The 109459-nt window shown below is 65.5% G+C and carries 115 protein-coding genes and 1 pseudogene (2 of these 116 cut by a window edge); 65 read left to right on the top strand and 51 right to left on the bottom strand.

Features of this window, described 5'->3' with window-relative positions; genetic code table 11:
* Together addA and trxA are read left to right on the top strand one after the other, a co-directional pair.
* A protein-coding gene (gene addA, locus H1S04_RS09420) for a double-strand break repair helicase AddA (RefSeq protein WP_181745226.1) crosses the window boundary here: on the top strand, positions 1-3175 show its 3' portion. The gene continues 203 nt to the left of window position 1, outside the view; 3175 of the gene's 3378 nt are visible here — the last part of the coding sequence; its start codon lies beyond the left edge, outside the window; its stop codon occupies positions 3173-3175.
* 55 nt (positions 3176-3230) lie between these two features.
* Positions 3231-3551 (top strand): thioredoxin, encoded by a 321-nt coding sequence (trxA, locus tag H1S04_RS09415; RefSeq protein WP_166327660.1) that lies wholly within the window; start codon positions 3231-3233, stop codon positions 3549-3551.
* Positions 3552-3579: 28 nt separating this feature from the next.
* Here the strand turns inward: trxA and H1S04_RS09410 are convergent, their stop codons facing one another.
* Entirely contained in the window at positions 3580-4467 is an 888-nt protein-coding gene (locus H1S04_RS09410; protein WP_181745225.1) for a hypothetical protein, read from the bottom strand.
* A gap of 90 nt (positions 4468-4557) precedes the next feature.
* On the opposite strand from H1S04_RS09410, the gene hslV reads away from it, so the two are divergent.
* From hslV to H1S04_RS09390, 4 genes are all read left to right on the top strand, one after another.
* Complete coding sequence (gene hslV / locus H1S04_RS09405) at positions 4558-5115, top strand: ATP-dependent protease subunit HslV (RefSeq protein ID WP_181745224.1); 558 nt, start codon at positions 4558-4560, stop codon at positions 5113-5115.
* Positions 5108-5635, top strand: coding sequence for a GNAT family N-acetyltransferase (locus H1S04_RS09400; protein ID WP_181745223.1), 528 nt, complete (start codon positions 5108-5110; stop codon positions 5633-5635). Before hslV ends, H1S04_RS09400 begins: the two co-directional genes overlap by 8 nt.
* Positions 5632-6936: an ATP-dependent protease ATPase subunit HslU gene (gene hslU, locus H1S04_RS09395; protein WP_181745222.1), complete on the top strand. Its 1305-nt coding sequence runs from the start codon at positions 5632-5634 to the stop codon at positions 6934-6936. The genes H1S04_RS09400 and hslU overlap by 4 nt, the downstream gene beginning before the upstream one ends.
* A 117-nt stretch (positions 6937-7053) precedes the next feature.
* On the top strand, positions 7054-7257 hold the full coding sequence (locus H1S04_RS09390) for a PLD nuclease N-terminal domain-containing protein (RefSeq protein ID WP_181745221.1): 204 nt from the start codon (positions 7054-7056) through the stop codon (positions 7255-7257).
* 3 nt (positions 7258-7260) lie between these two features.
* Here H1S04_RS09390 and H1S04_RS09385 read toward each other — a convergent pair whose 3' ends face one another.
* Complete coding sequence (locus H1S04_RS09385) at positions 7261-8826, bottom strand: PAS-domain containing protein (RefSeq protein WP_181745220.1); 1566 nt, start codon at positions 8824-8826, stop codon at positions 7261-7263.
* Between the two features lie 67 nt (positions 8827-8893).
* Positions 8894-10228: an ActS/PrrB/RegB family redox-sensitive histidine kinase gene (locus H1S04_RS09380; RefSeq protein WP_181745219.1), complete on the bottom strand. Its 1335-nt coding sequence runs from the start codon at positions 10226-10228 to the stop codon at positions 8894-8896.
* Between the two features lie 96 nt (positions 10229-10324).
* Here H1S04_RS09380 and H1S04_RS09375 point away from each other — a divergent pair, with 96 nt between their 5' ends.
* The 3 genes from H1S04_RS09375 to H1S04_RS09365 all read left to right on the top strand — a co-directional run bounded on the left by H1S04_RS09375 (position 10325) and on the right by H1S04_RS09365 (position 11977).
* A complete protein-coding gene (locus tag H1S04_RS09375) occupies positions 10325-10951 on the top strand; it encodes an SCO family protein (RefSeq protein ID WP_181745218.1) in 627 nt (208 codons plus the stop codon).
* 77 nt (positions 10952-11028) lie between these two features.
* On the top strand, positions 11029-11583 hold the full coding sequence (locus tag H1S04_RS09370; protein WP_181745464.1) for an ActR/PrrA/RegA family redox response regulator transcription factor: 555 nt from the start codon (positions 11029-11031) through the stop codon (positions 11581-11583).
* Positions 11584-11662: 79 nt separating this feature from the next.
* On the top strand, positions 11663-11977 hold the full coding sequence (locus H1S04_RS09365) for an H-NS family nucleoid-associated regulatory protein (protein ID WP_181745217.1): 315 nt from the start codon (positions 11663-11665) through the stop codon (positions 11975-11977).
* A 57-nt stretch (positions 11978-12034) separates the two neighbouring features.
* On the opposite strand, the gene H1S04_RS09360 is transcribed toward H1S04_RS09365, so the two are convergent.
* The 3 genes from H1S04_RS09360 to H1S04_RS09350 all read right to left on the bottom strand — a co-directional run bounded on the left by H1S04_RS09360 (position 12035) and on the right by H1S04_RS09350 (position 13774).
* Positions 12035-12598: an HD domain-containing protein gene (locus tag H1S04_RS09360; protein WP_181745463.1), complete on the bottom strand. Its 564-nt coding sequence runs from the start codon at positions 12596-12598 to the stop codon at positions 12035-12037.
* A gap of 36 nt (positions 12599-12634) precedes the next feature.
* On the bottom strand, positions 12635-13144 hold the full coding sequence (gene secB / locus H1S04_RS09355; RefSeq protein WP_181745216.1) for a protein-export chaperone SecB: 510 nt from the start codon (positions 13142-13144) through the stop codon (positions 12635-12637).
* Positions 13145-13225: 81 nt separating this feature from the next.
* Positions 13226-13774, bottom strand: a complete 549-nt coding sequence (locus H1S04_RS09350; protein ID WP_181745215.1) for an FxsA family protein — start codon at positions 13772-13774, stop codon at positions 13226-13228.
* Between the two features lie 108 nt (positions 13775-13882).
* Between H1S04_RS09350 and H1S04_RS09345 the strand changes: the two genes are divergently transcribed.
* Together H1S04_RS09345 and H1S04_RS09340 are read left to right on the top strand one after the other, a co-directional pair.
* Positions 13883-14545, top strand: a complete 663-nt coding sequence (locus H1S04_RS09345; RefSeq protein WP_181745214.1) for a Tim44/TimA family putative adaptor protein — start codon at positions 13883-13885, stop codon at positions 14543-14545.
* The gene (locus tag H1S04_RS09340; RefSeq protein WP_181745213.1) at positions 14545-15144 is read left to right on the top strand and encodes a Smr/MutS family protein; all 600 of its coding nucleotides are present in this window, start codon (positions 14545-14547) and stop codon (positions 15142-15144) included. Before H1S04_RS09345 ends, H1S04_RS09340 begins: the two co-directional genes overlap by 1 nt.
* On the opposite strand, the gene H1S04_RS09335 is transcribed toward H1S04_RS09340, so the two are convergent.
* From H1S04_RS09335 to H1S04_RS09315, 5 genes are all read right to left on the bottom strand, one after another.
* Positions 15129-15476, bottom strand: coding sequence for a TfoX/Sxy family protein (locus tag H1S04_RS09335; protein WP_181745212.1), 348 nt, complete (start codon positions 15474-15476; stop codon positions 15129-15131). The two genes, H1S04_RS09340 and H1S04_RS09335, sit on opposite strands and share 16 nt — an antisense overlap.
* A 12-nt stretch (positions 15477-15488) precedes the next feature.
* The gene (locus tag H1S04_RS09330; RefSeq protein WP_181745211.1) at positions 15489-16625 is read right to left on the bottom strand and encodes a saccharopine dehydrogenase C-terminal domain-containing protein; all 1137 of its coding nucleotides are present in this window, start codon (positions 16623-16625) and stop codon (positions 15489-15491) included.
* A 1-nt stretch (position 16626) separates the two neighbouring features.
* Entirely contained in the window at positions 16627-16947 is a 321-nt protein-coding gene (locus tag H1S04_RS09325) for a GFA family protein (RefSeq protein WP_298947197.1), read from the bottom strand.
* 49 nt (positions 16948-16996) lie between these two features.
* A complete protein-coding gene (locus H1S04_RS09320) occupies positions 16997-17455 on the bottom strand; it encodes a GAF domain-containing protein (protein WP_181745209.1) in 459 nt (152 codons plus the stop codon).
* An 89-nt stretch (positions 17456-17544) separates the two neighbouring features.
* On the bottom strand, positions 17545-18024 hold the full coding sequence (locus H1S04_RS09315; RefSeq protein ID WP_181745208.1) for an Lrp/AsnC family transcriptional regulator: 480 nt from the start codon (positions 18022-18024) through the stop codon (positions 17545-17547).
* 119 nt (positions 18025-18143) lie between these two features.
* On the opposite strand from H1S04_RS09315, the gene H1S04_RS09310 reads away from it, so the two are divergent.
* The 5 genes and pseudogenes from H1S04_RS09310 to H1S04_RS09295 all read left to right on the top strand — a co-directional run bounded on the left by H1S04_RS09310 (position 18144) and on the right by H1S04_RS09295 (position 22291).
* Positions 18144-18446: a DUF2849 domain-containing protein gene (locus H1S04_RS09310; RefSeq protein WP_181745207.1), complete on the top strand. Its 303-nt coding sequence runs from the start codon at positions 18144-18146 to the stop codon at positions 18444-18446.
* On the top strand, positions 18446-20107 hold the full coding sequence (locus H1S04_RS09305) for a nitrite/sulfite reductase (RefSeq protein ID WP_181745206.1): 1662 nt from the start codon (positions 18446-18448) through the stop codon (positions 20105-20107). Before H1S04_RS09310 ends, H1S04_RS09305 begins: the two co-directional genes overlap by 1 nt.
* Positions 20107-20835 (top strand): annotated as a pseudogene (locus tag H1S04_RS18510) (phosphoadenylyl-sulfate reductase); the annotation flags it as partial. The gene H1S04_RS09305 and the pseudogene H1S04_RS18510, both read left to right, overlap by 1 nt.
* On the top strand, positions 20827-21249 hold the full coding sequence (locus tag H1S04_RS18505) for a DUF934 domain-containing protein (RefSeq protein WP_255435552.1): 423 nt from the start codon (positions 20827-20829) through the stop codon (positions 21247-21249). The pseudogene H1S04_RS18510 and the gene H1S04_RS18505, both read left to right, overlap by 9 nt.
* Before the next feature lie 73 nt (positions 21250-21322).
* Positions 21323-22291 (top strand): nitronate monooxygenase family protein, encoded by a 969-nt coding sequence (locus H1S04_RS09295; RefSeq protein ID WP_181745204.1) that lies wholly within the window; start codon positions 21323-21325, stop codon positions 22289-22291.
* On the opposite strand, the gene cobA is transcribed toward H1S04_RS09295, so the two are convergent.
* Positions 22280-23029: a uroporphyrinogen-III C-methyltransferase gene (gene cobA, locus H1S04_RS09290; RefSeq protein ID WP_181745203.1), complete on the bottom strand. Its 750-nt coding sequence runs from the start codon at positions 23027-23029 to the stop codon at positions 22280-22282. The genes H1S04_RS09295 and cobA overlap by 12 nt on opposite strands.
* Positions 23030-23121: 92 nt before the next feature.
* On the opposite strand from cobA, the gene H1S04_RS09285 reads away from it, so the two are divergent.
* From H1S04_RS09285 to H1S04_RS09265, 5 genes are read left to right on the top strand one after another with little or no spacing between them, the layout of a single operon-like run.
* Complete coding sequence (locus H1S04_RS09285) at positions 23122-23559, top strand: MarR family winged helix-turn-helix transcriptional regulator (RefSeq protein ID WP_181745202.1); 438 nt, start codon at positions 23122-23124, stop codon at positions 23557-23559.
* 60 nt (positions 23560-23619) lie between these two features.
* Entirely contained in the window at positions 23620-24822 is a 1203-nt protein-coding gene (gene fahA, locus H1S04_RS09280) for a fumarylacetoacetase (protein WP_220185115.1), read from the top strand.
* A gap of 3 nt (positions 24823-24825) precedes the next feature.
* A complete protein-coding gene (locus H1S04_RS09275; protein WP_181745201.1) occupies positions 24826-25776 on the top strand; it encodes an MBL fold metallo-hydrolase in 951 nt (316 codons plus the stop codon).
* Between the two features lie 21 nt (positions 25777-25797).
* A complete protein-coding gene (locus H1S04_RS09270; protein WP_181745200.1) occupies positions 25798-27387 on the top strand; it encodes an FAD-dependent oxidoreductase in 1590 nt (529 codons plus the stop codon).
* Positions 27384-27569, top strand: coding sequence for a DUF2783 domain-containing protein (locus tag H1S04_RS09265; protein WP_181745199.1), 186 nt, complete (start codon positions 27384-27386; stop codon positions 27567-27569). Before H1S04_RS09270 ends, H1S04_RS09265 begins: the two co-directional genes overlap by 4 nt.
* Positions 27570-27582: 13 nt before the next feature.
* Here the strand turns inward: H1S04_RS09265 and H1S04_RS09260 are convergent, their stop codons facing one another.
* The 6 genes from H1S04_RS09260 to pip all read right to left on the bottom strand — a co-directional run bounded on the left by H1S04_RS09260 (position 27583) and on the right by pip (position 35389).
* The gene (locus H1S04_RS09260; RefSeq protein WP_181745198.1) at positions 27583-28545 is read right to left on the bottom strand and encodes a DUF2806 domain-containing protein; all 963 of its coding nucleotides are present in this window, start codon (positions 28543-28545) and stop codon (positions 27583-27585) included.
* Positions 28546-28717: 172 nt separating this feature from the next.
* Positions 28718-31261, bottom strand: coding sequence for a translation initiation factor IF-2 (infB, locus tag H1S04_RS09255; protein ID WP_181745197.1), 2544 nt, complete (start codon positions 31259-31261; stop codon positions 28718-28720).
* Between the two features lie 7 nt (positions 31262-31268).
* Positions 31269-31883 (bottom strand): RNA-binding protein, encoded by a 615-nt coding sequence (locus tag H1S04_RS09250; protein ID WP_181745196.1) that lies wholly within the window; start codon positions 31881-31883, stop codon positions 31269-31271.
* Between the two features lie 20 nt (positions 31884-31903).
* Complete coding sequence (nusA, locus tag H1S04_RS09245) at positions 31904-33577, bottom strand: transcription termination factor NusA (RefSeq protein ID WP_181745195.1); 1674 nt, start codon at positions 33575-33577, stop codon at positions 31904-31906.
* A gap of 3 nt (positions 33578-33580) precedes the next feature.
* Positions 33581-34195 (bottom strand): ribosome maturation factor RimP, encoded by a 615-nt coding sequence (rimP, locus tag H1S04_RS09240; RefSeq protein WP_181745194.1) that lies wholly within the window; start codon positions 34193-34195, stop codon positions 33581-33583.
* Positions 34196-34420: 225 nt separating this feature from the next.
* Entirely contained in the window at positions 34421-35389 is a 969-nt protein-coding gene (pip, locus tag H1S04_RS09235) for a prolyl aminopeptidase (RefSeq protein WP_181745193.1), read from the bottom strand.
* 44 nt (positions 35390-35433) lie between these two features.
* On the opposite strand from pip, the gene ubiG reads away from it, so the two are divergent.
* Complete coding sequence (gene ubiG / locus H1S04_RS09230) at positions 35434-36174, top strand: bifunctional 2-polyprenyl-6-hydroxyphenol methylase/3-demethylubiquinol 3-O-methyltransferase UbiG (protein WP_181745192.1); 741 nt, start codon at positions 35434-35436, stop codon at positions 36172-36174.
* 54 nt (positions 36175-36228) lie between these two features.
* Here ubiG and H1S04_RS09225 read toward each other — a convergent pair whose 3' ends face one another.
* Positions 36229-36954, bottom strand: a complete 726-nt coding sequence (locus H1S04_RS09225) for a rhomboid family intramembrane serine protease (protein WP_181745191.1) — start codon at positions 36952-36954, stop codon at positions 36229-36231.
* A gap of 123 nt (positions 36955-37077) precedes the next feature.
* On the opposite strand from H1S04_RS09225, the gene H1S04_RS09220 reads away from it, so the two are divergent.
* Entirely contained in the window at positions 37078-38346 is a 1269-nt protein-coding gene (locus H1S04_RS09220; RefSeq protein ID WP_181745190.1) for a 4-aminobutyrate--2-oxoglutarate transaminase, read from the top strand.
* On the opposite strand, the gene soxR is transcribed toward H1S04_RS09220, so the two are convergent.
* Complete coding sequence (gene soxR, locus H1S04_RS09215; RefSeq protein WP_255435492.1) at positions 38280-38798, bottom strand: redox-sensitive transcriptional activator SoxR; 519 nt, start codon at positions 38796-38798, stop codon at positions 38280-38282. The genes H1S04_RS09220 and soxR overlap by 67 nt on opposite strands.
* A 242-nt stretch (positions 38799-39040) precedes the next feature.
* Between soxR and H1S04_RS09210 the strand changes: the two genes are divergently transcribed.
* The 3 genes from H1S04_RS09210 to H1S04_RS09200 are packed head-to-tail and all read left to right on the top strand — an operon-like array spanning position 39041 to position 41968.
* Positions 39041-40240, top strand: a complete 1200-nt coding sequence (locus tag H1S04_RS09210) for an MFS transporter (RefSeq protein ID WP_181745188.1) — start codon at positions 39041-39043, stop codon at positions 40238-40240.
* Between the two features lie 28 nt (positions 40241-40268).
* Positions 40269-41207, top strand: coding sequence for an ABC transporter ATP-binding protein (locus tag H1S04_RS09205; protein WP_181745187.1), 939 nt, complete (start codon positions 40269-40271; stop codon positions 41205-41207).
* Positions 41207-41968, top strand: a complete 762-nt coding sequence (locus H1S04_RS09200; protein ID WP_181745461.1) for an ABC transporter permease — start codon at positions 41207-41209, stop codon at positions 41966-41968. The genes H1S04_RS09205 and H1S04_RS09200 overlap by 1 nt, the downstream gene beginning before the upstream one ends.
* A gap of 7 nt (positions 41969-41975) precedes the next feature.
* On the opposite strand, the gene H1S04_RS09195 is transcribed toward H1S04_RS09200, so the two are convergent.
* Positions 41976-42431, bottom strand: coding sequence for a hypothetical protein (locus tag H1S04_RS09195; RefSeq protein WP_181745186.1), 456 nt, complete (start codon positions 42429-42431; stop codon positions 41976-41978).
* A 193-nt stretch (positions 42432-42624) separates the two neighbouring features.
* Between H1S04_RS09195 and H1S04_RS09190 the strand changes: the two genes are divergently transcribed.
* The 5 genes from H1S04_RS09190 to H1S04_RS09170 all read left to right on the top strand — a co-directional run bounded on the left by H1S04_RS09190 (position 42625) and on the right by H1S04_RS09170 (position 48410).
* Positions 42625-43137, top strand: a complete 513-nt coding sequence (locus H1S04_RS09190; RefSeq protein ID WP_181745185.1) for an HdeD family acid-resistance protein — start codon at positions 42625-42627, stop codon at positions 43135-43137.
* A gap of 90 nt (positions 43138-43227) precedes the next feature.
* Positions 43228-44592, top strand: coding sequence for a 30S ribosomal protein S12 methylthiotransferase RimO (gene rimO / locus H1S04_RS09185; RefSeq protein ID WP_181745184.1), 1365 nt, complete (start codon positions 43228-43230; stop codon positions 44590-44592).
* Complete coding sequence (locus H1S04_RS09180; RefSeq protein ID WP_181745183.1) at positions 44592-45452, top strand: sulfotransferase; 861 nt, start codon at positions 44592-44594, stop codon at positions 45450-45452. Before rimO ends, H1S04_RS09180 begins: the two co-directional genes overlap by 1 nt.
* A 59-nt stretch (positions 45453-45511) precedes the next feature.
* Positions 45512-47167 (top strand): energy-dependent translational throttle protein EttA, encoded by a 1656-nt coding sequence (ettA, locus tag H1S04_RS09175; protein ID WP_181745182.1) that lies wholly within the window; start codon positions 45512-45514, stop codon positions 47165-47167.
* A 7-nt stretch (positions 47168-47174) separates the two neighbouring features.
* Positions 47175-48410 (top strand): DUF2254 domain-containing protein, encoded by a 1236-nt coding sequence (locus H1S04_RS09170; protein WP_181745181.1) that lies wholly within the window; start codon positions 47175-47177, stop codon positions 48408-48410.
* Between the two features lie 119 nt (positions 48411-48529).
* On the opposite strand, the gene H1S04_RS09165 is transcribed toward H1S04_RS09170, so the two are convergent.
* From H1S04_RS09165 to hppD, 7 genes are all read right to left on the bottom strand, one after another.
* Positions 48530-49126 (bottom strand): outer membrane protein, encoded by a 597-nt coding sequence (locus H1S04_RS09165; protein WP_181745180.1) that lies wholly within the window; start codon positions 49124-49126, stop codon positions 48530-48532.
* A 376-nt stretch (positions 49127-49502) separates the two neighbouring features.
* A complete protein-coding gene (gene nrdF, locus H1S04_RS09160) occupies positions 49503-50480 on the bottom strand; it encodes a class 1b ribonucleoside-diphosphate reductase subunit beta (protein WP_181745179.1) in 978 nt (325 codons plus the stop codon).
* An 8-nt stretch (positions 50481-50488) separates the two neighbouring features.
* Positions 50489-52633, bottom strand: coding sequence for a class 1b ribonucleoside-diphosphate reductase subunit alpha (gene nrdE, locus H1S04_RS09155; protein ID WP_181745178.1), 2145 nt, complete (start codon positions 52631-52633; stop codon positions 50489-50491).
* On the bottom strand, positions 52615-53031 hold the full coding sequence (nrdI, locus tag H1S04_RS09150) for a class Ib ribonucleoside-diphosphate reductase assembly flavoprotein NrdI (protein ID WP_181745177.1): 417 nt from the start codon (positions 53029-53031) through the stop codon (positions 52615-52617). The genes nrdE and nrdI overlap by 19 nt, the downstream gene beginning before the upstream one ends.
* A gap of 33 nt (positions 53032-53064) precedes the next feature.
* A complete protein-coding gene (nrdH, locus tag H1S04_RS09145; RefSeq protein WP_166327757.1) occupies positions 53065-53286 on the bottom strand; it encodes a glutaredoxin-like protein NrdH in 222 nt (73 codons plus the stop codon).
* A gap of 298 nt (positions 53287-53584) precedes the next feature.
* Complete coding sequence (locus H1S04_RS09140; RefSeq protein WP_181745176.1) at positions 53585-53929, bottom strand: Rieske 2Fe-2S domain-containing protein; 345 nt, start codon at positions 53927-53929, stop codon at positions 53585-53587.
* Positions 53926-55029 (bottom strand): 4-hydroxyphenylpyruvate dioxygenase, encoded by a 1104-nt coding sequence (gene hppD, locus H1S04_RS09135; RefSeq protein ID WP_181745175.1) that lies wholly within the window; start codon positions 55027-55029, stop codon positions 53926-53928. The genes H1S04_RS09140 and hppD overlap by 4 nt, the downstream gene beginning before the upstream one ends.
* A 112-nt stretch (positions 55030-55141) precedes the next feature.
* Here hppD and H1S04_RS09130 point away from each other — a divergent pair, with 112 nt between their 5' ends.
* Positions 55142-55609, top strand: coding sequence for an Lrp/AsnC family transcriptional regulator (locus tag H1S04_RS09130; RefSeq protein ID WP_181745174.1), 468 nt, complete (start codon positions 55142-55144; stop codon positions 55607-55609).
* Here the strand turns inward: H1S04_RS09130 and H1S04_RS09125 are convergent.
* Positions 55606-56232 carry a sulfotransferase gene (locus H1S04_RS09125; RefSeq protein WP_181745173.1) on the bottom strand — a complete coding sequence of 209 codons (627 nt, stop codon included), beginning with the start codon at positions 56230-56232 and terminating at the stop codon, positions 55606-55608. The two genes, H1S04_RS09130 and H1S04_RS09125, sit on opposite strands and share 4 nt — an antisense overlap.
* A 75-nt stretch (positions 56233-56307) precedes the next feature.
* Positions 56308-57066, bottom strand: coding sequence for a TSUP family transporter (locus H1S04_RS09120; protein WP_181745172.1), 759 nt, complete (start codon positions 57064-57066; stop codon positions 56308-56310).
* 44 nt (positions 57067-57110) lie between these two features.
* Between H1S04_RS09120 and H1S04_RS09115 the strand changes: the two genes are divergently transcribed.
* Complete coding sequence (locus H1S04_RS09115; protein WP_181745171.1) at positions 57111-58133, top strand: nitronate monooxygenase family protein; 1023 nt, start codon at positions 57111-57113, stop codon at positions 58131-58133.
* Positions 58134-58245: 112 nt separating this feature from the next.
* Here the strand turns inward: H1S04_RS09115 and epmA are convergent, their stop codons facing one another.
* Positions 58246-59292: an EF-P lysine aminoacylase EpmA gene (gene epmA / locus H1S04_RS09110; protein ID WP_181745170.1), complete on the bottom strand. Its 1047-nt coding sequence runs from the start codon at positions 59290-59292 to the stop codon at positions 58246-58248.
* Between the two features lie 88 nt (positions 59293-59380).
* Between epmA and efp the strand changes: the two genes are divergently transcribed.
* Complete coding sequence (efp, locus tag H1S04_RS09105) at positions 59381-59947, top strand: elongation factor P (protein WP_181745169.1); 567 nt, start codon at positions 59381-59383, stop codon at positions 59945-59947.
* Positions 59948-60028: 81 nt separating this feature from the next.
* On the opposite strand, the gene H1S04_RS09100 is transcribed toward efp, so the two are convergent.
* Both H1S04_RS09100 and serB read right to left on the bottom strand, forming a co-directional pair.
* The gene (locus H1S04_RS09100) at positions 60029-60628 is read right to left on the bottom strand and encodes a DUF1269 domain-containing protein (RefSeq protein ID WP_181745168.1); all 600 of its coding nucleotides are present in this window, start codon (positions 60626-60628) and stop codon (positions 60029-60031) included.
* A gap of 327 nt (positions 60629-60955) precedes the next feature.
* Positions 60956-61834, bottom strand: coding sequence for a phosphoserine phosphatase SerB (gene serB, locus H1S04_RS09095; RefSeq protein WP_181745167.1), 879 nt, complete (start codon positions 61832-61834; stop codon positions 60956-60958).
* A 120-nt stretch (positions 61835-61954) separates the two neighbouring features.
* Between serB and H1S04_RS09090 the strand changes: the two genes are divergently transcribed.
* Together H1S04_RS09090 and H1S04_RS09085 are read left to right on the top strand one after the other, a co-directional pair.
* On the top strand, positions 61955-62533 hold the full coding sequence (locus tag H1S04_RS09090; RefSeq protein WP_181745166.1) for a LysM peptidoglycan-binding domain-containing protein: 579 nt from the start codon (positions 61955-61957) through the stop codon (positions 62531-62533).
* A 138-nt stretch (positions 62534-62671) separates the two neighbouring features.
* Positions 62672-64564 carry an acyl-CoA synthetase gene (locus H1S04_RS09085; protein ID WP_181745165.1) on the top strand — a complete coding sequence of 631 codons (1893 nt, stop codon included), beginning with the start codon at positions 62672-62674 and terminating at the stop codon, positions 64562-64564.
* Positions 64565-65127: 563 nt separating this feature from the next.
* Here H1S04_RS09085 and H1S04_RS09080 read toward each other — a convergent pair.
* The 3 genes from H1S04_RS09080 to H1S04_RS09070 are packed head-to-tail and all read right to left on the bottom strand — an operon-like array spanning position 65128 to position 69610.
* Entirely contained in the window at positions 65128-67449 is a 2322-nt protein-coding gene (locus H1S04_RS09080) for a sulfatase-like hydrolase/transferase (protein ID WP_181745164.1), read from the bottom strand.
* The gene (locus H1S04_RS09075; protein WP_181745163.1) at positions 67449-68201 is read right to left on the bottom strand and encodes a hypothetical protein; all 753 of its coding nucleotides are present in this window, start codon (positions 68199-68201) and stop codon (positions 67449-67451) included. The genes H1S04_RS09080 and H1S04_RS09075 overlap by 1 nt, the downstream gene beginning before the upstream one ends.
* A complete protein-coding gene (locus tag H1S04_RS09070; RefSeq protein ID WP_181745162.1) occupies positions 68198-69610 on the bottom strand; it encodes a hypothetical protein in 1413 nt (470 codons plus the stop codon). Before H1S04_RS09070 ends, H1S04_RS09075 begins: the two co-directional genes overlap by 4 nt.
* 154 nt (positions 69611-69764) lie before the next feature.
* Between H1S04_RS09070 and H1S04_RS09065 the strand changes: the two genes are divergently transcribed.
* From H1S04_RS09065 to H1S04_RS09045, 5 genes are read left to right on the top strand one after another with little or no spacing between them, the layout of a single operon-like run.
* Entirely contained in the window at positions 69765-70583 is an 819-nt protein-coding gene (locus tag H1S04_RS09065; RefSeq protein WP_181745161.1) for a hypothetical protein, read from the top strand.
* Positions 70584-70588: 5 nt separating this feature from the next.
* A complete protein-coding gene (locus H1S04_RS09060) occupies positions 70589-71287 on the top strand; it encodes an FkbM family methyltransferase (RefSeq protein ID WP_181745160.1) in 699 nt (232 codons plus the stop codon).
* An 11-nt stretch (positions 71288-71298) separates the two neighbouring features.
* Positions 71299-73140, top strand: coding sequence for a glycosyltransferase family 2 protein (locus tag H1S04_RS09055; protein WP_255435490.1), 1842 nt, complete (start codon positions 71299-71301; stop codon positions 73138-73140).
* 36 nt (positions 73141-73176) lie between these two features.
* Positions 73177-74346, top strand: coding sequence for a nucleotide sugar dehydrogenase (locus tag H1S04_RS09050; RefSeq protein ID WP_181745159.1), 1170 nt, complete (start codon positions 73177-73179; stop codon positions 74344-74346).
* A 12-nt stretch (positions 74347-74358) separates the two neighbouring features.
* The gene (locus H1S04_RS09045) at positions 74359-75408 is read left to right on the top strand and encodes a glycosyltransferase family 2 protein (protein WP_181745158.1); all 1050 of its coding nucleotides are present in this window, start codon (positions 74359-74361) and stop codon (positions 75406-75408) included.
* A 48-nt stretch (positions 75409-75456) separates the two neighbouring features.
* Here H1S04_RS09045 and H1S04_RS09040 read toward each other — a convergent pair whose 3' ends face one another.
* The 3 genes from H1S04_RS09040 to H1S04_RS09030 all read right to left on the bottom strand — a co-directional run bounded on the left by H1S04_RS09040 (position 75457) and on the right by H1S04_RS09030 (position 78461).
* Positions 75457-76941, bottom strand: coding sequence for a tripartite tricarboxylate transporter permease (locus H1S04_RS09040; protein ID WP_181745157.1), 1485 nt, complete (start codon positions 76939-76941; stop codon positions 75457-75459).
* 3 nt (positions 76942-76944) lie between these two features.
* Positions 76945-77430: a tripartite tricarboxylate transporter TctB family protein gene (locus tag H1S04_RS09035; RefSeq protein ID WP_181745156.1), complete on the bottom strand. Its 486-nt coding sequence runs from the start codon at positions 77428-77430 to the stop codon at positions 76945-76947.
* A gap of 80 nt (positions 77431-77510) precedes the next feature.
* Positions 77511-78461, bottom strand: coding sequence for a tripartite tricarboxylate transporter substrate binding protein (locus H1S04_RS09030; protein WP_181745155.1), 951 nt, complete (start codon positions 78459-78461; stop codon positions 77511-77513).
* A gap of 305 nt (positions 78462-78766) precedes the next feature.
* Between H1S04_RS09030 and H1S04_RS09025 the strand changes: the two genes are divergently transcribed.
* Together H1S04_RS09025 and H1S04_RS09020 are read left to right on the top strand one after the other, a co-directional pair.
* Positions 78767-80821, top strand: coding sequence for a type VI secretion system Vgr family protein (locus H1S04_RS09025; RefSeq protein WP_181745154.1), 2055 nt, complete (start codon positions 78767-78769; stop codon positions 80819-80821).
* On the top strand, positions 80821-81075 hold the full coding sequence (locus H1S04_RS09020; RefSeq protein ID WP_181745153.1) for a PAAR domain-containing protein: 255 nt from the start codon (positions 80821-80823) through the stop codon (positions 81073-81075). Before H1S04_RS09025 ends, H1S04_RS09020 begins: the two co-directional genes overlap by 1 nt.
* A gap of 120 nt (positions 81076-81195) precedes the next feature.
* Here the strand turns inward: H1S04_RS09020 and H1S04_RS09015 are convergent, their stop codons facing one another.
* A complete protein-coding gene (locus H1S04_RS09015) occupies positions 81196-81366 on the bottom strand; it encodes a hypothetical protein (protein ID WP_181745152.1) in 171 nt (56 codons plus the stop codon).
* A gap of 250 nt (positions 81367-81616) precedes the next feature.
* On the opposite strand from H1S04_RS09015, the gene H1S04_RS09010 reads away from it, so the two are divergent.
* The 16 genes from H1S04_RS09010 (at position 81617) to H1S04_RS08935 (ending at position 94823) form a co-directional block, all read left to right on the top strand.
* Entirely contained in the window at positions 81617-82033 is a 417-nt protein-coding gene (locus H1S04_RS09010) for a GtrA family protein (protein WP_181745151.1), read from the top strand.
* Positions 82030-83655, top strand: coding sequence for a hypothetical protein (locus H1S04_RS09005; protein WP_181745150.1), 1626 nt, complete (start codon positions 82030-82032; stop codon positions 83653-83655). The genes H1S04_RS09010 and H1S04_RS09005 overlap by 4 nt, the downstream gene beginning before the upstream one ends.
* Positions 83652-84467, top strand: a complete 816-nt coding sequence (gene rfbF / locus H1S04_RS09000; protein WP_181745149.1) for a glucose-1-phosphate cytidylyltransferase — start codon at positions 83652-83654, stop codon at positions 84465-84467. The genes H1S04_RS09005 and rfbF overlap by 4 nt, the downstream gene beginning before the upstream one ends.
* A complete protein-coding gene (rfbG, locus tag H1S04_RS08995; protein ID WP_181745148.1) occupies positions 84467-85570 on the top strand; it encodes a CDP-glucose 4,6-dehydratase in 1104 nt (367 codons plus the stop codon). The genes rfbF and rfbG overlap by 1 nt, the downstream gene beginning before the upstream one ends.
* Before the next feature lie 44 nt (positions 85571-85614).
* The gene (locus tag H1S04_RS08990; protein ID WP_181745147.1) at positions 85615-86808 is read left to right on the top strand and encodes a DegT/DnrJ/EryC1/StrS aminotransferase family protein; all 1194 of its coding nucleotides are present in this window, start codon (positions 85615-85617) and stop codon (positions 86806-86808) included.
* Positions 86809-86825: 17 nt separating this feature from the next.
* Entirely contained in the window at positions 86826-87911 is a 1086-nt protein-coding gene (locus H1S04_RS08985) for a class I SAM-dependent methyltransferase (RefSeq protein ID WP_181745146.1), read from the top strand.
* Positions 87912-87942: 31 nt separating this feature from the next.
* Positions 87943-88908: an NAD(P)-dependent oxidoreductase gene (locus H1S04_RS08980; protein ID WP_181745145.1), complete on the top strand. Its 966-nt coding sequence runs from the start codon at positions 87943-87945 to the stop codon at positions 88906-88908.
* Positions 88905-89882 (top strand): glycosyltransferase family 2 protein, encoded by a 978-nt coding sequence (locus H1S04_RS08975; protein ID WP_181745144.1) that lies wholly within the window; start codon positions 88905-88907, stop codon positions 89880-89882. The genes H1S04_RS08980 and H1S04_RS08975 overlap by 4 nt, the downstream gene beginning before the upstream one ends.
* A gap of 72 nt (positions 89883-89954) precedes the next feature.
* Positions 89955-90569, top strand: coding sequence for a ribonuclease D (locus H1S04_RS08970; protein WP_181745143.1), 615 nt, complete (start codon positions 89955-89957; stop codon positions 90567-90569).
* A gap of 10 nt (positions 90570-90579) precedes the next feature.
* Entirely contained in the window at positions 90580-91524 is a 945-nt protein-coding gene (locus H1S04_RS08965) for an SIS domain-containing protein (RefSeq protein ID WP_181745142.1), read from the top strand.
* Positions 91524-92090: a hypothetical protein gene (locus H1S04_RS08960; protein WP_181745141.1), complete on the top strand. Its 567-nt coding sequence runs from the start codon at positions 91524-91526 to the stop codon at positions 92088-92090. The genes H1S04_RS08965 and H1S04_RS08960 overlap by 1 nt, the downstream gene beginning before the upstream one ends.
* Positions 92091-92113: 23 nt before the next feature.
* A complete protein-coding gene (gene lptA / locus H1S04_RS08955) occupies positions 92114-92602 on the top strand; it encodes a lipopolysaccharide transport periplasmic protein LptA (RefSeq protein ID WP_181745140.1) in 489 nt (162 codons plus the stop codon).
* Positions 92602-93345 carry an LPS export ABC transporter ATP-binding protein gene (lptB, locus tag H1S04_RS08950; RefSeq protein WP_181745139.1) on the top strand — a complete coding sequence of 248 codons (744 nt, stop codon included), beginning with the start codon at positions 92602-92604 and terminating at the stop codon, positions 93343-93345. Before lptA ends, lptB begins: the two co-directional genes overlap by 1 nt.
* Positions 93346-93470: 125 nt before the next feature.
* On the top strand, positions 93471-94049 hold the full coding sequence (gene hpf, locus H1S04_RS08945; RefSeq protein ID WP_181745138.1) for a ribosome hibernation-promoting factor, HPF/YfiA family: 579 nt from the start codon (positions 93471-93473) through the stop codon (positions 94047-94049).
* A 63-nt stretch (positions 94050-94112) separates the two neighbouring features.
* Positions 94113-94577, top strand: a complete 465-nt coding sequence (locus H1S04_RS08940) for a PTS sugar transporter subunit IIA (protein ID WP_181745137.1) — start codon at positions 94113-94115, stop codon at positions 94575-94577.
* 54 nt (positions 94578-94631) lie between these two features.
* Complete coding sequence (locus H1S04_RS08935) at positions 94632-94823, top strand: hypothetical protein (RefSeq protein ID WP_181745136.1); 192 nt, start codon at positions 94632-94634, stop codon at positions 94821-94823.
* A gap of 1 nt (position 94824) precedes the next feature.
* Here H1S04_RS08935 and H1S04_RS08930 read toward each other — a convergent pair whose 3' ends face one another.
* Positions 94825-95826 carry an A/G-specific adenine glycosylase gene (locus H1S04_RS08930; protein ID WP_181745135.1) on the bottom strand — a complete coding sequence of 334 codons (1002 nt, stop codon included), beginning with the start codon at positions 95824-95826 and terminating at the stop codon, positions 94825-94827.
* Positions 95827-95910: 84 nt separating this feature from the next.
* Here H1S04_RS08930 and H1S04_RS08925 point away from each other — a divergent pair, with 84 nt between their 5' ends.
* Genes H1S04_RS08925 through H1S04_RS08915 form a run of 3 tightly spaced genes read left to right on the top strand, consistent with a single transcriptional unit; the run spans position 95911 to position 98350 of the window.
* A complete protein-coding gene (locus H1S04_RS08925) occupies positions 95911-96435 on the top strand; it encodes a DUF721 domain-containing protein (RefSeq protein ID WP_181745134.1) in 525 nt (174 codons plus the stop codon).
* Positions 96432-97229 (top strand): DsbA family protein, encoded by a 798-nt coding sequence (locus H1S04_RS08920; protein WP_181745133.1) that lies wholly within the window; start codon positions 96432-96434, stop codon positions 97227-97229. The genes H1S04_RS08925 and H1S04_RS08920 overlap by 4 nt, the downstream gene beginning before the upstream one ends.
* The gene (locus H1S04_RS08915; protein ID WP_181745132.1) at positions 97226-98350 is read left to right on the top strand and encodes a CaiB/BaiF CoA-transferase family protein; all 1125 of its coding nucleotides are present in this window, start codon (positions 97226-97228) and stop codon (positions 98348-98350) included. Before H1S04_RS08920 ends, H1S04_RS08915 begins: the two co-directional genes overlap by 4 nt.
* Before the next feature lie 265 nt (positions 98351-98615).
* Here H1S04_RS08915 and lpxK read toward each other — a convergent pair whose 3' ends face one another.
* Genes lpxK through H1S04_RS08895 form a run of 4 tightly spaced genes read right to left on the bottom strand, consistent with a single transcriptional unit; the run spans position 98616 to position 101861 of the window.
* The gene (gene lpxK / locus H1S04_RS08910) at positions 98616-99635 is read right to left on the bottom strand and encodes a tetraacyldisaccharide 4'-kinase (protein ID WP_181745131.1); all 1020 of its coding nucleotides are present in this window, start codon (positions 99633-99635) and stop codon (positions 98616-98618) included.
* The gene (locus tag H1S04_RS08905; protein ID WP_181745130.1) at positions 99632-100843 is read right to left on the bottom strand and encodes a 3-deoxy-D-manno-octulosonic acid transferase; all 1212 of its coding nucleotides are present in this window, start codon (positions 100841-100843) and stop codon (positions 99632-99634) included. The genes lpxK and H1S04_RS08905 overlap by 4 nt, the downstream gene beginning before the upstream one ends.
* Positions 100844-100875: 32 nt before the next feature.
* A complete protein-coding gene (locus tag H1S04_RS08900) occupies positions 100876-101109 on the bottom strand; it encodes a DUF4170 domain-containing protein (protein WP_181745129.1) in 234 nt (77 codons plus the stop codon).
* A gap of 35 nt (positions 101110-101144) precedes the next feature.
* Positions 101145-101861: a sirohydrochlorin chelatase gene (locus tag H1S04_RS08895; RefSeq protein WP_181745128.1), complete on the bottom strand. Its 717-nt coding sequence runs from the start codon at positions 101859-101861 to the stop codon at positions 101145-101147.
* Between the two features lie 79 nt (positions 101862-101940).
* Between H1S04_RS08895 and H1S04_RS08890 the strand changes: the two genes are divergently transcribed.
* Positions 101941-102621 (top strand): NnrU family protein, encoded by a 681-nt coding sequence (locus H1S04_RS08890; protein WP_181745127.1) that lies wholly within the window; start codon positions 101941-101943, stop codon positions 102619-102621.
* On the opposite strand, the gene H1S04_RS08885 is transcribed toward H1S04_RS08890, so the two are convergent.
* The gene (locus tag H1S04_RS08885; protein ID WP_181745126.1) at positions 102585-103649 is read right to left on the bottom strand and encodes an FAD-binding oxidoreductase; all 1065 of its coding nucleotides are present in this window, start codon (positions 103647-103649) and stop codon (positions 102585-102587) included. The genes H1S04_RS08890 and H1S04_RS08885 overlap by 37 nt on opposite strands.
* A 45-nt stretch (positions 103650-103694) precedes the next feature.
* Here H1S04_RS08885 and mnmD point away from each other — a divergent pair, with 45 nt between their 5' ends.
* Positions 103695-104351, top strand: a complete 657-nt coding sequence (gene mnmD, locus H1S04_RS08880; RefSeq protein WP_181745125.1) for a tRNA (5-methylaminomethyl-2-thiouridine)(34)-methyltransferase MnmD — start codon at positions 103695-103697, stop codon at positions 104349-104351.
* Positions 104352-104606: 255 nt separating this feature from the next.
* Here mnmD and H1S04_RS08875 read toward each other — a convergent pair whose 3' ends face one another.
* Positions 104607-106754, bottom strand: coding sequence for a lytic transglycosylase domain-containing protein (locus tag H1S04_RS08875; protein WP_255435489.1), 2148 nt, complete (start codon positions 106752-106754; stop codon positions 104607-104609).
* 112 nt (positions 106755-106866) lie between these two features.
* On the opposite strand from H1S04_RS08875, the gene dapA reads away from it, so the two are divergent.
* Entirely contained in the window at positions 106867-107742 is an 876-nt protein-coding gene (gene dapA / locus H1S04_RS08870; RefSeq protein ID WP_181745124.1) for a 4-hydroxy-tetrahydrodipicolinate synthase, read from the top strand.
* Between the two features lie 209 nt (positions 107743-107951).
* Here the strand turns inward: dapA and H1S04_RS08865 are convergent, their stop codons facing one another.
* The 4 genes in view from H1S04_RS08865 to H1S04_RS08850 are tightly spaced (at most 8 nt apart) and all read right to left on the bottom strand, a layout consistent with a single transcriptional unit that may run on beyond the window.
* The gene (locus H1S04_RS08865) at positions 107952-108356 is read right to left on the bottom strand and encodes a Na+/H+ antiporter subunit G (protein ID WP_181745123.1); all 405 of its coding nucleotides are present in this window, start codon (positions 108354-108356) and stop codon (positions 107952-107954) included.
* Between the two features lie 8 nt (positions 108357-108364).
* Positions 108365-108634, bottom strand: a complete 270-nt coding sequence (locus H1S04_RS08860; protein ID WP_181745122.1) for a K+/H+ antiporter subunit F — start codon at positions 108632-108634, stop codon at positions 108365-108367.
* Positions 108631-109119, bottom strand: a complete 489-nt coding sequence (locus H1S04_RS08855; RefSeq protein WP_181745121.1) for a Na+/H+ antiporter subunit E — start codon at positions 109117-109119, stop codon at positions 108631-108633. Before H1S04_RS08855 ends, H1S04_RS08860 begins: the two co-directional genes overlap by 4 nt.
* Positions 109116-109459 carry the 3' portion of a monovalent cation/H+ antiporter subunit D gene (locus H1S04_RS08850; RefSeq protein ID WP_181745120.1) on the bottom strand. It continues 1258 nt past the right edge of the window, so only the last 344 of its 1602 coding nucleotides appear in the window; its start codon lies beyond the right edge, outside the window — the gene reads right to left on this strand; the stop codon is at positions 109116-109118. The genes H1S04_RS08855 and H1S04_RS08850 overlap by 4 nt, the downstream gene beginning before the upstream one ends.

Genomic DNA, 109459 nt, shown 5'->3' with positions numbered 1-109459 from the left:
CCGCCTGCTGGGGCGGCTGGGCGAATGGGCGATGTTGCCCGATGCGCCGCTCCGGGCGGCGCTTGCCCGGCTTGGCGCGGGCGGTGATGCTGATCTGGGCGCCGCGCGGCGGCTGTTCGCCCAGGCGATCGAGACGCCGGGCGGCCTGAAGGTGCAGACCATCCACAGCTTCTGTGCCGCGCTGCTGCGGCGCTTTCCGCTGGAGGCGGGCGTGCCCCACGGCTTCACCGAGCTGGACGACCGCAGCGCCGCGCTGCTGCGCGCCGAGGTGCTGGAGGAGATGGCCGAGGAAAATCTGCCCGAAATGGCCGACCTGACCGGCATCCATTCGGGAGAGCGGTTGGACAGCCTGCTGACGCAGGCCACGCGCGATTTCAGCGGCGATCCCGACGGGGCCGAGATCTGGGCGGCAGCGGGTCTGCCTGCCGGATTTACCGAAGCGGACCTGCTGGCGCAGGTCTTTGACGGCACCGAAGCGCGGATGTTCCGTGCGCTGGTGCCGCTTCTGATGGCAAGCGGGCCGAACGACCAAAAGCTGGCCAAAGCGCTTGATCGTGACGATTGGGACCAGCCAAGTGGCGCTGCGCTTGAAGCGTTGGAGGGGGCGCTGCTGTTCGGCAAGGATACCAAGGACCCGTTCGGCCCCAAGATCGGCAAGATCCCGACCAAAGCCCTGCAGCAGGGCGTCTCCGCCGAATATATGGAGGACCTGAACGAGCTGATGACGCGCGTGGCTGCGGCCCGGCCGCGCCGAATGGCGCTGGATTTCGTCAATCGCACACTGGCGCTGCGCCGTTTTGCCCGCGCCTTTGCCGCGCGCTATCAGGCGCGCAAATCTGCGGCAGGCTGGCTGGATTTCGACGACCTCATCACCCGTGCGGCGGCGCTTCTGTCAGACGCGGCCATGGCGCAATGGGTGCTGTTCCGGCTGGATGGCGGCATCGACCATATCCTTGTGGACGAGGCGCAGGACACCTCGCCCGAACAGTGGCGGGTGGTCGAACGGCTGACGGCGGAATTCACGGCCGGGGCCTCGGACCGGGTGCGGACGCTGTTCGTGGTGGGCGATCCCAAGCAGTCGATCTATTCCTTTCAGGGGGCGGATATCGCCGTCTTCGAATCCCGCCGGGCGCTGTTCGACGCCGCCTTCGCTGCGGTCGAACGGCCCATGCAATTGCTGGATCTGGAACATTCCTTCCGTTCCTCGCCGGCGATCCTTCGCGCCGTCGATGCGACGTTCGCGGGCGAGGCCGGGCGCGGGCTGGGTCAGGACAGCCTGCATCGCGCTTTCCATGACAGCCGCCCCGGTAGGGTCGATCTGTGGCCGGTGGTCGACACCCCCGGTGCGCCCGAGGAAACCGCTTGGGAAGACCCGGTGGATCAACTGGCCCCCGATGCCGCGCCGACGCGGCTGGCCGAGGAAATCGCCCGCCAGATCAAGGTGATGATCGATCCGATCAGCGGCGCCTCGATCATCACCCGCGAGGGGCAGGCGCGGCGGGTCCATGCGGGCGATGTGCTGATTCTGGTGCAGGGGCGACGTTCGCCGCTGTTTGGGGAGATCATCCGGGCGCTGAAGGCGGCGGGGCTGCCGGTGGCGGGGGCCGACCGCCTGAAGCTGGCGGCGGAACTGGCCGTCAAGGATATCCGGGCGTTGCTGAATTTCCTCGCCACGCCCGAGGACGACCTGTCGCTGGCGGCGCTGCTGCGCTCGCCCCTGATCGGGCTGGACGAGGACGCGCTGTTTCGCTTGGCCCAAGGTCGCAAGCGCGGGGAGTTTCTGTGGACGCGGCTGCGCAATTCGGATCACACGGGCGCGCGGGCGCTGCTGGGCGACATGATCGACAATGCGATGCTGCGGCCTTTCGACCTGATCTCGCGCGTGCTGAATCGCCATGGCGGACGGGAAAAGCTGCTGGCCCGGCTGGGGCCGGAAGCCGAGGACGGCATCGACGAATTGCTGACACAGGCATTGGCTTACGAACGAACCGAGGTGCCATCGCTGACCGGCTTCCTGGTCTGGCTGTCGGCCGATGATGTCGAGGTGCGCCGGCAGCCCGGCTCGGGCGCGGGGCTGATCCGGGTGATGACGGTGCATGGCGCGAAAGGGTTGGAAAGTCCGGTGGTGATCCTGCCCGACACCCAGAAACGACGGGCTTTCACCCCGCCCGAGGTGCTGCGCCCGAAGGATGGCGCGCCGATGCCGGGCGGCAATGCGGCCAGCCGCCCCGATTTCGCCCAGGCCGCCGTGGATGAGGCCGCCCGTCTGAACGCCGAGGAGCGTAAGCGCCTGCTTTATGTCGCCATGACGCGGGCGGAAAGCTGGCTGATCGTCGCTGCGGCTGGCGATCCCGGCGATGCGGGCGAAAGCTGGTATGCGATGATCCGCGACGGCTTGCAGACCAGTGATCTGGACCGGGAAAGCCTTTCGGGTGGGCTGGGCGATGTGACGCGATACAGCTTCGGCGACTGGCCCGCCGTGCCGGCCGAGCGCCCCCCCGCGCCCGTCCCGGTGGTGGCGGCGCCGTGGCTGTGGACCGATCCGCCGCCGGCGCCCCCGCGCAAACTGCCGCTGACCGCTTCGGCACTGGGCGGCGCCAAGGCGCTGCCCGGAGCGGATGGCGACGATCCTGAAACCGCCATGCTGTTCGGCACCCGTCTGCACAAGTTGCTGGAGGAGCTGCCCGGCCTGCCGCGCGCCGACTGGCCCCGCCATGCGCGCGACCTTCTGGCGGGGGGAGAGGGCGGCCTGCCCGACGCCGTGATGGTGGCGGCGCTGATCGAAAGCACGGTCTCGGTTCTGGACGCGCCGGATCTGGCGGAAGTCTTCACCCCACCCGCAGACGCGCTGGTGTTGACCGAGGTGGAGCTGTCGGCCGATCTGCCCGGCATCGGGCTGATGCGCGGCGTCGTCGACCGTCTGATCGTGACGCCCGACCGGGTGAGCGTCATCGACTACAAGACGAATGCCACCCTGCCCGCCACGCCCGAGGAGGTGCCCGCCGGCATCCTTCGCCAGATGGCGGCTTATCGCGCGGCGCTGGCGGGCATCTATCCGGGCCGGGCGGTGGAAACAGCGGTGCTGTGGACGGCCGCGCGGCGGCTGATGTGGCTTCCCGATGCGGTTCTGGACGCGGCCATGGGCACCCTTGACCCAGGGCCGACGCGCCCCTAGCTGTTATCTGACGCCCTTTCCGCCGGCTGGTCCGGCCGTAATCAGGAGAAACCGCATGGCCACTCAACCCGTTTCGGACGCGCAGTTCGATGCCGAGGTCGTGAAGTCCGATACCCCCGTGATCGTCGATTTCTGGGCCGAATGGTGCGGCCCTTGCAAGCAGATCGGGCCTTCGCTGGAAGAACTTTCGGATGAATATGCCGGCAAGGTGAAGATCGTGAAGGTGAATGTGGACGAAAACCCCGAAAGCCCCGCCGCCCTCGGCGTGCGCGGCATCCCGGCCCTGTTCATGTTCAAGGACGGCAAGGTCGTCTCGAACAAGATCGGCGCCGCGCCGAAAGCCGCGCTGAAGGCCTGGATCGACGAGAACGTCTGATCCCGGCGGACCGGATCAGGGCGGTTGGTCAGAGCGGCCAGCCGCCCTTTTTCATGGCCATGATGATCCGCGCATCCGCCGACGGGGCCATGGCGTCGATGGCCTGATGGTGCAGTCGCCAATACAGATATTTCGCGTAATCCGCCTTGTGGGTAGGGGCGCGATCCAGCGCCTTGGCAGCGCCGATCTCGGCCACGTTCAGGGCGATGTGGTGGAAATCCGACTGCGCAAACAGGACCACCGGACGGGCCAGAAGATAGGCGTCCATGGCCACCGCGCTGTTCTGCGTGGCGATATATTCCGCGCCGGCCAGCAACGCCCGGCTGTTGCCCCCGATGGTCAGATTGGGAAATTGCAGCGCCACCGTGTCCAGAGCGGCGATTTCCTCGGGCAGATAGGTCTCCTTCGGGTGCAGCGTGGCGATGCAGCGCTTTCCCGTGGCCGCGACGGCGGCGACCATTTCCACCGGGGTCATGGTCTGGAACGAGCGCAGCTCGGTCAACTGACCTTGCAGGGGGATCAGGATGTGGCGGGGTTCGGTCGGCCGCAGGTCGGGCATGATGCGCTGGCGCAGCTTGTGGAGAAAGTGGCGCGCTTCGGGGCCGTCGATCTGATCGGGGTGGAACGTCGTCAACGCCACCGGCCAACGCCACCGCTGCGGCACGGATTCGATGTGCCAGTAAGGATAGTAATAACACCGCCGGAAGATCATGGCGCGGCGATGCAGGGGGGCAGTCATGTGATGCAGCGCGAAATGGCCGCTTGCGGGTGGGGCGTCTGTTTCGGGCAGGATCTGCACCTGCCAGCCCCTGCCCTCGACGGCTGCGCGAATGCGGTCGATGAAGTTGAAATGGCCCGATTCCGCGCGGGCTCGCATGGCATCGTCCAGATGGATCTGAAGGGTCTTACCGCTCATCTCCACAGGCTAGGGTGGCGCGGCAGGCGCCGCAATGGCTTGCGACGCCGCAGGCCCGCGCCTATCTGACCAGCAACGAAGGAGAGATTCATGGCGGACGACAAGTTTCCCGGCTGGCACGGCACCACGATCCTTGCGGTCAAGCGCGACGGAAAGGTCGTCGTCGCAGGCGACGGGCAGGTCAGCGTCGGGCAGACGGTGATGAAGGGCACGGCGCGCAAGGTGCGCCGCCTGTCGCCTGGCGGACGCGACGTGGTGGTGGGCTTTGCGGGATCGACCGCCGACGCCTTCACCCTGCTGGAGCGGCTGGAGAAGAAGCTGGAGGCCGCGCCGGGTCAGCTTCAACGCGCCTGTGTCGAATTGGCGAAGGACTGGCGCACCGACAAGTATCTGCGCAATCTGGAAGCGATGCTGATCGTCACAGACGGCGCGCAGATCTATGTGGTCACCGGCGCCGGCGATGTGCTGGAGCCGGAGCATGATGTGGCCGCCATCGGCTCGGGCGGGAATTTCGCGCTGGCAGCGGCGCGCGGCCTGCTGGCATCCGATCTCGGCGCCGAGGAGGTGGCCCGCAAGGCGATGGCCATCGCCGCCGATATCTGCGTCTACACCAATGGCAACCTGACGGTCGAGACGATCGGTGAATGAGATTGCCTTCACGCCTGTGACGGAGGCCGACCTGCCGTTATTGCGGCGCTGGCTGGGAGCGCCGCATTGGCAGGCGTGGTGGAACGACGATGCCGAGGTTGAGATGGGCTATTGGTGTGACATGCTCGCGGGACGCGATACGACCCGGCCCTTCCTGTTCCATCTCGGCGGCGAACCGATGGGCTATATTCAATACTGGCTCGTGCGCGACGCGCGGGTCGAGCCATGGCTGACCGAGACGCCCTGGGTCAACTGGCTGCCGGATGACACGATCGGGGTCGACATATCGGTCGGCCCCATGGATGCGCTATCGAAGGGGATCGGCTCGCAGGCCTTGGCTGCCTTCGTCTCCTGGCTGCGCGCCGAGGGGCACAACCAAATCATCATCGACCCGGATCCAGCGAATGGACGCGCGATCCGCGCCTATCAGAAGGCGGGTTTCCGGCCGATCACCGAATTTGAAGGTCGCACGGGTAATTGCCTGCTCATGCGCCACCATAAGGAAAGCGAAACCGCATGACCGAACTCACCCCCCGCGAAATCGTGTCGGAACTCGACCGTTTCATCATCGGCCAGAAGGATGCCAAGCGCGCCGTCGCGGTGGCGATGCGCAACCGCTGGCGGCGCCAGCAGCTGGCCGATGATCTGCGCGACGAGGTTTATCCCAAGAACATCCTGATGATCGGCCCCACCGGCGTCGGCAAGACCGAAATCAGCCGCCGTCTGGCCAAGCTGGCGCAGGCGCCCTTCGTCAAGGTCGAGGCGACCAAGTTCACCGAGGTCGGCTATGTCGGGCGCGATGTCGAACAGATCGTCCGCGATCTGACCGATGCCGCGATGATCGACACCCGCGAACGCATGCGCGAGCAGGTGAAGGCCCGTGCCCACAAGGCGGCCGAGGATCGCGTGATCGCGGCATTGGCCGGCGAGGGCGCGCGCGATCAGACCCGCGCCCTGTTCCGTGACAAACTGAAGCGGGGCGAGCTGGATGACACCGTGATCGAGATCGAGGTTCAGGACAGCTCGAACCCGCTGGGGATGCTGGAAATGCCGGGCGGCCCGCAGGGCGGCATGGGGATGATGGACCTCTCCGGCCTGATGAAGGCCTTTGGTGGCCGGCGCGTGAAGCGCAAGGTCAGCGTCGCCGAAAGCTATGAACTGCTGATCGCCGAGGAGGCCGACAAGCTGCTGGACGACGAGGTGGTGAAGGCCGCGGCGCTGGATGCGGTGCAGCAGAACGGCATCGTCTTCATCGACGAGATCGACAAGGTCTGCGCGCGTGCCGATGCGCGCGGGGCCGATGTCAGCCGCGAGGGTGTGCAGCGCGACCTGCTGCCGCTGATCGAGGGCACGACCGTCAGCACAAAATACGGACCGGTAAAGACGGATCACATCCTGTTCATCGCCTCGGGCGCGTTCCATGTCGCCAAGCCCTCGGACCTGCTGCCCGAGCTGCAGGGGCGGTTGCCGATCCGGGTCGAGCTGCGCGCCCTGACCGAGGAGGATTTCATCCGCATCCTGACCGAGACCGACAACGCCCTGACGCGCCAGTATAGCGCGCTGATGCAGACCGAGGGCGTGGTGGTCGAGTTTGCCGAAGACGGCATCGCCGCCCTGGCGCGGATTGCGGCCGAGGTGAATGGCAGCGTCGAGAATATCGGCGCACGCCGCCTGTATACCGTGATCGAACGGGTGTTCGAGGAGCTGTCCTTCTCGGCCCCCGACCGAGAGGGGGAACGCGTCACGGTCGACGCGGCCTTTGTCGAGACGCATCTGGGCGATCTGTCGCGCTCGACCGACCTGTCGCGCTACGTCTTGTGACCTGATCGCGGCTGTCGGCCGCTCGCGGCCGATCTGCGCGGCCCGTCGCCGGGGTTGGAACCGGTCGCGGGCCGCTGTCGTTGGGGCAATGCAACAGGGAAAAAGACGGGGCGTTTCATGGCTTTCAATATGTTCTCCGGCCTGATCGGGCTGATTATTTTCGCACTGGATGTCTGGGCGATCGCGCAGATCATCAACTCGCGCGCGGAAACCACGCCGAAAATAATCTGGATTGCGGTTGTGGCTTTGCTGCCGGTGGTGGGACTGGTCGCCTGGTATCTGGCCGGCCCGAAATCGGACCTGCGTCTGCCGCCAAATTGATGCTCAGGCGGTGGCGGGCCGCGCGCCACTGTCGGTCGCGCTGTCCTGCGGCGGCACTGCGATCATGGGGGCCGGTGGCGCGGGGGTGAAGCGGACCATGCGCTTGCCCCCCGGCAACGCCGAGACGGTCCAGCCGAGAACGCCGGCCTCGGGCGGCCCGAAGATCACCCCACGATCCTGGCCCGAGACATCCTCGCGGGCCAGTTCACGCTCGAGTTCGGCGAGGCCGGGCGCTTCAGTCCATTCGCCGCGCCAGCTCTGCAGGGCCTCAGTCATCCGGTCTGGGGCGGGCCCCCAGAGATCGGTGTAGCCTTTGTTCGTCATCACCACCTGCCCGACAGCATTGAAGACGATCAGCGCCTGACCCAGCCCGTCCAGCACCTGCGAGCCAAGCGTCAATTCGGCGCGGAACTTGCGCGTCAGAGTAATTTCCGAGGTGATATCGTCGAACAGGAAGGCGACCGCGCCGCCGGGATGGGGCCGCCCGGTGACGCGATAGGTGCGCCCGCCCGGCAGGGACCAGGTCTCTACGTGATAGCCAGCGGACGCCGCCGCTTCGAGCGTGGTGATCTGCTTTCGCCAGGACCGGTAGTCGCGCGGCTCGGGGATCATGCGCAATTCGCGCAGCTGGTCCAACACGCTGTAAAGCGAAGGGCGGCTGGTCAGGAAGGCCGCCGACAGGCCGGTCAGGTCGATCAGCGCCGGGTTGAACAATTGCAATTGCCGGTCACGGTCGAATATGGCCAGCCCGATCGGCAGATCGGCAAAAGTCTTGGTCAGGGTTTGCAGGAACTCGCGCAGGCTCTGCTCCGCCCGGACCTCAGCGTCTGCGGGCAGGGCATAGGTGGTCAGCCCGGCCTCGTCCCGATATTCATAGCAGTCGAACCAGCTGGTCGAATCCGCGACCTCGACCCGGGCGCGCCGCGACTGGCCATCGGGACCCGAGGTCGTGTCCGATTGCAGGATTTCGGGCAGTGGCCAGGCCGTGGCGGCAGGATCGCCGCGTTCCGCCGCCTCCAGGTAGGCGGCGTTGGCCCAGACGATCCGGCCGGCATCGTCGCGGCGGGTGATCATCATCGGCGCGCCTTCGACAATCGCCCGCAGCATCGCCAACTCCTCCTCCATCGCCTGCTGCGAGAGGGAATCGACGACGATTCCGGCCGCCTCGGCATCGGGGCGCACCAGCGTCAGGCGCAGCGCGCCGTCGGCGGTCTCCTCGGCCATAAGGCGCAGCCGGGCCGAGCCTGCGCCGCCATGGCCGGTCAATTCCGCCCGGCCATGATGCTCGGACAGCGTATCGAGCGCCGAGAGGTCGCCAAATCGCTGACCCAGCCAGATCTTCAGCGCCCCCAGATCATTGCCTGCGCAACCGTCCATGATGCTGCGGGCCGGCGCGGTGGCGTCGGCCAGTCGGCCATTGCGGAACAGGAAGATGCAGGGCGAGACAAGATCCGACGCCAGAAGCGCGGGACGGTCGCGTCGGTCCGCCCATCTGACGGCCAGTGTCGCCAGCAGCACCGAAATGACTGCCCCAATCAGGGCAATGGCAATCGTCAGAATCGGTTGCATGAATAACCCGTAAAAATCGTGCGTGATCCAAGCCTCACACGTATTACGTTAAAAAGTAGTTAATGCTTCAACTGATTTGTGGGTTCTGGCGCAGCGGGGTGCGGTCGTCGGCGCGGATTCGCGCGATTGGCCATCGAATTGTGACTTTTGCGCCAGCCTTTCCATTGTCGAAATGCAGTCGCGCGCTGGTCCCTTCCAGCAGGGCGCGGGCGATGAACAGCCCCAGGCCCATCCCCTCGTAGCCCGGCCGGCGGTCGTTGCGGCGGCTGACCGGGAAGGGATCGGCGAGCTGGCCCAGCGTCGGCGCCGCAAAGCCGGGGCCGTCATCCTCGATCACCACGGTCAGTTGATCGGTCGTCCAGTCCGCATCGATGATGACCTGCGAACTGGCGAAATCGACGGCATTCTGGATGATGTTGCGCAGCCCGTGGATCAGCCCCGGATCGCGACGGATTACAGGCGGCGCGGGCTGGTCGGCCAACCGGATCGTGACCGAGACGCCGCGCGCTGTATGTGGCTCAGCCGCTTCTTCCAGCACAGTTTGCAGCGGCGCCGCGTGCAATTGCAGATCGTCCTTCCCGGCGCGACCCATCGACCGCATGATGTCGCGGCAACGATCGGCGGATTGGGTCAGGGTCCGGGCATCCTCGGCCAGATCCGTGCGCTCGGGCAGCGCCTCAGCCAGTTCATCCTGCATTTCGGCGGCGATCAGTTTGATCGTGGCCAGCGGGGTGCCCATCTCATGCGCGGCGGCGGCAATGACGCCGCCCAGATGCTGCAGCTTCTGTTCGCGCGCCAGAGCCATCTGGGTGGCGAAAAGGGCGTCCGTCGTCGTCGCCAGTTCGCCCGAGACGCGGCGCGCATAGGTGGCGAAAAACACCACCCCGATCAGGATCGCGACCCAGTGCGCCAGCTGCAGGATGGGCGGCATCGTCAGGTTCAGCGACGGGTGCTCCAGCGGCGCCGCCAGCCACCCCGCGAGCGAGATCATCACCACCGTCACCGCCCCGACCATCACGGTCTGGCGGTCTTCCAGCGCCGTCGCGGCAATCGTGACCGGCACCAGCACCAGCAGCGCGAAGGGATTCGACATGCCACCGGTCAGCCCGATCAGCGCAGAGATCTGCACCAGATCGAAGACCAGCTGCCAGGTCGCGCCGGACGGCGTCACCCGCGCGGGCGAGGCGGTCATCCACAGGTTCAGCGCCGCCCCCGCCCCCACCAGCGCCAGCGCCGGCAGCACCGCGAAACGAACCCCGATCAGCCACGCGGCCATGATCGCCAGCAGTTGCCCGACAAGCGCAACCCAGCGCAACAGCACCAGGGTGCGGCGGCGGATCGGCTCGGCCCGCGGACGGTCACCGGGCAGCCCGGTCGCGCTTAGTTGGGGACCCACAGGCATCGCTATTCCTTCTGCGGCATACCGCCCCGTTGATATCTGCGCCGCCATGCGCGATCAATGCGCAGGAAAATTGCGGACAGGACAGGCGGACGGGATATGAACGACAAGCGAATTCTCATCATCGGGACGGCGGCCGCGGCCGCGCTGCTGATCGGGGGGGCATTGTGGCTGAACCGGGGCAATGGCGACGCGGATCAGTTCGCGCAGTGCCGCGCCGGGGTGATTGCGGGCGGCGCCGGCGCGCTGGGCGGTGCGTTCGAACTGACCGACGAAACCGGCAAACGGGTCACCGATGCGCAGGTCTTCACCAAGCCGTCGCTGCTGTATTTCGGCTATACCTTCTGCCCAGATGTCTGTCCGCTCGACAGCGCCCGCAATGCCGAAGCGCTGGACCTGCTGGACGAACAGGGTATCGACGCGCAGGCGGTCTTCATCAGCGTCGATCCGAAGCGCGATACGCCCGAAGTGGTCGCCGAGTTCACCGACAACCTGCATGAGAAGATGATTGGCCTGACCGGCACGCCCGAGGAGATCGCCGCCGTCAACAAGCTGTGGAAGAACTATTACAAGGTGAACGACGATGGCACCGATTACTATCTGGTCGATCATGCGACCAACACCTATCTGGTGATGCCGGGCGCGGGCACGGTTGAATTCTTCCGTCGCGACCTGACGCCCGAGCAGTTGGCGGAACGGGTGGCCTGTTTCGCCAACGCGGCCTGAGGCCGCTGGTGGCGTCATAATTGATTCTTTCCGCTTTATTGCCTAGAAACGAAAGGCAATTCTGTGCGGAGGTGCTCATGACGGTCGAAAATCAGGTGAATCCGGGCTCCGATCCGTCTCTGCTGCTGGTCGATGACGACGAGATCTTCGTGAACCGCCTGGCCCGCGCGATGGAACGGCGCGGCTTCGTGCCGACCGTCGCGCTGTCCGTGGCCGCGGCGCTGACGGCGGTCAAGGCCAACCCGGCCGCCTATGCGGTGGTCGATCTGCGGCTGGAGGATGGCAGCGGGCTTGATGTGGTCGAGGCGTTGCGTGATGCGCGCGCCGACGCGCGGATCATCGTGCTGACCGGCTATGGCGCCATCGCCACCGCCGTCGCTGCCGTCAAGATGGGCGCCACTGATTATCTCTCCAAGCCCGCCGATGCGAATGACATTGTCTCGGCGCTTTTGCAGACCGGCGAAACGTTGCCGCCGCCCCCCGAAAATCCAATGTCTGCCGATCGGGTGAAATGGGAGCATATCCAGCGCGTTTATGAGCAATGCGACCGGAACGTAAGCGAAACTGCGCGGCGTTTACATATGCATCGGCGGACACTTCAGCGGATTTTGGCCAAAAGAAGCCCGCGGTGAGATAAAATTTATCAAATCGATTTGACATTGCGATTTGAATAACTTTATTCACCCAAGACTAACGCTTTTGGAGTGATCGATGAACGATCTCGAAACACTAACGCTCAAGGAACTGCAGGAATTGCGCGGTAAGGTCGAACGCGCCATTACCAGCTACGAAGAGCGTAAACGCCGTGAGGCAATGGCCGCAGCCGAAGCTGCTGCGCGCGAGCATGGCTTTTCCCTGAACGAGCTGACCGGCGCCAAGGTTGCCGGCCGTCGTGGCGGGAAAGTGGCGCCTAAATACGCCAATCCCGAGAACGCCGAACAGACCTGGACCGGCCGCGGCCGCCGCCCGCAATGGGTGCAGGAGGCGCTGGCTTCGGGAAAATCGCTGGACGATCTGGCGATCTGAAACAGATGCCTGCCTGCGGCGGGCATTTTTTCTTCTGGCGCAATTTGCAAGGCGATTTCAGATCGCTGAAATGAGCATCGTGAAGCGGTCCAGATAAGCTTGCCGGACCTCGGCGGGCGGACGCAGGCGAATTTCCAGATCCGTACAATATTCGGGTTTCGGCACCTTGAAGATGCCGCGCGCTTCAGCCTCGGAAAATCCGGCGATCTGAATGGCCTCAAGCCAGGCGGAAATCTGGTCGGCGAGCTTGATCTGCTTTTTGATAATCGCTGGGATTTTCGCCGGCAGCCCGAAACGGCGATGGACCGCCAGGGCGATGCGTTCGTCCATCTCTCCATATTCACGGCCAAGTGCGCCCTTCACGGGCGAGATCATGTCGCCAAGCACATATTCCGGGGCATCATGCAGCAGCGCCGCCAGCCGCCATTGCGGGCTGGCATCAGCGCTGATGCGGCCGAAGGCCTGTTCGACCAGCAGCGAGTGTTCGGCCACGGAATAGGGCCAGTCGCCGCGCGTCTGGCCGTTCCAGCGCGCGACGAAGGCCAGCCCGTGGGCGATGTCCTCGATCTCGATGTCAAAAGGGGTCGGGTCGAGCAGGTCAAGCCTGCGGCCCGACAGCATGCGCTGCCAGGCCCGGTGTGTGGATCTCGCCACGGATCAGGAAACGGGCGCGTCCGCGGGGCGTTCGGCCTGGGCGCGGCGGGCGATTTCCTGACGGTACAGCGCGACGAAATCCACCGGGTCCAGGTTGACCGGGGGGAACCCGCCGTCGCGGGTGGTGTCGCTGATGATGCGCCGGATGAACGGGAACAGCATCCGCGGGCATTCGATCATCAGGAAGGGATGCAGCTGGTCTTCCGGCACGCCCTCGACATGGAAGACCCCGCCGTAATCCAGTTCGCACATGAACAGGTTGGCGTCATCGGCGGTGTTCTTCGACGCCACACGGAACTTGCAGATCACCTCGTACTGATGCTCGACGCTGCGCTTGCGCGCATCCAGGCTGACCTGGACCGAGACTTCGGGGGTGACTTCCGCGCCGCTCAGGCCGCGCTGTGCGACGATGTTTTCAAAGGACAGATCGCGCACATATTGCGCCAGGATCTGCATGCGCGGCGGCTGCGGGGCGGCTGCGTTGGGGGCGGCTTGCGGGGTCTCGTCGGTCATGTCTTATCCTCTTGCGTTCACATCTTGACGATGTTCTAGCACCCGTTGCGCAGCGCCTCAACGTGACAACGGGCTTCGGGATCAATCCGGCCGCGTCCAGCCCGAGGGCCGGTTGCGACGCCCGCGCCTGTCGTCGCCTTCGGGCGCCGGCAGTTCGATATCGCCGCGCGTCGCATAGGGATCGTCCTGCACGACGTAATCGCCATCGATCACCTCATCGTCGCGGCCCGGCCAGCCGTGGCGCGGATCGCGGGCAGCATCAAAGCCGAAGCCGCTGCGGGTGACGGTCATATGCCGCGAGGCGCGCCGCATCACCCAATCGCGCACCGCCGGGATCAGCAGCAGCAGCCCCAGCGTGTCGGTGAAAAAGCCCGGCGTCAGCAGCAGCATCCCGGCCACCACGATCATCAGGCCGTGGGCCAGCGGCCGGGTCGGGTCGTTCAGCGTGCGGAAGGATTGCTGAACCTCCAGCAGGGTGCGGCTGCCCTGGCTGCGGATCAGCACCGAGCCGAGGACCGCCGACAGCAGTACCAGCGCGATCGTCGGCCACAGGCCGATCAGGCCGCCCACCTTGATGAACAGGGCGATCTCGATCACCGGGATCAGGATGAACAGGAAAAACAGCGGCATGACATTCCTCGGACACGGGGGGAAACTGGACTTGGCCCCCATCGGTCCCTACATAGGTGCGGATAACGAAAAAACAAACCGCCGGACCGCCGGACTGAAGGATAACCGATGTCGAACCCGATGCTGCAACTGATCGTCCTGGCCGCAATCGCAGTCTTCCTGATCCTGCGTCTGCGCGGTGTTCTGGGCACGCGGGATGGCTTTGAACGGCCGCCGGTTGAGGATCGGTCGGCCAGCGGCGATTTTGATCTGGTCGTCGACGACACCCGCAGCAATGCTCCCGATGACGATCTGGCCGATCATGTCGATCCGTCCAGCCCGGCCTATGCCGCGCTGGCGGCCATGAAGCGGGCCGAGCCGTCCTTCTCGCTGGGCGAATTTCTGGCAGGGGCGAAATACGCCTATGAAATGATCCTTGTGGCCTTCGAGAAGGGCGATCTGGAACCGGTCCGTCCCTTCCTGTCGCCCGAGGTCACGGCGGCGTTCGACAGTGTCATCGAAGCGCGCCGTGCCGCCGGCCAGACGGTCGAAGCGCAGTTCCTCGGCACGCGCGAAACCGCGCTGCAGGGGGCAGAGTTTGACCCCGCCACCCGTCAGGCTGAACTGACCGTCCGCTTTGTGGGCGAAATGATCTCGGCCGTGAAGGGTGCCGACGGGATGGTGGTCGAGGGCGATCCCAAATCGCCGCGCAAACAGCGCGACACCTGGACCTTCGAGCGCGTGATGGGGTCGGAAGACCCGAACTGGCGGCTTGTCGCGACGGGTGTCTGATGTCGCGCCGTCGCGGTCTGACGCCGGAGGACCGCGAGCTTTGGTCCCGCGTGGCGAAAACCGCCACGCCGCTGCATCCAAAGTCCCTTAAACCGGCCGAAGATCCGCTTGGCGCGACCCCCAAATCCCCTGCCCCGCAACCCCGGCCTTTGCCGGGGTTCGAGCTTCCGGCGACGCTGCGCATCGGCGCCAAGGCGCGCAGCGGCCGCAGTCATGATCTGGCGCCCGCACCGGCCGACGCGATCCGCGCCGCGCCGCTGCGCATGGATCACAAGACCCACAAGCAGATGACACGCGGCAAGATGCGCCCCGAGGCCCGGCTGGACCTGCACGGCATGACGCTGGCCGAAGCCGGACCCGAGCTGATCGGGTTCATCCTTTCCTGCCATGCGCAGGGGATGCGGCTGGTGCTCGTCATCACCGGCAAGGGCAGCCGCGCGGGCGACGAAGGCCCGCTGCCAACCCGTCCCGGCGCGCTGCGCCATCAGGTGCCGCACTGGCTGCATACCGCGCCGCTGGCAGCGGTCGTCCAGCAGGTCGCGCCCGCGCATGCGCGCCATGGCGGATCGGGCGCCTATTATGTCTATTTGCGGCGCTGAGGTTTTTCCGGCAGCGCATCGGCGAAGCGCACACCGCGCGTGATCCAGGCCGTCAGGCTGGCATCATCCTGAACCGCTTCGGGCGCAATGGTCACGAAGGCGCTCGCTTTGCGGCCGCCGCCCACATCCAGTAACGCTACCTGCGGATCGCCGAGCGCCGCGGCCGCCCCCTCGGTCCCGAGGCGCACCATCAGCCTGTCCCCAGAGACGCCGCAGCACATATGTCCCCGCCGCAGAAAGCACAGCGCGCCCATCATGGGTTGTTCGGCGGCGCCCCCCATCTTTTCCAGCGCCACGCGCACCCGCGTGGCCAGCAGCCAGTCATAGGCCATCGCTACCTCTGTTCAGCCGGACCGCGCGCGCTTTTCGCGCAATTGGTTGATGCGGCGGGAATAACCGGCCTCGTGCGTGATCTCGACCAGCCAGGCGGCGATCAGATCGGGATCGGTCGGCCCGATATGCAGGCCCGGCGTGATTTGCCCGTCGGCAATGGCGCGCGCCGCCAATGCCAGCATAAGCGAATTCAGCCGGTATCGCGCCCAGCCCTGACGGTCGCCCACCGCATCCAGCACCCATTCCTTGTGCCAGCGGGTGCGGCCGTCATTTTCGGCCCGCAGCATGACCGAGAGCACCACCCGGTCGGCCTCGGTCGGGGCAAAGGGGTGTTCGGCCCACAGAGTTTCGGCCATGGCCTGCAGGGCCTCGGCGTCCTTGCCGGTCTGGCGGATGGTGTCGAAGACCTCGGCCCAGCCGTCGCGCCAGCCCTTCAGGCGGATCGCGCCGCGCTCTGCCGTCTGAACCTGCCAGGCGGGATCAAAGCCATAAGCCGCCAGATAGGGCGCCACATCGTAATGCGGATAGACCTGATGCCGCTCGGGCGTGGGCAGGTGCAGGTCATAGTCGCGGATTACGTCAAAGGGAAAATCGGCGCGCTTCACCCGGCCGTCACCGATCCAGCTGGTCGGGGTCGCCAGCGCGTTCAGCAGCGATAGCGGACTGGTGTTGAACTTGTGGCGGAAGTTGTCGGGATATTTCGGCACACCGCCGCCATAGGCGGTGAAATGCAGCACGTCCCCCGGCTGGGCATCGTAGCTGTAATCATTGACCAGGTCGCGCGCCATCAGATGCTCGATTCCGGGCACCATACCGGCCTCGGCCAGAACGCAAAGCCCGCGATCCGCCGCATCCGCGACCGTATCACGCAGCCCTGCCGAGGCGTGCCAGCCAACCGCCAGATGCGCCCCGCGTTCCATCGCCAGCCGCGCCACCGCGAATTCCGTGGGACGAGGCGCCACCACGATATCGCCGGGCTGCACCGCCTCCCACAGCTGTTCCATATCCATCGGATGCTGCATTTCTGCGGGAATGCCGGGCAGCCGCCCCTCGCGCGTCCAGACCTGCGCGGCGACATCGATATTCTGTAGATGCGCCAGTCCGAACAGGGCGTCGGCCCCGGCATGGACCCAATGGATCGTGGTCATGTCACTCCCTCGCATCCTGCGGCAAACCATCGGCGATTCGATAATAATCGCCCTTGAATGCGGTGAAAATATGACGCTCCAGCGTGATCCCGGTAGGTGTATCGAGGCACCCAAGCGCCACATCCAACCTGTTCGACCCGATCGTCCGCCAGAACAGCGACGATCCGCAGACCGCGCAGAAGCCGCGCTCGGCCTGTTCCGAGGACCGATACCAGCGCGGCGCGTCGCCGCTGATCTCGACATTCGCCACGGATACGGCGGCCCAGGTATCGCCCGACCAGCGGCGGCACTGTTCGCAGTGGCACCGCGCCGCATCGCCCACCTGCCGGCCGCGAAACCGAATGGCGCCGCACAGGCACCCGCCGCTCAGCTCAGAGCTTCCCGAAGACATCGTTCAAAATCCCCGCCAGGGCCGCGGCATCCACCTGCGTGAACGCATCCGGCTGGTCGCTGTCGATATCCAGCACGCCGATCAGCCGCCCCTGGGCCCCGAAGACCGGAATGACCAGTTCCGACCGGGTCGAGGAGGCGCAGGCGATATGTCCGGGAAATGCATCCACATCCGGCACCAGCTGCGCCTCGCCCGTGCGTGCGGCTGCTCCGCAAACCCCGCGCGAGAATGGGATGACCAGACAGCCATGGCCGCCCTGATAGGGCCCGATCTTCAGCAGCTCCGGCCCTACCACCCGGTAGAACCCGGTCCAGTCGAAGCGTGCATCCGAATGGTGAAGCTCGCAAGCCAGCGTGGCCATCAGTGCCACCTCGTCGGTTTCGCCTTCCGTCAGTGCCGCGATCCGCGCCGCCAGCCCATCATAATCCGTATCCGTCATATCTTTCATTCTGGTCCAAATATCCTGCAGGTTGTCGGTCGATGCGCCATCGTTGCCAGAACCGCGCGGCAATGGCGGCAGGCCCAAGCCTAGACCGGCAATATCGTGGTCGATTTCAGTTCTTCCATCGACAACAGCGCGGTGACGTTGAAAATCTTCACCTCGGCAATCAGCGCCTGATAGAACGCGTCATAGGCGCGCGCGTCCGACACCCGCAGCTTGACGATATAGTCGATCTCGCCCGCCAACCTGTGCGCCTCCAGCACCTCCGGCCGGGCCTGAAGCGCATCCAGAAAGCGCTTCTGCCACTCTGCCTCGTGTTCACTGGTGCGGATCAGCACGAAGAAGCAGGTGCCGCGATCGACCGAATCGGGGTCGAGGAGCACCGTCTGCCGGGTGATGACCCCCGCATCCTTCAGCTTGCGGATCCGGTTCCAGACCGGCGTTTTGGACGAGCCCACCTTGCGGGCAATATCGTCCAGGGACTGGCTGGCATCGTCCTGCAGCTCGGTCAGGATTTTCCGGTCCAGCAGGTCCAGGCGGAGTTTCTTTTCGCGCAGATCATCCATAGCGGGGGTTTGTCCTGTTTGGCGGTCACAGCGGAACAGTATTCCTTGTTTGCGGCAGATACTAGCGAAGAAATGGAAAATTATCCTATATAGGGGCAAGCCCCTAACGGAGATTCGCCATGGCCCGCGCATTTGAGCCCGTCGTCATTTCAGCCAACGACCTTTTCGATGGCCGCGTCATCTATCTGAGTGGCAAGGACGAATGGGTCAGCCAGTTGCAGCAAGCGCAGCTCATCACCGACGAAGGGCAGGCCAAGGACCGCATGGCGCAGGCTCTGGCACTGTCGGATCGCGCCGTCGGCGTCTTTCTGGCGCCGGCAAAGGCGGGCCCCAACGGTCCCGAGCCGGGCCACCCGCGCGAGGCGTTCCGGGCGCAGGGCCCCTCGAACTATTTTCACGGCAAGCAGGCAGAGGACGCGTAATGTATCACCACTCCGAATTTGACCGCGCCTTCGTCGTTGACCGCGCCCAACGGTTCCGTGACCAGGTCAACCGCCGCATCTCGGGCGCGCTGACCGAAGAGGAGTTCCGGCCGCTGCGCCTGATGAACGGCGTCTATCTGCAACTTCATGCCTATATGCTGCGGGTGGCCATTCCCTACGGCAGCATCAACCCCGATCAGCTGCGCCAGCTGGCGCTGATCGCTGATCGATGGGACAAGGGTTATGGTCATTTCACCACCCGCCAGAATATTCAGTTCAACTGGCCCAAACTGGTCGACATTCCCGATATGCTCGACGCCTTGGCGGCGGTCGGGATGCACGCCATCCAGACCTCGGGCAACACCATCCGCAACGTGACCGCCGACCATTTCGCCGGTGCCTCCGCCGATGAGATCGCCGATCCCCGCCCCTATGCCGAGCTGATCCGGCAATGGTCCACCGACCACCCGGAATTTCAGTTCCTGCCCCGCAAGTTCAAGATCGCCATCTCGGGCAGCCCGAATGACCGCGCGGTGGTGAAATCCCACGATATCGGCCTGCGCATGATCGAGCAGGACGGCCAGCCTGGGTTCGAGGTCTCGGTCGGGGGCGGTCTGGGCCGCACGCCGCTGGTCGGTCAGGTCATCCGCGACTTCCTGCCCGCCACCGATCTGCTGCCCTATCTGGAATCGATCCTCTCGGCCTATAACACGGTCGGGCGGCGCGACAACAAATACAAGGCGCGGCTGAAAATCGCCGTGCTGGAGCTGGGCATCGACCATATCCGCGACCTGACCGAGGCGCGGTTTGCGGAAATCCGGCCGCAATTCGACGGCACCGACCAGCAGATTCTGGCGCAGATCGCGGCGCAGTTTTCGGCGCCGACGCTGGTGGATGGACGCGGCACGGCCGAATATGACGCCGCCCGCGCCGCCGATCCGGTCTTCCGCTCGTGGAGCGATACCAACCTGCACGCGCATCGCCACCCCGATTACGCCATCGCCACCATCTCGCTGAAAAAGCACGGGTCGACGCCGGGGGATGCGAGTTCCGCCCAGATGCGCCTGATCGCCGATCTGGCCGAGCGTTTCGGCCAGGGCGACATCCGCATCAGCCACGAGCAGAACGTGGTCCTGCCCCATGTCCACAAGGCCGATCTGGCCGCGCTGCATGCCGCTCTGCGCGAGGCCGATCTGGCGACCGCGAATCTGGGCCTGATTTCGGACATCATCGCCTGCCCCGGTCTGGATTATTGCGCGCTGGCGACGGCGCGGTCGATCCCGATCGCCCAGCAGATCGCCACCCGCTTCGACGAGCTGAAGCTGGAGCATGAAATCGGCGAGATGAAGATCAAGATCTCGGGCTGCATCAATGCCTGCGGGCATCACCATGTCGGCCATATCGGCATCCTCGGTCTGGATCGCGCGGGCGTCGAGAACTATCAGGTGACCCTTGGCGGGGACGCCACCGAGACCATGGCCGTGGGCGAACGCGCCGGTCCCGGCTTCTCGAAGGACGAGATCATCCCGGCCATCGAACGCCTTGTCGGCGCCTATCTGGACATCCGCGAGGATGCCTCGGAAACCTTCATCGAGGCCTATCGCCGCCTCGGGCCGGACCCGTTCAAGGCCGCGCTCTATCCCCAGAAGGAAGCCGCGTAATGGCGCAGGTCGTCACCATCCCGACCCGACCGGCGCGCGTTGCGGCGCTGAACAACCGTTATCGCCACCACGCGGCCATCCGCGTGCTGGGCGATGCGCTGCGCGATCCCGACCTGGGTCGGGTGGCGATGGTGTCCTCCTTCGGGGCGGATTCGGTGGCGCTTCTGCACATGATCTCGGTGGTGGATCGCAACACGCCGGTGCTGTTCATCGACACCCAGATGCTGTTTCCCGAAACCCTGGCCTACCAGCAGGAAGTCGCGGCCAGGCTGGGGTTGACCGATCTGCGTATCATCCGCGCCAATCCGACCTCGCTGGCGGCCACCGATCCCGATGGCGACCTGCACAAGCGCGACACCGATGCCTGCTGCGACCTGCGCAAGACGGCGCCGCTGAACCGGGCGCTGGGGGATTTCGACAGCTGGATCACCGGCCGCAAGCGCTTTCAGGGCGAGACCCGCGCCACGCTGGAATTCTTCGAGCCCGACCCCGCCGGCCCCCGCATCAAGATCAACCCGCTCGCCCACTGGACGGCGCGCGACGTTGCCGACTATATCGCCAATAACGATCTGCCGCGTCACCCGCTGGTCGCCAAGGGTTATCCGTCCATCGGCTGCGCGCCCTGCACCAGCCCGGTCGCGGAAGGCGAGGACCCGCGCGCCGGCCGTTGGCGCGGGCAGGAAAAGACAGAATGCGGAATCCATTTCGTGAACGGAAAAATGCAGCGTATCGTGCCTTCCCAACCTGCCGCTTTCGTGCCGGAAGACGGCCTGCCGGTGATCGTGCGCGACACGGGTTTCGGCCCCGAGGACTGGACCGGCCCGATCCTTGATCTGGCGCCTGACGCCGATCTCGACGACCCGAACCTGCATCTGATGGATGCGCCGATGATCCGCGTGTCCTTCCCCAGCTTCTCGGACGGTCGCGGATTCACGCTGGCCCGGCGGCTGCGGGTGGCGGGTTACAAGGGCCGTCTGCGTGCGCAGGGCCATGTCATCGCCGACCAGTTCCCGATGGCGCGCCGGTCGGGCTTTGACGAAATCGAGATCGATGCCGATCTGGCCCGCCGCCAGCCCTGGGATCTGTGGCAGCGTTCCGCCGGGTCGCTGTCCTATCTGAACCGGCTGGGCCGGAAGGCCTGAGAAAACTCCGCGACGTCATGCTTGCCTGACAGCGGGCGGTGGGAATGATGGGCCAAACCCCTGGAGGAAGCCCATGTCCCTGCCGCCCGTTCTGTCGCATCTGCGCATTCCCGTCATCGCCTCGCCCATGTTCATTGTCTCGGGGCCGGAACTGGTCATCGCGCAGTGCAAGGCCGGCATCGTCGGCAGCTTCCCGGCGCTGAACGCCCGCGAGAAGGAAGGCGAGCCGATCCAGCTTGACCTCTGGCTCACCCGCATCGCCGAGGAACTGGACCGTCACAATCAGGCCAATCCCGACAATCCGGCGGCGCCTTTCGCAGTCAATCAGATCGTCCACCGCTCGAACGCCCGGCTGGAACGCGACATCGAGATCTGCGTGAAGCACAAGGTGCCGCTGTGGATCACCTCGCTGGGGGCCCGGCCCGAGGTGAACGAGGCCGCGCATTCCGTGGGTGGCGTGGTCTTTCACGACATCATCAACAACACCTTCGCCCGTAAGGCGATCGAGAAGGGGGCGGACGGCCTGATTGCGGTTGCCGCCGGTGCGGGCGGCCATGCCGGGGTGCAGTCGCCCTTTGCGCTGATCCAGGAAATCCGTGCGTGGTTCGATGGGCCGGTCGCGCTGTCCGGGTCGATTGCGACGGGCCGCGCGGTGCTGGCCGCGCAGGCGATGGGGGCTGACTTCGGTTATATCGGCAGCCCCTTTATTGCTACCGAGGAGGCCCACGCCATCCCCGAATACAAGCAGATGATCGTCGAGTCCGGGGCCGAGGATATCGTCTATTCCTCGCTGTTCACCGGGGTGCACGGCAATTACCTCAAGCCCTCGATCCGCAATGCGGGGCTCGACCCGGACGATCTGGAACATGCCGATGCCAGCAGCATGAACTTCGCGCAGGGCGCTTCGAAGCCGAAAGCGTGGAGCGCGATCTGGGGGGCGGGCCAGGGCATCGGCGCGATCCGTCAGGTGCAGCCGGCAGCGGCCTATATCGACCAGCTCGCCCGCGAATATGCCGAGGCCAAGGCTGCGTTAGCCGGCTAACACCTCGACCGCTGCGTCGCTGATCGCGGCCAGCGGGCCGTAGAAGATCAGCGCCGGGGCGGTGCTGGGGCCGTCGCGGCGCAGGGCCTCGGCCAGTTGGGCCACGGTGCCGCGCCGCAGCCGCTGACCGGGCTGGGTGATGGCTTCGGCGATCAGCGCGGGGGTGTCGGCGGGCAGGCCGTGGGCGATCAGCCCCGCCGCCAGATCGGGAAAGCTGCGCTGCCCCATGAAGATCACAGTGACTGCGTGCGGATCGGCAAGCGCCGCCCAGTTCAGATCCTGCGGCAGTTTGCCGGTCACATCGGCGCCGGTCAGATACTGCACCCGCCGCGCGGTCAGGCGGCGGGTCAGCGGCAGCCCGGCCTCGGCCGCGGCGGCATTGACCGAGGACACGCCCGGCACGATCTCGAACGCGATCCCGGCCCCGCGCACGGCGGTCAGTTCCTCTTCCAGCCGGCCGAACATGCCGGCATCGCCGGATTTCAGCCGCACCACGCGCCGCCCTGCCCGCGCATGTTCCAGGATCAGCGCATTCACCGCCTCCTGCTTGGCGCTTGGGCGGCCGGCGCGCTTGCCGACTGGGATCAGCGCCGCCTGCGCCGCCAGCGCCAGGATCGGCCCCGAGGAAAGGTCGTCGTAAAGCACCACATCCGCGCGGGCCAGCCGGTCGGCCGCGCGGCGGGTCAGCAGATCGGGGTCGCCGGGACCCGAGGAGACGAAGGAAACAAAGCCGCTCATCCGTTCTGCCTTGCGCGTTTCCACCGCCTTGGCAAGAGATGGTTGCATATGCGACAGTTGCTGCGCCAAACCTGCCCAAAGACAGATCACTGATGAACGATTTCCGGCTGGACGATTTTCTGCCCTATCTGCTGAACAACGCGGCCGAGTCCACCAGCCGCGCCTTTTCCGAACATTACCGTCGCGGCTATGGGCTGACCCGCGCGCAATGGCGGATCATGGCGCATCTGGGCACGTTCGGGGCGCTGACCGCGTCGGAAATCTGCACGCGCGGCTTTCTGGAAAAGTCGAAGGTCTCGCGCGCCGTCGCCGGGCTGGAAGATGCGGGCCTGTTGCGGCGCCAGCCCTCGACGCATGATCGCCGGGCCGAATTGCTGTCGCTGACCGACAAGGGCCAGCAGGTCCATGCCGATCTGGCCGCCCATGCCCGCAGTTTCTCCGTCACCCTGACCGACCGGCTGGGCCGCGACCGCGCCGAGGCGCTTGCCGATATTCTGCGCGACCTGATCGACCCGGCGCCGCAGGACTGAAGCCTTGCGCGAATCCGGCCCGCATGTTAGTTGCGTTTGCAACTTATGGAGGGGGATGACATGCCGTTGAAAAGCTGGATTGAGACCGCGAACGCGCCGGACTGCGACTTTCCGATCCAGAACCTGCCTTACGGCGTGTTCTCGATCGGCGGGGATGCGCCGCGCTGCGGGGTGGCGATCGGCGACCGCATCGTCGATCTGGCGGCGGCCGAGGCGCAGGGCTATCTGGATGCCGGCGGCAGTTTCTCGGCCCCGCAACTCAACGATTTCATCGCGCTCGGCATCGTCAAATGGACCGAAATCCGCGGCGTGCTGACAGCGCTGCTGGCGCAGGACGGCGACCAGAATATCCCGACCGTGGCCATGGCCGACGCCACCATGCACATGCCGATCCGGGTGACGGAATATACCGATTTCTACGCCTCGAAGAACCACGCCTTCAATGTCGGGGTGCTGTTCCGTGGCCCCGAAAACGCCCTGCCCGCGCAATGGACGCATATGCCCATCGGCTATAACGGCCGCGCCTCCTCGGTCGTGGTGTCGGGGACCGATATCATCCGCCCGATGGGTCAGTTGAAGGGCGAGGACGGCCCGCTCTGGTCCGCCTGCAAGCGGCTGGATCTGGAACTGGAACTGGGCGCCGTCGTCGGCGCGAATACCGCCATGGGCGAGCGGATCAGCGTCGAACAGGCGGAACAGATGATCTTCGGCTATGTGCTGCTGAACGACTGGTCGGCCCGCGATATTCAGGCATGGGAATACCAGCCGCTCGGGCCATTTCAGGCCAAGGCTTTCGCCACCACGATCAGCCCGTGGATCGTCACCCAGGCGGCGCTGGAACCTTTCCGCAGCGAAGGCGCACCGCGCGTCAATCCGCTGCTGCCCTATCTGCAGGAAAGCCGGCCCGGTTTCTATGACTTGAACCTGTCATGGAGCCTGAACGGCGACGTGCTGAGCCGGACCAATTACAACGTGATGTATTACTCCTCGGCCCAGCAACTGGCGCATCATACCTCGTCGGGCTGCCCGATGCGTGTGGGCGACCTGCTGGGGTCAGGGACGATTTCGGGGCCGACGCCCGATTCGACCGGCGCACTTCTGGAAATGACCGAGGGCGGCAAGAAGCCGGTGAAGGTCGGCGACGGCGAGCGGACCTTCCTTCAGGACGGCGATATCGTCACGCTGGACGGCTATGCGCAGGGCGACGGCTATCGCGTCGGCTTCGGCCCCTGCACCGGCACCATCGTCTCGGCGAAGGAGTAAGCCATGGCCAAGCAATTCGCCTCCGCCGGGGATATGGCGGAAAAGCAGATCAGCTTTACCGAGATCGGCGACGGTCTCTGGGCCTTCACCGCCGAGGGCGATCCGAATACCGGCGTCATCATCGGCGACGAGTCGGTGATGATCGTCGAGGCGCAGGCCACCCCGCGCCTTGCCCGCAAGGTGATCGAAAAGCTCCGCGAGGTCACCGACAAGCCGATCAGCCATCTGGTGATGACTCATTACCACGCCGTGCGTGTGCTGGGCGCCTCGGCTTACGGCGCGCCGACCGTCATCATGGGCGAAAAGGCCCGCGCCATGGTCGTCGAGCGCGGGCAGGAGGACTGGGACAGCGAATTCGCCCGCTTTCCGCGCCTGTTCCAGGGGCACGAGGAAATTCCCGGCCTGACCTGGCCGACCGAGACGTTTTCGGACCGCATGACCGTCTATCTGGGCAAGCGTCGGGTCGATCTGATGCATCTCGGCCGCGCCCATACGGCGGGCGACATCGTCGCCTATGTCCCCGATCAGAACGTCATGTTCACCGGCGACATCGTCGAATATCACAGCGCCTGCTATTGCGGCGACGGCCATTTCGCCGACTGGCCGGCGACGCTGGAGGCGATCCGCGCCTTCAACCTCGACGCCATCGCGCCGGGGCGCGGCGATGCGCTGATCGGCCGCGAGATGGTCACGGCGGCCCTGGACAACACCGCCGATTTCGTCCGCTCGACCTATCAGCCGGCGGCCCGCGTGGCGCGTGGCGGCGGCACGCTGAAACAGGCCTGGGACGCGGTGCGCGCCGAATGCGATCCGAAATTCGGCAGCTACGCGATCTATGAACATTGCCTGCCCTTCAACGTCTCTCGCGCCTATGACGAGGCGCTTGGCATCGACACCCCGCGCGTCTGGACCGCCGAGCGTGACCGCCAGATGTGGGAATTGCTGCAGGGCTGACGGCAACGGGAGGGGAGGCCCATGGCGAAGATCTTTGAAACCGCGCTCTACCCCTATCGGCGCCACCCCGATCAGGACGCGCCCGCGCCGGTGCGCCATCCGGTGATCGTGGTCGGCGCCGGGCCGGTGGGGCTGACGGCGGCCATCGACCTCGGGCTGCACGGTGTGCCGGTGGTGGTGCTGGACGACAATGACCGGGTGTCCACCGGCAGCCGCGCCATCTGCTTCGCCAAGCGCCCGCTGGAGATCTTCGACCGGCTCGGCTGCGGGCAGCAGATGGTCGAGAAGGGCGTGGTCTGGAATGTCGGACGGGCCTTCGCCGGCGAAAAGCAGGTTTACGAGTTCAACCTGCTGCCCGAGGGCGGTCACCGTCGCCCCGCCTTCATCAACCTACAGCAATACCATGTCGAACAGATGCTGCTCGACCGCTTACGCGAATTGCAGGCCGAAGGCGCGCCGATCGAGCTGCGCGGCAAGTCCCGCGTCTCGGCCATCGGCACCCATCCCGACCACGTGACCATCGAGATCGACACGCCCGAGGGCAGCTATGATCTGGAAGCCGAATGGCTGATCGCCTGCGACGGCGCTGGTTCGCCCACGCGCAGGATGCTGGGCCTCGATTTCGTCGGTCGGGTGTTCGAGGATAATTTCCTGATCGCCGATGTGACCATGCAGGCCGATTTCCCGACCGAACGCTGGTTCTGGTTCGATCCCCCCTTCAACCCCGACCAGTCGGCGCTGCTGCACAAACAGCCCGACGGGGTCTGGCGGATCGACCTGCAACTCGGCTGGGACATCGACAAGGAGGTCGAGAAGCGCCCCGAAAACGTGATACCACGCATCAGGGCGATGCTGGGCGAGGAGGTGGACTTCGCCCTCGAATGGGTCAGCGTCTACACTTTTCAATGCCGGAGGATGGAGCGTTTCCGCCATGGAAGGGTGATCTTCGCGGGCGATTCCGCCCATCAGGTCAGCCCCTTCGGCGCGAGGGGCGCCAACAGCGGCATTCAGGACGCCGACAACCTGATCTGGAAGCTGAAACTGGTGCTGGACGGCGCGGCACCCGACGCACTGCTGGACAGCTACGACGCCGAACGCGTTTACGGGGCCGAGGAAAACATCCTCAACTCCACCCGCTCGACCGATTTCATCACCCCGAAATCGGAGATCAGCCGCATTTTTCGTGACGCCGCCCTGCATCTGTCCGAGCGCCATGCCTTCGCCCGCCCCTTCGTGAACTCAGGGCGCCTGTCGGTGCCCTGCACCTATGACGGCTCGGCGCTGAACACCCCCGACGCGCTGCCTGACGGCCCGGCCCGCACCCGCCCCGGCAGCCCCTGCCCCGATGCGGAAATCGCGGGCGGCTTCCTTCTCGACCGCCTCGGCGGCCGCTTCACCCTGCTGGCCATCGGCGTCGACGCCACCCCGGTCGAGGCCGGTGACATCCCCCTCGACCTCATCACCCTGGCGTCCGAGGGCGCGCTTCTGGACCGCTACGGCCGCGGCCTCTACCTGATCCGCCCCGACCAGCACATCGCCGCCCGCTGGCCCGGCTTCGACGAGACCGCCATCCGCGAGGCCCTGTCTCGCGCCACGGGGAACACGCCATGAGCCTGAACCTGCAACCGAACCTGAAATCCCCGGATGATGCCTATGCGGCTCTGCTAGAGGCACATGAGGGGCTGTCGAAGGAGGAATCCGACGCGCTGAATGCGCGGCTGATTTTGGTTCTGATGAACCATGTGGGGGAAATGGAGGTGATTAGGAAGGCGCTGGAGGCAGCGAGGGAATAACCTAAATGCGCATCTAATCAGCAGGCTTTTGATATAGTACCTCAGGCAATTTACCATTCGCCGTATGGAGTTCGACCTTGACTATTCCGGGGCCATTAAGTCGCAGCCCCGCTTCTCGTATGTTTGCTTCGTAGTCAGGAGGAGCGAGAATGCCGCCGATCTGCCGACCGATTCTGGTAAATTCAATATGATCCCAACGGACTTGGCAGTCTTTAGAAAAAAATACGAACAATCGCACCTGCCCGGCGCTCATTGGCGACCAAAGAGCATTTCCCTCCGTGATCGGTGTATATGCTGGTAAGTACTGTGCAATGCCGGTGGCCGCCATGAGGCCAACCTCCGCTAGGCGCTTCCATCTCGAAAACCACTCGCCCCGCCAGAAGTCGGGTCCGTGATCGACTGAATCGCCAACACTTCTTGCCCAGACAAGACTAAAGTCCTGCGCAATCGAAGAATCCAACTCGGCGACAGTGCGCAGAGTTGATAGCGAAAATGATCCAGGGCGCACAATCTCACCCGCAAGTACGCGACCGAAAAAATCTTGAAGTCGGTCTGACGAAGCATCTTCTGCAAATCGTACGAAGGCGTTCATCCAATCTTCGTCCGGTGTGCCTGGCTTAGCTTCGTCTGTTGGCGCATCGGTGATATGTTGTACAGCGCGCTGTGCTACCTGCACTCTGTTTGAGGCCTTTCGTATGGCCGTAGGCAGATAGACCTCCTCTGCGGCCCGCATTAAAGCTGGATCATTAATCGCGCGTTCAGCCACTTTTTTCGACAGCTCTGTGGCTACGAGTGAGCGTCCCGCTGCATCGTCGTTGATGGCTTGAGCACGTCGGCGCAACCATGCAGCTGGAATGACCCCTAAATTACCGAGCAGAAAGCCCAATGCACCAAAGAGGCCTTTTTTGACAGGATCAGGTAGGTTCGTGGCCGCCTCGGTGATAACCGATAAGCTCGAGGTCTCTGTCTCACTCATCATGTACCTCCACCCTAGAAAATCGTCATTTATGCGCAGTTATTACAAATAGTAAAGTATGTAGGATGAGGCCCACTAGTGCCAATGAATGTTTGTACTGTTCTGTAAAGCACGTCAAAATAAAACGGCCCGCCGATAGGCGGGCCGTTTCAATTCCATCGCAAGCCGCCTCTTACAGCGACCGCTCGACCTCTTCGCGCTCGAAGATCTCGATCACGTCGCCGACGCGGATGTCGTCGTAGTTCTCGAAGGCCATGCCGCATTCCTGACCGGACTGCACTTCTTTCACTTCGTCCTTGAAGCGCTTCAGCGTCTTCAGGGTGCCCTCGTGGATTACCACGTTGTCGCGCAGCAGGCGGACGCCGGCCGAGCGGCGGGCCACGCCTTCGGTGACCAGACAGCCGGCGACCTTGCCGACGCCGGTGACCTTGAAGACTTCGCGGATCTCGGCATAGCCGATGAAGTTTTCGCGCACTTCGGCCGAGAGCAGGCCCGAGGCCGCCGCTTTGATGTCATCCACCAGATCGTAGATGATCGAGTAATAGCGGATCTCGACACCCTTCTGATTGGCCGAATTGCGGGCCGGGGCGTTGGCGCGGACGTTGAAGCCGATGACCGGCGCGCCCGAGGCTTCGGCCAGACCCACATCGGATTCGGTGATCGCGCCGACGCCGTAATGCAGCACCCGGACGCGGACCTCGTCATTGCCGACCTTTTCAAGGGCCTGCACGATGGCTTCCGCTGAACCCTGCACGTCGGCCTTCACGACCACCGGCAGTTCGGCCACGCTTTCGTCGGCCTTGGCCTTGGCCATCAGCTGTTCCAGCGTCGTGGCAGCCCCGGCGGCGGCGCGTTTGTCCTTGGCCGCCTGGATGCGGTAATCGGCGATCTCGCGGGCCTGGGCCTCGGTCTCGACCACGTTCAACACGTCGCCGGCTTCGGGCGTGCCGTTCAGGCCCAGAACCTCGACAGGGACGGACGGACCGGCCTCGTCGACGCGGTTGCCCTTGTCGTCGATCAGAGCGCGGACCTTGCCCCACTGCTCGCCCACGACGAAGATGTCGCCTCGGCGCAGGGTGCCGTTCTGGACCAGTACCGTGGCCACCGGACCACGGCCCACATCCAGCTGCGCCTCGATCACGGCGCCCTGGGCGGCGCGGTCGGGATTGGCCTTCAGTTCCAGAATCTCGGCCTGCAGGGCGATGGCTTCCAGCAGATCGTCCAGGCCTTGACCGGTATGGGCCGACACCTCGACATCCTGCACGTCGCCGCCCATTTCCTCGACCACGACTTCATGTTGAAGCAGGTCGGTGCGGACCTTCTGGGCATTCGCGGCGGGCTTGTCGATCTTGTTGATCGCCACGATCATCGGCACGTTGGCGGCCTTGGCGTGGTTGATGGCCTCGACCGTCTGCGGCATCACGGCGTCATCGGCCGCCACCACCAGCACGACGATATCGGTGACATTCGCACCGCGCGCCCGCATCGAGGTGAAGGCCGCGTGGCCGGGCGTGTCGAGGAAGGTCAGCACCGCCCCGCTTTCGGTCTTCACCTGATAGGCGCCGATATGCTGGGTAATGCCGCCCGCCTCGCCCGAGACGACGTTCGCGTGCCGGATCTTGTCCAGAAGCGAGGTCTTGCCGTGGTCGACATGGCCCATGATGGTGATGATCGGCGGACGCGGCTGCAGATCCTCGGCCTTGTCCTGAACCTGGTCGATGACCTGCTCCACGTCGGCATCGGACACGCGAACCGCGCGGTGGCCGAATTCCTCGATCACCAGTTCGGCGGTATCGGCGTCGATGGACTGGTTCATCGTCACCATCATGCCCATCTTCATCAGCGCCTTGACGACATCCGCGGCGCGTTCGGCCATGCGGTTCGCCAGCTCGCTGACCACGATCGCTTCGGGAAGCTGCACGTCGCGCACCTGCTTTTCGGCGCGCAGGTTCTGGCCCATCGCCTTCTGCTTGGCGCGTTCCTGCTTGCGCTTCATCGCGGCCAGACTGCGCTGGCGGCCGCCTTCGCCGTCAAGGGCGGCGGTCACCGACAGCTTGCCGGTGCGGCGCGCGTCGCGATCGTTGTTCTTGTTGCGCGAATCGCGGTCGTCCGGGCGCACTTCGCGCTCGGGCCGTGCCGGGCGGGCCGAGACACCCTTGGTTTCCGCACGCGCCGCCGCTGCCTGCGCCGCTGCCGCATCCGCCGGCGCCGCAGCCGGGGCGGCCGCCGCAGGCTTGCGCACTTCTTCCTTCTTCTGGGCGCGCAGCTTGGCTTCTTCGGCCTTGCGGGCGTCCTCTTCTTCCTTGGCGCGCAGCATTTCCTCGCGCTCGCGGTCTTCACGCTCCTTCGCCTCGATCTCGGCGCGGCGGCGTTCGCGTTCTTCCTCGCGGCTCTTTTCCTCGGCGGCGCGGGCAGCGGTCTCCTCGGCCTCGCGGGCCTTGGCGGCTGCCAGCGCCTTCAGGCGACGCTCCATTTCCGCGTCGGAGATCCCGGCCGGGCGCTTCGTGGACGAGGCGACGGCCCGCGCCACGTTTTCAGGCGTGGCCGAACGCGGCTTGTCACCGGCTGCCGGCGCACCCGGCTTCGGCACGACGACGCGCTTGCGTTTGGTTTCGACCACGACACTTTTCGTGCGGCCATGGCTGAAGCTTTGTTTCACCTGACCCGGGCGGTTGCCGCCGAGACCCAGTGGTTTCTTGCCGTCTGTATCGCTCATCTGCGTCTTATTCCTTCCCGGCCCGTACGGCCGATTGCCCCCGCAGGCCATTCAGCCTGCCAGCGTCCCGGATGACCTTGTCTGCGATTCCGCCCCGCGAAAGCGCGCTGTGTATGACATGATCACGCCCGAAAGCCAAACCCAATTCCGATGCGGTAAGGCAGCCGAACCAGCGTGCCCCTTCGGGTGTCCAAAGCTTCCCCTTGCCCCGATCGGACCCGTCCGATGCCTGAAGCAGAACCTTTACCCGACCGGCCGCAAGCCAGTCCTTGACCTTTTCGAAACCGGCCACCGCGTGACCGGACTTCCGTCCCAGCGAGACCAGATCGACAACCCGTCGCGCCAGCCCGGCTTCCAACAGTTCCACCAGCCCTTCCGGCGGCTTCGCGGGCGCTTTCGCGCCGCGCGAGAACAGACCCTTGGTGATCGCGCGCTCGATTATCGCACGATCAGCGGTCAGCCAGAAGCCTCGGCCGGGCAGTTTTTCCGCAAGATCGGGCACCACCATGCTGTCGGGGCCCAACACGAAACGGATCAGACCCGCTTTCGGTTGCACCTCGCCAGTCACGAGACAGCGCCTTTCGGCGATCTCGGTGTCTTTTTCGCGTCCGCCCCGCGTCATGGCCGCCCGTTCCGGGGCGATCAGGCCCCGGCCTCCGTGGTTTCGTCGCTGTCTTCGGCAGTCGAGACAAGCTCGTCCGGGTCAACCCAGCCCAGCATGACACGCGCGGTCATGATCATGTCCTGTGCGGTTTCCAGCGTGACGCCGAAAGGTTCCAGCAGGCCGTCATCCTTGACCCGCTGACCGTTCACCGTGGTCCAGCCGCCGGCCAGTTCCCAATCGGCGCAGGTGGCGAAGTCTTCCAGCGTCTTCACGCCATCCTTCGCCAGCGCCTCTATCATCTGGGGGGTCAGACCTTCAAATTCAATCAGACTGTCCTCGACCCCAAGCGCGCGGGCATTTTCAAGCGCCTGACGGTTCGCGGCCTCGATCACGTCGCGGGCGCGGGCCTGCAGTTCCGAGGCGGTCGCTTCGTCCACGCCGTCGATCGACAGAAGCTCGTCCTGGTCGATATAGGCCACTTCCTCCAGATTGGTGAAGCCTTCGGCGACCAGCAGCTGGGCGAAGAATTCGTCCAGATCCAGGTTGTCCATGAACAGCTTGGTGCGGGCGTTGAATTCGGCCTGACGGCGCTTCGATTCTTCTTCCTCGGTCAGGATGTCGATATCCAGACCCGTCAATTGCGAGGCCAGGCGCACGTTCTGGCCGCGCCGCCCGATGGCCAGCGACAGCTGTTCTTCCGGCACCACCACCTCGATCCGGGGCGCGTCCTCGTCAACGACCACCTTGGAGACTTCGGCCGGCTGCAGCGCGTTCACGAGGAAGGTGGCCTGATCTTCATTCCACGGAATGATGTCGATCTTTTCGCCCTGCAATTCGCCGACGACGGCCTGCACGCGCGAACCGCGCATACCGACGCAAGCGCCGACCGGGTCGATCGAGTTGTCATAGCTGATGACGGCAATTTTCGCGCGACTGCCCGGATCGCGGGCCACGGCCTTGATCTCGATCACGCCGTCATAGATCTCCGGCACTTCCATCTTGAACAGTTCGGCCATGAACTGCGGGTCGGTGCGCGACAGGAAGATCTGCGGGCCGCGGGTCTCACGCCGCACATCCTTGACATAGGCGCGGATGCGGTCATTCGGGCGATAGCTTTCGCGACCGATCTTTTCGTTGCGGCGCAGGATCGCTTCGCCACGGCCGACATCGACGATGATGTTGCCGTATTCCTCGCGCTTGACGACGCCGTTGATGATGGTGCCGGCGCGATCCTTGAATTCTTCATACTGGCGGTCACGCTCGGCTTCGCGGACGCGCTGCAGGATCACCTGCTTGGCCGATTGGGCGGCGATGCGGCCCAGTTCGACCGGGGGCACCTGCTCCTGGAACACGTCACCCACCTGCGGACCGCCCGCGAAATCCTCCAGCTTCTCGCCCTCGCGGGTCCAGAAATTCGCCGGGTCCTTCTGGCGCTCGAAATAGGGCTTGGCCTGATCGGCGGTGAACTCGGCCTGATAGTTTTCCAGGACCTCCTCATCCACCACGGTGCGCACGCGGGTGAAGGTCGCGTTGCCGGTCTTGCGGTCGATCGAGACGCGGATGTCCATCTCGGCGCCGTAGCGCGACTTGGCGGCGCGGGCGAGGCTGTCTTCCATCGCTTCGATGACCAGCTCGGGCTCGATCATCTTCTCGCGGGCCACGGCCTCGGCGGTTTGCAGCAGCTCAAGCTGGTTGGCAGAGGTGATTGCCATCACTTACTCCTTCGTTGCGGCGTCGTCTTTGTCGCCGTCTTCGGTTTGAATTTCGTCGAAAATCGATTCGTCGAGATTGTCGATCTCGATCCCGGCTTCCTTCTTCTGGCGCAGCATCTCGGCGATCAGATCGTCGGTGAGCAGCAGCTTGGCATCGGCCAGCCAGTCGAAATTCAGCCCGATGGTCTGGGTCTCGCCCCCGACCTCGATATTGATCAGCACGTCCTCGCCCTCGACTCCGGCCAGAACGCCGGTGAAGCGCTTGCGGCCGTCGATGGGTTGGTTGGTTTCCAGCTTCGCCTCGTAGCCTTCGAAGGTCGCGAAGTCCTTCAGCCGCGTCAGCGGGCGGTCGATGCCGGGGCTGGAAACCTCAAGATTGTATTTGTCTTCAATGGGATCTTCCACGTCCAGCGTGGCACTGACCATGGTCGAGATTTCCGCGCAGTCATCGACATTGATGCCGCCTTCGGGGCGGTCGGCCATGATCTGCAGCGTTGCCGTCTTGCCGCCCTGCAGGCGCAGGCGGACCAGTTCGAACCCCATATCCTCGATGACGGGGATCAGGATTTCCGCCAGCCGGCGGTCAATGGCGGTCTTGGCGATCAGGTCGTTGGACATGCGCATCCCCAGAAATGAAAAACGGGCCCGCAGCGGCCCGTGGAATACATCCGGTGGCGCAGGGGGTGGAGGCCTGCACCGCTGTTGAGGGGGATATAGAAGAACATTTGCCGGAAATCAACCCATATCGCTGTTTGCGCCGTTCGGCCGCCAAAATCCCGATCCGCGGGCGCGAGGTTCAGCGATCGGGTCCGCGCCGATGCAGGGGCTCACGAAAAACCGGCCTCAGCCCTTCTGCCCGCGCAGCTCGTCCATCACCGCCACCAGTTCGGCGGCAATGCGCGGCTCGCTCAACGCGTGGCCCGAGACGGGGACCATGCGCAGCCGGCAGCCGTGCCAGCCTTCGGCCAGGCGCCAGGCGGCGTCGGGCGGGCACACCATGTCATACCGGCCCTGCACAATCTGGCAGGGGATGTGTTCGATCCGGGCCCGGTCGCGCAGCAGCTGGCCCTCGTCGAGGAAGCAGCCGTTGCGGAAGTAATGGCATTCCAGCCGCGCGAAGGCGCGCGAATAATCCGAGGCGGCGGCCCCCGGATGGGGGATATCCATGCCCGCCAGCCCGTTTTCCCACATGATCCAGTGCCGGGCGAAGTGACGCTCGGCCGGCTCGTCGCCCGAAAACAGCCGGGCGTGATAGGCGGCGATCAGATCGCCCTGTTCCTCGCTCGGGATCGGCGCGCGGAAATCGGCCCATCGATCCGGCCAGAACCGCCCGGCGCCGCCGCCATAGAACCAATCGAGCTCCGACCGCTCGCCCAGAAACACGCCGCGCAGAATCAGCGCGGTGACGGCCTTGGGATGGGTCTGCGCGTAAGCCAGCGCCAGCGTCGCCCCCCAGCTGCCGCCAAAGACCGCCCAGGCGGCGATGCCCAGCGTGTCGCGAATCCGCTCGATATCGGCAATCAGGTGCTGGGTGGTGTTGGCCTCGACACTGGCATGGGGGGTAGACAGGCCGCAGCCCCGCTGATCGAACAGCACGATGCGGTAATGCGCGGGATCGAAGAAGCGGCGCATGAACGGGCTGCAGCCACCGCCGGGGCCGCCATGCAGGACCACGACGGGCCGGCCCTCGGGATTGCCGGATTCTTCGGCATAAAGGCTGTGGCCGTCACCCACCTCGATACGGTGGCGGATGAAGGGTTCCTGATGGGGATACAGGCGCGCTGCGCCGATTTGCCCTGCTGTGCGATCCATGCCTATTCTATATACGCCGCCGCAGGGGCGTGAAAGGACCGACCATGACCACCGACAGCCGAGACCCGTCCGAAATCGCCAAATTCGAGGCGATGGCCGCCGAGTGGTGGGACCCGAAGGGCAAATTCAAGCCGCTGCACATGATGAATCCGATCCGGCTGGGCTATATCACCAGCCAGATCGCCACCGAATTCGGCCGCGATCTGAAAGCGCCCCGGCCGTTCGAGGGGCTGCGCCTGCTGGATATCGGCTGCGGCGGCGGCCTGTTGTCGGAACCGATGGCGCGGCTGGGCGCGCAGGTCGTGGGCGCCGATGCCGCCCCGAAGAATATCGAGGTCGCGCGCCTTCATGCCGATCAGGTCGGGCTGGATATCGACTATCGCGCCGAAACCGCCGAGGCGCTGCTGGCCGGAGGCGAAAGCTTCGATGCCGTTCTGGCGATGGAGATCGTCGAGCATGTCGCCGAGCCGCCGGCCTTCGTGCAGACCTGCCACGACCTGCTGCGCCCCGGCGGTATTCTGGTGATGTCGACGCTGAACCGCACCGCGCGCAGTTTCGCCGCCGCCATCGTCGGAGCGGAATGGGTGATGCGCTGGCTGCCCAAGGGCACGCATGAATGGTCACGCTTCATCACGCCGGACGAGCTTGCGGCGATGATGCAGGCCGCGGGCCTGAAGGTGGTCGACCGGCGCGGGATGGTGTTCAACCCCCTCGGCTGGGCGTGGTCGCTGTCGGATCGCGACATGTCGGTGAACTATGCCGCAACAGGGGTGCGCAGGTCCTGACTTCGCGTTCGGGCCGCGCCGCCGCCCCATGGCGCCCACCGGGCGGGCGTGTCCCTACCGCCGCACGTCGGGGATGCGCGAGCGCACATAATCCACCGGTCGGTGCGGCGGCCGTCCATGGGTGCGGTTCCAGAAGACCGTCCCGCCCAGCCTGAGGAATATTGGCAGCGCCAGCACGATCCCGGCCACGAAGCCGCCCGCATGGGCCCAATAGGCCACGCCGCTGTCGCCGCCCATGGTCCAGAAGCTGCTGAAGACCTGCAGCAGGAACCACATGCCCAGCATCACCCAGGCCGGAATGGTCAGCATCTTGATATAGATGATGATGATCGCGATCACGTCGACGCGCGCCCTGGGGAACAGCAGCAGATATCCCCCCATCACCCCGGCAATCGCGCCGGACGCGCCGACCATGGGGATGCCTTCGGCCGGATTGGCGGCGATCTGGGCGGCGGCAGCCGCCAGCCCGCAGGCGAGATAGAAGATCAGAAAGCCCAGATGCCCCATCTGATCTTCCAGATTGTCGCCGAAGATCCACAGAAACAGCATGTTTCCGGCGATGTGCAGCAGCCCGGCATGCAGGAACATATGCGTCACCAGCCCCCACATGTCATAGCCGTTGACCACCGCCACCGGATAGAGCGCCAGTCTTTCCCACAGCTCGACCATGCCGCCGGCCCAGGGCATCGTCAGCAGGAACATGACCACATTCAGAAAGATCAGCCCGATGGTCACATAGGGCGTACGCTCGGACGGGTTGTGATCGCGGATCGGAAACATTGGCGTCCTTCAGGGGTTTGCCGGACGATGCCTGACCCGCGCGTCACGCGCAAGCGGGGCCTGTTCGACAGGATTTCCGGGCGCTAGGATCGCGCCCGACAGATTTCAAACGGGGAGAGCCGGATGTCCACGCTGACCGACCGCAAGAACGCCGCCATTTCGCGGGGGGTGGGGATGACCACCCAGATCTATGCCGACCGCGCCGAAAATGCCGAAATCTGGGACAAGGACGGCAACCGCTATATCGACTTTGCGGCCGGGATCGCGGTGGTCAATACCGGGCATCGCCACCCGAAGGTGATGGCGGCGGTCAAGGACCAGTTGGACCGCTTCACCCATACCTGCCACCAGGTTGTGCCCTATGAAAACTATGTCGAACTGGCCGAGCGCCTGAACGCGCTGCTGCCGGGGAAGGAACCGAAAAAGACCATCTTCGCCACCACCGGTGCCGAGGCGGTCGAAAACGCCATCAAGATTGCCCGTCATTATACCGGGCGGCCGGCGGTGATTTCCTTCGCGGGCGGCTTTCACGGCCGCACCTTCATGGGCATGGCGCTGACCGGGAAGGTCCAGCCCTACAAGGCCGGTTTCGGGCCGATGATGAACGACATCTGGCACCTGCCCTTCCCGAACGACCTGCACGGCGTCAGCCAGCAGGACGCGCTGGATGCGCTCGACCGGTTGTTCAAGGCCGATCTGGAACCGGGCCGGGTCGCCGCGATCATCATCGAGCCGGTGCAGGGCGAGGGTGGTTTCTACGAGGTCCCCGCCGGTTTCATGCAGAAACTGCGCGAGATCTGCGACGCCCATGGCATCCTGTTGATCGCGGATGAGGTCCAGACCGGCTTTGCCCGCACCGGCAAGCTGTTCGCGATGGAACATCACGGCGTGGCCGCCGACCTCACCACCATGGCCAAGGGTCTGGGCGGCGGTCTGCCGATTTCCGCCGTCACCGGCCGGGCCGAGGTGATGGACAGCCCCGGCCCCGGCGGTCTGGGGGGCACCTATGCCGGCAATCCGCTGGGGGTGGCGGCCGCCCATGCAGTGCTGGACGTGATCGAGGAGGAACAGCTGGCCGAGCGCGCCGAGCGGCTGGGCCAGCGGCTGAAGCAGCGCCTCGCCGGTCTGCGCGACGCCGTGCCCGAGATCGTCGACATTCGCGGCCCCGGCTTCATGAACGCGGTGGAGTTCAACATCGCCGGCACCGACAAGCCCAACCCCGAAATGGCCAACCGCGTCCGCGAGGAGGCGCTGAAGCGCAACCTCATCCTGCTGACCTGCGGCGTGTATGGGAACGTCATCCGCTTCCTCGCGCCGCTGACCATTCAGGACGATGTCTTCGCCGAGGCGCTGGATATTCTGGAGGACAGCGTCAAGGCCGCGCGCGGCTGATCCTCGGGCGCGTCGGGCCAGGGCGGTCCGGCGTCTTCCAGCCCCGCCGCGCCCGGACCGAAGGCCGCGGCGGCGTCGTTTTCGTTGAAGATCGGGCACAGCTCGTGGGACAGGCAGCCGCAGCGGACGCAGCCGTCCAGCCGGTCGCGGATCAACGTCAGCGCCGCGATCCGGCGGTCCAGATCGGCGCGCCATGCGGCCGAGATCGCGCCCCAGGCCCCCCGGCTCAGCGGATTGCCCGCCAGCGCCGGGGCGATGGCGCTGCGGATTTCGGCCAGCGGGATGCCGGCGCGCTGCCCGGCCTTGATGATCGCCAGCACCCGCAACATGGTCCGGTGATAGCGGCGGTGATTGGCGCCATTGCGTGTCGACCGGATGAGCCCCGCGCGCTCGTAGAAATGAATGGCCGAAACCGAAAACCCGCTGCGTTCCGCCAGCGCGCCCACCGACATTACCGGGGTCGAAGACCTTGGTGCATTGTTTTCAATGGACATTTTCCAATTGCCCTCAACCATGGTTCAGGTCCTATGATGGCCGCGATCTTGATTCCCTGCAAGGAGGGCGCGATGCCCCGCGAAAACGCGACGCCCCGAAATCAGTTTGACGCGCGGTCCGGTCTGGCAGAGCCTGCCACCGGTGCCGGGATCCGCGCAGAGGCGCGTAAGCCGCGCCTGTGCAATCGAAAGGCTGTTTGATGGAACGGATTCTGCGTGATCCGCGGGCCTGGGGTGTGATGCTGGCGGCGATGCTGACGATCATGTCGAACGCCACCATCACGCCGGCACTGATCGGGCTTCAGCAGGTCTTTGCAGACAACCCTCATGCACACCGGCTGATCCCGCTGCTGGTGACGGCACCCTCGCTGATCGTGGCGCTGGTGGCGCCTTTCGCCGGGGTCATCATCGACCGCATCGGCCGCCGGCCGCCGTTGCTGGCGGGGCTGGTCGTCTATGCGCTCGCCGGGACGGCCGGGCTGTATCTGCACAGTCTCGAGGCGATTCTGGCCAGTCGGCTGGCGCTGGGTCTTGGCGTGGCGGCGATCATGACGGCGCAGGCGACGCTGCTGGGCGATTACTTCGCGGGGCCCGCGCGCGGGCGGCTGATGGGTTATCAGGTCGCGGCAACCAATATCGGCGGCATGGCCTTCGTGACGCTGGCGGGGGTGCTGGCGGCACAGAACGCCCGCCTGCCCTTCGCCATCTATGGGCTGGCCATCCTGTTGCTGCCCATCCTGTCGCGCCTGCTGCCCGAGCCGCCGCGCGCCGTGAAGGGCAGCGATCCCGTCCAGGTCGCCGCGCCGGGAGAGCCGGGCTGGCCGGGCACGGTGACGATCATGGCCGCGGCGGCGGGACTGACCTTCGTGATCTTCTACATGGTGCCGACGCTGCTGCCCTATCTGCTGGCCGAGATCGGTGCCGGCGCGCCGCAGCAGACCGGCCGGGCACTGTCGGTAATGATGCTTGCGTCTTCGGTGCTGGCAGTGACCTCGGGCTGGGTGCGGCCGATCCTGGGGCGGATCGGGACGCCGCTGGCAGGTTATGCGCTGCTGGCTGTGGGCTTCTGGTTGGTTTCGGGCGCACAGGGAATGAAACAGGTATTGGCAGGCGCGGCGCTGATCGGCGCCGGGCTTGGCCTGTGCATGCCGACCTTCCTGACCACTGCCCTGAACGCCGCGCCGGCGCGCCATCGGGGGCTGGTCTCGGGCCTCATGACGGCGGCGGTGTTTCTGGGGCAGTTCCTCTCGCCCCTTGTTTTGCAGCCGATGGTCGAGAAATGGGGCCTTCCCGCGGTCTTCGCCCTTGGCGCGCGGGGCTGCATCGCGCTGGGGCTGATCCTCGGTCTGACGCTCAGTCGACGCCCGCAGCCGGTGGACAAGGCGAGGTCCGCGCACTAGCGTCCCGTTGAAATTCAAGGAGCCGCTCATGAGTGCGATCATCGAAGTCGATCATCTGAGCAAGCAATATCCGCGCGGCCCCAAGGCCCTCAACGATGTCTCGCTGAGCATCGACGAGGGCGAGATCGTCGCCATGCTGGGACCGAACGGCGCCGGCAAGACGACGCTGATCTCGATCATCTGCGGGCTGGTGGTGCCGACGGGCGGCACCGTGCGCGTCGGCGGCCATGACATTCGCGACGACTGGCGCGCGGCGCGCAAGCTGATCGGATTGGTGCCGCAGGAAATCACCCTCGAACCGTTCGAAACAGTGCTGAATACCGTCCGCTTCACCCGTGGCCTGTATGGCGCCCCGCCCGACGACGCCTATCTGGAAAGGGTGCTGCGCAGCCTGTCGCTGTGGGACAAGCGCAATGCCGCCACGCGCGAGCTGTCGGGTGGCATGAAGCGCCGGGTGCTGATCGCCAAGGCGCTGTCGCATAATCCCAAGGTGCTGTTTCTGGACGAGCCCACCGCAGGCGTCGACGTGGCGTTGCGGCGCGAGATGTGGCAGGTCGTCGACCAGCTGCGCCGCGACGGGGTGACCATCATCCTGACCACCCATTACCTCGAGGAAGCCGAGGAGATGGCCGACCGTATCGGCGTCATCAACCGCGGCAACCTTCTGCTGATGAAGCCCACGGCCGAACTGATGGGCGAATTCGGCAAGAAGCACCTGACGATCTCGCTGTACGAGCCCCTGGCCGCCTGCCCGCCCGAACTGGCCGAGCGCGGAATCACCCTGTCGGCGGACGGCCTGAGGCTGGGCTATGACTATGACACCCGGTCCGACCGGACGGGGATCGCCAATCTGCTGGCCGATCTGGCGCGGTTGGGCATTCAGGTCCGTGACGTGGCGACCAAGCAGTCCAGCCTGGAAGAGGTGTTCATGGCCCTTGTCGCCGACAAGCCTGAGGATGCGGCATGATCAACTGGGGCGCGATCCGCGCAATCTATATCCACGAGATGACCCGGTTCTTCCGCACCGTCTGGCAATCCATCGCCTCGCCGGTGCTGTCGACGGTGCTGTATTTCGTGGTCTTCGGCGCCGCCATCGGCGGCCGCATCCAGGCGGTCGAGGGCATCCCCTATGGCGCCTTCATCGTGCCCGGCCTGATGATGCTGACGGTGCTGCAGCAATCGGTGTCCAATGCCTCTTTCGGGATCTACTTCCCGAAATTCTCGGGCACGATCTACGAATACCTCGTCGCCCCCGCCGGCTGGATCGAGGTCACCACCGGCTTCGTCGGCGCCGCCGCCAGCAAGGCGATCCTGATCGCGCTGATCATCCTGCTGACCAGCTTCTTCTTCGTCGGCGTTCATATTGCGCATCCGCTCTGGATGCTGGCCTTCCTGTTCCTGACCGCCTTCGCGTTTTCGCTGCTGGGTTTCATCATCGGGCTGTGGGCGAAGAATTTCGAACAGCTTCAGATCGTGCCGATGATGGTCATCACGCCGCTGGTTTTTCTGGGCGGAGCCTTTTATTCGGCGTCGATGTTGCCCCCGTTCTGGGAGGCGGTGGCGAAGATGAATCCGGTGCTTTACCTGATCTCGGGCTTCCGATGGGCGTTCTTCGGCATCGCCGATGTGCCGGTGGGGCTGTCGCTGATCGCGGTGGGGCTGATGATCGTCATCTGCCTTGCCGCGATCGCCTGGATCTTCCGCACCGGCTGGCGCCTGCGCGAGTGAGCGCGCCCTACTGGGCGCAGATGCGCGTGGCGGGGTCCAGCCGGTGGTATTCCCGCGCGCTGATCTTCACCATTTTCAGGCTGTAACGCCATTCGGCATTCCATTTGCGCAGGATGCCATTGCGGTAGAAACTGGCCATGACCTGATCCACATAGGGCGGGATGATCTTGGTGTTGGGAATGCGCGGGGCGTGGAATCCGATGGTCGCGTTCGGGCCCAGGCAAGCGTTGCGCATGGTGGTCAGCATGGTGCAGGCCGACCGGCAATAGCCGCGGATGCGGACCTCCTTGCCGGAATTTTCCAGCTTGTAGCGGGTCTTCACCATCTCCAGCACATTGCCGCCGCGATCGTCATACACGTCGATATAGGTCTTCTTGACGCGGATTTCGGCCCCGGCAGCCAGCGGCATCAGGGCGAGCATCAAAATGGTGGCAATCAGACGAAACCGGGTGCGTTGGGTCATGTGGCTATGGATTTTTGAATCATGCGGTCATCTTGCTGTGCCATGCGGGAAAGCGAAAGCCAAAGCTGCGTGATCCTCCCCGATGCGCACAATAATGTGACACCATTCAGGAATGTGACACCCGGGCGCCATTTCACGTATTCGGCAAGAGCCTGATATGAGACCATTTTGCTGTAGGTAACTTCTGGAGTTGATGCTTATGAAAATTCTCTGGATCATTCTCGGGGTCATTTCGATCCTCGCCGGCGTGCTGGCCTTGGCCAATCCGATGGCCGCAACCCTTGCGGCGGAACAGATCGCCGGCTGGGGCTTCCTGATCGTCGGGGTGATGGAAATCTTCCTCGCGTTCCGGGCGGAAGGCTGGGGTGCGCGCATCTGGGCGATTCTGGTCGGCATCGCCTTCGTCCTGCTGGGGATCGCCCTGCTGGGCAATCCGCTGGAAGGCATCGTGACGCTGACCGTTCTGGCCGGCATCCTGTTCATGGCGACGGGCATTTTCCGTGTCGTCATGGCGTTCGATCTGCGTGGGACCAGTGCATTCTGGCTGGTTCTGCTCAGCGGGTTGCTGGCGATCCTGCTGGCGGTGATGATCTTCGGCAACTTCCCGGCCTCGGTGGTGACGCTTCTGGGCGTGCTGCTGGCGATCGAGCTGATCTCGAACGGGGTGTCGATGATCGCGCTGTCCTCGGTCGTGCCCGACCGCTGAGGTCCCTGCCCGGCCGGTTCGCGCCGGCCGGGCCCCACGTCACTTCAGACAGCTTGCTTTCGGGTGGGCCTGATCCTATCTGACCCCACCATGAGCCAGAATCCCCCCCTGCTGCGCCCCGACCTCGCCCGCGCCGCGATTCCCGATATGCGCCGCGACGGCCAGCCGACCATCGGCATGGTCAGCCTTGGCTGTCCGAAGGCGCTGGTGGACAGCGAACGCATCCTGACCCGGCTGCGCGCCGAAGGTTACGCCATCAGCCCCGATTACGCGGGCGCCGATGCGGTGATCGTGAACACCTGCGGGTTTCTGGACAGCGCCAAGGCGGAATCGCTGGACGCGATTGGCGAGGCGCTGAAGGAAAACGGCCGCGTCATCGTCACCGGCTGCCTGGGGGCCGAGCCGGACTATATCACCGGCGCCCATCCCAAGGTGCTGGCGGTGACCGGTCCGCATCAATACGAGCAGGTGCTGGACGCCGTCCACGGCGCCGTGCCGCCGGCGCCCGATCCGTTCATCGATCTGCTGCCCGCGTCGTCGGTCAGCCTGACGCCGCGCCATTACAGCTATCTGAAGATCTCGGAAGGCTGCAATCATCACTGCAAGTTCTGTATCATCCCCGATATGCGCGGCCGTCTGGTCAGCCGTCCGGCCCATGCTGTCCTGCGCGAGGCCGAAAAGCTGGTCGCCGCCGGGGTCAAGGAATTGCTGGTGATTTCGCAGGATACCTCGGCCTATGGGGTGGACCTGAAACATGCCGAAGATCGTGGCCACCGCGCCCATATCACCGATCTGGCCCGCGATCTGGGGTCCTTGGGCGCATGGGTGCGGCTGCATTACGTCTATCCCTATCCGCATGTGCGCAACTTGATCCCGCTGATGGCGGAAGGTCTGGTGCTGCCCTATCTGGACATTCCGTTCCAGCATGCCCACCCGGACACACTTCGCCGCATGGCGCGGCCGGCGGCGGCGGCGAAGACCCTGGACGAGGTCGCCGCCTGGCGCGCCGCCTGCCCCGAGATCACCCTGCGCTCGACCTTCATCGTCGGCTATCCCGGTGAAACCGAAGACGAATTCCAGACCCTGCTGGACTGGCTGGACGAGGCGCAACTGGACCGCGTCGGTGCCTTCCAATACGAAAACGTCAAGGGCGCGCGCGCCAATGATCTGCCAGACCATGTCCCGGATGCGGTCAAGCAGGACCGTTTCGACCGTTTCATGGAAAAGGCGCAGGCGATTTCCGAGGCGAAGCTGGCCGCCAAGGTCGGCAGCCGCATCGAGGTGATCGTGGACGAGGTCGACGAAGACGGCGCCACCTGCCGCACCAAAGCCGACGCGCCCGAAATCGACGGCAACCTGTTCATCGACGAGGGTTTCGAGGCGCTGAAGCCCGGCGATATTGTCAGTGTCACCGTGGATGAGGCGGGCGAATACGACCTTTGGGGCAAGCTGTAATGCGGGCATGGGACGCCGAGGGCAAACCGCGCAAGCCGCGCGTGGTCTGCATCGGCGCCCAGAAGGCCGGCACCAGCTGGCTGCACCAACAGCTGAACGAACACCCGAAAATCTGGACGACGCCCTTCAAGGAACTGCACTATTTCAACGCCCGTCATTGCCCCGAGCATCGGCAATGGCTGCCCTGGCATTTCCGCGAAGCCATCCGCGCCACCGAAAAGCGCTTTCGCGCGCGTGGCGAGGAGATGCCCGAGGATATGGTCCGCTATCTGGTCGGCATGACCGCGGATCCGATGTTCACCCAGAAATGGTATCGTCAGGCCTTCGCCCCCGCCCCGCGCGGGATGCTGCCGCTGGACACCACCCCGGAATATTCGGCCCTGCCCGACGCCGGCGTCGACGAGGTAGCCGAGTTCCTGCCACGGGCGAAGTTCATCTATCTGATCCGCGATCCGGTGGCGCGGGCGGTGTCGCAATTGCGGATGAACCTGGCGCGCCGCAAGGCGCTGCCGAAGACCGCGCAAGGCTATCTGCACCATCTGGACGACGCCGAACTGGCGGATCGCGGCGATTACGCCGCCTATCTGCCGAGATGGCAGGCGCGTTTTCCGCCCGACCGGCTGCTGGTGCTGCCTTACGGGCGCATTGCCACCGATCCCGCCGGCCTGATGCGCGAGATCGAGGCTTTTCTGGGCCTCGATCCTTTTGCCTATTCCCGGCTGGACACGGTTTTTCACCGCGGTGCCGATGCGATCGAATTTCCCGAGGAGGGCCGAGCGATCCTGCGCGACCGCTTCGCGGCCCAGTATGAATTCCTGACGGCGAATTTCGACGCGGCCTTCAACGCCGCCTTGCGCTGACGCTTCAACTTCGCCGCTTGATCGCCTAAATACCCTTCAAATCCGTTTGCGAGGACCTCATGGCCAATTACGAATTCGTCTATCACATGGACGGCGTGTCCAAGACCTATGCCGGCGGCAAGAAGGTCTTTGAAAACATCCGCCTGAACTTCCTGCCCGGCGTCAAGATCGGCGTCGTCGGCGTCAACGGCGCCGGTAAATCGACACTGCTGAAGATCATGGCCGGCATGGACAAGGACTTCACCGGCGAGGCCTGGGCCGCCAAGGGCGCCAAGGTCGGCTACCTCCCGCAGGAGCCGCAGCTGGACGAAAACCTGACCGTGCGCGAGAACGTCATGCTGGGCGTGGCCGAGAAGAAGGCCAAGCTCGACCGCTATAACGAAGTGGCGATGAACTACTCGGACGAGACCGCCGAGGAGATGGCCCAGCTTCAGGACGAGATCGACGCCGGCAACCTGTGGGATCTCGACAGCCAGATCGATGTCGCGATGGAGGCCCTGCGCTGCCCGCCCGACGACGCCAATGTCGCGACCCTCTCGGGCGGCGAGCGGCGCCGCGTCGCGCTGTGCAAGCTGCTGCTGGAAGCGCCCGACATGCTGCTTCTGGACGAACCGACCAACCATCTCGACGCCGAAACCATCGCCTGGCTGCAAAAGCACCTGATCGAATATCCGGGCACCATTCTGGTGGTGACCCACGACCGCTACTTCCTTGACGACATCACCGGCTGGATCCTCGAACTGGATCGCGGCCGCGGCATTCCCTACGAAGGCAACTATTCGGCATGGCTGGAGCAGAAGGCCAAGCGGCTGGAACAGGAAGCCCGCGAGGACAAGGCCAAGCAGAAGACGCTGGAACGCGAACTGGAATGGATCCGCGCCGGCGCCAAGGCCCGTCAGGCCAAGCAGAAGGCCCGGATCAACGCCTATAACGAACTCGCCGGCCAGTCCGAGCGCGAGAAGCTGTCCCGCGCCCAGATCATCATTCCGAACGGCGAACGCCTCGGCGGCAAGGTGATCGAGGTCGCGGGCCTGAAAAAGGCCATGGGCGACAAGCTGTTGATCGAGGATCTGACCTTCTCGCTGCCGCCGGGCGGCATCGTCGGCGTCATCGGTCCGAACGGCGCGGGTAAATCCACGCTGTTCCGCATGCTGACCGGGCAGGAACAGCCCGACGCGGGCGAGGTCACCTACGGCGACACCGTGCATCTGAGCTATGTCGACCAGTCGCGCGATGCGCTCGGCGCCGACAAGACGGTCTGGGAGGAAATCTCGGGCGGGGCCGAGCAGATCGTGCTGGGCGACGCCTCGATGAACAGCCGCGCCTATGCCAGCGCGTTCAACTTCAAGGGCGGCGACCAGCAGAAGAAGGTCGGCCAGCTGTCGGGGGGCGAGCGCAACCGCGTCCACATGGCCAAGCTGCTGAAATCCGGCGGCAATGTCCTGCTGCTGGACGAACCGACCAACGATCTGGACGTGGAAACCCTGCAGGCGCTGGAAGCTGCGCTGGAAGATTTCGCCGGCTGCGCGGTCATCATCAGCCACGATCGCTTCTTCCTCGACCGGCTGTGCACCCATATTCTGGCATTCGAGGGCGACGCCCATGTCGAATGGTTCGAGGGCAACTTCGAGGATTACGAGGCCGACAAGATCCGCCGCCTTGGCCCGGATTCGGTGGAGCCGAAGCGGGTGAAGTACAAGAAGTTTACGCGTTAAGGCTGCCATGGGTTGGGGTCAGGCCGGCTGGTGGCTGCGGCTGAGGGCAGAACTGCGCCGGATGGGCGTCCGCGTGGCCCTGTTCAGCATGGCCGGTATCGCGCTGGCGATCTCGGCGCGTTATGTCGGGCCGTTCGTGCCCGACATTCCCGGCATCGACCTCGCATCGGGCGCGGTTGATTCCCTTCTGAACATCATCGCCAGCTCGATGCTGGCGGTGACGACGTTTTCCATGTCGATCATCGTCGGCGCTTATGGTTCGGTGACCGCCAACGCGACCCCGCGCGCCACCCGCCTGCTGGAGGAAGATCGCACCGCGCAAACGGCGGTGGCTGTGTTCACCGGATCCTTCCTGTTCAGCATCATGGGCATCATCGGGCTGTCGGCCGGGCTTTACCCCGGCAATGCGCGGGTGCTGCTGTTCATCGTCACCGTCATCGACATCCTGCTGATTACCTGGGCGCTGCTGCGCTGGGTCAGCCATCTGAACGAATTCGGCCGGATGCGCGACATCATCGCCCGGATCGAGCTTGCCTGCCGCGCCCCTGCGCAGGCTTTTCGTGACGCGCCCGCGCTTGGGGGCGTGGCGGCGGACACGGTTCCCGATCCTGCGGGGCCGGATCTGTCGGCAAGGGAGGCAGGCCATGTCCGCTTTGTCGACCTGCCGCGCCTTCAGGCCTGCGCCAGCCGGGGCGGCGTTGTCGTCGCGGTCCTGCGGATGCCGGGCAAATATGTCCACCGGGGCGAGGCATTGTTGCGCCTGTCCGCGCCGGTTTCGGACGATATCGCCGCGGAAATGACCGGTGCCTTTACCCTGGGCGCATCGCGCAGCTTCGACCAGGATCTGCGCTATGGCCTGACCGTGCTGAGCGAGGTGGGCAGCAAGGCCCTGTCACCGGGGATCAACGATCCCGGCACCGCGATCGAGGTTCTGCGCGCGGGCACCCGCATCTTCGAAGCGCTGCACGAATCGACCGGCACGAGGGCGAAGCCGCGCTTCGACCGGGTCATCGTGCCGCCGCTGAATGTCGGCGCGCTTTATCAGGAGTTCTTCTCGCCCATAGCCCGCGACGGCGCCGGCATGCTAGAGGTGCAGGAGACCCTGCAGGACTGCCTGCTCGCGCTGGAACGGATCGGCGATGCCCCTGCGGCGCGACGCGAATCCGAACGGGCCATGACCCGCGCCCTCGAAACCCTGACCGAGGGGTGGGAGCGGGATCAGCTGCGCGCCGCGCAGAAATAAGTAGCCGCACAAAGCGCAGCGGGTTCAATGGAAACGGGCGGCGCATATGCGCCGCCCGTTAAAATCCAAGGCCTTGGGCCACGGCCGCCTTCCGGCAGCCGCAGCTGTTTCGGCGCCGATCAGAAGTGATAGGCGGCGCGCAGCTGGATCATGTCAGTGTCCAGATCCAGGCCCTTGACGTCGGCGACATCGTTGAACTTCTGCTTCGAATATTCGGCGCCGACGGTGAAGGCGTCGGTCACTTTGAAGTCGCCGCCCAGACCATAGGTCACATCGGTTTCCGAGATGTCGTAACCGGCGCTGTCCAGCTTCAGCTTGGCAACACCCACGGTGACGTAGGGCATGAAGCGGCCCATGTCGTAACCGGCGCGGGCGCGCAGCCGGGTCATGTCGGCTTTGTCATCGGCGTTGTCGATGTCCAGCTTGTTGAAGTCCAGTTCGCCACCCAGCACGAACTTGCCGAAGTCGCGCAGATAGCCGGCGTGCAGACCGTAGGTCTTCATGTCTTCATCGCCGCTGACGCCGGCACCCGACAGTTCGGCCGAACCTTTGCCGTACTGCAGACCTGCGTAGAAGCCGGTCCAGTCCGAGGTGTCTTCCATCACGACGGGCGCGACGACGATCGGCTCGGGGTTGGCGACCGGGGGGGTGTAACCACCGGCGAAAGCGGTGCCGGCGAACAGCGAGGCGGCAACGGTAGCAAAAACGAGTTTCATTGAGAATCTCCAAACTGAGAGTTTCGTTGTGTGGCGATGACTTAGCCCCCGTATCCCGTCGGTTAAAGAGGGCGGCGGGCCCGAGCCGTCGGGGCGTGACATGGAAACGACCACGCCAACGTGAGAGCGAGTGATCCGACCCCGTAAGGTGTCATAAAACTGTAGTAAAATTAGAATGTTGTCCTGTTACCGCCACGCTCCGGGGCGCCACCGGGCTGGCGGAAGGTTCGCACAATCTGCTCGATTTTCGTGCGCATAGCAGGGTTGCGGTTTGTGCAATACGGGCCCCGGACCCGCTTGGTTCCTGTTAAGTTCTTCTCGAGGAAAAGAAAAACCGCGCAAGGCGCGCGGTTTTCCGGGAGGGCATGGGGTGAAATCAGAAATTCCAGTCCTCGTCTTCTGTCGCCACCGCCTTGCCGATCACATAGCTGGAGCCCGAGCCCGAGAAGAAATCGTGATTTTCGTCCGAATTGGGCGACAGCGCGGCCAGGATCGCAGGCGAGACCTTGCAGGCTTCCGGCGGGAACAGCGCCTCATAGCCCAGGTTTTGCAGGGCCTTGTTGGCGTTGTAATGCAGGAAGGTCTTCACGTCCTCGGTCAGGTTGACCGGATCGTAAAGGGTTTCAGTATATTTGGTCTCTATCTCATACAGATCGAAAAGAAGGGCAAATGCGAAATCCTTCAGCTCCGCGCGTTCGGCCTCGGTCAGCTTTTCCTGACCCCGCTGGAACTTATAGCCGATGTAATAGCCATGGATCGCTTCATCCCGGATGATGAGACGGATCAGGTCGGCGGTATTGGTCAGCCGCGCACGGCTGGACCAGTGCATCGGCAGATAGAACCCCGAATAGAACAGGAAGCTTTCCAGGAAGACACTGGCGATCTTCTTCTTCAGCGGATGGCTGGACGCGTCATATTCGTCGAGAATCAGCCGTGACTTGGCCTGAAGCTGCTCGTTTTCCGACGACCAGCGGAAGGCCTCGTCCACTTCCGAGGTCTGGCACAGGGTCGAGAAGACCGAGGAATAGCTGCGCGCATGGACCGCCTCCATGAAGGAGATATTGGTCAGCACGGCTTCTTCATGCGGGGTCAGCGCGTCGGGCAGCAAGGATGGTGCGCCGACGGTGTTCTGAATGGTGTCCAGCAGCGTCAGGCCGGTGAAGACGCGGATGGTCAGCGTCTGTTCCTGCGGGGTCAGCAGTGACCAGCTTTGGATGTCGTTCGACAGCGGCACCTTTTCCGGCAGCCAGAAATTGGCGGTCAGGCGGTTCCAGATCTCAAGATCCTTGTCGTCCTGAAGGCGGTTCCAGTTGATCGCGGTGGGGACAGCGCGGGCTTTGGCGATATCTTTCATGGCAGTCCTCACAGCGTGCAGGAAACGCAGCCCTGAACTTCGGTCCCTTCAAGGGCGTTCTGGCGCAGGCGGATGTAATAGATGGTCTTGATGCCCTTCTTCCAGGCGTAGATCTGGGCGCGGTTGATGTCGCGCGTGGTGGCATCAGCGGGGAAGAACAGGGTCAGCGACAGGCCCTGATCGACATGCTGGGTCGCGGCGGCATAGGTGTCGATGATCGCCTCGGGGCCGATCTCGTAGGCGTCGCGGTAATATTCCAGATTGTCGTTGGTCATGTAGGGCGCGGGGTAATAGACGCGGCCGATCTTGCCTTCCTTGCGGACCTCGATCTTCGCCGTGATCGGGTGGATCGAGGAGGTGGCATAGTTGATGTAGCTGATCGAACCGGTCGGCGGCACCGCCTGCAGGTTGCGGTTATACAGGCCATCCGCGATCACCGCGTCGCGCAGCGCGGTCCAGTCCTCGCGCGTGGGAACGGCAATGCCGGCGGTTTCGAACAGTTCGGCCACGCGCTCGGTCTCCGGCAGCCAGTCGCGGGTGACATATTTCTCGAAGAAGGAGCCGTCGGCATATTGCGATTCCGCGAAACCGGCAAAACTGCGGCCGCGCTCGCGCGCCAGTGCATTCGATTCCTTCAGCGCGTGATACAGCACCGAGGCGAAATATATATTCGTGAAATCGATGCCTTCGGGCGATCCGTAATGGATGCGCTCGCGCGCCAGATAGCCATGCAGGTTCATCTGGCCGAGGCCGATGGCATGGCTTTCGTCATTGCCCTTGCGGATCGACGGCACGCTGTCGATCGCCGACATTTCCGATACCGCGTTCAGCGCCCGGATCGCGGTGCCGACGGTGCCGGCCAGATCGCCGCCATCCATGGTTTTCGCGATGTTCAGCGAACCGAGGTTGCAGGAAATGTCGGTGCCCATTTCGGCATAGGACAGATCCTCGTTGAACTCGGACGCGCTGTTGACCTGCAGGATCTCGCTGCACAGGTTCGACATGGCGATGCGCCCCGCGATCGGGTTCGCGCGGTTCACCGTGTCCTCGAACATGATGTAGGGATAGCCGGATTCGAACTGGATTTCGGCGATGGTCTGGAAGAAGGCCCGCGCGTTGATCTTCTTTTTGCGGATCTTCGGATTGTCGACCATCTCGTGATATTTCTCGGTCACCGAAATGTCCGAGAAGGGCACGCCGTAAACCTTCTGCACGTCATGGGGCGAGAACAGATACATATCCTCGTTCTTCTTCGCCAGTTCGAAGGTGATATCTGGGATGACGACGCCCAGCGACAGGGTCTTGATGCGGATCTTCTCGTCGGCGTTCTCGCGCTTGGTGTCGAGGAAGCGCAGGATGTCGGGGTGATGCGCGTTCAGATAGACCGCGCCCGCGCCCTGCCGCGCGCCCAGCTGGTTGGCATAGCTGAAGCTGTCCTCCAGCAGTTTCATCACCGGGATCACGCCCGAGGACTGGTTGGCGATGCCTTTGATCGGCGCGCCATGTTCGCGGATATTGGTCAGCATCAGCGCAACGCCGCCGCCGCGCTTGGACAGCTGCAGGGCCGAGTTGATGCTGCGCCCGATCGATTCCATGTTGTCTTCGATGCGCAGCAGGAAGCAGGACACGAATTCGCCGCGCGCCTGCTTGCCGCAGTTCAGGAAGGTGGGGGTGGCGGGCTGGAAGCGGCCGTCGATGATGTCGTTCATCAGCCGCAGCGCCAATGCCTCGTCGCCGCGCGCCAGCGTCAGGGCGACCATGACCACGCGGTCCTCATAGCGTTCCAGGAAGCGCTGACCGTCCCAGGTCTTCAGCGTGTAGGAGGTATAGTATTTGAACGCCCCCAGGAAAGTCGGGAAGCGGAATTTCTTGGCGAAGGCCTCGTCCCAGATCCTGCGCTGGAAGTTCTTCGAATACTGGTCCAGCACAGCCGGATCGTAATAGCCTTCGTCCACCAGATAGCCCAGCTTCTCGTCAAGGCTGTGGAAGAAGACCGTGTTCTGGTTCACATGCTGCAGGAAATACTGCCGCGCCGCCTTCCGATCCGCGTCGAACTGAATCTGACCCGCATCGTCATACAGGTTCAGCATTGCGTTCAGCGCGTGATAATCCCCCGTCTCTGGCGCGGGACGGTTCAGGCGGTCATCAAGCATGTCTCTCTCCAGAAGCGGGTAAGCCCGTCATGGATGCGGGCGATGTCGGTTTCGGTGCCGGCCAGTTCGAATCGGCACAGCAGGGGCACCCCGCATTTGCGGGAAATCACGTCGCCTGACGAGGCGAAAAACGGGCCAAAGTTGCGATTCCCGCTGGAAATGACGCCGCGAATCAGGGCGCGCCGGGCGGGGTCGTTCAGAAACTGGATAACCTGCTTCGGCACGGCCCCACGGCCTTCGCCATCCGCATAGGTCGGGCAGATCAGCACATAGGGCTGATCGGGCAGGGGCATCGGGTCATCGGCGTCGATCGGGATGCGCAGCGCGTCCAGCCCCAGCCGGGCAACGAATTTCGCCGTATTGCCCGAGCGGGAGGAGAAATAGACGAGCTGCGCCATGTCGGAATGCCAATGTGCGATGCCGGGCAGGGATCAGGACAGGGTGCCGATCAGGTCCGGGCGGAAGCCCGACCAATGCGCATCGCCGGCGATGACGACCGGTGCCTGCCGGTAGCCGAGGCCCGAGACATGGGCATAGGCATCTTCGTCCTGGGTCAGGTCGACGACGTTGAATTCGATGCCGCGCGCCTGCAGGGCGCGGGTGGTCGCGGTGCACTGCACGCAGGCCGGCTTGCTGTAAACGGTGATGCTCATCTTGTCCCTCATGTCTGATTCGCGGAGGACAGAAAGCGACCGTTCGGAAAAGCCATGCCCTTCCGATTGGTATGCCCGGGGTCCCTGCCGCAGGTTTGTCTGTCGCTTTGGCGCCTGATTTTCGCGGGATGTGTGACGGTGCTTGCCTGCCCCGTTTCTGTCCCGCGCCGGGATGATTCCCAGCTTGCCGCAGCCCGTCCATATTGTGGCGAGGTCACGGTTCTGTCAACTAGATATGGTGTGTTTCTGGGCGATTTCGCACAAGCCTTGGGATTGCTGGACGATTGCTGCCGCCAGCTTATCCGGCGATGAAAATCTTCCCATTTTGTTCCCGCAGCGGCACCGAATCCAGCCCGCAGGAGGCCGGCCCGGCGCAGACCTCGCCCGTCACGGTGTCGAACTGGGCCTGATGCGAGGAACAGATCAGCCGCGCCCCATCGGCCGACAGGATGCGGTCGCCGTGATAGTCGAGCGGCAGATATCGATGCGGGCACAGATTCACGAAGCCACGCAGGCCGTGCGCGTCGCGAATCACCAGCAGCGGAAAACCGTCGATGTCGAAGGCGCGGACGCCCTCGACCTGATCGGCGGTGCAGATGACCGTGCCCGGCGCGGGCGCGGTCGACAGGTCCTCCCAGCTCATTCGGCGTGCAGCACGCCGCGACGCAGCTGGTCTTCCTCGATCGATTCGAACAGGGCGCGGAAATTGCCCTCGCCGAAGCCGTCATCGCCCTTGCGCTGGATGAACTCGAAGAAGATCGGTCCAATCACGGTTTTCGAGAAGATCTGCAGCAAAATCCGGGTCACGCCGCCATCGACCACGCCCTCGCCGTCGATCAGGATGCCGTGTTTCTTCATCAGCTCCAGCGGTTCCTCATGGCCCGCGACGCGCTTTTTCGACATTTCGTAATAGACGGCGGGCGGGCCGGGCATGAATTCCAGCCCTTTCGCCGCGATGGCGTCGGTCGCTTTGTAGATATCCTCGGTCGCGACGGCGATGTGCTGGATGCCCTCGCCCTTGTATTCGCGCAGATATTCCTCGATCTGGCTGTGCTCGTCGGCGGATTCGTTGATCGGGATGCGGATCTTGCCGTCGGGCGAGGTCAGCGCGCGCGAAAACAGCCCGGTCTGTTTGCCCTTGATGTCGAAATAGCGGATCTCGCGGAAATTGAAGGTATCGTGGTAGAATTTGTACCAGGTATCCATGTTCCCGCGGATGACGTTATGCGTCAGGTGGTCGATATAGTAAAAGCCGACGCCCTCGGGGCGCGGGTCGGTCTCGGCCAGCCAGTCATAGCTGTCGGACCAGGCGCTGCCGGTATCGTCATACTTGTCGATGAAATACAGCAGGCTGCCGCCGATCCCGTAAACCGCCGGGAAATCCAGCACCTTGCCGGGGCCGGTATATTCCTCGGCCCCCAACTCGACCGCGCGTTTCAGCGCGTGCTGCGCGTCGACCACGCGCCAGCCCATGGCGGGGGCGCAGGGGCCGTGATCCTTGATGAACTGGCTGGCATGACTGTCCGGTTCGGCGTTCAACACATAGTTGATGCCGCCCTGACGATAGAGGGTGACGTTCCGGGTCTTGTGCTTGGCGACGGGGACGAAGCCCATCTTGCGGAACAGCGCGTCCAGCTCCTCGGGGTTGGGGTGGGCGAATTCGACGAACTCAAAGCCGTCGGTGCCGGCGGGGTTGGCGGCGCTGATTTCTGCCTTGGGGGCATTATGCGGGAAAGGGCCCATGATATCCTCCTCTTCGGTTGGCGACATTATGACGCGGGGCTCGCACAAGAGGTTTGCATTCGCGCCGCGAATACGCAGAATGATGCATCGTTCATGTATTATTGGAAAGAAAATGATTGATTCCACGCATAATGGCTTTGATCGTGCGATTCTTTCTGCATTGCAGCGCGACGGGGCGCTGACCAATGCCCAGCTGTCCGAGATCGTGAATCTCTCGCCTTCACAATGTTCGCGCCGGCGGGCAGCGCTGGAAAGGGCAGGGGTGATCCGGGGCTATGCGGCGCGGTTGGACGGCCGGGCGCTGGGTTTCGGGATTCGCGCTTTTGCACGGGTGAACCTGCGCAGCCATGGCGCGGCCAGTGACAAGGATTTCGCCAGTTTCATCGCCGCCCAGCCCGAGGTGCGCGCTGCCCATTCCGTCTCGGGCGACGCGGATTACGTGCTGGAACTGCATGTGCGCGATCTGGACGCGCTGGCGGATTTCATCCATGACCGGCTGCTGCCGCATCCGCAGGTGATCCAGGTCCGATCCGAGATCGTGCTGAAATCCGCCAAGGAGGACGGTGGCCTGCCGCTTTAGGCCGCCCGCGCCAGTTCCGGCAGCGGCGCGTCGTCCGGCGTGCGGTTGTGGTGGCGCCACTGGCCCGGTTTCAGCCCGTATTCGGGCAGGAACGCGCACAGCTTGCGGGGGCTGTCGCGCTCGATATCGAAGATCAGCAACTGGTCGCTGCGGGCGGCGAAATGGACCTGAACCGCGGCGTGATGGGCGTGCCAGTCGCGCAGCCACATCTCGCGCATGGTCTGGATGTTGCGGATGCCGGCCTGCGCCATGGCGCGGCGCAGATAGCCGCCGTTGAAATGCCGACAGCGCGAGTCGAGCCAGTTGGCTGGATCACGGGTGTTCAGGATGAAGCGGCTGCCCGGATATTGCCGGTCCAGCAGCCGGAACTGGCCGATTCCGGACAGGTAGCTGCGCCTGTCGCACATATCCATATCGGAATATGCCTGGGCATCGTCGATCCCGTCCAGCAGCGGGCGACCGGCCGTCGCATTCCGGTCGATCCGGGCGCCGATGATGACGCCCAGACCGCCTGTCCCATGATGACGGTAATGGGACGAGATCAGCCCGGCGCGCCGAAACATCTTGTGCAGGCTGGTGGTGCCGCATTTGTTGAAGCCGATGACGAAGATTTTCGGAAGCATACGCACCTCAGGTCAACTGTGGGTTGAGCTTGTGCGCTGCGCGGTTAAATTTCGGTTAACGGGTGCCGGAAAGGATCACAGCAGGTCATAGATCAGCTTCAGCGCCAGCGAGGTGGAGGTGACGACCAGCAGCGGCTTGATCAGCCGGGCGCCGATGCGCATGGCCAGCCGGGACCCGACCCAGGCCCCGGCGATCTGCGCGGCCCCCATCGCCAGCCCGGTGATCCACAGCGGCTTGCCCACCAGCGCAAAGGCCACCAGGCCGCCCAGGTTCGAGGCGAAGTTCAGCAGTTTCGTATGTGCCGTGGCCCGGAGGATGCCGTATCCTGCCAGCATCACGAAGCCCAGCATGAAGAAGGCGCCTGTGCCGGGGCCGAGCAATCCGTCATAGAAGGCGATGAACGGCACCACGAACAGCGTAAAGGCGGCGGGGGTGAGCCGCGCCGTGCGGTCGGCGTCCGACAGGCCCGGCTTCAGCGCGAAGAAAGCGGCGATACCGATCAGGACGATCGGCAGCACATAGCGCAGCGCCTGCGTGGGCACCAGCGTGACACAGAAGGCCCCGGCCAGCCCGGCCAGAAAGGCGATGGCCGCCGCGCCTTTCTGCCGGCGCAGGTCGACCAGACCCGAGGACGCATAGCTCAGCGCCGCCGTCGCCGCGCCGAAGACACCCTGCACCTTGTTGGTCGCCAGCGCCTGCGCGGGCGGCAGCCCCGCCAGCATCAGCACCGGCACGGTGATCAGGCCGCCGCCGCCGGCAATGGAATCGACAAATCCCGCAGCAAAGGCAGCGGCGATCAGCAGCAGAGTGACATCAAGGGCAAGCTCGAACATGCCCGCTTGATCCAGCGCGCCGAGGCGATTGTAAATGGCAGAAAATGGAGGATGCGATGCTGCTGGATCGGATCGGGATGCGGGTGCCGGTGGTGCAGGCGCCGATGGCGGGGGTGACGACGCCCAGGCTGGCTGCGGCGGTGGCGAATGCGGGCGGTCTCGGCTCGCTGGGGGTGGCGGCGCTGGATGCCGCAAAGGCGGGCGAGGAGGTGCGCCAGACCCGTGCGCTGACCGCCGCGCGTTTCAACGTCAATGTCTTCTGCCATCGGCCGCCCAGGCGTGATGCCGCGAAAGAGGCCGCCTGGCTGGCGGCGCTCGCCCCCGATTTCGCACGGTTCGGCGGGGCTGCGCCCGAAGGGTTGGAGGACGGCTATCGCCCCTTTGCGCTGGATCCTGAAATGCTGGCGATGCTGCTGGCCGAACGGCCCGGCGTCGTCAGCTTTCATTTCGGCCTTCCGCCCGCCGATCAGATCGCGGCGCTGCGTGAAAGCGGGGCGGTGCTGCTGGGATCGGCGACCTGTCGGCAGGATGCCGAAAGGATCGTGGCGGCGGGCTTGGACGGCATCGTCGCGCAGGGTTGGCAGGCGGGCGGCCATCGCGGGCTGTTCGACGAAAACGGCCCTGACGAGCGGCTGCAGACGCTGGATCTGCTGAGGGCGCTGAAAGGCGTCGGGCTGCCGCTGATCGCGGCGGGGGCGATCATGTCGCGCGGCGATGTGCAGGCGGTGCTGGCGGCCGGGGCGGTGGCTGCGCAATGCGGAACCGCCTTTCTGATGGCGGAGGAGGCGGGGACCTCGCCCGCGCATCGCGCAGCACTGGCGCCGGGCGCCACGCGGATGACGCGCGCGATCTCGGGCCGGCCGGCCCGAGGGGTGGATAATATCATCAGCCGCCGCGACGACCGCGCCGCGCCGGACTATCCGCTGCCCTATTCGGCGCTGAAGGCGCTGCATGCGCTGGCGTCAAAGGCGGGAGAGGACGGCTATGGCCCATTCTGGGCCGGTACCGGCTGCGCCGAAGCGCGGCCCGGCACTGCGGCAGAGATTCTGCGGCGTCTGGCACCCTGAAGCGCCCGGGCAACTTCCCGCCTCAGGGAAGGCGAACGGGCCGGTCCGGCATCGGTCGGGCGGCGATGGCTGTCGTAACAGCCTTGTAACACCGGGTGGTGCGAACCCCGGCTCAGGCCGGATCGGGCACCGGCGTCCACATCACCGCCTCGATCGACGGCGCGGCGGTGGCCAGCATCACCAGCCGGTCAAACCCCAGCGCGATGCCGGAGGCCGCGGGCATGCGCGCCAGCGCCGCCAGCAGATCCTCGTCCAGCGGATAGGTCTCGCCATAGATACGGGCCTTTTCGGCCATGTCGGCCTGAAAACGGGCGCGCTGTTCGACCGGGTCGGTCAGCTCGCCAAAGCCGTTGGCCAGCTCGACCCCGCAGGCGTACAGCTCGAACCGTTCGGAGAGGCGGGGGTCGTCGGGGCACCGCCGCGCCAGCGCGGCTTCCGGCGTGGGGTAGCGGTCGAGAATGGTCGCCACGCCATGGCCCAGATGCGGCTCCACCCGTTCGGCCAGCACGCGCGAGAAGATGTCGGACCAGGTGTCGTCTTCGGCCACGCGGATACCGGCGGTCGTGGCCATGGCGGCCAGCCCCGCGCGGTCGGTGCTGCCGTCCGCGGCGATGGTCGCCAGCAGATCGATCCCGGCATGGGCGGCGAAGGCCTCGGCCACGCCGAGGCGTTCGGGGCTGGCATAGGGGTCGCAAACGATGTCGCGGAAGCGGAATTCGGATGTCCCCGCCGCTTCGGCGGCGAGCATCAGGAAGTCGGCACAGTCATCCATCAGCACCGTATAGGCTTCGCCCACGCGATACCATTCCAGCATGGTGAATTCGGGGTGGTGCAGCGGTCCGCGCTCGCGATTGCGCCAGACATGGGCGAAGGCGGCGATGCGCCGCTCGCCCGCCGCCAGCAGCTTCTTCATCGCGAATTCGGGCGAGGTATGCAGATACATCTGCCGCGGCTGTCCGTCATTGCCGATCATCGCGGTGGCGAATCCGTGCAGATGGGTCTCGTTTCCGGGGCTGATCGCCAGCGCCGCCGGATCGACCTCCAGAAAGTCATTGGCATCCAGCCACCCGCGAATGGCGCGCTGGATGCGGTTCCGGGCCAGCAGGGCGGGGCGGCGGTCAAGATGGCGGTGGGGCTGCCACCATTGGGGATTGCTCATGGTTTCTCTGGCAATACGGCAAATCATGGGGTAGGGACGCGCACAATGCGCTTACGCGCCCCCCGACAAGTTCGCAAGGAATCCGCAGATGAAAGTCATCGCCTCCAGCCTTCGCAAGGGCAATGTGGTCGAGATCGATGAACGCCTTTATGTCGTTCTGAAGGCCGAAAACTTCCACCCCGGCAAGGGCACGCCCACCACCAGCGTCGACATGCGCCGCATCGCCGATGGCGTGAAGGTGACGGAACGCTGGAAGACCACCGACCAGGTCGAAAAGGCCCATGTCGACGAACGCGCCTATGATTACCTGTATGAAGACGGCGAAGGCTATCACTTCATGGAGCCCGAGACCTATGAGCAGGTCGTGGGCCCGGCGGACGTGATCGGCGACCAGTCGGTCTATCTGCAGGAAGGCATGCGGGTGTTCCTGCAAGTCTTCAACGGCGTGCCGATCGCGATGGAACTGCCGCAGCGCATCACCGTCGAAGTGACCGAGACCGAGCCGGTGGTGAAGGGTCAGACGGCCTCGTCGTCGTATAAACCCGCGCAGACTGACAGCGGGTTGCGGGTGATGGTGCCCCCCCATATCGGCGTGGGCACCCGGATCGTGATCAACACCGCCGACAACACCTATGTGGAACGCGCCAAGGACTAAGGCACTAGTCCCCGAAGACGGTCAGGGGCGCCCATCGGGGCGCCCCTTTTTGATAGAGTTTATGGCTGCAACAGGTCGTAATCAGACGTCCTGTTTGAACTTGGCCTTGAACGCATCCCAGCGTTTTTCCAGATCGGCCTTGCGGTCGGCCTTCTTCTGTTCGCGCAGGACGCGGTTGGCTTCTTTCTGGGCGGCCTTGGCGGCTTCTTCGGAATCGATGATCTCGCCCAGAAGCTCGTCATAGTTATAGCGCAGCAAAAGCCCGCCGCTGGCGGCGGCCAGATCGTCGACGGTCTGGGTGCTGGATTCGTTCAGGTCCACGATCAACGAGGTGGTGCCGGGCAGCAGCTGCTTGCTGATCGCGCCCATCACATCGTCATCGTCCACTTCGTCGCCCAGATCGACCAGCGATCCCAAGAGCGCACCGGTGGAAAAGCCCAGCAGCACCCCAAGCGGCCCGCCCAGAATCCCGATGAGGCTGCCAATCGCGCTGCCGCCGAGGGTATTCAGCCCGTCGGTATTGCTGCCGCCGTCCTGCAGCACGACGCGCCCGTCTTCGGTGCGTTCGACCACAGCGGCCTGATAGATGTCGTCAGCGGCATAGGAATTGCGCAGCTTGGTCAGCGCCTCATAGGCTTTGCTGCTATCCGGCCAGGTAATTACGATTACGTCACGTGGCATTACAAATCTCCTCATTAGAACATACGACTTCACCAAATCCCGGCGGGGCCGTCGTTGCCGTCGCCGGGGTCGCCAACAGCCGGGCTGCCCCGGTTGTATTCCTGTTCGGGGCCGTCAAATGCGCCGCCCCAGCTTGGCGCAGGACATGCGACCACGACCGAAGCGCATCACAATTGACGCACCCCGAGGAGGCATTCCTGACCGATTCGATTAGCTCACAAAGGCAACGTTAATAATTGGATAACGTAAGGGCAAGGGGATTCCACGGGCACCCGCAAGGATAGGAAAGGTCCCGCCGATCCGCTTGAAGCGGCCCCGGAATCCTGCCTAGTCGATGACGAATTCGTCGCGCCCATAGCCCTGAAGATACAGCAGCGCCGTCAGGTCGCCGTGGTCGATGCGCACGCCCGCCTGCGCGGCCACCACGGGTTTCGCGTGCAGCGCCACGCCCGTTCCCGCCAGCCGGATCATGCCCAGGTCATTCGCCCCGTCGCCGACCACGATGGCATCGGCGGGGGTCAGGCCGTGCTGGGCGGTGATGTCGTTCAGCGCCTCGATCTTGGCCTCAAAGCCAAGGATCGGCAGGCCGACATGGCCGGTCAGCACGCCATCATCGGCCAGCAGCGTATTGGCGCGGTGCTCGTTAAAGCCCAGCTCGGCCGCGATGGGGGCGGTGAAGGCGGTGAAGCCGCCGGAAACCAGCGCGCAATAGGCGCCCTGCGCCCGCATGGTGGCGATCAGCACCCGGCCGCCCGGTGCGATGGTGATGCGTTCGTCCAGCACCTGCTGGATCACCAGCTCGTTCAGGCCGGCCAGCAGGGCCACGCGTTCGATCAGGGCCTCGTGGAAGTTCAGCTCGCCATTCATGGCGCGGGCGGTGATGTCGGCCACGCGGGGGCCGACGCCTGCCATATCGGCCAGCTCATCGATGCATTCCTGTTCGATCATGGTGGAATCCATGTCGGCCAGCAGCACCGCCTTGCGCCGTCCCTCGGTCGGCTGGATCACCAGATCGAAACCGGCCAGCCGGGTGTCTTCGGCGATGGCGGCGGCATCGGCGGGCAGGGTCTCGGCCGGGAATTCGGCGGCGATGCTGTCGTCCAGCCAGATGATATGGCCGCCCGCGAACAGGTCGCGCAGGGCCTCGACGCGATCCTCGGTCAGGTCGGCGCGGGCAGGGGGGGCAAGGACGGTGACGGTATACATGGCGTTTCCCCGGATCGTGGTCGCGCCAGCGGTAGCGTAAATGCCCCTGCTGCGCCAGCGCCGGGAACCGCGCGGCACATAACGCGTTGATGACGCGAAACATCATGGAAGGAAAAGCCGATGGCTTTCTGGGATTTCGTCAAGGATGCAGGCAAGTCGGTCTTCGGTTCCGCCGAAGCGGCCGAGGCCAAGACGCCCGAACAGGCTGACACCGAACGCAAGGTCAAGGCGCTGGAAGCCGAGGTCAAGGCGCTGGGGCTGGATTCGGGCGATGTGCACCTGACCCTGCGCGGCGACACGGTGAAGGTCGAATCCAAGGGCGCCGACCGGGAGACCATGGAAAAGCTGATCCTGGCAGTGGGCAACATCAAGGGCATTGCCAAGGTTGAGGCCGATCTGCCACCCCGCCCGGTGCCCGCCGGCGCTGCCGCCGCGGCCGAGCCGAGCGTGCCGCCGAAACCCGGTGCTGGCGCCCCAGCCGCCCCGGCTGCGACGACGCCGGCCGCTGCCCCGAAGGCTGCGGCAGCTGCCGACGCCCCGGTCTTCCATACCGTCAAGAAGGGCGAGACCCTGTCGGCCATCGCCCAGCAATATCTGGGCAAGGCCAGCCGCTATCCCGAGATCTTCGAGGCCAACCGCCCCATGCTGTCGGACCCCGACAAAATCTATCCGGGCCAGACTCTGCGCATCCCGACCTGAGATGAACGCCGGCTGACGCAGCGTCACTGACGCTGCGTCCCAAAGCCACGGTGGCGCCATCAGGCTTGCCCCGTGGCTTTGTTTTGCCCATGATTCCCGGCAAATCTGCGGCCGTCACACGGCCGGCAAGGGGGGAATATGGCCAAGAACATTCGTTTCGGCGGGATCGCTGATCGTGATGCCGTTGAAAACGCAATGCCCTACGAGGCGCGTGGAAACGCCAGGACGATCTATGAATTCCTGTCGCAAACGGCAGAGCGCTTTCCCGACCGTCCGGCGGTCTCGTTCCAGCTTCTGTCAGGTCCGCGCGACCATGCCACCACGCTCAGCTGGCGCGATCTGCGCGAACGGGTGACCGAAACCGCCAACCTGCTGCGCAAGCTGGGCATCGGGCCGAACGATACCGTGGCCTATCTGCTGCCCAATTCGATCGAGACGCCGGTGGTGCTGCTGGCCGGCATGACCGCCGGGATCGTCAACCCCATCAACCCCCTGCTGGAGGCCGAGCATATCGCCGGCATCCTGCGCGCCACAAATGCCAAGGTGCTGGTGACGCTGAAGGCCTTTCCCAAGACCGACGTGGCCCAGAAGGCGGCGCAGGCCGTCGCCATGGCTCCGAATGTTCAGCATGTGCTGGAAGTCGACCTGAACCGCCATCTGACCGGGCTGAAGAAATTCATCGTCCCGCTGATCCGTCCGAAGGTGACGGCGCAGCATCAGGCCAAGGTTCAGGATTTCGAGGCCGCGGTCTCGGCCCAGAACCATAACCGGCTGGATTTCGACGATCCCAAGCAGGACCGCATCGCCGCCTATTTCCACACCGGGGGCACCACCGGCCTGCCCAAGGTGGCGCAGCATAAATATTCCGGCATGATCTATAACGGTTTCCTCGGCGGCACGTTGCTGTTCGATGAAACCGATGTGCTGATCTGCCCGCTGCCGCTGTTCCACGTTTTCGCCGCCTATCCGATCCTGATGAGCTGCATCGCCTCGGGCGCGCATATGGTCATGCCGACCCCCGCCGGTTACCGGGGCGAGGGCGTTTTCGACAATTTCTGGAAGCTGATCGAGCGTTGGCAGGTCAGCTTCCTGATTACCGTGCCCACCGCCGTCTCGGCGCTGGTGCAGCGGCCGGTGGATGCGGATGTGTCCTCGCTGCGGACGGCGATCTCGGGCTCGGCGCCCCTGCCGGTGGAGCTGTATAACCGCTTCAAGGCGGCAACCGGCGTCGAGATCGCCGAGGGCTACGGCCTGACCGAGGCGACCTGTCTGGTCAGCTGCAACCCGGTCGACGGGTTGAAGAAGGTCGGCTCGGTCGGGATTCCGCTGCCCTATACCCATGTCCGCATCCTGCGCCCCGATGGCATCGGCAGCTTTGTCGAATGCGCGACGGATGAGGTGGGCGAGATCTGCGTCGCCAATCCCGGCGTCTTCGAAGGCTCGACCTATACCGAGGCCGACAAGAACCGCGACCTGTTCGCCGAGGGCCGCTTCCTGCGCACCGGCGATCTGGGCCGTATCGACGCCGACGGCTATCTGTGGATCACCGGCCGGGCCAAGGATCTGATCATCCGAGGCGGTCACAATATCGATCCGGCGGAAATCGAGGATGCGCTGCTGTCCCATCCCGCCGTGGCCTTTGTCGGCGCCATCGGCCAGCCCGACGCCCGCGCGGGCGAGCTGCCCTCGGCCTATGTCGAACTCGTGGCTGGCGCCACCGTGACCGAGGCCGAGTTGATGGAGCATGCCCGCAGCCATATCAGCGAACGCGCGGCGGTGCCGAAATACCTGGAAATCCTGCCCGAACTGCCGAAAACCGCCGTCGGCAAGATCTTCAAGCCCGACCTGCGCAAGCTGGCGATCCGCCGCGTTTACGATGAGACGCTGGAAGGCAGCGGCGCCAGCGTGGCAGAGGTGGTCGAGGACAAGAAGCGCGGCCTTGTCGCCAAGATCGCCCGCACCGAAGGCACCGACGAAGCCGCTGTCGCTGCGCGACTGGGCGAGTTCACGCGGCCCTGGGACTGGGCGTAAGCGCCTGCCTGCCCGCCGATCAAAGCGCGCTTCCGATCTTTGCGGGCGCGCGGCCATTTCACCCGTCGCGGTGGGCGGAGGATGCGCCGCCTGCGGCGGTCACCGGCGCGGGGGACATTCTGTGCCCGGAAAACGATCCGCGTGGCGCCGCGATGCCATGTAAGACAGGGCGCTTCGCCGCCGGTGGCGGGTCGCGAACCGCCAGCCCGGGTGATCCTCAACGGGGCTTACCGGCGACCCGGAAAATACCGTGATCGCCACCGCCGCGTTGCGCAAAGGCGGTCCATCGACCAGCCGGCGCGAAACTCCCCATGCTCGGCACATGGCGCTTTGGCGGAGTCGGGCCAGGGCGCGGTGCTTTGGTCGATCATCAATCGGGTGTCCCGCGTCCCGCTCGGTCTGCCGAAGTCGCGTTTGTGAAGTTCTGACACCGCGCGAATTTGCGCCTTGACCCGACGATTCAGGCCGTCGCCGGGGACGCGTTTCGGCGGTCCGTCGCCTCTGCGAAGGCGGCTCCGGTCTGCTGGGCAGGGGCGGCACGCCATCAGCCGTCCCTTCGCCTGTCAGTCGCGAGCGCCCGGCAGGACACATTGGGCCAGCGGATCGACGCCTTCGGGCAGGTCGGGCAGGATCAGGCAGGAATTCCCCGCATGGATCATAAGGCCGCCGCCGGGCGCGGGCGCGACCTGCGGGGGCAGGGGCCACGCCGCCAGTTCATAGCGTTGCGCCGCGTCCCAGCCGGTCAGTTCGACCGTGGCGCCGGCCGCAAGCACGAAGGTCTTGGCGCCCGGCCCAGCCTCGATGACGTTGGGGCCCGGGCCGATGCTGACGTGGTGGTCCCCCTCGGCGAGGGTCAGGTGGTTGCGGCCCGGTCCTGTCTCGATGCGGGAATTGCCGGGACCGTCCTCGATCCGGTCATTGCCCGGCCCGGCGATGATGGTGTTGCGCCCCGGTCCGCCGATGATGTGGTCATCGCCCGAACCGCCATCCAGCGTATCCGGCCCCGCGCCGCCGATCAGCGTGTCATTTCCCGATCCGCCGTAAAAGCTGTTGCCGTCGCGCCCGCGCCGGGTCTTTGCCCGCAGCAGATCGTCGCCCGCGCCGCCATAGAACACCGCGCCGCCATAGCTGGGTCCGATCATCACATCGTCCCCGCGCGAGCCGATCACGTTGACCGACACCCGTTCCGAGCTTTCGAAGCGGAAGGGGCTTTCGGGGTGACCGACGACATGGATCGCCTTGCCGACGCGTTCGGGGCCGCTGTCCTCGCGCCGGGCGACGACGGTGGCGATGCGGATATCCTCGACATGCGGGGGCAGCTTGACGACGTAATCGTCAGGGCCGCCCAGATACCACAGTCGGTCGTGGCCGCCATCGGCCTCCTCGCGGATACGCTCGACCGCGTCGCCATAGGCCCAGTAATCATTGTCCCGCGCCCCGCCCGCCAGAATGACCGAGCCGTCCACCGCCATCATCGCGTTGATGCCGTCGGCGGGGTTTTCGGCCCCGCTGAGGTCGAGACCCAGATCCAGCGCGCCGCGCACCAGTTCTTCGCGCAGCGCGGCCATCGGCGCGCGGTCGGGGGCGAGGTTGTCGGTCTCGCCCGGATCGGCGACGAGGTCATAGACATGCTCCTCGCCATTGGGATAGCGGAAATAGCGCAGGTGCTGCAGCCCCGCGGTCGAGGGGCGCACCGACAGCGTCCCGAAGACCGAGGTGACGGGCGATTTCGTCTGGTCGAAGCTGCCGAAGCTGGGATCGATCAGCGGCAGCAGGCTTTGGCCCGACACCCAATCGGCCCGGCGCGGCAGCCCGGCCAGGTCCATGATCGTCGAGGGCAGGTTGTGCAGCGACACCGGCATCTCGATCACCCGGCCTTCGGTCATGCGCGGCGACCAGAGGCCAAGGGGGACATGGGCGGCGCTGTCCCACTGGCTCATCTTGTGGAAACTGTCGTGATTGCCGAGGTTGAAGCCGTTGTCGGACAGGAAAATCACGGTGGTATTCTGGCCCAACGGGCTGTCCGCCAGCGCGTCGAGGAAGCGGCCGATTTCATGGTCGACATGGCTGATGGCGGCGAAATAAGCGCGCACGACCTGCCGCCAGCCCTCGTCCCCGGCCTTTTCGGGGGTCCAGTTGCCATTGGCGATATAGGCGGCCTCATAGACCGCGAAACCCGGTTGAGGGCCGAAGAAATCCTCGGGCGCGGCGATGGAAGGCCAGCGGATCGCGGCGGGGTCGTAGGTCTGATAGAAGCGGTCCGGGCATTCCAGATTGAAATGCGGATGCTTGAAGCCAAGCTGGATCAGATGCCGGCGCGCGGGATCGGCGCGGCGCACATGGTCGATGGCGTTCTGCGCCACCCAGTAATCATAGAAGCGGTCGTCCTGGCTGCCATCGTCGTCAGGATGGTTCACCCCCGCGATCCCCGGCCCGCGCCCGCCCAGATATTCGTGCACCCCCTTGCGGCCACCCCGGTCGGTGCATTCCGGTTCCTCGTGGAACAGGACGCGGCGATAGGCTTCAGGCATGGGTTTGTAATTGCTGTCCACCTTGCCGGTGGTGAAGTTATAGAAACCGGCCCGGCGCAGATCGAAGGCCCAGGCGCGCTCCGGCGGCAGCTCGTCCCGCCAGAAGCGGTTCAGATCCACCAGACCGGTGCGGTAGGGTGACAGGCCGGTGGCGATTTCGGCCCGGCAGGGCGCGCAGAGCGGCACCGTCGCATAGCTGTTGGCAAAGCGGACGCCGCGCGCCATCAACCGGTCGAGGTTGGGCGTCTGGATGGTGATCCCGAAGGTGTCGCGCCAGGTGAAGATGTCGATCATGTCATCCACCCAGATCAGGCAGATGTTGTCGTCACGGATGGAATCGCGGTCGAAGGGCATCACAGGTCCCACAGGCAGTAATTTTCGAAGGCGTCGCGCAGCGCGCGGGCGGCTGAGTCGCGCGCGTTGGCCAGAAGGTCGTGGCCGGGCCAGGCCAGCACACCGCCGATGGCGCCTGCACCCAGCGTCTTGGCCATGCCGGCGCGATGGCTGCGCGCGCCGATCAGCAGGTCGCTCATGGCAGGAAGATCGGCCGCGACGCTGGCTTCGGCGCGGGCATCGTCGGCGGGGCGCCACAGGCGCAGTTTCCTGGCCGCCCGCGCGATCACCACCGCCTGCCAGCCCGTCGTCGCGGCGGGCAGGCGCAGGCTGGCGGTGCCGTCATTGTCGCGCAATTCGATGCCCAGATCAGCGTCCTGATGCAGATACAGGTAATTCGCCTTGCGCTCGCCGCGCGCGGCCAGAAGGCTGCGGGTTTCTTCGGGCGCGGGGGCCGGATGCCAGATCAGCGCCACCGACCAGACATCGCCGTCCAGCAGGTTTCGGACCCGGAAGCCGCCATTCTGCCCGCTGTTGAGGATCAGCGCCGCGCGGCCCTCGACCTCGTCGAACAGCGCCGGACTGGCCGACATATGCGCCTGCGCCACCCGCTGCGTGGCCGCGCGGTCGGCCCACAGCGCCGGCTCGGACCCCGGCCGGGCGGCGTCGAACCACGAACCGCCGGTCTGCGTGTTCAGCGCCGACAGGGCGCAGGCGGCATGGTCCAGCAGCGCGCCCTCCGGGACCGGGGTGGAGATCCGAAGCCCGCTCATCTGATTACCTGCGATGTGGGAAGCGCCCAGCGACGCACGGGCGCGCCGGTGCCGGTCTCGCTCCGCCAGTCGTCGCGCAGCGCCCCGGCCCAGCCCGGCAGGTGGCGGTCCGGGTCGGGCGCGCCGGGCATGGCATAGTCCAGCCGCGCCGGGGCCGTGCGCGGCAGATCGGCGTTGAGGGTCAGCAGGACCGCGCGCGGGTCCTGCGGGTCGATGGCGACGCCGGTGATCCGGGTGCCCTGCGGCGCGCCGGACAGCGCAAAACCTGCCAGCGGGCCCGCGCCCATCGGGTCTTCGGCATCGAAGACCAGCGGGGCGATGGACTTGAACAGCGCCCGCAGGGTCCGGGGGCCGTCACGTTCGACCAGGCACAGGATCGGCGCGGTCCAGTCCGCCCGCGCCGCCCGCGCTTCCAGCGCATGCGCTTCCAGTTCGGCCTGCGCCAGTGCGGCGTCTGGCTGCGGTTGTCCCAGCCGGTCCTGTGCCAGCGCGGCGGTCGAGCCGGTCAGCGTCACATCATGCGGGCCGGGACACAGGGCGAGGCGGCACAGCCCCTCGGCCGCGACGCGGGCGCGGTCGGGGTCGCAGCCCCACCAACCGCCGCAATCCAGCGTCACCAGCAGGGGCGCCGGCGGCAGCCCGGCCCCGGCGAGGGTGGCGGCGATGCTGTCCAGTTGCGCCAGCAGCGCGCGGTGGAAGCCGTCGGCATCCTGTCCGGGGGCGACCTCCTCGGGGCTGACCTCAAGGCATATGGCGGCGATACGGGGCGCCTTGTTCAGCGCGGCGGCCAGGGCGGTCAGGCGGATCAGCGCGGCGCCGAGCGGGGCGAGGTGGTCGGCGCGCGGGATGGCGGCGCAGGCAAACAGCGGCAGAGCGCGGAAATCGGCATGACGGCGGCGCAGCAGCGCCGCGGCCAGATCGGCGTCGATGCCGGCATGGCGCAGGCGGTCGAACAAAGGCGGATCCTCGTCCGCATCCTCGAATGGAGCCGTGCCGAGGATGTGAAACGGGAAGTCCGGCGCCCCGCTGGGGGCATTGAAGCGGCGGCCGCCGGCGATGGAAAGGATCGCCTGCACCGGCCCCGGCGTCTGCGCCAGCATGGCCGCCCCGGAGGCGTGGCGCAAATAGCGCCGCGCGCCATCGGCCCCCGGCAGCCGTGCGGTGAAAGCCAGCCAGTCGCCCTGCCGGGTCACGTCCCAGCCGTCGACATCGCCAAGAATGGCCGCGTCCAGCGGGATCGCCGCCGCCTCCGCAGGGGCAGGGGGTGCTGGCTCTGCGCCCGACAGCGCGGGCAGCCGCCGCGCCAGATCGGCGACCACCCGGTCAGACAGGCGCAGCACCAGCCCGGTCTCGTCCGCGGCCAGGATCGGGCCGTTCTCGGCGGAAAGAAGGATCGTGCGGTTGCCCATGCGTTCGTGTTGTCCCGTCGGATTGCGCGTTCCGGTCTAATTGCACCGGCCTGAATTACAAGCTTAATGGCCTGCTTACCAGCCGATGCCTTAAAGGCTGGCGGCAGGGGCGCCGGTCAGCTAGAACGGGCGCGTCATAACTTCCGAGGCCTGCATGAAGCTCGATCGCCGTCCCGTCGCCTCGCTCTGGATCGGAGCGGAGCTGCACTACCTCAATCAGCTGTGCCTGAAGTCGCATCTGCTGCACGGCCACCCGGTGACGCTGTATTGCACCGATGATGTCAAGAACGCGCCCGACGGCGTGGTGATCCGCCCCGCATCGGAGATCATGCAGATCGACATGGATCTGGTCAACGATACCTCGGCCTCGTTCCTGTCGAATGTCTTTCGTTACAAGATGATCCAGAAGACCGGGGCGATCTGGATCGATTGCGATGCCTTCTGCCACCAGCCTTTCCCCGACGAATGGGAATGGATTTTCGCCGGCCATGGCATGCGCGGGGCGCTGAATTGCGGCGTGGTCGGCCTGCCGCAGCAATGCGAACTGATGGACCAGCTGCTGGACTACTATGACAACCTGCCGGATTATCCGGCCTGGTGGAACAAGCGCCAGCGCAAGCAGATGGACAAGATCAAGGAAAAAGGCGGCCTGTCGCACGCCGCCGCCATCTACAAGGCCGAACGCACCGCCTTCGGCCCGCAGGCCTTCACCTGGTTCGCCCAGCAGACCGGCGATATCGAGCGCGCGATGACGCCGGACGTGATCTATCCGGTGCCGTTCCAGCTGAACGACGTCTTCTATGACCCCCATGGCCGGGTCGAGGGATGGTTCACCGACAATACCGTCAGCGTCCACCTGTATACCAACGGCACCAAGCCGTGGTGGCGTCGCAACGTGCCGCTGCCCAACTCCTATGCGGCGCGGATGTGCGAACAGGTCGGCATCGACCCCGCTCAGGCGCTGGAGGTCTGAGGCGCATGTCCGAAGCTGCCGACGGCGCCGCGATCGCCGAGCTGGAGCAGCAGCTGAAAAAGCTGCGCCGCCGCCAGAAGCGCAACCAGCGGGCCGCCTGGGCCGACGGCTTCCTGACCGGGATCTGCGGCATGCTGCGGCCCGGTGATCTGGCGATCGATTGCGGCGCGAATGCGGGCGATGTCTCGGCCCGGTTGCTGGCCAGCGGCGCCGATGTCGTCGCCTTCGACCCCGAGCCCTGGGCGCATGACCAGTTGACCCGGCGTTTTGCCGGTGAAGACCGGTTCACCCTGCGGCCGGCGGCGGTGGGCACCTCGGAAGGGGTGGTCAGGCTGATGCGGGCCAGCAATTTTGATGGAAATGCGGCGCAGGCCTCGGTCAAAAGCACGGTGGTCGCCGGTGGTCGGCAAATCGACGAAAGCACCGAAAACGCTATCGAGGTGGCCCAGATCGATTTCATCGCCTTTCTGCGCGACACCATCGCGCAGCGGGGCGAGGTGGCGTTTCTGAAGATCGACATCGAAGGGGCGGAACTGGACCTGGTCCCCGCCATCGACGCGGCCGGGCTGTTCGACGCGATCCGCTGCACGGTGGTGGAAACGCATGAACGCAAGTTCCGCGACCGGGGCGCAGATTTTCAGGCCATGCGCAAGACCATCGGGGAAAAATACGCGCCCTCGCATGTCAGCCTGGACTGGATCTAGGGCGCGTCGCGATGGAAGTTTCGCAAGCCGATTCCAGCCTGCACCACCTGAAACACCGCAGCCCCCATGGCACCGTCATGGCGGTGTCGATGATGAAGGACGAGGCGCCCTTTCTGCTGGAATGGTTCGCCCATCACCTGGCCGTCGGCTTCACCGATATCCTCGTCTATACCAATGACTGCACCGACGGCACCGTCGAGATGCTGCAGCGGCTGGAGGCACTGGGCCTTGGCTATCACCGCCCCAATGTCATCGCCGAAGGGGTGAAGCCGCAGCCCTCGGCGCTGAACCATGCCCAGATCGAGCCTGTGGTCCAGCAGGCGGACTGGCTGCTGGTCTTCGATGCGGACGAGTTCCTGTCGATCAACCACCCCTCGGGGCATCTGGACGGGATGCTGGATGACGCGGTGGCGCAGGGCGCGAACGGGATCGTCATCACCTGGCGCATCTTCGGGTCGAACGGCGTCATCGACTGGTCGCGCGCCCCGGTGATCGAACAATATACCCGCGCCGCGCCGCCGCTCTGGAACAAGGGTTGGGGCGTCAAGACGCTTTTCAGGTTCGATCCCGAATACTGGAAACTCGGCATCCATCGGCCGTCGATCAAGAACAAGCACCTGAAGGACGGTTTCCCTGACACGGTGAAATGGCTGAACGGGTCCGGTCAGCCGATGGAGGATTACTTCAAGTTTCGCGGTTGGCGGTCGATCCGGCGGACGCTGGGCTATGACTGGGCGCAGATGAACCACTATGCGGTGAAGTCGATCGACAGCTATGCCGTGCGCCGGTTCCGCGGCAATGTGAACAACAAGAAGGACAAGTATAACGCCGACTACTGGTCGCTTCAGGACCGCAACGAGGTGTCGGACACCCGCATCCTGCGCCATGCGGGCCGCCGGGCCGAGATCATGGCCGAACTGCTGAAGGACCCGGTGCTGTCGCGGCTGCATTTCGCCGCCCTGGAAAATGTCGAAAGGCGGCTGGACGAATATCGCGACTCGCCCGCCTATCAGGCGCTGAAGGATAGCCTGATCGAGGCCGGCAAGGTTCCGATCACCCAGGTCGAGGCGAAGCCGCCGAAGGCCCGCGACCCGGCCAGGATCGCGGCGAAGATGTCCGAGGTCGAGAAGAAGGCGGTGCAGAGATCGGCCGAGACGGCGCAGGACGCGCCGGTCTCGGGCTGGAATGCCATAGGTGTGGCGCATTACCCCGCGGGAAGGATCCTGCTTTCCCCCGAGGAGGGGCTGGAATGGGTCGCCTCGCAAGGGGTCGAGCTGCCCTGCGATCCGCAGCTTTTCACCTCCGAGGCGGCGATGGCGGTGTTGGCCGGCAAGTTCGACCGCCGCCACGGCCGCAATATTCTGGGCTATCTGGCCGGTTCGCGGCGGCTGCTGGACCTCGGGGCCGGGATCGGATTGCCGGCCTTGCGCGCCCTGCAGGAACTGCCTGAACTGACGCTCATGGTTCAGGACGAGCAGCCCGGCATGGCGACGGCGGCGGCACGGGTGCGGGCGCGCAACGGGCTTGAAAACTCGGCCCGGCTGCGGTTCGTTCACGGGCCTCTGGTGTTTGCCGGGGACCAGGGCGCACAGGCCAGCGGTCTGGCGGCCTATCTGGGCGATTTCAATCCCGACACGCTGCGGATTTCGGCCCGTGCCGGTCTGGCCGGGGCGCATCTGGCGCCGCTGGACCTGTCGCGGGTGACCCGCGTGATCCTGCCCTTCGAGGGCGAGCCCGAGGCGCTGCGCCAGTCCTTCGGCCCGATTCTGGCAGAAAAGGGTCTGGTGGAACTTTCCGAGGCGGCGGCGCTTGGGTCGCTGCGATTTGATCGCCTTTCCGGCGAAAAGGTCTAGACTGCGCCGACTCATGTGCCTGAAAGGGTTTTAAAGATGACGAATATTGCGGTTGCCGGGCTGGGCTATGTCGGCCTGTCCAATGCTGTCCTTCTGGCCCAGAACAATCCGGTCATGGCACTGGATATCGCGCCTGATCGGGTGGAGATGATCAACAACCGCGTCTCGCCCATCGAGGACAGCGAGATCTCGGAATTCCTGGGCAATCACAAGCTGGACCTGACCGCCACGCTGGATCCCGAAGAAGCGTTCCGCCATGCGGAGTTCGTCATTGTCTCGACGCCGACGAATTACGATGCCAAGACCAATCGCTTCGACACCTCGTCCGTCGAAGCCGTGCTGGCCGAAATCAAGCGCATCAACCCCCAGGCGGTGGCGATCATCAAATCGACCATCCCGGTGGGCTTCGTGAACCGCATCCGCGCCGAGATGGACTGGGAGAACGTGATCTTCTCGCCCGAGTTTCTGCGCGAGGGCAAGGCGCTGTTCGACAACCTCTATCCCTCGCGGATCGTGGTGGGCGAGAAGTCCGAGCGGGCACAGACATTCGCTGCCCTGCTGGCCCAGGGCGCCATCCGCAAGGACATGCCGGTGCTGTTCTGCGGCCCGGTCGAGGCCGAGGCGATCAAGCTGTTTTCCAACACGTTCCTGGCGCTGCGTGTCGCCTATTTCAACGAACTGGACAGCTATTCCATCGCCCATGATCTGAACACGCGCGAGATCATCGACGGCGTCTGTCTGGACCCGCGCATCGGCGATTTCTACAACAATCCCAGCTTCGGCTATGGCGGCTATTGCCTGCCCAAGGACACCAAGCAGTTGCTGGCCAATTACGATGCGGTGCCGCAGAATCTGATCTCGGCCATCGTGGAATCGAACCGGACCCGCAAGGATTTCGTCGCCGACCAGATCGTCGCGCGACGCCCGAAGGTCGTCGGCGTCTACCGGCTGGTGATGAAGGCGGGGTCGGACAATTTCCGCGACAGCTCGATTCAGGGGATCATGAAGCGGATCAAGGCCAAGGGGATCGAGGTCATCGTCTACGAGCCGGTTCTGAAGGATGATCTGTTCTTCAACAGCCGGGTGGTGCGCGACCTGAATGCCTTCAAGGGCGAAAGCGACGTGATCCTGGCCAACCGCATCTCGACCGATCTCAGCGATGTGGCCGACAAGGTGTATACCCGCGACCTGTTCGGCATCGATTAAGGCCCGGACGCAATGAGGATTCTGTCGGCATCGACCGTCCGCAACGAGGGTCCCTATCTGCTGGAATGGATCGCCTGGCACCAGATCGTCGGAGTGACGGATTTCCTTGTTTATTCAAACGATTGCGATGACGGAACCGACCAGCTTCTGGACTGTCTCGCGGGGCATGGGGTGCTGGTTCACCAGACCAACCAGCCACAGCCCGACCGCTCGATCCAGTGGAGTGCGCTGAACGCCGCCTGGAAGCACCCGCTGCGCAAGGCTGCCGACTGGATGCTGGTCTCGGATCTGGACGAGTTTCCGGTGGTCCATACCGGCGACGGGCGGCTGGACGACCTGATCGCGGCGTTGCCGGACAAGACCGATGCGGTGGCGCTGTCCTGGCGGCTGTTCGGCGCCAATGGCGTCATCGCCATCGACGATCGCCCGGTGGTCGAACAGTTCACCCGCTCGGCCCCGGCCGAGATGTCCCACCCGATCGCCGCCACCTTTTTCAAGTCGCTGTTCCGCCCGGCCGCCTTCGCCCGCATCGGTGTTCATCGGCCCCGTCATCGCAAGGACAGCCGCCCGGCCTGGACCGACGGTTCGGGACGGCCCCTGCCGCCGATCATGGGAGACAATGACAAGCGGCTGTCGCTGGTCGGGCTGCGCGACCAGCGACAGCTGGCCGAGATGCATCATTATTCGCTGCGCTCGGTGCAGGGGTTCATGGTGAAAACCGAACGCGGTCTGCCCAATCGCAGCGACAAGCGGATCGATCTTGGCTATTGGGTCGACCGCAATTTCAACAGCGTCGAGAATACCGCCGCCCTGCGGATGGCGCCCCGGCTGCACAACCAGATCGCCGCGCTGAAGGCGCTGCCGGGAGTGGCTGATCTGCATGCCGCGGCGCTGCGCTGGCATCGCGAACGCTTCGCGGAGCTGGTCAAGGCGCAGGCGGCTTATGATCTTTATGGGCAGCTGCTGCATGCCTATGACAGCGCGGTGCTACCGCCCGAGTTGCAGCGGATGCTGCTGTACATGTTCGGGAATGTCGCGGACGCCGATCGGACCACGCAATAGAATAAGCCGGCCGCCCCGCAAGACGCCCGGCAGATGCGACCGCCAGCCTCAGGCGCGTTGGCGCAGACGCTTGACCAGCATCGGCACGATGAAGATCAACGCGGCGATGGTCAGGAAGGTGATCGAGATCGGCGTCTCGACCAGGGTGGCGGGGTTGCCCTGCGCGGCGGTCAGCGCCGTGCGTAACTGGAATTCCGCCATCGGCCCCAGAATCATCCCGATCAGCACTGGCGCGATGGGGAAATCATAGACCCGCATCACATAGCCCGCGACGCCCACGATCACCATGACGATCAGGTCGAACTCCGACCCTGACACGCCCCAGATGCCGATCAGCGCGAAGATCAGGATCCCGGCGTAAAGCTGCGGCTTCGGCACCGACAGCAGCTTCACCCACATGCCGATCAGCGGCAGGTTCAGCACCAGCAGCATGATGTTGCCGATATACAGGCTGGCGATCAGCCCCCAGACCAGATCGGCGTTCGAGGTGAACAGGTTCGGTCCCGGCTGCAGCCCGTAATTCTGGAACGCCGCCAGCAGCACCGCCGCCGTGGCCGAGGTCGGCAGGCCCAGTGTCAGCAGCGGCACCAGCACGCCGGCGGCGGCGGCATTGTTCGCGGCCTCGGGGCCGGCCACGCCTTCGATGGCGCCATGGCCGAATTCCTCGGGGTGTTTCGACAGCTTCCGTTCCAGCGTATAGCTGAGCATGGTCGGGATCTCGGACCCGCCACCGGGCAGCGTGCCCATGGGAAAGCCGATGGCGGTGCCGCGCAGCCACGGTTTCCAGCTGCGGGCGAAGTCCTGCTTCGTCATCCACTTGCCCGAGACGGACAGCGGCTGTTCCTTTCCGGGGTCATAGCGCGAGACGACGAACAGAATCTCGCCGATGGCGAAAAGCGACACCAGCACGACCGTCAATTCGATCCCGTCCAGCAATTCCGCCTGACCGAAGGTCAGCCGCGGCTGGCCGGTCAGCTTGTCGATGCCGATCACCCCCATGGCGAGGCCGAGAAACAACGAGATCAGTCCGCGGGTGCGCGAATTGCCCATCACCACCGCCACTGAACAGAAGGCCAGCACGATCAGCGCGAAATAATCGGCGGGTTTGAAGACGAAGGCCAGCTCCGCCACGAAGGGCGCGACGAAGGTCAGCGCGAAGGTGGCCAGCGTGCCCGCGACGAAGGAGCCGATGGCCGCCGTCGCCAGCGCCGCTGCACCCCGGCCCCGGCGGGCCATACGGTTGCCTTCCAGCGCGGTCATCATCGAACCCGCCTCGCCCGGCGTGTTGATGAGGATCGAGGTGGTCGAGCCGCCATACATGGCGCCGTAGAACACCCCGGCAAACATGATGAAGGCCGAGGTCGGCCCGATCGACACCGTGACCGGCAGCAGCAGCGCAATGGTCAGCGCCGGGCCGATGCCCGGCAGGACGCCAATGGCGGTGCCAAGCGCGGAACCGATGAAGGCCCAGAGCAGGTTCATCGGTTGCAGCGCGACCGCGAAGCCATGCATCAGATATTCAAGGCTTTCCATCGCTCAGAACCCCGCGATCGGCAGATACTGCCCCAGTTGAAGCCCCAGCCGGTCGAACAGCAGCCAGGCCAGGCTGCCGAGGATCAGCCCGGTCACCAGATCCTTCACCAGCTGGCGCGATCCGAAGGCGCGGGCCACCAGCGCAAAGATCAGCATCGCCGTCAGCGGCAGCCCGAAGGTCCGCAGCGTCAGGATCGGCAGCGAGGCCGCCGCCAGCACCATCAGCAGGGCGGCGTAATTGACCGGGGCATGGGCATCGGCATTCTCGGCCTCCTGGGCCTCGAAGCTCATCCCGCGCGAAATCTGCAGGGCCAGGATGATCCCCAGCAGCACCAGCGCCCCGCCGATGAAGGTCGGAAAGGCGCGCGGCCCGATCCCGGCATAGCGGCTGGCGGGCGGCAGCGACGAGGCGCCCCAGATCCAGATCAGGCCGATCCCGATCACGATGGCGGCCAGCCAGTAGGGGCGTGGCCCGGTTGTCGGCGTCATGGCAGGCTCCTGGCTTGGCCGGTGACGCTGAAGGCGTCCACGGGGGGACGCCTTCAGCCGTTGATATGGGCGGCCGGTGCCTACTGGATCAGGCCGGCATCCTTCAGCACCGCACCGATGCGGGCGTTTTCTTCCGCGATGAACTCGCCGAAGGCCGGGCCGGACAGATAGAAGGCGTCCCAGCCCTGGGTTTCCAGAACCTTCTTCCACTGTTCCGATTCGTTCAGCTGGTCGAAGCGGGCGATCCACTCCTTGGCGTTTTCCTCGGGCATGCCGGGGGCGCCGAGGATGCCGCGCCAGTTGGCGATTTCGACATCGAAGCCGGCCTCCTTGAAGGTCGGAACGTCCAGACCCGGACGACGCTCGGCCGCAGTCACGCCAAGGATGCGGATGCGGCCCTGGTCCTGGAACTGCTGGAATTCCGAGATGCCGGAAATCCCCGCCTTCAGCGTGCCGTTGACGATGCCGGTCACGGTTTCGGCGCCCGAGGCCTGCGGGATATAGTTCACATCCGCCACCGGGATGCCCGCCGCCTGCGCCAGCAGCGCCAGCGCGATATGGTCCACCCCCCCGGCCGAGCCGCCACCCACCGGCACCGCGCCCGGATCGGCCTTCATCAGGTCGACCAGCTGCTGCAGCGTCTGGATGTCCGACTTCGCATCGACCGCGATGACCAGATGCTCGGCCGTCAGCCGCGCGATGGGCGTATAGGTCGACAGGTCGATGGGCGATTTGTTCAGCATGATCGAGCCGACCGTGATCGCCCCAAACACCGCCAGCGCATCCGGCTTGCCCTTTTCGGAGTTCTGGAACGCGGCCAGACCGATGGTGCCGCCGGCGCCGCCGGTATTGGTGAAGTTCACGCCTTCGGTATAGATCCCCGCCTCGTTCATGGCGGCAAAGGCCTGACGGCCGGTGCCGTCCCAGCCGCCGCCGGGATTGGCGGGCAGCATCACCGAAACATCGGCCGCCGCCATCGTGGCGATGCTGGCGGTGACCACCCCGACGGTCAGGAACGTCTTCAGAAACATCATATCCTCCCTATGGGCCGGCGGCGCAGGTTCATTGCCCACGCGCGGACCGGCGCAAGGCGGAGTGAATACGACCCCGTCTGGTCCGTCAAGCAAGGATGCGGTGCGGGGGGCACAGGGCGCGCCGGGATTGATCGCCGGCGCGGCAATTGCACCATTCCCCCTGACCGGGGTCGATTATTCCCCTGCCGGATTTTAAACACTTGCAAAACGCCGGCCGTCAGGTTGCTCTGGTAACGACGGGGTGATGCGGATAGATTGCCGGCATTATCACCGGGTTCATTAATGATTGTGGGAAGTCTGGTATGAATGCCCCCTTCAAGCAGGTCGAGCGTCTCGGCCGTCTGACCACCGCGCTTGGCGCTGACGTGCTGGCCCTGCTGCGTTTCGACGGCACGGATCATCTGAATGATCTTTTCGAATACCGGGTCGAGGCGCTGTCGACGCGCGACGATCTGGATTTCGACGCGCTTGTCGGCACCCACGCGACCGTCGAGATCGAAGCGCATTCGGAAATGCGCGCCTTTGACGGCATTGTCACCAGCGCCCGCTGGGCCGGGGTGGGGGAAAACGGGCAGCGCTATGATCTGACGTTGCGCCCATGGTTCTGGCTGGCCGGCAAGCGCCGCAACCAGCGGATTTTCCACGACAAGACCGTGATCGAAATTCTTCAGGAATTGCTGTCCGATTATAGCGGACTGGGCGAGCCGGCGTTGGAAATCAAGCTGAGCCAGAGCTATCCGAAACTGGAATACACCGTGCAATATCGCGAATCCGATCTGGAATTCGCCCGGCGTCAAATGGAGCGCCACGGTATCAGCTTTCATTTCCGCCATGCGCCCGGCAACCATACGCTGGTGCTGACCGATGACGTTCTGGCCCATGACGAGATCGGCGCCCGGCCCTTCAAGCGCTATGACGGTCATCACCAATATGAACAGGAACATTTCTGGGAATGGGCGCCCGAGCGTAATCTGACCACCGGTGCCATTCGCCAGACCGACTATAACTTCAAGAAACCCGATCAGGCGATGGAAACGGAATCGCTGGGCGATGCCGATTATGCCGAGGGCCAGATTGAAAGCTTCGATTATCCGGGCGATTATCTCGATCAGGGAATTGGCCGGATCGTTTCCGACCTGCGCACCGCGCAGGAACGCGGCGCCGACCGACGCAACCGCGCGACCGGCGATTGCGTCAGTCTGGGGGCGGGGATGCGGCTGGTGCTGTCGGGCGACAGGATCCCCGGCACCGGCGAGGGGTATCTGTGCCTGTCGGCCACGCATCACTTTGTCAGCGAAGCTTACGGGTCGGGCGGCGAGGGCAGCGATGGCTATGCCTTCACCGGCCGCTATGTGCTGATGCCCGACACCGCGCCGATGTTCCCGCCGCGCCGGACGCGCATCCCCACCGTGCAGGGGCCGCAGACGGCGGAAGTCGTGGGCGAGGGCGAGATCGACTGCGACGAATATGGCCGTATCCTCGTGCGCTTTCACTGGGATCTGGCTAATGCCTATTCGATGCGCTGCCGGGTCAGCCAGAACTGGGCCGGCAATGGCTGGGGCGGCATGGTCATTCCCCGCATCGGCATGGAGGTGGTGGTCGAGTTCCTGGAGGGCGATCCCGACAAGCCGCTGGTTTCGGGCTGCGTCTATAACGGCAAGAACAGCGTGCCCTACGACCTGCCGGGCAACAAGACCGTCAGCACCTTCAAGTCCGACACCCATCAGGGCAGCGGCTATAACGAATTCCGGTTCGAGGATCAGGCCGGGCGTGAGGAGGTCTTCATGCACGCCCAGAAGGACCACAACACCATCATCGAGAACGACGAAAGCCATTCGATCGGCCATGACCGCAGCAAATCGGTGGGCAATGACCAGTCGGAATCGATCGGGCACGACAAGACCATCAGCGTGGGCAACAACCACACCGAAAGCATCGGCAATGACATGGTCTATAATGTCGGGCGCAATCAGCAGGAAAACTACGGCAAGGATCACATCCACCGCGTCGGCAACAGCCACAAGCAGTCGATCTATGCCGACCACCTCTATGAGGCCGGGCGCAATTTCGAAGGCGAGGTCTTCGGCCGCTATACGCTGGATGTCGGCGAATCGATCACCAACAACACCAAGGTCCATACCCTGATGGCCTTCCAGAAGATGCAGGTGAAGGGTCCGGGTGGCAAGATCACCATCGATTCCACGGGCATCATCCTCGAGGCGCCGACGATCTGGCTGAAGGGCAATGTCATCATGGGCGGCAGCGGCGGGGCGCAGGTGCCGACGTTGCAGATGGCCGCGCGCGAAGGTCTGCCGCTCTGCGAGGAATGCGCCAGCTTCGACGAGGAAAAGACCTGATGCGCACCATCGCGCGTGTCGGCGACAAGCACCTGTGCCCCCGGCACGGCACCAATGTCATCATCGAGGGCGGCAGCGGCACGGTGGACGGCCGCGCCGTCGCGCGTGTCGGCGATAAATGCGCCTGCGGTGGCATCATCCTGGAGGGCGAGCCGGGGGCGCTGTGCGACGGCAAGCCGGTCGCCTATTTCGGATCGAAAACCAGTTGCGGCGGTATCATCGCCGACTGTCAGGGCAGTGCCATTCTGAAATAGCCGTTAGTCGCGGTATTTCAGCTTTGGGTTGTATCTGGGGCCGGCTTTTCGGCCGTTGTTTTAATAATAACGTGCAACTTATACGTGTTTTTTGTAACGCGCCTGCATTCGTTTTTTTTGTCAAACGTCATTCCGGGCGCGCTGATGCGGCTGCGATAAAAATCCTTGCGAACCGCCAAAATGCATCGCGCTCAGCAACGCGTTTTTTCTTTCTTCCATCATATCAGGGACTTCCTGCCAGCCAAAATTCTTGACGATGAAAGGCTGCGCCGCAATTTCACCATCTCTCATCAGTGAGCTTTTGCTTGAGAATCAACGCTCCCTACGGCAAGCTGAAAGGCGTGGTTTTATTTTAACGTCCGGTGCTTGTTGTGACTTCCCGTCCCGGATCGCAGATGCTGCGACCAGCTTTCTTGCCCATCATCGTGTGCCGCACGGCCCCGGACTTCTGGCTCGGGCGCTCAGCCCGAGCGGCCGCTGCATGGCCCGGTCGGGGCGGCGGCGATGGACGACAGGGCGGTCTGGCGCAGAAAGGAAGATGATGCCAGCGCTCCGCCGGACCGCACCGCCCGCGCGTGACAACGGCAGAACGCTTTTGCGGTTTCTCGCTGTGGGTGTGATCAATACGGTGGTCGGCTATGGGATCTACGCGCTGGCGGTGCTGGGCGGGGCGCCACCGCAGCTGGCGCTGGTGCTGCAATTCGTGCTGGGCGCGCTGTGGAACTTCCAGATGCATGCGCGGATCGTCTTCGCGGTGCGCGGCTGGTCGCGGCTGCCGGCCTATATCGGGGCCTATGTGCTGATCTATGTCGGCAATGCGCTGGCGTTGCGGCTGGTCATGGCGCAGGGCGCGGGTGCGCTGCTGGCGCAGTTGCTGATCCTGCCATTCGTGGTTGCCGCCTCGTGGCTGCTGATCGGACAGGTGATGGGGTATCGCCAGCGCAGGAGGATCGAATGATCGGCCAATCCGCCATGGCCCGCACGGGCATTGGGGAATATGCCCGTCGGGCCCTGCTGACGGCGGCGGTGTTTCTGTTGTTGGTGGCGCTGTTCGGGCGGATCATGGGCTATGATCTGCGGCGGGACGAATTCATGTTCGTGCCCCCCGCCGCGCTGCTGGATCAATACGCGCTGTATCAGGACCTGTTCTATAATCACGTGCCCTACTCTGCCTGGCTGTTTCGCGCCCTGCATCTGCTGATGCCGGGGCTGGGCCTGCTGGCGGCGGCGCGGCTGGCGATCTTTCTGGCCTGGCTTCTGCTGCTGGGCGGCTCGGCCTGGGTGGGATGGCGGTTGACCCGATCGGGGCTGGTGGCGGCGCTGGGACCGGTCAGCCTGTTATCGGCGGATGTGCTGCTGGGGCAGGCCGGGATGGCGGCGACGAACAATCTGCTGCCCCTGCCTTTTGCCGGGCTGGGGCTGGGCCTGCTGGCAATTTCCCTGGCCGAGCGGGATTATGCCTTCCCGCGCCTGTTCTTCGCCGGGCTGCTGCTGTCGGTGGCAGCGGGGATGAAAGCCAGCGCCATCGCCTTCGTGCCCGCCGTGGCGCTGGGGTGTTTTCTGTTGCCGCGTGATGTGGACCTCGGCACCCGCCTGCGCCGGATCGCGCTGCCGGTGGCGCTGGGGGGACTGGTCGGCGCGGCGCCACTGCTGTGGCTGGCCGCCACCCAACCCGATCTGTTCTTCGCCCATATCGCCGGCTATCACGCCGGCCCGCATATCGCCTATTGGCGGGACAATGCCGCGACCGAGCCGGGGATCGCGCTGGGGCACGGGGCCAAGCTTCAGCTGGCCTGGACGGTGTGGATGGTCGGCGCGCCGCTGCTGACGCTGTTCGTCACCTTGCTGGGCGGCCTGTTGTCGGGCGGCGCGGATTCAGGTCGCGCGGATTCGGGCGGTGCGGTGCCGATCGTGGTCGCGGCGACGCTGACGGCGGCGCTGCTGGCCTTTGTGCCGACACCGGGCTTTCCGCAATATTACATCGCGCCGCTGGTCTGCCTGCCGCTGCTGCTGGCGCTGTTCTGGCGCGGCGCGCCGGCGGGGCGGGTAGTATTGGCCCCGGCATTGGTGGTGGCGATGGTGCTGATGCTGGTCATCGCGGCGCCGCGGCTGGCACTGGGGGTGAACGACCTGCGCCATCCCGGCAAGCTGACCGTCGTGCGGGTTCAGAAAGGCGCGGATGCGCTGCGCGACCGGCTGGCCCGGCAGGATCTGCTGGGACGGGGGCCGGTGGCGACGCTGTCGCCGATCTATCCGTTGTCGGCGGGGCTGCCGATCTATCCCGAATTCTCGGCCGGCAACTTCGCGATCCGGGTGGCGCCTTACACTGCGCCGGAATTGCGCGCGCTCTATTCCATGGCGGGGCCGGACGATCTGCCGGCGCTGTTCGACGCCCAGCCCCCCGCGGCGATCCTGACCGGCTTCGACCCGGCGCTGGATCCGGCGCTGGAAGGCTATGCGCAGTCGCGCGGCTACCAGATGCAGCCCTTCCCTGCGATCACCGACCGCTACGGCGCGGCGAGGCTGTGGCTTCCCCCGGCCGATCCTACACCAACCGACCAGACAGGAGGCAATCCATGAAAACGATCCTGCTCGCAGGCGGCCTTGGTTCGCGCCTGGCCGAAGAAACCGTCGCCATCCCGAAACCCATGGTCGAGGTGGGCGGCCGCCCCATCATCGCGCGGGTGATGGATATCTACAGCCACTTCAACCAGAATGACTTCATCGTCGCCGCCGGTTACAAATGTCTGATGCTGAAGCAGTTCTTTGCCAATTATCACCTGATCGCCAATGACATCAGCGTCGATGTCGACACCGGTCAGCTGAACCTGAAGCCGATCTCGGCCGGGGGGTGGAAGGTCAGCGTGGTCGATACCGGCGCCGATACCATGACCAGCGGCCGCATCCGCCGCCTGCGCGACTGGGTGGGGGACGAGACTTTCATGGTCACCTATTCCGACGGCCTCGGGAATGTCGATATCGACCGGCTGATCGCCTTCCACCGCAGCCATGGCAAACTGGCGACGGTGACGGCGGTGCAGCCGCCGGCGCGTTTCGGCAATATGGAAATCGCCGGCGAGCAAGTGCAGGCCTTTACCGAGAAGGTCCGCCGCTATGAGACCTGGATCAATGGCGGCTTCTTCGTCTTCGAACCCGGCGTCTTCGACTATCTCGTCGATGACATGGAGCCGTTGGAGCAGTCGCCGATGGTCAACCTGACCCGCGATGGCCAGTTGATGGCCTTCAAGCATTACGGCTTCTGGCATCCGATGGACACCGTCCGCGACCGCAACGCGCTGAACGAGGTCTGCCATCAGATCCCGCCGCCCTGGTTGATGTTCGACGAGGCATCGCAGGTGCCCGATCCGGCCCGACCGGTGGCGGTGATCTGATGGCGCAGCCCGGCGATCCCTTTGGCGGTGTATTCGCCGGGCGGCAGGTCCTGCTGACCGGGCATTCGGGCTTCAAGGGCGGCTGGCTGGCACTGTGGCTGGACCGTTTGGGTGCGCATGTGCGCGGGGTGTCACTGGCGCCAGCGACGGACCCGGCGCTGTTTGACCTCGCCGGGGTGGCGAAAAGCTGCGACAGCCGCTTCGCCGATATCAACGACCGCGCCGCGCTGGAGGAGGCCGTCGCGGGGTTCGACCCCGAGCTGGTCATCCACATGGCCGCCCAGGCAATCGTGCGCGACAGCTACGACTTTCCGGTGCAGACCTTCGCCACCAATGTGATGGGCACAGCCAACGTGCTGGAACTGGCGCGGCACTCGCCTTCGGTTCGCGGGATCGTGGTGGTGACCAGCGACAAATGCTATGAAAACAACGAATGGGACTGGGGGTATCGCGAATGCGACCCGCTGGGCGGTTCCGATCCCTATAGCGCCTCCAAGGCCTGCACCGAGCTGGTGGCCCAGGCCTACCGGCGATCCTTCTTCAGCGCGGCGGGGGCGGCGCGGCTCGCCTCGGTCCGGGCAGGGAACGTGATCGGCGGCGGTGACTGGTCGGCGCACCGGCTCATCCCCGACATGGTCCGCGCCACCGCTGCCGGGGCTGAGGTCGCCATCCGCAACCCCGACAGCGTCCGCCCCTGGCAGCATGTGCTGGAGCCGCTGGCCGGTTACCTGACCGTTGCCGCCCACCTGCTGGCCGGGCGCGGCGACAAGGTGGCCGAGGCGTGGAATTTCGGCCCCGATCTGGATGCGACTTTGCCGGTCGGGCAGATCTGCACCGCTTTTGCCGCGGCCTGGGGGCCGGGCGGTCCGCGCATCGCCATCCGCCCCGATCCGAACGCCCCGCACGAGGCCGGCCTGCTGCGGCTGGACAGTACGCGGGCGCGCCTGCATCTCGGCTGGAAGCCGCGTTTGCGGATCGAGGACGCGCTGCGCCTGACCGCGGACTGGTATCGGGGCCATCAGGCCGGTGCCGACATGCGGGCGATGACCTTCGACCAGATTGCCGCCTATCAGGCACTGATGACGCCCCCGGTAGGCCAATGACACCAAGATGCCAAGCGACGAGAGACAGTGACAGGGAATTTCATATGCGCGTGAATTACGGCCAGACCGTTCATGGAGAGGAGGAAATCGAGGCGGTTGTGCGGGTGCTGCGCAGTTCGACCCAGATGGGCAAGCATGTCCGCGAGATGCAGGAACGCGTCGCCGCCCTGTTCGACAAGCGGCACGGGATCATGGTCAATTCCGGTTCCTCGGCGAATTTCCTTGCGGTGGCGCTGCTGGAGCTGCCGGAACGCTCGCAGGTCATCACCCCGGCGCTGACCTTTGCCACCACCGTCTCGCCCATTGTCCAGCACGGGCTGGTTCCGGCTTTCATCGACGTGACGCCCGGCACCTATAATGCCGATGCGGACCAGATCGAGGCGATGATCGGACCCGAGACCCGCGCCATCATGATCCCCTCGCTGATCGGCAACCTGCCGGATTGGCCCCGCATCCGCGAAATCGCCGAAAAGCACGGCCTGCCGGTGATCGAGGACAGCGCCGACACGCTGGGCGCGACGATTGGTGGGGTTTCGACCGGGGTGAACTCGACCATCTCGACCACCAGCTTCTATGGCAGCCATGTCATCAACGGCGCCGGCAACGGCGGGATGCTGTGCGTGAATGATGATGATCTGGCGCGGCGTGCGTTGCTGCTGCGCAGCTGGGGGCGGACATCGTCGCTGTTCGTCGACAGCGAGGCGATCGAGAACCGCTTCAATGTCGAGCTTGACGGCATCTCCTATGACGCGAAATTCCTGTTCGAGGAACTGGGCTATAACCTGGAACCGTCCGAGATCAGCGCCGCCTTTGGCCTTGTGCAGCTGGACAAGCTGCAACGCAACATCACCGCGCGCGAAGAAAACTTCGCCCAGCATCTGGCCTTCTTCGCCGCCTATGAGGATTGGTTCACCCTGCCCCGGCAACTGCCCGACAGCCGGACCGGCTGGCTGGCCTTTCCGTTGACCATCCGCGACGATGCCCCCTTCACCAGGCGCGAGATGCAGATCTGGATGGAGCGGCGCGAGATCCAGACCCGGCCGGTCTTCACCGGCAATATCCTGCGCCAGCCGGCGATGAAGAATGTGACCACCGCGACCCGGCCCGAGGGTTATCCGGTCGCCGACGCGGTGATGAAAGGCGGTATCCTGCTGGCCTGCCATCACGGGCTGGACCAGCCGCAGATCGACCACATGCATGACAGCTTCACCGCGTTCGCCCGCCAGTTCGGTCGATAGAGCCGAGGATCTCCGCTATGCGACCCAGCACCATGACTCATTGCCGGGCCTGCGGGTCGGACCGAATGTTTCTGTTCCTGCCGATGGGCCGCCACCCGCCCGCCAATATGTTCGTGCGGCCCGAGGACGTGGATCAGCCCCAGTCTGCCCTTGCGCTGAACACTCAGACCTGTCTGGATAACGGGATGATCGAGGAGGCCGACCAGATCCCCGAGGGGTTCGTGCGGCATGACCTGCATATCCTCCCGGACGCCGCAACGATGCATGGCCATTTCGAGGGACTGGCCGCCGTCCTGACCGAGCGGGCGGCCAAGAACGGTGTGCAGGTCCATGTCGCCTGTTTCGATCCCGAAACCGCCGACGAGGTGCGTGCGCTGCATGGTCCTGCGCAGGTGATCTCCACCACCACCACACTTGAGCATATCGGCGATCTGGTCGGGCGGATGGACGGCATCAACGGGTCGCTGGCCGATGACGGCTGGTTCGTGATCGATATCCGCCGGGGGCGCGAGATACCGGCCACCCGCCAGTTCGATGATGTCTATCACGAACACCTGTCGGAAATGAGGCCGCATTCGCTGGCCGACCGGACCGGCATGGCGGTGGTCGATGTGATCCGGCTGCCGGTGCATGGCGGTTCCGTTCGGGTGTTCATCCGCAAGCCCACCTCGGCCGCGCCGCCCAGCCCCGAGATCATTCGGACGCCGGCCGAGGAGGACGGCGCCGCATTCAAGGCTTTGGCAGCCCGCGCCCATGCCGTCGGCGACGCCTTGCGCGGGCTGCTGGCTGGTCTGAAAGCCGAAGCCGCGCGCATCGCGGGCCGTGGCGCGCCGGCCAAGGGCAACACGTTGCCGAACTTCTTCGATCTCGGCACGGGGACGCAGGACTACCGGGTCGACCGCAACCCGTTGGAACAGGGCTTTTTGTCTCCGGGAAAACGGCTGCCGATCCATGATCCTGCAGTCATTGCCGACAATCCGCCTGATTCTCTGCTGGTGCTGGCCCGGACCTTCTTTGACGGGTTCCGCACCCAACTGGCCGGGGATGGGGTCGCTGGCGGCCGCCCCATTCTGCCCTTGCCATATCCGCGTATTGTGATCTGATTTGGAACATGTGTCGTTGAAGGGTATTTTCATGGTCAACGTGTTGATCGTCGGCGGCGCTGGCTTCATCGGCTCGCATTTCGTGCGGCACTGCCTGTCGCGAGGCGACAGAGTCACCGTATTGACCCGACCCGGCACCAATATCTGGCGAATCGAGAATGAGCTGAGCCGGCTGACGCTGGCGCGGGTGAATGTGACCGACGACCAGGCGCTGGCGACCGTGCTGCGGCGCCAGTCGCCCCAGCGGGTCTTCCTGCTGGGGGCGGTGACCCGCTTCGAAACCGGCGATGCGGGTCTCGATGACGTGATGGGTGCGATACACACGAATCTGGATCCGCTGCACGCCATGTTGTCGGCACTGGGGCAGATGGCAAAGCCGCCGCAGGCGGTGGTCCGCGCCGGCTCGCTGGCCGAGCTTATGCACGATGCCGATGTGGCACGTTCGGCCGCGCGGAAATGGCCGGTTTCGACCTATGGCCTGTCGATCCTGACCGGCACCCATCTGATGGGGATCTGGCGCGCACGCAGTGCCATCCCGGCCGTCACAGCGCGCCTCAGCCTCACTTACGGCGGCGACCAGTCGAATGATTTTCTGGTGCCCGGCGCGATCCGCCAGGCGCTGGCGGGCGAACCGATGGAGCCGCGTGAACCCGCCGCCCGGCGTGATCTGATCCATGTCGATGACGTGGTGGCTGCGCTGCAACTGATCGCCGATCATGCGGCGGAATTGCCGCCGGTCGTCAACGTGTCGACCGGGCGTCCGATCCGCACTGGCGATCTGGCCGCGCGCATCGCCCGGCTGACCGGCCATGCCGCCCCGCCCGAGCCCGTGGCGCCGGCGGGCGCCAATAACCGCGTCTCCGCCTCGCCATCGAAGGAGTTGCGCGCGCTTGGCTGGCGGCCGCGCGTCACGCTTCAGCAGGGGCTGCGTCAGGTGATCGCCTGGGAACGCGCCCGCGCCGCAACCACAAACCCCGGCAAAAGGTCCAGCGTATGAGCCTGATCTCCATCCTCGTCCCGGCCTATAACGAAGAAGACAACGTTCGCGCCTGTTACGAACGGATCGCTGCCGTCATGGACGGCCTGCCCGGCGACGAGGCCGAAATCATCTTCACCGACAACCACTCGACCGATCGCACCTTCGCCATCCTGTCCGAGATCGCCGCCGAGGACCCGCGCGTCCGCGTCTTCCGCTTCTCGCGCAATGTCGGCTATCAGAATTCGGTCATGTATGCCTACAAATCGGCGCGCGGGGATTGCGCGATCCAGCTTGACGCTGACTTGCAGGACCCGCCCGAACTGATCCCGCAGATGCTGGCGCTGTGGCGGCAGGGCAATCAGGTCGTCTACGGCATCCGCAAGAAGCTGCCCGACGGACCGGTGGTGACGGCGCTGCGGCGCGGATTCTACTGGTTCATCGACCGCATCAGCCCCGACGACCTGCCCCGCAACGTGGGCGAGTTCCGCCTGACCGATCGGGTGATCCTGGACCAGATCCGCAAAAGCGGCGACCGCTCACCCTATATGCGCGGGATGATCAGCGCCATGGGCTTCAGCCAGGTCGGTTTCGATTACGACCGCGCCGCGCGCACGGCGGGCGTATCGAAATTTCCGCTGCGCGCGATGATGTCGCTGGCGGTGGATGGGATGGTGAACCATTCGCTGGTGCCGCTGCGGCTGGCCTCGACAGTGTCGCTGTTCGCGGGGCTGATCACTTTTCTGGTGCTGCTGGGCTATCTGGTCGGCAAGCTGCTGTTCGGGCAGGAATGGCCGCCGGGCTTCGCCACGCTGGTCATCCTGCTGCTGATGTCGATGACGCTGAACGCCATGTTCCTGGGGATCCTGGGGGAATATATCGGACGCATCTTCATGCAGACCAAGAACCTCAACGCCCCCATCGTCGAGGCGACGTTGAATGTCGAGGCCGATCCGGCCGAGACCTCGGCGATCCGCTTCCCGGTTGCACGCTGACGGCAGCTTGATCCGGAAAGGGCTGACCTTGGCCGAAATCCGCCGTATAGACGGCACCAAACGAGGATTCTCATGGCCATTCACCTGTATCAGAACGACCTGCCCGACGGGCTGGACCTTGGCCCGGTGGTGGCCATCGACACCGAAACCATGGGGCTGGACCCGCGCCGTGATCGTTTGTGCCTGGTGCAGATGTCCTCGGGCGATGGCGATGCGCATCTGGTTCAGATCGCGCCGGGCCAGACCGCCGCGCCGAACCTGACCCGGATGCTGGCCGATCCGGCAGTGCTGAAGCTGTTCCATTTCGGCCGCTTCGACATCGCGGCGCTTCAGAACGCCTTTGGCGTCACCACGGCGCCGGTCTGGTGCACCAAGATCGCCTCGAAGATGATCCGCACTTATACCGACCGGCACGGGCTGAAATACCTGCTGCAGGCGCTGGCGGGGGTCGATATCTCGAAGCAGCAGCAGACCTCGGACTGGGGCGCCCAGCAGTTGAGCGAGGCGCAGCTGGAATATGCCGCCTCGGACGTGCTGTATCTGCACCGCCTCAAGGCCGAGCTGGAAAAGCTGCTGGCGCGCGAGGACCGGACGGCGCTGGCGCAGGCCTGTTTCGACTTTCTGCCCACCCGTGCCCAACTGGACCTGCTGGGCTGGGGGGATGAAAACGACATCTTCCATCACTAGATCGCCGGGCATGAGCAGTTATCTCGATACCGCCCGCCGCGTCATCGCGACTGAGGCCGAAGGCCTGGGCGCGCTGTCGGCCAGCCTTGGCGACAGCTTTGACCGCGCGGTGGAAACCATCCTCGCCGCGCGCGGCCGCGTGGTCGTGTCCGGCATGGGCAAGTCCGGCCATATCGGGCGCAAGATCGCAGCGACCTTTGCCAGCACCGGCACGCCCGCCCAATTCGTCCACCCGGCCGAGGCCAGCCACGGTGATCTCGGTATGGTGGCCGAGGGCGATGTGGCCATCGTGATCTCGAACTCCGGCGAGACGCCCGAGATCGCAGATATCATCGCCCATACCCGGCGCTTCAACATTCCGCTGATCGGCATCGCCGGGCGCGAGGGCTCGACCCTGATCCGGCAATGCGATGTGGCGCTGTTGCTGCCCGCCGCGCCCGAGGCCTGCGGCAAGGGCATCGTTCCAACCACCTCGACCACGATGACGCTGGCGCTTGGCGATGCGCTGGCGGTGGCGCTGATGGAGCATCGGCGCTTTACGCCCGAGCATTTCCGCACCTTCCATCCCGGCGGCAAGCTGGGCGCACGGCTGGCCCGCGTGGGCGACCTGATGCATGCCGAGATGCCGCTGGTCGGCGCCGACACGCCGATGACCGAAGCCCTGCTGACCATGAGCCAGATGGGTTACGGCGTGACCGGGGTGACCGGCGCGGACGGGCAGCTGGTCGGGATCATCACCGATGGCGACCTCAGGCGGCATATGGACGGGCTGCTGGACCACCGTGCGGCGGATGTGATGACCGCCAACCCCCGCACCATCCGCGCCGATCAACTGGCCGAGGCGGCGCTGGCGGAAATGCAGTCGCGCAAGATCACCTGTCTTTTCGCGGTGGATGACGGGGTGCCGCAGGGCATCCTGAACATTCACGACTGCCTGCGCGCCGGGATGGTCTGATGCGCTCGCGGCTGATCGTATGGCTGCGGGTGCTGCTGCCGCTGGCGGCGCTGGCGATCCTGTCGACGCTGTTCCTGCTGGGCCGTACTCTTAATCCTGACGACGCGTTGCCCTATGCCGAAGTCGACGCCGCCGACATGATCCGCGACCCGCGCATGACCCGGCCCGAATTCGCCGGCGTCAGCGAGGGGGGGGCTGAAGTCACCCTGACCGCCGACCGTGCCAGCACCACGCAGGGGCCCGACAGCGCGGCCCAGGCGCTGCGGCTGACCTGGCGCGCGCCCGACGGGCTGGCCGCCGACCTGAGCGCGCCGACCGCCCAGATGGAGGGGCAGCAGATCCGCCTGTCCGGCGGGGTGCGGGTAACGACTTCGGACGGCTGGGCGATGACGGTGCCGCAGGTCGAGACCGATCTCGGCGCGGACCGGTTGCTGGGCACCGGCGGCCTGACCGGATTCGCGCCTCTGGGACGGTTGGACGCCGAGCGGATGGAGATGACACGAAGCCCCAACGGCGACCATCTTCTGAATTTAACCGGCGACGTGCGTCTGGTATATCAACCCTGATCCCCTCCGAAAGGATGATGACGATGCGCCGCGCCGCTTGCCTTGCCCTGACGATCCCGATGCTGATGGCGCTGCCTGCCCTGGCCCAGACCGTGGCCTTTGGCGGCATGAAGGCCGATACCAGCGCCCCGGTCGAGCTGGCCGCCGAAAGTCTGACCGTCAATCAGACCACCGGCAAGGCCGAGTTCAACGGCAATGTCCTGATCGGGCAGGGGCAGATGAAGCTGTCCGCCGACAAGGTCGTGGTCGAATATGTGCAGGGCGATACCCAGAAGATCGACAATCTGGACGCCACCGGCAACGTCACTCTGGTCAATGGCCCCGATGCCGCCGAAGCGAGGCAGGCCATCTATGATGTCGCCTCGGGCAATATCACCCTGATCGGCGACGTGCTGCTGACCCAAGGCCAGAACGTGTTGTCGGGCGAGCGTATGGTGGTCAACCTGTCGGACGGCACCGCGCAGATGGATGGCCGGGTGCGTTCGGTCCTGCAGCCGGCGGGGAAGCAGTAATGGCCGAACATATCCCCGCCCACGGGCTGGCGGTGCGCAACCTGCGCAAATCCTATCGCCGCCGGCCGGTGATCCGCGACGTGTCGATGGATCTGGACCGGGGCGAGGTGGTGGCGCTGCTGGGGCCGAACGGCTCGGGCAAGACGACCTGCTTTTATTGCATCGCGGGGCTGGTCGCGCCCGATTCCGGGCATGTCTATATCGACGGACAGGACGTGACTGCGCTGCCGATGTATCAGCGCGCGCGGCTGGGCATCGGCTATCTGCCGCAGGAGATGTCGATCTTTCGCGGCCTGACCGTGGAACAGAACATCACCGCCGTGCTGGAGGTGGTCGAGCAGAACCCCCACCGCCGCCGCGACCGGCTGGAGGAACTGCTTGGCGACTTCTCCATCGGGCATATCCGCAACGCCTCGGCGATGGCGCTGTCGGGCGGTGAGCGGCGGCGTGTCGAGATTGCGCGCTGTCTGGCCTCGAACCCGTCCTTCCTGCTGCTCGATGAACCTTTCGCGGGCGTCGATCCGATCGCGGTGGGCGATATTCGCGGTCTGGTCCAGGATCTGAAATCGCGCGGCATCGGTGTGCTGATCACCGATCACAACGTCCGCGAGACTTTGGGCATCGTCGACCGCGCCTATATTCTGCATGACGGCCATGTGCTGATGTCGGGCACGACCGAACAGATCATCGCCGATCCGCGCGTCCGCGAGGTCTATCTGGGCGATACTTTCAGCCTGAGCTGATCTGAGCGATAAGCGCCCCTCATCGTTTCGCCTCGTTGACAGACTCGCAACCCCGCCGCAGACTGAAAGGGTCCGGTATGACCCTGTCACCTTCCAGAGGGGCCGGACGATGAAAGGGAAAAAGAATGCGTTATCAGATCAGTGGGAAACAGATCGACATCGGCGAAGCCCTGACCCAGCATGTCCAGACCGAACTGGGCGAAACCGTCGGGAAATATTCTCAGCGACCCACCGACGCCGTCGTCACCTTTTCGAAAAAGGCGCATATGCTGGTCTGTGACTCACTTGTCCATCTCTCCACCGGCCTGACCGTCCAGGCCAAGGGCGAGGCGCCCGAGATCTACGCAGCCTTTGAAGCCGCGCGCGAGCGTATGGACAAGCAGTTGCGCCGTTACAAGCGCCGGTTGAAGGATCACCACAAGGATCGCTCGGAGCCGGTTGTCTACGGCGCCGCCGGATTGTATGTGCTGCCCGCCGACGAGGAGGAATGGGAATCGCAGGACGACGCCGGTCTGCAACCCGTGATCGTCGCTGAAATGGAATCGCGCGTGCCGACCCTGTCGGTGGGCGATGCGGTGATGCAGATGGAACTGGCCGGCGCGCCCCTGCTGGTGTTCCGCAACGAAAAACATGGGGGCGTGAATGTCGTGCATCGTCGCGAGGACGGTAATATCGGCTGGATCGACCCCCGCAATATCAGCTAGTCGCTTGGCGACATGGCGCCTCGGGTCGATTGCCGGTCCGAGGCGGCAGAAAGACGGACAGACATGCAACTCAGCACCATTGTGAAGCCTGGCGCCGTGCGCACCTATCCTCAGGTGAGCTCGAAAAAGCGGCTGTTTCAGGACATCGCGGATCTGGCCCATCAGGTCTACGGGCTGGATGCCGCCCGCACGCTGGACGCGCTGCAGGAACGCGAAAGCCTGGGGCCGACCGGCGTGGGCAATGGCGTGGCGCTGCCGCATGCGCGGCTTCACGGGCTGGACGGGGTGGCGGGGATTTTCGTCAAGCTGGACAAGCCGCTGGATTTCGATGCCGTCGACCGTCAGCCGGTCGACCTGATCTTCGCGCTGTTCGCGCCCAAGGACAGCGGCGTCGACCACCTGAAGGCACTGGCACTTGTGTCGCGGACCTTGCGCGACACCGATCTGCGCGCCAAGCTGCGCGCCAATTCCGACCCGGCTGCGCTGCACGCCATTCTGACCACCGGCGCGGGAATGGCCGCCGCGTGATTTGGCGTTTTGTTGATTCGGGGCTATAGTGCGCCATCAGCAGGAGGATGTCAGATGACCAAGACCCTGACCGATCACGAACACAGCACCGGCTCTGGCCGGGTCCGGGCCTATCTGGCCCATGACCGCGAATCCGGTGTGCACCCGGCCATTCAGGCGCTGCACCGCCGCCCGCACAGCCGTGACGGCGATCCGGGTCGCAAAACCGCCGAATATGCGCGGATCGAACGCGGCTGGCAGGAATAGCCTAGCACGCCCGGTCCCATACCTTCCGCATCAGCCCCGGCAGATCGCTGGGGCTGAAACCAGCGCGCGGCATCCAGAAACCGCGCGTCGGATTGCCGCAGGCATGGGCCACCCGCACCTGAAGGTTCAGCGCAAAATGCGTGAAGACGTGCTGCACCGGCTGCAGTTGTTGCCAGTCGGCTTGCAGGGGGACGTCATGGTCGCTGCCATCCCACCCGGTTGAGGGGAAGGCGAGCGTGCCGCCCAGCAGGCCCTTTGGCGCGCGCCGCTCCAGCAGAATGGCGTGGTCGTTAATCGCCACCCAGGCGATGCCGGTGCGCTGCGGCTTCGGCGACTTCGCCGCCTTGCGCGGCAGATCCGCCGCGATCCCCCTGGCGCGGGCGGCGCACAGATCATCCAGCGGGCAGAGCGCGCAGGCGGGCTTGCGCGGGGTGCAGATCGTCGCCCCCAGATCCATCATGGCCTGCGCAAAATCGCCGGCACGCTCAGCGGGCGTCAGCCTGCCCGCCAATGCCACCAGTTCCGGTTTTGCGGCAGGCAGCGGCGTTTCCACCGCGAACAGGCGGGCGACCACGCGTTCAACGTTGCCGTCGACCACGGTTTCCGGCAGCCCATAAGCGATCGCCGCGATCGCGGCCGAGGTATAGGGTCCCACCCCCGGCAGCGCCTGCAGGCCGGCCCGTGTATCCGGGAAGCCGCCCGCTGCCGCCACCGTCCGCGCGCAGGCCAGCAGGTTGCGGGCGCGGGCGTAATATCCCAGCCCCGCCCATTCGGCCATCACCTGCGTATCGTCCGCCGCCGCCAAGGCCTCTACCGTCGGCCAAAGCGTGGTGAAGCGCTCGAAATAGGCCCTGACCGCCGCCACGGTGGTCTGTTGCAGCATGATCTCGGACAGCCAGACGCGGTAAGGGTCGGCACCCGACCCGCCCGGCGGCACCCGCCATGGCAGCACGCGGGCGTGGCGGTCATACCAGGCCAGCAGGGCGCCGGCGACTTCACGCATCGTTCACGGCTTTTTTGGACGGTCTCACTGGCATCCCCGCGGCGGCTTGCTAAACTGCGCCCGTCTTAACCCGCGGAGCCCCGCATGTTACAGCCCCCTCGCAGATCGCGTGGTTTCCGGCAGGCCTCCAGCCTGCTGGCCACCCAGATCCGCCATGCTGCCGAAGGGCGGGGCTTTGCCGTGGCCCGGCTGCTGACCCATTGGGCCGAAGTCGTGGGGGCGGATGTCGCCGCCCGCGCCCGCCCCGTCAAGATCGGCCATGGCCGGGGCGGCATGGGCGCCACGCTGACGCTGCTGACCACCGGGCCCTACGCGCCGCTGCTGGAGATGCAGCTGCCCGCCATCCGCGAGCGGGTGAATGCCTGCTATGGTTATAACGCCATTTCGCGCATCACGCTGACTCAGACCGCGCCCACCGGCTTTGCCGAGGGGCAGGCGAGCTTCGATCACGCCCCAAGGGCGCGGCCGATGCCCGATGCCGAAACCCGCCGCGCCGCGCAGGCGCTGGCGTCCGATATTGCTGATCCCGCGTTGCAGGCCGCCGTCGCGCGGCTGGCGGCGCTCAAACTGTCCCGACAGGGCAGACCCAACCGAAAGGTCCGTGAATGAGCTTCCAAATCCGCAACTTCCTGTCCGTGTCGCTGATCTCGGCCACGCTGGCACTGCCTGCCGTCGCCCAGACCACCCCCGCACCGGAAGCCGCGCCCGCGGCCCCCGCCGCGACCCCCGAGGCCGCAGCGCCCGCGGCCACCGACGCACAGGCAGCTGCCCCGGCGGCGGAACCCAAAATCGTCGAGGACCTGTTCCTGGGCGAGGAAAGCGCGCCGCTGACCATCTATGAATATGCCAGCTTCACCTGCCCCCATTGCGCGGCCTTCCACAAGGACAACTTCCCCAAGTTGAAGGCCGAATATATCGATACCGGCAAGGTCCGCTTCGCCACGCGCGAGGTCTATTTCGATCAGGTGGGTCTGTGGGCCGGCATTCTCGCCCGCTGCGACAGCACCAAATACTATCCGGTCAGCGACATGCTGATGGATGAACAGTCCGAATGGCTGAGCGCCCAGAACGGCGAAGAACTGGTGGCCAATCTGCGCAAGATCGGCGCCAAGGCGGGGATGACCGCCGAACAGATGGACGCCTGCTGGGCCGATCAGGCCAAGGTCGCCGATCTGGTGCACACCTTCCAGGTCAACGCCGAGGCCGACAAGATCAAGGCCACTCCGACCTTCATGATCGGCGGCGAGCAGGTCGAGAACCAGGCCTGGGAAGGTCTGAAAGCCAAGATCGACGAGAAGCTGGCCGAAGCGGAAAAAGCCGCCCCCGCCGCAGCAGCGCCTGCGGCCGAAGCCCCCGCGGCCGAGGCTGCCCCGGCCGGTGAAGCGCCTGCCCCGGCCAATTGATGACCCCGCTCGCCGGTCTGAAGGTCGTCGAGCTTGCGCGTATTCTGGCCGGCCCTTGGGCCGGCCAGATCCTTGCTGATCTGGGGGCCGATGTCGTCAAGGTCGAGGCCCCCGAAGGCGACGATACACGCCGCTGGGGGCCGCCTTTCATCGACCGCGAGGGCGATCGCAGCGCCGCCTATTTCCACGCCGCCAATCGCGGCAAGAAATCCGTCACCGCCGATTTCCGCACGCCGGAAGGCCAGCAACGCGTCCGCGATCTGATCGCCGACGCGGACATCGTCATCGAGAATTTCAAGGTCGGCGGGCTGGCGAAATACGGGCTGGACTACGCCAGCCTGTCGGCGCTGAACCCGCGCCTGATCTATTGCAGCGTCACCGGCTTCGGCCAGACCGGCCCCTATGCCCACCGCGCCGGTTACGATTACATCATTCAGGGCATGTCCGGACTGATGAGCGTCACCGGCGAGCCCTCGGGCCAGCCGCAGAAGGTCGGCGTGGCCGTCACCGACATTTTCACCGGCATCTATGCGGCGACGGCGATCCTCGCCGCGGTTGAGATGCGCCACCGCACCGGGCGGGGGCAACATATCGATATGGCGCTGATGGATGTGGCGGTGGCGATCATGGCCAATCAGGCGATGAACTATCTGGCCACCGGCACCGCGCCCGCCCGGATGGGCAACGCGCATCCGAATCTGGTCCCTTACGCCGTCTTTGATTGCGCCGATGGCTGGATCATCATCGCCACCGGCAATGATGGCCAATATCGCCGCCTCTGCGAGGTGCTGGGCCTGCCCGCGCTGGCGACCGCGCCTGATTACGCCACCAATGCCGACCGGATCCAGAACCGCGCGGCGCTGACGACTGCGCTGCAGGCGGTCACGCGGGCATGGCCGCGCGACGATCTGCTGGCGGCGCTGGAAGCGCAGGGCATCCCCGCCGGGCCGATCAACGACATGGCAGATGTTTTCGCGGATCCCCAAGTGATCGCACGTGGGCTGAAGATCATGCCCGGCGGTGTGCCCGGCGTGCGTCTGCCCGTGACCTTCTCGGAGGCGGAACTGGCGACGGGCCGCCCCTCGCCGCTCCTGGGTCAGGACGATCCGGTCAGCGGCTGAGCCGCCGCCGTTCCCGGCCGACATGGCGAACAGGCCGCGCGGGCCTGCCGGGCAGGGTGGTCGCAGGTTCGGCCCGCGGCCGTCGCGTGCGGGCCGGGAAAAGCGGTGGACCTGCACGGTTCTCTCTGCCGCGGGGCGGTCCCGTCGATCTTTCAACGTCCGGGTTTGCGCGGCTTCGCCTGCCGGCCGAAGCAACCCGCCCTTGGGATGCCGACCGGAGGACCGCATTGGACCATGAGGCATGGCGGGATCGGGGCGGCCGGTCTCAGGGCGTGGTGGCGGGCCTGCGTGCGAGGCCGAGGACAGGCTGCAGCAACCCATCCAGCCGCGCCCAATCGTCCAGCTCCAGCCGGACCGGCAGCGCCAGCACGTTGCGGCGAAATTCCGGGGGCAGGCGGACGGCGTCCTTTTCGGTGGTGACCAGCTGGGCGCCTGTCAGCTTCGCTTCGGTCGTAAGTCGTTGCAGCAGGGCGGGCGTGAAGGGCTGATGATCGTCAAGCGCCTCGCCCCGGACCAGATCGGCGCCCAGATCGCGCAGGGTGGCGAAAAACTTCTCGGGGTGGCCGATGCCGGCAAAGGCCAGCACCCGGTGGCCCTGCCAGTCAATGCCGGTCTGCAGAGGCGCCAGATAGCCCTTCAGATGCGGCAGATTCAGCGCATGGCCCCAGGCATCGGAAAAGCGGGCCTGCATGGGCGCGGTTCCGATCGAGATCACCGCATCGGCGCGGTTCAGCCCCTGCGCCACCGGTTCGCGCAAGGGACCGGCGGGCAGACACAGCCCGTTGCCGAAGCCCTTGGCGGCGTCGACGACGATCAGCGACAGGTCATGCGCCAGAGCGGGGTCCTGAAAGCCGTCATCCAGCAGGATCACCTGGGCGCCGTCAGCGACGGCGGCCTGGGCCCCGGCCAGCCGACTGTCGGACACCCAGACCGGGGCGAAGGCGGACATCAGCAGCGGCTCGTCACCCACCTGTTCGGCGCGGTGATGGCGATCATCGACGCGGGTGGGTGCGGTGGTGGTGCCGCCGTAACCCCGGCTGACGATCTGCACCGCCACGCCCTGCGCGATCAGCCGCTGCGCCAGCGCGATCACTGTGGGCGTCTTGCCGGTGCCCCCGGCATTGAGGTTGCCGACACAGATCACCGGCACCCCGACGCGGGCGCGTTCGCCCTTGGCTAGCCGCCGGGCGGTGGCGGCGGCGTAAAGCGATCCCAGCGGCCGCAACAGGTTTGCGGTCAGCGAGGGCGAAGTCTGGAACCAGAAGGCGGGGGCGCGGCGGCTCATGCGGAATCTCCCAGGATCGTGTCGCGGACGGCATGGGCGATGCGGTTGGCCACGCCCTCGCCCCCGGTCGAAACCGACCAGGCATTCGCCGCGATCTGGGCGGCCTGATCGGCGGCCAGCAAGGCCACTACGGCTTGGGACAGCCCGGCGGCGTCCTCGACCCGGCGGGCGGCGGCGGCGCCGTCAAGCTGCGCCCATTCCGCCGTATAAGGCCCGTCGAGCGGTCCGTGAATGGCGGCGGAGCCGAGCGAGGCGGCCTCGAACGGGTCGCGGGCGGTGTCCGTCGGGCCGTAAAGGGTTGAGCCCATGAAGGTCGAGGGCGCAAGCCGATACCACAGCCCCAGCTCGAACAGATCATCGGCGAGGTAGACGCTGACCTCCTCGGTCGGGTCCTCATCCAGATTGCGTTGGGCGACGACGAGGCCGGCATCGCTCATGCGGGCGGCCATCGCCTCGGCCCGGCGCGGGTCATCGGGCAGCACGATCAGCATGGCGCGATGGCTGTAGCGCAGAACGGTCAGCTGGGCCTCGATCAGGGCGTCTTCCTCGGCCTCGGTGACGTTCACGGCCAGCCAGACCTGGCGGCCCTTGAAGGCCTCGGCCAAGGCCGCACGCTCGGCCTCCAGATGCTTCAGGGGTTCGCGGGTCAGGGTGATCGGGCCGGTGACCTCGATCCGTTCGGGGGGCGCGCCCATTTCCAGTGCGGCGTCGCGGCTGGCCGGATCGGGCAGCAGCAGCAGGGTCAGCTGCGACAGCCACGAGCGCCGCCCAAGCCCCGGCACCACCCAGCCGCGCCGGGGGGGCGACAGCCTGGTCTCGGCCAGGATCACCGGGATGTCGCGGGCGCTCGCGGCGTCGATCAGCGGGCCGGGCAGGTCGGGACCGACCAACAGCACCGCGTCGGGCTGCATGGCGGCCAGCTGCGCGGCGGCCTGCGCATCCGACAGCACCGCATCGGGGACCGAGGACACCCCCCGCTTGGACAGATCGGGCATCCCGCCGACGGCGCGGCTGACGGCGATCTGCAACCCGCGCCTGCGCATCTGCATCAGCAGCTGAATCAGCGCGGGCGGCACATTGCCGTCCTCGGGGCCGACCTGGTCATAGCCTGCGCCGATGCGAAGCCACACCAGCGGGCCTTCGCCGGTCGGCAGCGCCAGATCGGGCAGGGGCAGGGGCTGGTCGGGCTGGTCCAGCCAGCGCCGCATCAGCCCCCGCAGCCCCCGCCCGGAAATCACGATCAGGCGCCCTGCCGGGGGTCGCCGTCGCCATCCATCAGCCGGTGCAGATGGGCGATGAAATAGCGGGTCTGCGCGCTGTCAACGGTGCGCTGTGCCGCGCCCTTCCACGCCGCCTGGGCCGAGGCGAAGTCGGGGAAGATCCCCACGACATCAATGGCCGAGGGGTCCCGGAACTCGGTTCCGTCAAGGTCCACCAATTCGCCCCCGAACACGAGGTGCAGTCGCTGCGTCATCGGAAAAATCTCCTGCTTTCGTCGATGCGCGTTACCTAAGCGTCTGCGCCGCCTGACGCAATCGCTGCGTCGGCCCGGCGCAGCGCGGCGGCGATCAGCCCCGGCGCCTCGGGCGCGAGGCCGATGGGCGGCAGGCAGGGCCCGGCAAAGCCCGCCAGCGCAAGGCCCGTGGGGATGTCGTCGGTGACATGTTCGGCCTCGGTGGCGAAAAAGGGCAGCGCCAGCGCGTGTGGCCCCAGATCGCGGGCTGCGTCGACCAGAAATGGCGCTTCTTCGATAAAGCCGGTCACCACCCGCCCGAGGCGCATCCGCAGCAATTCGGCCATCTCCTCGGCACCCTCGGCCGAGCCACGCGCACGCTGGGAACCATGCGCGATCAGCAGCAGCGTCACCTGATGCGGATCCCAGCCGCAGGCAATGGCGGCCTGACTGATCTTGAGCATGCACAGCTCGGCCAGGGTGGGGTCCAGTCCGAAGGGCGGCAGGATATCCATGTCCCGCGCGCCCGCCGCCGCCAGCCGGCGTGGCAATTCTGTGCCGGTAAACCAGCCCGCCGCCATGAACATCGGATAGACCATCGCGTCGGGCGCGGCAGCCACCGCCCGCTCAAGCGCTTCGGGCATCGCCAGCGTCGCCCCCAGAATCTGCCGTCCCGACAGGGCCGCGACGGCCGCCGCGAGGCCCTCGACCGCCGCTTGCTGGGGCGCGGGCGCCGAGGGCTGGCCATGTGCGACAATCAGGACAGGGCGCATAACTGGTATCCGGGTCGGGTTGGGGTTATCTCGGCCCCAGCCAATCACGCGCGGGGCGCGATCTCAAGCCGAGGTGTCGATGTCGGGCTGGACGGAATTCATTTTGGCCTTCGCTGCCTTTCTCGCGGCACATGTGATCCCGATGCGGCCGGCGCTGAAATCGCCGCTGATCGCCGTGCTGGGCAAGCCGGGCTATATCGCCGCCTTCAGCCTGCTGTCGCTGGGCCTGCTGTATTGGCTGCTGATGGCGGCGGGACGCGCGCCCTTCATCGAGATCTGGCCGCAGACGGAATGGCAACGCTGGCTGGTCAATCTGGCGATGGCGCTGGCGATTCTGCTGGTGGTTTTCGCGGTGGGCGTCGCCAATCCTTTCTCCTTCGGGGGCAAGATGGCGGGTTATGACCCGGAACGGCCCGGCATCATCGGACTGACCCGTCACCCGCTGATGTGGGCTTTTGCCATCTGGGCGGGCGCGCATCTGCTGGCCAATGGCGATCTGGCGCATGTGGCGTTGTTCGGGCCGCTGCTGGTCTTCGCGCTGTCGGGGATCTGGGGGGCCGAGGCCCGCGCCCGCCGGGCCCTGCCGGATTTCGAACGGCTGGCGGTGCATACCTCGCTATGGCCGGGGATGGCGCTGATTTCCGGTCGCTGGCGGCCACAGGGCATGCCAAGCTTTGCGCGGCTTCTGATCGCGGGGCTGGTCTGGGCGGCGCTTCTGCACCTTCACGCGCCGCTGATCGGTCTGTCGCCGCTGCCCTGAAGGCGGAAACCCTCGGGGATGTGGTCCTGCCCGTCCAGAACCAGATCGGCGGTGATTCGGGCCAGCACGGGCGCCATGCCGAAGCCGATCTTGAAGCCGCCATTCAGGACGAAATGCCCCGGCCGTCCCGGCCACGCGCCCAGCAATGGCGCCCGCGATCGGGCGCGCGGCCGGATGCCCGCCCAGCGGTCCACGACCGGCGCGTCCTTCAGCGCCGGGCATAGGGCGCGCGCGCGGGCGATTACTGCGTTCAACTGCGCGTCCACGCCGTCATGGTCAAAGCTGTTTTCCGAGGTCGAGCCGATCCCGACCGTCCCGTCGGCATGGGGCACGATATGCAGCCCTTCGGCATAGACCTGCGGCGCATCCGCGGCGTCGAAGCGCAAGGCGGCGCTCTGGCCCTTCACGCCCTGGCCGACCTTGCGGCCCAGATCCGCGCCCAGCATCGCCAACCCCGGCGCGCCGGTGGCCCAGATGGCTGGGCCGATGATGTCGTCCGGCCCGGCGGTGCGGCCCAGCACGACCTCCCCCCCCTTGGCGGCAATCGCCGCCGCCAGCGCCGCGCCCGCCATGCGCGGTGACAGGCGCGCAGTCAGATCGTCCATCAGCCACCAGCCATCGGGACTTTCCGGCACCAAAGGACCAGCGGGGCGATCCTGGGTCAGCCACATCTGCGCGGCATCCCGCCAATAACGGGCGGCGCCCTCGATCCGGGCGCCGAGCCTGGGCAGATCGGTCAGGGCCACCGCCTGCACCCGCCCGGTCCGGGCATAGCCGGGGTCGATGCCGCTGGCCTCGGCCACCTCGGCCCAGAACCGTTCCGCATCCAGAAGGCTCTGAAACTGGGTATGTTTCTTGATATTCCAGCTGTCGGGCGCGTGTGGCGCCAGCGCCCCCACGGTGCCGCCCGATGATCCCGCGCCGATGCGGTCCGCCTCGATCACGCGGACATGATGGCCGCGCCGGGCGATTTCCCAACCGGCGGAAAGCCCCGCTATTCCGGCCCCGATCACGGTGATGCTTGCCATTCCCGCGCCCTTTCGCCAGTTCTGCCGCGTAAGGAGTTAACCTTGATGAGCGTTCAGGACCAGAGACCCGATTTGAATTGGCGCGAGGGTGGCATCCCCGTCTCGCAGCGATTCGATGACCCGTATTTCAGCCTCAATGGCGGACTTGCCGAAACCCGGCACGTCTTTCTGGCCGGAAATGACCTGCCCGCACGGCTGCATCCGGGTTTTCACGTGGCCGAGCTGGGCTTTGGCACCGGGCTGAACCTGCTGGCGCTGGCCGAGATCACCGACCAGCCCATCCGCTTCACCAGTTTCGAGGCCTATCCGATGGACCTGCCCCAGTTGGAGCAGGCCCATGCCGCCTTCCCCGAGCTTGCCGCGCTGGCGGCCGCATTGCGTGCAGGCTATTCCGCCCGGCGCTTCCGTTTGGGCCAGGTAGAGGTCGAGCTTATGATCGGCGATGCCCGCGACCTGTTGCCGCAATGGAACGGGGCGGCGGATGCGTGGTTTCTGGACGGGTTTTCCCCCGCAAAGAACCCGGAGCTGTGGGGCGAGGCATTGATGGGCGAGGTCTGCGCGCATACCACCCCCGGCGGCACTTTCGCGACCTATTCGGCGGCGGGTCACGTGCGCCGGGCGCTTGGCGCGGCCGGCTTCGCCGTCACCCGCGCACCCGGCTATGCCGGCAAGCGCCATATGAGCCGGGGGGTCCGGCTTTAACCCGCGACCCATCGGGCGCAGTGCCGGGGCGCCGATATTGTTGGGCGGGTGCGCCTTCTCGGCCAGTGGCGACCTTCGCTTGCGCGCCCGCCACCGGCAGTGCAGAGGCCCGGCGGATCGTCGGTTCGGACCATTTGCCATGTCTCCGCTCGTGGGGTTTACAGCCCGACCGGCGGGCCGCGGGCCGCGCGCCCCGGCCTTCGCATCATCGCCGCGGCAGGTCCCCATCAGGGCGCGCCTTGGGCGTTGCCATCTTCAACCGCCGGCCGAAATCACACCGGCATTGGCGCCGGGACGCGGTGTGGGCCGTGCGGGCGTGGGTGCGGGCACGATTTCGGGTTCGCGGAAGGCGGCAGCCCTTGGCGACAGCGGATCGCCCTCGCGCGGGGGGCGGCGGGATTGCGTCAGCACCTCGGCCAGGGTCTGCCGCGCCTTGGGCGGCGGTGGGACGATGCCGCCGCCGGTCAGGTCTTTCGAGGGCGTCACCGCGACCGGCTGACCGGCGATGCGGGCGCGATAGATCGGCAGCGCCTCGGTCACGCGCATGACATAGTTGCGGGTCTCGTCGAAGGGGATCATCTCGACCCAGTCCACTGGGTCGGTTTCCGTGCGGATGTCGCCGAAAGCCTCGGTCCATTGGCGCGACCGGCCGGGACCGGCATTGTATCCCGCCGCTACCAGCGCCGAGGACGGTCCGAAGCGATTGCGCAGGCCCTGCAGATAGGCCGCCCCCAGACGCGCGTTGTAAAGCGCGTCATCCGTCATCCGCGCCCGGCTGTAATCCATCCCCACCTGCTGGGCCATCTGCTGAGCGGTCGCGGGCATCACCTGCATCAGCCCCAGCGCCCCCACATGCGAAGTGGCCTGATGGTTGAATTCCGATTCCTGCCGGGCGATCGACATCACCAACTCCGCCGGGACTTCCAGCGCCTCGCCCTCCAGCCCGGTCAGCGGGAAATAGGCTGCGGGATAGACCGCGCCCCGCGCCGCCGCCCGCTTGGCCAGCCGCAGCGCGTGCCAGGGATAGCGCATCTCCAGCGTCAGCCGCGCCATCCGGGCGATGTCCTCGGGCGTGGCGGTTTCCGACAGATGCAGGAAGAAGCGCTGCCCCAGATCGGGCTGCCCGGCGGCGAAGGCGAAGACACCGGCCTGAAAGACCGCGTTCTCGCGCAGGGGATCGCGGCGCCATTGCGGCAGCGCGGATTCCGAGCGGCCGGGAATGGACAGCGCCGGATCGGGCGCGGCGCCGATGCGTTCCGCCGCCAGTTGGCCGTAATAGGTCGATTGCAGCTTCGCCCCGGCGGCGAAAGCGGCCTTCGCCGCTTCGGGCTGGGCCGCAGCTTCCAGGGCGCGGCCCTGCCAGTAATGCGCGCGGGCCTGACTGACGATTCCTTTGGTATTGTCGGCGAGGTGCTTGAAATGCGTCAGCGCCCGGTCGGGCGCGCCGCCGCGCAGCGCGGCGTAACCGGCCAGAAACTCCAGATCGGCGAAGGCCTCTGAGCCGGGTTCGAGGAAATGGGCGGCGGCGAGGGTCTCGGCCGTTTTCCAGTCGCCGTCCCGCAGCGCGGCGCGGGCGTAATCGGCGCGCAGATCGGCCCAGGCCTCGGGCATCCGCAGCGCCTCGGCCGAGGTCGACCGTTCCAGCATCAATTCGCGGGCCAGATCGGGCATCTTGGCCTGCACCCGCCAGCGGAAGCGGTCCATGGCGAGGCCGGCGTCCCCGCGCTGCGCCTCGGGCAGGGCGAGGATCAATGCATCGGCGCCGCTGCGGCGGGACTGGGTGGCGATGCGGGCCTCGGCCAGTGGGCGGGCGGCGGCGCTCATACGGGTCAGGCCCTGCTGGGCGGCCTGCCATTCCGATCGATCCAGCAGAGCGAAGACGCGGGCATCGGACATGGCATCGACCAGATCGCCCGCGGTGGTGAGAAAGGCGATCTCCTCGGGTCCGGTCATCGGCAGGCTGGTCCAGATCGCCTGTGCTTTCTGCTCGGCCGCCTCCGGCTTGGCCGTCTTCAGCGCCGCGATCAGCAGTCTGGCGCCGGCGCCGGTCTGGGGATCGTGGCCGGCGAACCATTCGATCACATCGGCGGCCGGGGTGGCGGCGGTCAGCGTGCCTTCGCCGCGCTTGTACAGAAGCTCCATCCCCGGCCAGTCGGGATGGGCGCGGGCGAAGGCCAGATAGGCGGCGAAATCGCCCCGGCCGGCGCGCAGCGCCTGCCAATCGACAAGCGCCTGCGCCAGCGGCCCGGATTTCGCCGCCGCGGCTTCGGCTGCGGGCCAGTTCTTCGACGCGGCCGCGGTCAGCGCCGTCGCCATGTCGGGCAGCGATTCCGCCCGAACCGGCCATGCCACGACCGAGGCCAGAAGCCCCGCCAGAAGGATTTCACGCAGGTTGTACATCATCGACCCAATTTGCGGCGGCGGTCTGCCGGCTGCAATTCACATCCTTGGCAAATCCGCCGCCCGCGTCTAGTGTCCGCCGAGTTTCACAACCCCATCACGACAGGAGCGTGTCATGTTCAAAGGGTCGATGCCCGCGCTGATCACGCCGTTCACCCCGGACGGCGAGCTGGATCTGGACACGCTGAAGAAATTCGTCGAATGGCAGATCGATCAGGGCAGCCACGGGCTGGTGCCCTGCGGCACCACAGGCGAATCCCCGACGCTGAGCCATGAGGAAGACCGCACCGTCGTGCGCGAGGTCGTGCGCATCGCCGATGGGCGCGTGCCGGTGATCGCGGGTGCGGGGTCGAACTCGACCCGCGAGGCGATCGGTCTGGCCCAGCACGCCGAAAGCGCGGGCGCGAACGGCCTGCTGATCGTGACGCCCTATTACAACAAGCCGACCCAGGCCGGGATGATCGCGCATTTCACCGCCATCCATGATGCGACCAATGTGCCGATCGTCATCTATAACATTCCCGGCCGCTCGGTCGTGGACATGATGCCGGACACCATGGGCGAGCTGGCGAAGCTGCCGCGCATCGTCGGCGTCAAGGACGCCACCGGCAAGCTGGAACGCGTCAGCCAGCAGCGCATCACCTGCGGGGCTGATTTCGTCCAGCTGTCGGGCAATGACGACACCGCACTGGGATTCAACGCCCATGGCGGCACCGGCTGCATCAGCGTGACGGCCAATGTGGCGCCGAAGCTTTGTGCCGAATTTCAGCAGGCCACGCTGAATGGCGAATGGGGCAAGGCGCTGGAATTGCAGGACAAGCTGATGCCGCTGCACATCGCGATCTTCATCGAGCCGGGTCTGGTCGCGGCAAAGTACGCGCTGTCGAAGCTGGGCATCGCGAATGAGCGTGTGCGCCTGCCGCTGGTCGGGCTGACCCAATCGACCAAGAACGCCGTGGACGAGGCGATGCAGCACGCAGGCCTGATCTGAGCCGCAGCCGATCCCGAGATGATGAAGGCGCCCAGAGGGGCGCCTTTTTTTCATCGCGGCTCGGCGCAGGTCGGTCCCGTTCGGGCGCGACCACTGCAGGGGATTGGCGAGAATGGCGGCGACGGCCCTTGCGCGCGGGCGGGCGGTGACCGACGGTCCGAGGGCCGGCGGATGCGGCTCGGCACGGACCAAGATCGGCGATGACGGCGCTAGTCGCCCTCGTCGACCAGCCGTAGGTCGGCGCCATCATCCATCAGGCTCGGCCGGTCGGACAACGTGGCCCAATTGGTGCCGGTGCCGGTTGGCGGCAGTTCGTCCCGCGTCCATTGCAGGTGGATGTTGGCCTTCGCGATCATCAGCCCGGTGACCGGCGCGGTCAGCAGGATGAACAGGGTGATGAGCAATTCGTGCAGGCTCGGCGCGGCGCCGAACCAGGCGAAATAGATCATCGAGGCCAGCAGAACCCCTCCCACGCCCAGCGTTGCCGATTTGGTCGGCCCGTGCAGCCGGGTCATCGGATCGGGCAGTTTCACCAGCCCGTAGGAACCGACCAGCCCGAAGAACCCGCCGATCACCAGCAGGGCAGACACCAGAATTTCGAAGAACAGATCCATGATGCCCCCTATTCGATGATATCGCCGCGCAGGATGAATTTCGCATAGGCCACGGTCGAGACGAAACCGACCATGGCGAACAGCAGCGAGGCCTCGAAATACATCTCGGTGCCCTCGCGAAGGCCGAACAGGGTCAGCATGGCGATCATGTTGATGGTCATCGTATCCAGCGCCAGAATCCGGTCAGGCACGCCCGGTGCGATCACCACCCGGTAGAGGTTGAACAGAAGCGCGATCCCGAAACAGGCAAAGGCAAAGGTCAGGGCATAGGCGATCATGCGAAGATCTCCTTCAGGCGCGATTCGTAGCGGGTCTTGATATCGGCCACCACAGCCGCGGGGTCGGGCGCGTGCAGGCAGTGCACCAGCAGCGCGTGGCCGCATTCCGACAGGTCGCAGCTGACCGTCCCCGGTGTGAGGGTGATGGTGCCGGCCAGCACGGTGATCGCCTCGGGGGTGCGGATGTCCAGCGGGATGACGATCCATGCGGGCTTCAGCTGGCTGTTCGGCTTGAACAGCACGATCCTGGCGACCTGAATATTGGCCACGATGATGTCCCAGAACACCAGCAGCATGTAGCTGGCGTATTTCGGCAGCGATTTCAGCGTCGAGCGATAGGGCCAGTAAGGCTTGATGAACAGCGGGATCACCAGCCCGAGGATCATGCCGAAGACCAGCGAACCCCAGCGGAAGTCGTTGACCAGCAGAAGCCAGGTCACCACCAGCAGCGCCGACAGGATCGGATGGGGGAAAAGCCGACTCATGGCCGTGCGCCCTCCTGATTGACCAGCACCGATTCGACATAGGGATGCGGGCTGAACAGCTGGTCGGCAATGCTGTCGGTCATACGCAGCGCGGGCCCCGCGAAGACGGTCAACGCCACCAGCCCGGCCAGCAGCGTGCCGGTGGCCGCGAAGGTCAGCGTGGGCGACACCGCGTCACCGATGTCCTGGATATGTTCGTCCGGCTCCAGCTTGGGCGGAATGGGACTTTGGGGGGCGGGCCTGCCCTCGGCAGCGGCCTGCTGCTCGATCCGTTGCAGCTGGAAGGGCAGCCAGAACAGGGTGGAGCCGGCGCGGCCAAAGCCCACGATGGCGAACAGCG

This window comes from Paracoccus sp. S1E-3, from assembly GCF_013868135.1.
Classification (GTDB): Bacteria; Pseudomonadota; Alphaproteobacteria; order Rhodobacterales; family Rhodobacteraceae; genus Paracoccus.
The sequence above is the reverse complement of the archived record's forward strand: the minus strand, read 5'-3'. Positions and strand labels throughout refer to the sequence as shown.

Bases quoted from the DNA above. Each gene is read 5' to 3' on its own strand.
- trxA (WP_166327660.1), top strand. From the start codon at position 3,231: ATGGCCACTCAACCCGTTTCGGACGCGCAGTTCGATGCCGAGGTCGTG.
- H1S04_RS09410 (WP_181745225.1), bottom strand. From the start codon at position 4,467: ATGAGCGGTAAGACCCTTCAGATCCATCTGGACGATGCCATGCGAGCC.
- hslV (WP_181745224.1), top strand. From the start codon at position 4,558: ATGGCGGACGACAAGTTTCCCGGCTGGCACGGCACCACGATCCTTGCG.
- hslU (WP_181745222.1), top strand. From the start codon at position 5,632: ATGACCGAACTCACCCCCCGCGAAATCGTGTCGGAACTCGACCGTTTC.
- H1S04_RS09390 (WP_181745221.1), top strand. From the start codon at position 7,054: ATGGCTTTCAATATGTTCTCCGGCCTGATCGGGCTGATTATTTTCGCA.
- H1S04_RS09385 (WP_181745220.1), bottom strand. From the start codon at position 8,826: ATGCAACCGATTCTGACGATTGCCATTGCCCTGATTGGGGCAGTCATT.
- H1S04_RS09380 (WP_181745219.1), bottom strand. From the start codon at position 10,228: ATGCCTGTGGGTCCCCAACTAAGCGCGACCGGGCTGCCCGGTGACCGT.
- H1S04_RS09375 (WP_181745218.1), top strand. From the start codon at position 10,325: ATGAACGACAAGCGAATTCTCATCATCGGGACGGCGGCCGCGGCCGCG.
- H1S04_RS09370 (WP_181745464.1), top strand. From the start codon at position 11,029: ATGACGGTCGAAAATCAGGTGAATCCGGGCTCCGATCCGTCTCTGCTG.
- H1S04_RS09365 (WP_181745217.1), top strand. From the start codon at position 11,663: ATGAACGATCTCGAAACACTAACGCTCAAGGAACTGCAGGAATTGCGC.
- H1S04_RS09360 (WP_181745463.1), bottom strand. From the start codon at position 12,598: ATGCTGTCGGGCCGCAGGCTTGACCTGCTCGACCCGACCCCTTTTGAC.
- secB (WP_181745216.1), bottom strand. From the start codon at position 13,144: ATGACCGACGAGACCCCGCAAGCCGCCCCCAACGCAGCCGCCCCGCAG.
- H1S04_RS09350 (WP_181745215.1), bottom strand. From the start codon at position 13,774: ATGCCGCTGTTTTTCCTGTTCATCCTGATCCCGGTGATCGAGATCGCC.
- H1S04_RS09345 (WP_181745214.1), top strand. From the start codon at position 13,883: ATGTCGAACCCGATGCTGCAACTGATCGTCCTGGCCGCAATCGCAGTC.
- H1S04_RS09340 (WP_181745213.1), top strand. From the start codon at position 14,545: ATGTCGCGCCGTCGCGGTCTGACGCCGGAGGACCGCGAGCTTTGGTCC.
- H1S04_RS09335 (WP_181745212.1), bottom strand. From the start codon at position 15,476: ATGGCCTATGACTGGCTGCTGGCCACGCGGGTGCGCGTGGCGCTGGAA.
- H1S04_RS09330 (WP_181745211.1), bottom strand. From the start codon at position 16,625: ATGACCACGATCCATTGGGTCCATGCCGGGGCCGACGCCCTGTTCGGA.
- H1S04_RS09320 (WP_181745209.1), bottom strand. From the start codon at position 17,455: ATGACGGATACGGATTATGATGGGCTGGCGGCGCGGATCGCGGCACTG.
- H1S04_RS09315 (WP_181745208.1), bottom strand. From the start codon at position 18,024: ATGGATGATCTGCGCGAAAAGAAACTCCGCCTGGACCTGCTGGACCGG.
- H1S04_RS09310 (WP_181745207.1), top strand. From the start codon at position 18,144: ATGGCCCGCGCATTTGAGCCCGTCGTCATTTCAGCCAACGACCTTTTC.
- H1S04_RS09305 (WP_181745206.1), top strand. From the start codon at position 18,446: ATGTATCACCACTCCGAATTTGACCGCGCCTTCGTCGTTGACCGCGCC.
- H1S04_RS18505 (WP_255435552.1), top strand. From the start codon at position 20,827: ATGCAGCGTATCGTGCCTTCCCAACCTGCCGCTTTCGTGCCGGAAGAC.
- H1S04_RS09295 (WP_181745204.1), top strand. From the start codon at position 21,323: ATGTCCCTGCCGCCCGTTCTGTCGCATCTGCGCATTCCCGTCATCGCC.
- cobA (WP_181745203.1), bottom strand. From the start codon at position 23,029: ATGAGCGGCTTTGTTTCCTTCGTCTCCTCGGGTCCCGGCGACCCCGAT.
- H1S04_RS09285 (WP_181745202.1), top strand. From the start codon at position 23,122: ATGAACGATTTCCGGCTGGACGATTTTCTGCCCTATCTGCTGAACAAC.
- fahA (WP_220185115.1), top strand. From the start codon at position 23,620: ATGCCGTTGAAAAGCTGGATTGAGACCGCGAACGCGCCGGACTGCGAC.
- H1S04_RS09275 (WP_181745201.1), top strand. From the start codon at position 24,826: ATGGCCAAGCAATTCGCCTCCGCCGGGGATATGGCGGAAAAGCAGATC.
- H1S04_RS09270 (WP_181745200.1), top strand. From the start codon at position 25,798: ATGGCGAAGATCTTTGAAACCGCGCTCTACCCCTATCGGCGCCACCCC.
- H1S04_RS09265 (WP_181745199.1), top strand. From the start codon at position 27,384: ATGAGCCTGAACCTGCAACCGAACCTGAAATCCCCGGATGATGCCTAT.
- H1S04_RS09260 (WP_181745198.1), bottom strand. From the start codon at position 28,545: ATGAGTGAGACAGAGACCTCGAGCTTATCGGTTATCACCGAGGCGGCC.
- infB (WP_181745197.1), bottom strand. From the start codon at position 31,261: ATGAGCGATACAGACGGCAAGAAACCACTGGGTCTCGGCGGCAACCGC.
- H1S04_RS09250 (WP_181745196.1), bottom strand. From the start codon at position 31,883: ATGACGCGGGGCGGACGCGAAAAAGACACCGAGATCGCCGAAAGGCGC.
- nusA (WP_181745195.1), bottom strand. From the start codon at position 33,577: ATGGCAATCACCTCTGCCAACCAGCTTGAGCTGCTGCAAACCGCCGAG.
- rimP (WP_181745194.1), bottom strand. From the start codon at position 34,195: ATGTCCAACGACCTGATCGCCAAGACCGCCATTGACCGCCGGCTGGCG.
- pip (WP_181745193.1), bottom strand. From the start codon at position 35,389: ATGGATCGCACAGCAGGGCAAATCGGCGCAGCGCGCCTGTATCCCCAT.
- ubiG (WP_181745192.1), top strand. From the start codon at position 35,434: ATGACCACCGACAGCCGAGACCCGTCCGAAATCGCCAAATTCGAGGCG.
- H1S04_RS09225 (WP_181745191.1), bottom strand. From the start codon at position 36,954: ATGTTTCCGATCCGCGATCACAACCCGTCCGAGCGTACGCCCTATGTG.
- H1S04_RS09220 (WP_181745190.1), top strand. From the start codon at position 37,078: ATGTCCACGCTGACCGACCGCAAGAACGCCGCCATTTCGCGGGGGGTG.
- soxR (WP_255435492.1), bottom strand. From the start codon at position 38,798: ATGTCGGTGGGCGCGCTGGCGGAACGCAGCGGGTTTTCGGTTTCGGCC.
- H1S04_RS09210 (WP_181745188.1), top strand. From the start codon at position 39,041: ATGGAACGGATTCTGCGTGATCCGCGGGCCTGGGGTGTGATGCTGGCG.
- H1S04_RS09205 (WP_181745187.1), top strand. From the start codon at position 40,269: ATGAGTGCGATCATCGAAGTCGATCATCTGAGCAAGCAATATCCGCGC.
- H1S04_RS09195 (WP_181745186.1), bottom strand. From the start codon at position 42,431: ATGACCCAACGCACCCGGTTTCGTCTGATTGCCACCATTTTGATGCTC.
- H1S04_RS09190 (WP_181745185.1), top strand. From the start codon at position 42,625: ATGCTTATGAAAATTCTCTGGATCATTCTCGGGGTCATTTCGATCCTC.
- rimO (WP_181745184.1), top strand. From the start codon at position 43,228: ATGAGCCAGAATCCCCCCCTGCTGCGCCCCGACCTCGCCCGCGCCGCG.
- H1S04_RS09180 (WP_181745183.1), top strand. From the start codon at position 44,592: ATGCGGGCATGGGACGCCGAGGGCAAACCGCGCAAGCCGCGCGTGGTC.
- ettA (WP_181745182.1), top strand. From the start codon at position 45,512: ATGGCCAATTACGAATTCGTCTATCACATGGACGGCGTGTCCAAGACC.
- H1S04_RS09170 (WP_181745181.1), top strand. From the start codon at position 47,175: ATGGGTTGGGGTCAGGCCGGCTGGTGGCTGCGGCTGAGGGCAGAACTG.
- H1S04_RS09165 (WP_181745180.1), bottom strand. From the start codon at position 49,126: ATGAAACTCGTTTTTGCTACCGTTGCCGCCTCGCTGTTCGCCGGCACC.
- nrdF (WP_181745179.1), bottom strand. From the start codon at position 50,480: ATGAAAGATATCGCCAAAGCCCGCGCTGTCCCCACCGCGATCAACTGG.
- nrdE (WP_181745178.1), bottom strand. From the start codon at position 52,633: ATGCTTGATGACCGCCTGAACCGTCCCGCGCCAGAGACGGGGGATTAT.
- nrdI (WP_181745177.1), bottom strand. From the start codon at position 53,031: ATGGCGCAGCTCGTCTATTTCTCCTCCCGCTCGGGCAATACGGCGAAA.
- nrdH (WP_166327757.1), bottom strand. From the start codon at position 53,286: ATGAGCATCACCGTTTACAGCAAGCCGGCCTGCGTGCAGTGCACCGCG.
- H1S04_RS09140 (WP_181745176.1), bottom strand. From the start codon at position 53,929: ATGAGCTGGGAGGACCTGTCGACCGCGCCCGCGCCGGGCACGGTCATC.
- hppD (WP_181745175.1), bottom strand. From the start codon at position 55,029: ATGGGCCCTTTCCCGCATAATGCCCCCAAGGCAGAAATCAGCGCCGCC.
- H1S04_RS09130 (WP_181745174.1), top strand. From the start codon at position 55,142: ATGATTGATTCCACGCATAATGGCTTTGATCGTGCGATTCTTTCTGCA.
- H1S04_RS09125 (WP_181745173.1), bottom strand. From the start codon at position 56,232: ATGCTTCCGAAAATCTTCGTCATCGGCTTCAACAAATGCGGCACCACC.
- H1S04_RS09120 (WP_181745172.1), bottom strand. From the start codon at position 57,066: ATGTTCGAGCTTGCCCTTGATGTCACTCTGCTGCTGATCGCCGCTGCC.
- H1S04_RS09115 (WP_181745171.1), top strand. From the start codon at position 57,111: ATGGAGGATGCGATGCTGCTGGATCGGATCGGGATGCGGGTGCCGGTG.
- epmA (WP_181745170.1), bottom strand. From the start codon at position 59,292: ATGAGCAATCCCCAATGGTGGCAGCCCCACCGCCATCTTGACCGCCGC.
- efp (WP_181745169.1), top strand. From the start codon at position 59,381: ATGAAAGTCATCGCCTCCAGCCTTCGCAAGGGCAATGTGGTCGAGATC.
- H1S04_RS09100 (WP_181745168.1), bottom strand. From the start codon at position 60,628: ATGCCACGTGACGTAATCGTAATTACCTGGCCGGATAGCAGCAAAGCC.
- serB (WP_181745167.1), bottom strand. From the start codon at position 61,834: ATGTATACCGTCACCGTCCTTGCCCCCCCTGCCCGCGCCGACCTGACC.
- H1S04_RS09090 (WP_181745166.1), top strand. From the start codon at position 61,955: ATGGCTTTCTGGGATTTCGTCAAGGATGCAGGCAAGTCGGTCTTCGGT.
- H1S04_RS09085 (WP_181745165.1), top strand. From the start codon at position 62,672: ATGGCCAAGAACATTCGTTTCGGCGGGATCGCTGATCGTGATGCCGTT.
- H1S04_RS09080 (WP_181745164.1), bottom strand. From the start codon at position 67,449: ATGCCCTTCGACCGCGATTCCATCCGTGACGACAACATCTGCCTGATC.
- H1S04_RS09075 (WP_181745163.1), bottom strand. From the start codon at position 68,201: ATGAGCGGGCTTCGGATCTCCACCCCGGTCCCGGAGGGCGCGCTGCTG.
- H1S04_RS09070 (WP_181745162.1), bottom strand. From the start codon at position 69,610: ATGGGCAACCGCACGATCCTTCTTTCCGCCGAGAACGGCCCGATCCTG.
- H1S04_RS09065 (WP_181745161.1), top strand. From the start codon at position 69,765: ATGAAGCTCGATCGCCGTCCCGTCGCCTCGCTCTGGATCGGAGCGGAG.
- H1S04_RS09060 (WP_181745160.1), top strand. From the start codon at position 70,589: ATGTCCGAAGCTGCCGACGGCGCCGCGATCGCCGAGCTGGAGCAGCAG.
- H1S04_RS09055 (WP_255435490.1), top strand. From the start codon at position 71,299: ATGGAAGTTTCGCAAGCCGATTCCAGCCTGCACCACCTGAAACACCGC.
- H1S04_RS09050 (WP_181745159.1), top strand. From the start codon at position 73,177: ATGACGAATATTGCGGTTGCCGGGCTGGGCTATGTCGGCCTGTCCAAT.
- H1S04_RS09045 (WP_181745158.1), top strand. From the start codon at position 74,359: ATGAGGATTCTGTCGGCATCGACCGTCCGCAACGAGGGTCCCTATCTG.
- H1S04_RS09040 (WP_181745157.1), bottom strand. From the start codon at position 76,941: ATGGAAAGCCTTGAATATCTGATGCATGGCTTCGCGGTCGCGCTGCAA.
- H1S04_RS09035 (WP_181745156.1), bottom strand. From the start codon at position 77,430: ATGACGCCGACAACCGGGCCACGCCCCTACTGGCTGGCCGCCATCGTG.
- H1S04_RS09030 (WP_181745155.1), bottom strand. From the start codon at position 78,461: ATGTTTCTGAAGACGTTCCTGACCGTCGGGGTGGTCACCGCCAGCATC.
- H1S04_RS09025 (WP_181745154.1), top strand. From the start codon at position 78,767: ATGAATGCCCCCTTCAAGCAGGTCGAGCGTCTCGGCCGTCTGACCACC.
- H1S04_RS09020 (WP_181745153.1), top strand. From the start codon at position 80,821: ATGCGCACCATCGCGCGTGTCGGCGACAAGCACCTGTGCCCCCGGCAC.
- H1S04_RS09015 (WP_181745152.1), bottom strand. From the start codon at position 81,366: ATGAGAGATGGTGAAATTGCGGCGCAGCCTTTCATCGTCAAGAATTTT.
- H1S04_RS09010 (WP_181745151.1), top strand. From the start codon at position 81,617: ATGCCAGCGCTCCGCCGGACCGCACCGCCCGCGCGTGACAACGGCAGA.
- H1S04_RS09005 (WP_181745150.1), top strand. From the start codon at position 82,030: ATGATCGGCCAATCCGCCATGGCCCGCACGGGCATTGGGGAATATGCC.
- rfbF (WP_181745149.1), top strand. From the start codon at position 83,652: ATGAAAACGATCCTGCTCGCAGGCGGCCTTGGTTCGCGCCTGGCCGAA.
- rfbG (WP_181745148.1), top strand. From the start codon at position 84,467: ATGGCGCAGCCCGGCGATCCCTTTGGCGGTGTATTCGCCGGGCGGCAG.
- H1S04_RS08990 (WP_181745147.1), top strand. From the start codon at position 85,615: ATGCGCGTGAATTACGGCCAGACCGTTCATGGAGAGGAGGAAATCGAG.
- H1S04_RS08985 (WP_181745146.1), top strand. From the start codon at position 86,826: ATGCGACCCAGCACCATGACTCATTGCCGGGCCTGCGGGTCGGACCGA.
- H1S04_RS08980 (WP_181745145.1), top strand. From the start codon at position 87,943: ATGGTCAACGTGTTGATCGTCGGCGGCGCTGGCTTCATCGGCTCGCAT.
- H1S04_RS08975 (WP_181745144.1), top strand. From the start codon at position 88,905: ATGAGCCTGATCTCCATCCTCGTCCCGGCCTATAACGAAGAAGACAAC.
- H1S04_RS08970 (WP_181745143.1), top strand. From the start codon at position 89,955: ATGGCCATTCACCTGTATCAGAACGACCTGCCCGACGGGCTGGACCTT.
- H1S04_RS08965 (WP_181745142.1), top strand. From the start codon at position 90,580: ATGAGCAGTTATCTCGATACCGCCCGCCGCGTCATCGCGACTGAGGCC.
- H1S04_RS08960 (WP_181745141.1), top strand. From the start codon at position 91,524: ATGCGCTCGCGGCTGATCGTATGGCTGCGGGTGCTGCTGCCGCTGGCG.
- lptA (WP_181745140.1), top strand. From the start codon at position 92,114: ATGCGCCGCGCCGCTTGCCTTGCCCTGACGATCCCGATGCTGATGGCG.
- lptB (WP_181745139.1), top strand. From the start codon at position 92,602: ATGGCCGAACATATCCCCGCCCACGGGCTGGCGGTGCGCAACCTGCGC.
- hpf (WP_181745138.1), top strand. From the start codon at position 93,471: ATGCGTTATCAGATCAGTGGGAAACAGATCGACATCGGCGAAGCCCTG.
- H1S04_RS08940 (WP_181745137.1), top strand. From the start codon at position 94,113: ATGCAACTCAGCACCATTGTGAAGCCTGGCGCCGTGCGCACCTATCCT.
- H1S04_RS08935 (WP_181745136.1), top strand. From the start codon at position 94,632: ATGACCAAGACCCTGACCGATCACGAACACAGCACCGGCTCTGGCCGG.
- H1S04_RS08930 (WP_181745135.1), bottom strand. From the start codon at position 95,826: ATGCGTGAAGTCGCCGGCGCCCTGCTGGCCTGGTATGACCGCCACGCC.
- H1S04_RS08925 (WP_181745134.1), top strand. From the start codon at position 95,911: ATGTTACAGCCCCCTCGCAGATCGCGTGGTTTCCGGCAGGCCTCCAGC.
- H1S04_RS08920 (WP_181745133.1), top strand. From the start codon at position 96,432: ATGAGCTTCCAAATCCGCAACTTCCTGTCCGTGTCGCTGATCTCGGCC.
- lpxK (WP_181745131.1), bottom strand. From the start codon at position 99,635: ATGAGCCGCCGCGCCCCCGCCTTCTGGTTCCAGACTTCGCCCTCGCTG.
- H1S04_RS08905 (WP_181745130.1), bottom strand. From the start codon at position 100,843: ATGCGGCGCTGGCTGGACCAGCCCGACCAGCCCCTGCCCCTGCCCGAT.
- H1S04_RS08900 (WP_181745129.1), bottom strand. From the start codon at position 101,109: ATGACGCAGCGACTGCACCTCGTGTTCGGGGGCGAATTGGTGGACCTT.
- H1S04_RS08895 (WP_181745128.1), bottom strand. From the start codon at position 101,861: ATGCGCCCTGTCCTGATTGTCGCACATGGCCAGCCCTCGGCGCCCGCG.
- H1S04_RS08890 (WP_181745127.1), top strand. From the start codon at position 101,941: ATGTCGGGCTGGACGGAATTCATTTTGGCCTTCGCTGCCTTTCTCGCG.
- H1S04_RS08885 (WP_181745126.1), bottom strand. From the start codon at position 103,649: ATGGCAAGCATCACCGTGATCGGGGCCGGAATAGCGGGGCTTTCCGCC.
- mnmD (WP_181745125.1), top strand. From the start codon at position 103,695: ATGAGCGTTCAGGACCAGAGACCCGATTTGAATTGGCGCGAGGGTGGC.
- H1S04_RS08875 (WP_255435489.1), bottom strand. From the start codon at position 106,754: ATGATGTACAACCTGCGTGAAATCCTTCTGGCGGGGCTTCTGGCCTCG.
- dapA (WP_181745124.1), top strand. From the start codon at position 106,867: ATGTTCAAAGGGTCGATGCCCGCGCTGATCACGCCGTTCACCCCGGAC.
- H1S04_RS08865 (WP_181745123.1), bottom strand. From the start codon at position 108,356: ATGGATCTGTTCTTCGAAATTCTGGTGTCTGCCCTGCTGGTGATCGGC.
- H1S04_RS08860 (WP_181745122.1), bottom strand. From the start codon at position 108,634: ATGATCGCCTATGCCCTGACCTTTGCCTTTGCCTGTTTCGGGATCGCG.
- H1S04_RS08855 (WP_181745121.1), bottom strand. From the start codon at position 109,119: ATGAGTCGGCTTTTCCCCCATCCGATCCTGTCGGCGCTGCTGGTGGTG.